89 protein-coding genes, 1 tRNA gene, 3 pseudogenes and 2 riboswitches (1 of these 95 only partly in view) are annotated in these 115,343 nt (G+C 59.4%); of the genes and pseudogenes, 48 read left to right on the top strand and 45 right to left on the bottom strand.

Translation table 11 applies throughout. The features are described from left to right. The 7 genes from lexA to ACMXYH_RS18495 form a co-directional block, all read left to right on the top strand. Nucleotides 1-217, top strand: the 3' portion of a protein-coding gene (gene lexA, locus ACMXYH_RS18525) for a transcriptional repressor LexA (protein WP_415764418.1). The gene continues 401 nt to the left of window position 1, outside the view; only the last 217 of its 618 coding nucleotides appear in the window; its start codon lies beyond the left edge, outside the window; its stop codon occupies nucleotides 215-217. Beyond that, entirely contained in the window at nucleotides 217-834 is a 618-nt protein-coding gene (gene imuA / locus ACMXYH_RS18520; RefSeq protein WP_415764417.1) for a translesion DNA synthesis-associated protein ImuA, read from the top strand. Before lexA ends, imuA begins: the two co-directional genes overlap by 1 nt. A 7-nt stretch (nucleotides 835-841) precedes the next feature. Then, complete coding sequence (locus tag ACMXYH_RS18515) at nucleotides 842-2,257, top strand: Y-family DNA polymerase (protein WP_415764416.1); 1,416 nt, start codon at nucleotides 842-844, stop codon at nucleotides 2,255-2,257. Then, entirely contained in the window at nucleotides 2,233-5,331 is a 3,099-nt protein-coding gene (locus tag ACMXYH_RS18510) for an error-prone DNA polymerase (RefSeq protein ID WP_415764415.1), read from the top strand. The genes ACMXYH_RS18515 and ACMXYH_RS18510 overlap by 25 nt, the downstream gene beginning before the upstream one ends. Before the next feature lie 206 nt (nucleotides 5,332-5,537). Further along, nucleotides 5,538-6,212, top strand: a complete 675-nt coding sequence (locus ACMXYH_RS18505; RefSeq protein ID WP_165353332.1) for a CsgG/HfaB family protein — start codon at nucleotides 5,538-5,540, stop codon at nucleotides 6,210-6,212. Nucleotides 6,213-6,272: 60 nt separating this feature from the next. Then, nucleotides 6,273-6,617: a DUF4810 domain-containing protein gene (locus ACMXYH_RS18500; protein ID WP_371925536.1), complete on the top strand. Its 345-nt coding sequence runs from the start codon at nucleotides 6,273-6,275 to the stop codon at nucleotides 6,615-6,617. Beyond that, nucleotides 6,614-7,273, top strand: coding sequence for a DUF799 domain-containing protein (locus tag ACMXYH_RS18495; protein ID WP_134418154.1), 660 nt, complete (start codon nucleotides 6,614-6,616; stop codon nucleotides 7,271-7,273). Before ACMXYH_RS18500 ends, ACMXYH_RS18495 begins: the two co-directional genes overlap by 4 nt. Nucleotides 7,274-7,410: 137 nt before the next feature. Here the strand turns inward: ACMXYH_RS18495 and ACMXYH_RS18490 are convergent, their stop codons facing one another. The 7 genes from ACMXYH_RS18490 to ACMXYH_RS18460 all read right to left on the bottom strand — a co-directional run bounded on the left by ACMXYH_RS18490 (nucleotide 7,411) and on the right by ACMXYH_RS18460 (nucleotide 14,815). Then, nucleotides 7,411-8,073, bottom strand: coding sequence for a flavin reductase family protein (locus ACMXYH_RS18490; RefSeq protein ID WP_129443589.1), 663 nt, complete (start codon nucleotides 8,071-8,073; stop codon nucleotides 7,411-7,413). A gap of 12 nt (nucleotides 8,074-8,085) precedes the next feature. After that, entirely contained in the window at nucleotides 8,086-9,573 is a 1,488-nt protein-coding gene (locus tag ACMXYH_RS18485) for an amidohydrolase family protein (RefSeq protein WP_415764413.1), read from the bottom strand. Next, a complete protein-coding gene (locus ACMXYH_RS18480) occupies nucleotides 9,570-10,766 on the bottom strand; it encodes an amidohydrolase family protein (RefSeq protein WP_415764412.1) in 1,197 nt (398 codons plus the stop codon). Before ACMXYH_RS18480 ends, ACMXYH_RS18485 begins: the two co-directional genes overlap by 4 nt. Nucleotides 10,767-10,935: 169 nt before the next feature. Continuing rightward, nucleotides 10,936-11,988, bottom strand: a complete 1,053-nt coding sequence (locus tag ACMXYH_RS18475) for an extracellular solute-binding protein (protein WP_415764411.1) — start codon at nucleotides 11,986-11,988, stop codon at nucleotides 10,936-10,938. 37 nt (nucleotides 11,989-12,025) lie between these two features. Beyond that, a complete protein-coding gene (locus ACMXYH_RS18470; protein ID WP_046048507.1) occupies nucleotides 12,026-12,814 on the bottom strand; it encodes an ABC transporter permease in 789 nt (262 codons plus the stop codon). After that, complete coding sequence (locus ACMXYH_RS18465; RefSeq protein ID WP_415764410.1) at nucleotides 12,811-13,728, bottom strand: ABC transporter permease; 918 nt, start codon at nucleotides 13,726-13,728, stop codon at nucleotides 12,811-12,813. Before ACMXYH_RS18465 ends, ACMXYH_RS18470 begins: the two co-directional genes overlap by 4 nt. 1 nt (nucleotide 13,729) lies before the next feature. Further along, the gene (locus ACMXYH_RS18460) at nucleotides 13,730-14,815 is read right to left on the bottom strand and encodes an ABC transporter ATP-binding protein (protein WP_129443600.1); all 1,086 of its coding nucleotides are present in this window, start codon (nucleotides 14,813-14,815) and stop codon (nucleotides 13,730-13,732) included. A gap of 140 nt (nucleotides 14,816-14,955) precedes the next feature. Here ACMXYH_RS18460 and ACMXYH_RS18455 point away from each other — a divergent pair, with 140 nt between their 5' ends. From ACMXYH_RS18455 to uvrA, 3 genes are all read left to right on the top strand, one after another. Then, the gene (locus ACMXYH_RS18455; protein ID WP_134418196.1) at nucleotides 14,956-15,645 is read left to right on the top strand and encodes a GntR family transcriptional regulator; all 690 of its coding nucleotides are present in this window, start codon (nucleotides 14,956-14,958) and stop codon (nucleotides 15,643-15,645) included. Nucleotides 15,646-15,973: 328 nt separating this feature from the next. Next, nucleotides 15,974-18,085: a hybrid sensor histidine kinase/response regulator gene (locus ACMXYH_RS18450; protein ID WP_415764409.1), complete on the top strand. Its 2,112-nt coding sequence runs from the start codon at nucleotides 15,974-15,976 to the stop codon at nucleotides 18,083-18,085. 150 nt (nucleotides 18,086-18,235) lie between these two features. After that, nucleotides 18,236-20,866 (top strand): excinuclease ABC subunit UvrA, encoded by a 2,631-nt coding sequence (gene uvrA, locus ACMXYH_RS18445; protein WP_415764408.1) that lies wholly within the window; start codon nucleotides 18,236-18,238, stop codon nucleotides 20,864-20,866. Nucleotides 20,867-20,947: 81 nt separating this feature from the next. Here the strand turns inward: uvrA and ACMXYH_RS18440 are convergent, their stop codons facing one another. Together ACMXYH_RS18440 and ACMXYH_RS18435 are read right to left on the bottom strand one after the other, a co-directional pair. After that, complete coding sequence (locus ACMXYH_RS18440) at nucleotides 20,948-22,891, bottom strand: response regulator (protein WP_415764407.1); 1,944 nt, start codon at nucleotides 22,889-22,891, stop codon at nucleotides 20,948-20,950. 37 nt (nucleotides 22,892-22,928) lie between these two features. After that, nucleotides 22,929-23,078: pseudogene (locus tag ACMXYH_RS18435) on the bottom strand (ATP-binding protein); the annotation flags it as partial. Nucleotides 23,079-23,239: 161 nt separating this feature from the next. On the opposite strand from ACMXYH_RS18435, the gene ACMXYH_RS18430 reads away from it, so the two are divergent. Further along, a complete protein-coding gene (locus ACMXYH_RS18430) occupies nucleotides 23,240-23,428 on the top strand; it encodes a hypothetical protein (protein ID WP_129443610.1) in 189 nt (62 codons plus the stop codon). 51 nt (nucleotides 23,429-23,479) lie between these two features. On the opposite strand, the gene ACMXYH_RS18425 is transcribed toward ACMXYH_RS18430, so the two are convergent. Continuing rightward, nucleotides 23,480-24,001, bottom strand: coding sequence for a DUF4142 domain-containing protein (locus tag ACMXYH_RS18425; protein WP_415764406.1), 522 nt, complete (start codon nucleotides 23,999-24,001; stop codon nucleotides 23,480-23,482). A gap of 217 nt (nucleotides 24,002-24,218) precedes the next feature. Between ACMXYH_RS18425 and ACMXYH_RS18420 the strand changes: the two genes are divergently transcribed. After that, nucleotides 24,219-24,461 (top strand): hypothetical protein, encoded by a 243-nt coding sequence (locus ACMXYH_RS18420; RefSeq protein WP_348124847.1) that lies wholly within the window; start codon nucleotides 24,219-24,221, stop codon nucleotides 24,459-24,461. A 111-nt stretch (nucleotides 24,462-24,572) separates the two neighbouring features. Beyond that, a complete protein-coding gene (locus tag ACMXYH_RS18415) occupies nucleotides 24,573-24,833 on the top strand; it encodes a hypothetical protein (protein WP_415764405.1) in 261 nt (86 codons plus the stop codon). A 91-nt stretch (nucleotides 24,834-24,924) separates the two neighbouring features. Here the strand turns inward: ACMXYH_RS18415 and ACMXYH_RS18410 are convergent, their stop codons facing one another. The 6 genes from ACMXYH_RS18410 to ACMXYH_RS18385 all read right to left on the bottom strand — a co-directional run bounded on the left by ACMXYH_RS18410 (nucleotide 24,925) and on the right by ACMXYH_RS18385 (nucleotide 31,618). Beyond that, nucleotides 24,925-26,013, bottom strand: coding sequence for an SMP-30/gluconolactonase/LRE family protein (locus tag ACMXYH_RS18410; protein ID WP_415764404.1), 1,089 nt, complete (start codon nucleotides 26,011-26,013; stop codon nucleotides 24,925-24,927). Further along, nucleotides 26,010-27,155 carry an SRPBCC family protein gene (locus tag ACMXYH_RS18405; protein WP_415764403.1) on the bottom strand — a complete coding sequence of 382 codons (1,146 nt, stop codon included), beginning with the start codon at nucleotides 27,153-27,155 and terminating at the stop codon, nucleotides 26,010-26,012. The genes ACMXYH_RS18410 and ACMXYH_RS18405 overlap by 4 nt, the downstream gene beginning before the upstream one ends. Nucleotides 27,156-27,262: 107 nt before the next feature. Then, nucleotides 27,263-28,126, bottom strand: a complete 864-nt coding sequence (locus tag ACMXYH_RS18400) for a LysR family transcriptional regulator (RefSeq protein WP_134418225.1) — start codon at nucleotides 28,124-28,126, stop codon at nucleotides 27,263-27,265. Nucleotides 28,127-28,374: 248 nt separating this feature from the next. Then, nucleotides 28,375-30,222, bottom strand: a complete 1,848-nt coding sequence (locus tag ACMXYH_RS18395) for an amidohydrolase (RefSeq protein WP_415767722.1) — start codon at nucleotides 30,220-30,222, stop codon at nucleotides 28,375-28,377. 306 nt (nucleotides 30,223-30,528) lie between these two features. Continuing rightward, nucleotides 30,529-30,843, bottom strand: a complete 315-nt coding sequence (locus tag ACMXYH_RS18390; protein ID WP_008154977.1) for an SCP2 sterol-binding domain-containing protein — start codon at nucleotides 30,841-30,843, stop codon at nucleotides 30,529-30,531. 64 nt (nucleotides 30,844-30,907) lie between these two features. Continuing rightward, the gene (locus tag ACMXYH_RS18385) at nucleotides 30,908-31,618 is read right to left on the bottom strand and encodes a histidine phosphatase family protein (RefSeq protein WP_150655639.1); all 711 of its coding nucleotides are present in this window, start codon (nucleotides 31,616-31,618) and stop codon (nucleotides 30,908-30,910) included. A 203-nt stretch (nucleotides 31,619-31,821) separates the two neighbouring features. Between ACMXYH_RS18385 and sohB the strand changes: the two genes are divergently transcribed. Further along, nucleotides 31,822-32,844: a protease SohB gene (gene sohB, locus ACMXYH_RS18380; protein WP_129443624.1), complete on the top strand. Its 1,023-nt coding sequence runs from the start codon at nucleotides 31,822-31,824 to the stop codon at nucleotides 32,842-32,844. A gap of 83 nt (nucleotides 32,845-32,927) precedes the next feature. On the opposite strand, the gene ACMXYH_RS18375 is transcribed toward sohB, so the two are convergent. Continuing rightward, nucleotides 32,928-33,422 (bottom strand): DUF934 domain-containing protein, encoded by a 495-nt coding sequence (locus ACMXYH_RS18375; protein ID WP_038982933.1) that lies wholly within the window; start codon nucleotides 33,420-33,422, stop codon nucleotides 32,928-32,930. Continuing rightward, nucleotides 33,406-35,064, bottom strand: a complete 1,659-nt coding sequence (locus ACMXYH_RS18370; RefSeq protein ID WP_347805507.1) for a nitrite/sulfite reductase — start codon at nucleotides 35,062-35,064, stop codon at nucleotides 33,406-33,408. The genes ACMXYH_RS18375 and ACMXYH_RS18370 overlap by 17 nt, the downstream gene beginning before the upstream one ends. Nucleotides 35,065-35,589: 525 nt before the next feature. Between ACMXYH_RS18370 and ACMXYH_RS18365 the strand changes: the two genes are divergently transcribed. Continuing rightward, complete coding sequence (locus ACMXYH_RS18365; RefSeq protein ID WP_129443630.1) at nucleotides 35,590-36,663, top strand: ABC transporter substrate-binding protein; 1,074 nt, start codon at nucleotides 35,590-35,592, stop codon at nucleotides 36,661-36,663. On the opposite strand, the gene ACMXYH_RS18360 is transcribed toward ACMXYH_RS18365, so the two are convergent. Further along, a complete protein-coding gene (locus ACMXYH_RS18360; protein ID WP_129443632.1) occupies nucleotides 36,660-36,878 on the bottom strand; it encodes a DUF2970 domain-containing protein in 219 nt (72 codons plus the stop codon). The two genes, ACMXYH_RS18365 and ACMXYH_RS18360, sit on opposite strands and share 4 nt — an antisense overlap. A gap of 151 nt (nucleotides 36,879-37,029) precedes the next feature. On the opposite strand from ACMXYH_RS18360, the gene ACMXYH_RS18355 reads away from it, so the two are divergent. Then, nucleotides 37,030-42,357, top strand: a complete 5,328-nt coding sequence (locus ACMXYH_RS18355) for a dermonecrotic toxin domain-containing protein (RefSeq protein WP_415764402.1) — start codon at nucleotides 37,030-37,032, stop codon at nucleotides 42,355-42,357. A gap of 8 nt (nucleotides 42,358-42,365) precedes the next feature. Next, nucleotides 42,366-44,108 carry an NEL-type E3 ubiquitin ligase domain-containing protein gene (locus ACMXYH_RS18350; protein ID WP_415764401.1) on the top strand — a complete coding sequence of 581 codons (1,743 nt, stop codon included), beginning with the start codon at nucleotides 42,366-42,368 and terminating at the stop codon, nucleotides 44,106-44,108. A gap of 62 nt (nucleotides 44,109-44,170) precedes the next feature. Here ACMXYH_RS18350 and metH read toward each other — a convergent pair whose 3' ends face one another. After that, nucleotides 44,171-47,881 carry a methionine synthase gene (gene metH, locus ACMXYH_RS18345; RefSeq protein WP_415764400.1) on the bottom strand — a complete coding sequence of 1,237 codons (3,711 nt, stop codon included), beginning with the start codon at nucleotides 47,879-47,881 and terminating at the stop codon, nucleotides 44,171-44,173. A 155-nt stretch (nucleotides 47,882-48,036) separates the two neighbouring features. On the opposite strand from metH, the gene ACMXYH_RS18340 reads away from it, so the two are divergent. The 3 genes from ACMXYH_RS18340 (at nucleotide 48,037) to nfuA (ending at nucleotide 52,195) form a co-directional block, all read left to right on the top strand. Beyond that, entirely contained in the window at nucleotides 48,037-50,331 is a 2,295-nt protein-coding gene (locus ACMXYH_RS18340; RefSeq protein WP_415764399.1) for a fatty acid cis/trans isomerase, read from the top strand. Nucleotides 50,332-50,518: 187 nt separating this feature from the next. Continuing rightward, the gene (locus tag ACMXYH_RS18335) at nucleotides 50,519-51,553 is read left to right on the top strand and encodes an acyltransferase family protein (protein WP_415764398.1); all 1,035 of its coding nucleotides are present in this window, start codon (nucleotides 50,519-50,521) and stop codon (nucleotides 51,551-51,553) included. 57 nt (nucleotides 51,554-51,610) lie between these two features. Continuing rightward, on the top strand, nucleotides 51,611-52,195 hold the full coding sequence (nfuA, locus tag ACMXYH_RS18330; RefSeq protein ID WP_008150988.1) for a Fe-S biogenesis protein NfuA: 585 nt from the start codon (nucleotides 51,611-51,613) through the stop codon (nucleotides 52,193-52,195). A gap of 147 nt (nucleotides 52,196-52,342) precedes the next feature. Here the strand turns inward: nfuA and cobM are convergent, their stop codons facing one another. From cobM to ACMXYH_RS18310, 4 genes are all read right to left on the bottom strand, one after another. Continuing rightward, nucleotides 52,343-53,089 (bottom strand): precorrin-4 C(11)-methyltransferase, encoded by a 747-nt coding sequence (cobM, locus tag ACMXYH_RS18325; protein WP_415764397.1) that lies wholly within the window; start codon nucleotides 53,087-53,089, stop codon nucleotides 52,343-52,345. Between the two features lie 83 nt (nucleotides 53,090-53,172). Next, on the bottom strand, nucleotides 53,173-53,586 hold the full coding sequence (locus tag ACMXYH_RS18320; protein ID WP_129443644.1) for a cobalamin biosynthesis protein: 414 nt from the start codon (nucleotides 53,584-53,586) through the stop codon (nucleotides 53,173-53,175). Beyond that, nucleotides 53,583-54,290, bottom strand: a complete 708-nt coding sequence (locus tag ACMXYH_RS18315) for a CbtA family protein (protein ID WP_129443646.1) — start codon at nucleotides 54,288-54,290, stop codon at nucleotides 53,583-53,585. The genes ACMXYH_RS18320 and ACMXYH_RS18315 overlap by 4 nt, the downstream gene beginning before the upstream one ends. 11 nt (nucleotides 54,291-54,301) lie before the next feature. Beyond that, the gene (locus ACMXYH_RS18310) at nucleotides 54,302-54,496 is read right to left on the bottom strand and encodes a CbtB domain-containing protein (RefSeq protein WP_129443648.1); all 195 of its coding nucleotides are present in this window, start codon (nucleotides 54,494-54,496) and stop codon (nucleotides 54,302-54,304) included. Between the two features lie 121 nt (nucleotides 54,497-54,617). Then, nucleotides 54,618-54,846: riboswitch (cobalamin riboswitch) on the bottom strand. A 177-nt stretch (nucleotides 54,847-55,023) separates the two neighbouring features. Then, nucleotides 55,024-55,238: riboswitch (cobalamin riboswitch) on the top strand. 101 nt (nucleotides 55,239-55,339) lie between these two features. Here ACMXYH_RS18310 and cobW point away from each other — a divergent pair. The 5 genes from cobW (at nucleotide 55,340) to ACMXYH_RS18285 (ending at nucleotide 63,836) form a co-directional block, all read left to right on the top strand. Further along, nucleotides 55,340-56,413, top strand: a complete 1,074-nt coding sequence (gene cobW, locus ACMXYH_RS18305) for a cobalamin biosynthesis protein CobW (RefSeq protein ID WP_415764396.1) — start codon at nucleotides 55,340-55,342, stop codon at nucleotides 56,411-56,413. Between the two features lie 3 nt (nucleotides 56,414-56,416). After that, entirely contained in the window at nucleotides 56,417-60,283 is a 3,867-nt protein-coding gene (gene cobN, locus ACMXYH_RS18300) for a cobaltochelatase subunit CobN (protein ID WP_415764395.1), read from the top strand. A 148-nt stretch (nucleotides 60,284-60,431) separates the two neighbouring features. Further along, nucleotides 60,432-61,430 (top strand): ATP-binding protein, encoded by a 999-nt coding sequence (locus ACMXYH_RS18295; protein ID WP_415764394.1) that lies wholly within the window; start codon nucleotides 60,432-60,434, stop codon nucleotides 61,428-61,430. Nucleotides 61,431-61,549: 119 nt separating this feature from the next. Further along, nucleotides 61,550-62,089 (top strand): vWA domain-containing protein, encoded by a 540-nt coding sequence (locus ACMXYH_RS18290; RefSeq protein WP_178082673.1) that lies wholly within the window; start codon nucleotides 61,550-61,552, stop codon nucleotides 62,087-62,089. 100 nt (nucleotides 62,090-62,189) lie between these two features. Next, nucleotides 62,190-63,836 (top strand): phospholipase D-like domain-containing protein, encoded by a 1,647-nt coding sequence (locus ACMXYH_RS18285; RefSeq protein WP_415764393.1) that lies wholly within the window; start codon nucleotides 62,190-62,192, stop codon nucleotides 63,834-63,836. 152 nt (nucleotides 63,837-63,988) lie between these two features. Here the strand turns inward: ACMXYH_RS18285 and ACMXYH_RS18280 are convergent, their stop codons facing one another. Continuing rightward, nucleotides 63,989-65,263: an NADH:flavin oxidoreductase/NADH oxidase family protein gene (locus ACMXYH_RS18280; RefSeq protein WP_415764391.1), complete on the bottom strand. Its 1,275-nt coding sequence runs from the start codon at nucleotides 65,261-65,263 to the stop codon at nucleotides 63,989-63,991. Between ACMXYH_RS18280 and ACMXYH_RS18275 the strand changes: the two genes are divergently transcribed. Further along, nucleotides 65,150-65,554: a MerR family transcriptional regulator gene (locus tag ACMXYH_RS18275; protein WP_415764390.1), complete on the top strand. Its 405-nt coding sequence runs from the start codon at nucleotides 65,150-65,152 to the stop codon at nucleotides 65,552-65,554. The genes ACMXYH_RS18280 and ACMXYH_RS18275 overlap by 114 nt on opposite strands. Here ACMXYH_RS18275 and ACMXYH_RS18270 read toward each other — a convergent pair. After that, nucleotides 65,544-67,106 (bottom strand): MFS transporter, encoded by a 1,563-nt coding sequence (locus ACMXYH_RS18270; protein WP_415764389.1) that lies wholly within the window; start codon nucleotides 67,104-67,106, stop codon nucleotides 65,544-65,546. The genes ACMXYH_RS18275 and ACMXYH_RS18270 overlap by 11 nt on opposite strands. Nucleotides 67,107-67,209: 103 nt before the next feature. Here ACMXYH_RS18270 and ACMXYH_RS18265 point away from each other — a divergent pair, with 103 nt between their 5' ends. Next, nucleotides 67,210-68,079: a LysR family transcriptional regulator gene (locus tag ACMXYH_RS18265; RefSeq protein WP_415764387.1), complete on the top strand. Its 870-nt coding sequence runs from the start codon at nucleotides 67,210-67,212 to the stop codon at nucleotides 68,077-68,079. 148 nt (nucleotides 68,080-68,227) lie between these two features. On the opposite strand, the gene ACMXYH_RS18260 is transcribed toward ACMXYH_RS18265, so the two are convergent. Both ACMXYH_RS18260 and ACMXYH_RS18255 read right to left on the bottom strand, forming a co-directional pair. Next, the gene (locus tag ACMXYH_RS18260) at nucleotides 68,228-68,659 is read right to left on the bottom strand and encodes a thioredoxin family protein (protein WP_415764386.1); all 432 of its coding nucleotides are present in this window, start codon (nucleotides 68,657-68,659) and stop codon (nucleotides 68,228-68,230) included. An 84-nt stretch (nucleotides 68,660-68,743) separates the two neighbouring features. Beyond that, a complete protein-coding gene (locus ACMXYH_RS18255) occupies nucleotides 68,744-69,157 on the bottom strand; it encodes a hypothetical protein (RefSeq protein ID WP_134418349.1) in 414 nt (137 codons plus the stop codon). 448 nt (nucleotides 69,158-69,605) lie between these two features. On the opposite strand from ACMXYH_RS18255, the gene ACMXYH_RS18250 reads away from it, so the two are divergent. The 8 genes from ACMXYH_RS18250 to ACMXYH_RS18215 all read left to right on the top strand — a co-directional run bounded on the left by ACMXYH_RS18250 (nucleotide 69,606) and on the right by ACMXYH_RS18215 (nucleotide 76,311). Continuing rightward, nucleotides 69,606-70,454 carry a transporter substrate-binding domain-containing protein gene (locus tag ACMXYH_RS18250; RefSeq protein ID WP_415764385.1) on the top strand — a complete coding sequence of 283 codons (849 nt, stop codon included), beginning with the start codon at nucleotides 69,606-69,608 and terminating at the stop codon, nucleotides 70,452-70,454. 52 nt (nucleotides 70,455-70,506) lie between these two features. Then, nucleotides 70,507-71,169, top strand: a complete 663-nt coding sequence (locus ACMXYH_RS18245; protein WP_008015908.1) for an amino acid ABC transporter permease — start codon at nucleotides 70,507-70,509, stop codon at nucleotides 71,167-71,169. Between the two features lie 8 nt (nucleotides 71,170-71,177). Continuing rightward, nucleotides 71,178-71,840: an amino acid ABC transporter permease gene (locus tag ACMXYH_RS18240; protein ID WP_134418363.1), complete on the top strand. Its 663-nt coding sequence runs from the start codon at nucleotides 71,178-71,180 to the stop codon at nucleotides 71,838-71,840. Then, a complete protein-coding gene (locus ACMXYH_RS18235) occupies nucleotides 71,837-72,643 on the top strand; it encodes an amino acid ABC transporter ATP-binding protein (protein WP_129443676.1) in 807 nt (268 codons plus the stop codon). The genes ACMXYH_RS18240 and ACMXYH_RS18235 overlap by 4 nt, the downstream gene beginning before the upstream one ends. Nucleotides 72,644-72,673: 30 nt before the next feature. Then, nucleotides 72,674-73,063 (top strand): RidA family protein, encoded by a 390-nt coding sequence (locus ACMXYH_RS18230; RefSeq protein WP_007898265.1) that lies wholly within the window; start codon nucleotides 72,674-72,676, stop codon nucleotides 73,061-73,063. A gap of 150 nt (nucleotides 73,064-73,213) precedes the next feature. Beyond that, nucleotides 73,214-73,978: an IclR family transcriptional regulator gene (locus ACMXYH_RS18225; RefSeq protein WP_134418376.1), complete on the top strand. Its 765-nt coding sequence runs from the start codon at nucleotides 73,214-73,216 to the stop codon at nucleotides 73,976-73,978. Between the two features lie 39 nt (nucleotides 73,979-74,017). Further along, a complete protein-coding gene (locus ACMXYH_RS18220; RefSeq protein WP_415764384.1) occupies nucleotides 74,018-75,235 on the top strand; it encodes an amino acid deaminase in 1,218 nt (405 codons plus the stop codon). A gap of 140 nt (nucleotides 75,236-75,375) precedes the next feature. Next, nucleotides 75,376-76,311, top strand: a complete 936-nt coding sequence (locus tag ACMXYH_RS18215; protein WP_415764383.1) for a sugar kinase — start codon at nucleotides 75,376-75,378, stop codon at nucleotides 76,309-76,311. 127 nt (nucleotides 76,312-76,438) lie between these two features. Here the strand turns inward: ACMXYH_RS18215 and ACMXYH_RS18210 are convergent, their stop codons facing one another. Continuing rightward, nucleotides 76,439-76,714, bottom strand: a complete 276-nt coding sequence (locus ACMXYH_RS18210) for a peptidylprolyl isomerase (RefSeq protein ID WP_007898282.1) — start codon at nucleotides 76,712-76,714, stop codon at nucleotides 76,439-76,441. Nucleotides 76,715-76,779: 65 nt separating this feature from the next. After that, on the bottom strand, nucleotides 76,780-79,317 hold the full coding sequence (locus tag ACMXYH_RS18205; protein WP_415764382.1) for a PAS domain-containing hybrid sensor histidine kinase/response regulator: 2,538 nt from the start codon (nucleotides 79,315-79,317) through the stop codon (nucleotides 76,780-76,782). 120 nt (nucleotides 79,318-79,437) lie between these two features. Here ACMXYH_RS18205 and ACMXYH_RS18200 point away from each other — a divergent pair, with 120 nt between their 5' ends. Continuing rightward, a complete protein-coding gene (locus tag ACMXYH_RS18200) occupies nucleotides 79,438-80,547 on the top strand; it encodes a PilT/PilU family type 4a pilus ATPase (protein WP_415764381.1) in 1,110 nt (369 codons plus the stop codon). Between the two features lie 291 nt (nucleotides 80,548-80,838). Continuing rightward, complete coding sequence (locus ACMXYH_RS18195; RefSeq protein ID WP_415764380.1) at nucleotides 80,839-84,693, top strand: hypothetical protein; 3,855 nt, start codon at nucleotides 80,839-80,841, stop codon at nucleotides 84,691-84,693. Nucleotides 84,694-84,712: 19 nt separating this feature from the next. On the opposite strand, the gene ACMXYH_RS18190 is transcribed toward ACMXYH_RS18195, so the two are convergent. The 4 genes from ACMXYH_RS18190 to ACMXYH_RS18175 form a co-directional block, all read right to left on the bottom strand. Further along, on the bottom strand, nucleotides 84,713-86,668 hold the full coding sequence (locus ACMXYH_RS18190; RefSeq protein ID WP_415764379.1) for an acetoacetate--CoA ligase: 1,956 nt from the start codon (nucleotides 86,666-86,668) through the stop codon (nucleotides 84,713-84,715). A 148-nt stretch (nucleotides 86,669-86,816) separates the two neighbouring features. Continuing rightward, nucleotides 86,817-87,590, bottom strand: coding sequence for a 3-hydroxybutyrate dehydrogenase (gene hbdH, locus ACMXYH_RS18185; protein WP_129443696.1), 774 nt, complete (start codon nucleotides 87,588-87,590; stop codon nucleotides 86,817-86,819). A 7-nt stretch (nucleotides 87,591-87,597) separates the two neighbouring features. After that, on the bottom strand, nucleotides 87,598-88,989 hold the full coding sequence (locus ACMXYH_RS18180; protein WP_415764378.1) for a GntP family permease: 1,392 nt from the start codon (nucleotides 88,987-88,989) through the stop codon (nucleotides 87,598-87,600). 301 nt (nucleotides 88,990-89,290) lie between these two features. Further along, nucleotides 89,291-90,706, bottom strand: a complete 1,416-nt coding sequence (locus ACMXYH_RS18175) for a sigma-54 interaction domain-containing protein (RefSeq protein ID WP_415764377.1) — start codon at nucleotides 90,704-90,706, stop codon at nucleotides 89,291-89,293. Between the two features lie 273 nt (nucleotides 90,707-90,979). Here ACMXYH_RS18175 and ACMXYH_RS18170 point away from each other — a divergent pair, with 273 nt between their 5' ends. From ACMXYH_RS18170 to ACMXYH_RS18155, 4 genes are all read left to right on the top strand, one after another. Further along, complete coding sequence (locus tag ACMXYH_RS18170) at nucleotides 90,980-94,966, top strand: hypothetical protein (RefSeq protein WP_415764375.1); 3,987 nt, start codon at nucleotides 90,980-90,982, stop codon at nucleotides 94,964-94,966. A gap of 76 nt (nucleotides 94,967-95,042) precedes the next feature. After that, the gene (locus tag ACMXYH_RS18165; RefSeq protein ID WP_415764374.1) at nucleotides 95,043-95,981 is read left to right on the top strand and encodes a hypothetical protein; all 939 of its coding nucleotides are present in this window, start codon (nucleotides 95,043-95,045) and stop codon (nucleotides 95,979-95,981) included. 33 nt (nucleotides 95,982-96,014) lie between these two features. After that, entirely contained in the window at nucleotides 96,015-97,295 is a 1,281-nt protein-coding gene (locus tag ACMXYH_RS18160; RefSeq protein ID WP_415764372.1) for a hypothetical protein, read from the top strand. Nucleotides 97,296-97,435: 140 nt separating this feature from the next. After that, nucleotides 97,436-98,677, top strand: coding sequence for a hypothetical protein (locus tag ACMXYH_RS18155; RefSeq protein WP_415764371.1), 1,242 nt, complete (start codon nucleotides 97,436-97,438; stop codon nucleotides 98,675-98,677). Nucleotides 98,678-98,679: 2 nt separating this feature from the next. On the opposite strand, the gene ACMXYH_RS18150 is transcribed toward ACMXYH_RS18155, so the two are convergent. From ACMXYH_RS18150 to ACMXYH_RS18115, 8 genes are all read right to left on the bottom strand, one after another. Then, nucleotides 98,680-100,254 carry an ABC transporter ATP-binding protein gene (locus tag ACMXYH_RS18150; RefSeq protein ID WP_415764370.1) on the bottom strand — a complete coding sequence of 525 codons (1,575 nt, stop codon included), beginning with the start codon at nucleotides 100,252-100,254 and terminating at the stop codon, nucleotides 98,680-98,682. 14 nt (nucleotides 100,255-100,268) lie between these two features. After that, nucleotides 100,269-101,291, bottom strand: coding sequence for an ABC transporter permease (locus ACMXYH_RS18145; RefSeq protein ID WP_046048461.1), 1,023 nt, complete (start codon nucleotides 101,289-101,291; stop codon nucleotides 100,269-100,271). Continuing rightward, nucleotides 101,291-102,352, bottom strand: a complete 1,062-nt coding sequence (locus ACMXYH_RS18140) for a microcin C ABC transporter permease YejB (RefSeq protein ID WP_123368175.1) — start codon at nucleotides 102,350-102,352, stop codon at nucleotides 101,291-101,293. The genes ACMXYH_RS18145 and ACMXYH_RS18140 overlap by 1 nt, the downstream gene beginning before the upstream one ends. After that, nucleotides 102,352-104,220, bottom strand: a complete 1,869-nt coding sequence (locus ACMXYH_RS18135) for an extracellular solute-binding protein (RefSeq protein ID WP_415764369.1) — start codon at nucleotides 104,218-104,220, stop codon at nucleotides 102,352-102,354. Before ACMXYH_RS18135 ends, ACMXYH_RS18140 begins: the two co-directional genes overlap by 1 nt. A gap of 135 nt (nucleotides 104,221-104,355) precedes the next feature. Beyond that, nucleotides 104,356-104,637: a peptidylprolyl isomerase gene (locus ACMXYH_RS18130; RefSeq protein ID WP_129443708.1), complete on the bottom strand. Its 282-nt coding sequence runs from the start codon at nucleotides 104,635-104,637 to the stop codon at nucleotides 104,356-104,358. 106 nt (nucleotides 104,638-104,743) lie between these two features. After that, nucleotides 104,744-105,625 carry a lipase family alpha/beta hydrolase gene (locus tag ACMXYH_RS18125; RefSeq protein ID WP_129443710.1) on the bottom strand — a complete coding sequence of 294 codons (882 nt, stop codon included), beginning with the start codon at nucleotides 105,623-105,625 and terminating at the stop codon, nucleotides 104,744-104,746. A 288-nt stretch (nucleotides 105,626-105,913) separates the two neighbouring features. Further along, nucleotides 105,914-107,002 carry a 3-deoxy-7-phosphoheptulonate synthase gene (locus tag ACMXYH_RS18120; RefSeq protein WP_129443712.1) on the bottom strand — a complete coding sequence of 363 codons (1,089 nt, stop codon included), beginning with the start codon at nucleotides 107,000-107,002 and terminating at the stop codon, nucleotides 105,914-105,916. A gap of 336 nt (nucleotides 107,003-107,338) precedes the next feature. Beyond that, nucleotides 107,339-107,467 carry a hypothetical protein gene (locus ACMXYH_RS18115; RefSeq protein WP_256661486.1) on the bottom strand — a complete coding sequence of 43 codons (129 nt, stop codon included), beginning with the start codon at nucleotides 107,465-107,467 and terminating at the stop codon, nucleotides 107,339-107,341. Between the two features lie 160 nt (nucleotides 107,468-107,627). Between ACMXYH_RS18115 and ACMXYH_RS18110 the strand changes: the two genes are divergently transcribed. The 7 genes and pseudogenes from ACMXYH_RS18110 to ACMXYH_RS18080 all read left to right on the top strand — a co-directional run. Continuing rightward, entirely contained in the window at nucleotides 107,628-108,386 is a 759-nt protein-coding gene (locus ACMXYH_RS18110) for a carbon-nitrogen hydrolase family protein (RefSeq protein WP_415764368.1), read from the top strand. After that, a pseudogene (locus ACMXYH_RS18105) lies at nucleotides 108,386-108,814 on the top strand (GNAT family N-acetyltransferase); the annotation flags it as partial. The gene ACMXYH_RS18110 and the pseudogene ACMXYH_RS18105, both read left to right, overlap by 1 nt. 141 nt (nucleotides 108,815-108,955) lie before the next feature. Continuing rightward, on the top strand, nucleotides 108,956-109,597 hold the full coding sequence (gacA, locus tag ACMXYH_RS18100; RefSeq protein ID WP_008015884.1) for a response regulator transcription factor GacA: 642 nt from the start codon (nucleotides 108,956-108,958) through the stop codon (nucleotides 109,595-109,597). 2 nt (nucleotides 109,598-109,599) lie between these two features. Next, the gene (uvrC, locus tag ACMXYH_RS18095) at nucleotides 109,600-111,423 is read left to right on the top strand and encodes an excinuclease ABC subunit UvrC (protein WP_129443717.1); all 1,824 of its coding nucleotides are present in this window, start codon (nucleotides 109,600-109,602) and stop codon (nucleotides 111,421-111,423) included. Nucleotides 111,424-111,456: 33 nt separating this feature from the next. Beyond that, entirely contained in the window at nucleotides 111,457-112,017 is a 561-nt protein-coding gene (gene pgsA, locus ACMXYH_RS18090) for a CDP-diacylglycerol--glycerol-3-phosphate 3-phosphatidyltransferase (RefSeq protein ID WP_008150904.1), read from the top strand. 62 nt (nucleotides 112,018-112,079) lie between these two features. Then, nucleotides 112,080-112,155 (top strand) — tRNA-Gly (locus ACMXYH_RS18085). A gap of 223 nt (nucleotides 112,156-112,378) precedes the next feature. Further along, a pseudogene (locus ACMXYH_RS18080) lies at nucleotides 112,379-112,888 on the top strand (tyrosine-type recombinase/integrase); the annotation flags it as partial. A 114-nt stretch (nucleotides 112,889-113,002) separates the two neighbouring features. Here the strand turns inward: ACMXYH_RS18080 and ACMXYH_RS18075 are convergent. From ACMXYH_RS18075 to ACMXYH_RS18065, 3 genes are all read right to left on the bottom strand, one after another. Beyond that, nucleotides 113,003-113,359 carry a type II toxin-antitoxin system RelE/ParE family toxin gene (locus tag ACMXYH_RS18075; RefSeq protein ID WP_415764367.1) on the bottom strand — a complete coding sequence of 119 codons (357 nt, stop codon included), beginning with the start codon at nucleotides 113,357-113,359 and terminating at the stop codon, nucleotides 113,003-113,005. Nucleotides 113,360-113,361: 2 nt separating this feature from the next. Next, complete coding sequence (locus ACMXYH_RS18070) at nucleotides 113,362-113,652, bottom strand: type II toxin-antitoxin system ParD family antitoxin (protein WP_415764366.1); 291 nt, start codon at nucleotides 113,650-113,652, stop codon at nucleotides 113,362-113,364. A gap of 287 nt (nucleotides 113,653-113,939) precedes the next feature. Beyond that, nucleotides 113,940-115,109: an IS4 family transposase gene (locus ACMXYH_RS18065; RefSeq protein WP_415764365.1), complete on the bottom strand. Its 1,170-nt coding sequence runs from the start codon at nucleotides 115,107-115,109 to the stop codon at nucleotides 113,940-113,942. Nucleotides 115,110-115,343 lie beyond the last annotated feature (234 nt).

Below are 115,343 nucleotides of genomic sequence, written 5' to 3'. Positions count from 1 at the left end.
CGGCGATCTGGTGGGCGTGCACCGCAATCCCGAGGCGGTCAACGGCCAGATCGTCGTCGCACGGCTCGACGGCGAAGTCACCATCAAACGTTTCGAACGGGTCGGCGAGGTTGTCCGATTGCTGCCACGCAATCCGGCCTACAAGCCGATCATCGTCGACGCCAATCAGGACCTAGCCATCGAAGGGGTGTTCTGCGGTCTGGTGAGGCAAGGGTGATGGGCGCCGTCGTTGCGCTGGATACGCTGTTCAATGGCGGCCAGGTCTGGAAGGGCCGGCCTGCGCCACCGGCCGTCAGCCCGCAACCCACCGGGCATGCTGCGCTGGATGCGGCGTTGCCTACGGGCGGTTGGCCGGAAGCGGCGCTGACCGAAATCCTTTTGGCCGGGCAGGGTGTTGGCGAGTTGCAACTAGTGTGGCCAGCGCTGGCGCGGTTGTCCGCCGCGGGCGAGCGCATCGTGCTGGTGGCGCCGCCTTACGTGCCCTATCCCCAGGCCTGGCAAAGCGCCGGGGTCGATCTGCGTCAGTTGTCGATCATCCAGGCCAGCGAGCGCGATGCCTTGTGGGCAGCGGAACAATGCCTGCGTTCGGGCAGTTGCGGCGCCGTGCTGTGCTGGCCGCACAAGGCCGATGACCGGGCGCTGCGGCGCTTGCAGGTGGCGGCGGAAACCGGCTCGACCCTGGCGTTTGCCTACCGCTCGATCAATGAGGCAGTCAACCCTTCGCCAGCGGCGCTGCGCATCGCCATCGATGCCAGGCCTGCGCAATTGCGCGTACTCAAGTGCCGGGGCGGGTTGGCGCGTTCGGCGCCGATTGCCTTCCCCGTGGGGCATTGAGGTTGCCATGCGCTGGGTGTGTATTCTCTTTCCGCAATTGGCGCTGGACGCGGTACTGCGTCAGCGCGCAGATCCCGATGAGCCGCTGGCGCTGCTGACCGGCCCGGCCCAGCGTCGGGTGTTGCAAGCGGTCAACGCTTCGGCCCGGGTGCTGGGCTTGCGTCCGGGCCAGTCGATGACCGCCGCCCAGGCCTTGAGCAAAGGGTTTGTCACGGCTGAATACGACGCTGCCGAGATCGAGCACTGGCAGCAGTTTCTGGCTGCCTGGGCTTATCGATTCAGTTCACAAGTCAGCGTGCATTACCCGCGTGCGGTGGTGTTTGAAATCGAGTCCAGCCTGGGATTGTTCGGCGCCTGGCCGCAATTCGAGGCGAGGTTGCGGACCGAACTCGGCGAGCTGGGGTTTCGCCATCGGATTGTTGCCGCGCCCAACCCGGTGGCCGCACGGGTGCTGGCCAACGCGTATGACGGTCTGGTGGTGTCCGACGATCAAGCCTTGCAACATCATCTAGGGCAGTTGCCCATCGACCGGATCGGGCTGGAAACCAGCGTTGCCACCGCGTTGTCGCGCATGGGGCTGCGCACCTTGAGTCAGGTTCAGGCGTTGCCTCGCCATAGCCTGGCCCGGCGTTTCGAGGCCCAGGTGCTCAAGCATCTGGACGCCTTGCTCGGGTTACGGCGGCTGGCGCTGGCGTTCTACCTGCCGGCGGACCGGTTCGATGTGCGCATCGAGCTCAACTTCGATGTGCAGTCCCATCAGGCGCTGCTGTTTCCGTTACGCCGATTGACCGGTGACCTGTCGGCATTTCTTTGCGGTCGGGACAGCGGCGTGCAGCGTTTTGACCTGCATTTGGAGCACGCCGGGTTGCCGGACACCGTCATCAAGGTCGGCCTGCTCAGCGCCGAACGTGATCCGGCGATGCTCTTTGAACTGGCCCGGGGCCGGTTGGAGCACGTCCAGGTCGAGGCCCCGGTGCGCGGTTTTCGCCTGCGCGCCGAAGACTTGCCGGCCTTCGTTCCCCAGTATCAGGAGCTGTTCGACGACCGCCCGCAACAATCCTTGCCGTGGGAGCAACTGCGCGAACGCTTGCGCGCGCGGTTGGGAGATGACGCGGTGCAGGGTTTGCGGTTCCAGGCCGATCACCGGCCGGAATGCGCGTGGCAGGCCAGTGTCGACAGTCAGCGCTGTGCAGGGCTGCCTGCCGTACAACGTCCGGGTTGGCTGCTGACTGAACCGCTGGCGGTGCACGAAGGTTCGACGCGCATCCTGATGGGGCCGGAACGCATCGAGTCCGGTTGGTGGGACGGCGCCGATGTGCGCCGCGATTACTTCCTGATCGAAACCCGTTCCGGCCAGCAGGGCTGGGCCTATCGTGCGGTCGGTGAGGACGGTCCGTTGTGGCTGCAAGGCTGGTTCGCATGAGCATCGACTATGCCGAGCTGCACTGCCTGTCGAACTTCAGTTTTCAACGCGGTGCTTCCAGTGCCCTCGAACTCTTTCAGCGGGCGAAAAAGCAGGGCTATCAGGCCCTGGCGATCACCGATGAATGCACCCTGGCCGGTATCGTCCGCGCCTGGCAAGCGGCCAAATCCGTGGAGCTGCCGCTGATTATCGGCAGTGAAGTGCGCATCGAGAACGGTCCGAAACTGGTGTTGCTGGTGGAAAGTATCGAGGGTTACCAGACACTGTGCCGACTGATTACCCGAGCGCGGCGCCGCACGCAGAAAGGCCAGTATCAAGTGCTGCGGGAGGACTTCAGCGAACCCTTGCCGGGGCTGTTGGCGTTGTGGGTGCCGGACGCGGTCGATGACTTCGAACAGGGCCACTGGCTGAAACAGACCTTCGTCGATTGCCTGTGGCTGGCCGTCCAACTGCATCGCGGCCAGGACGATACCCGACGGCTGGCTGCGCTGCTGACCCTGGCGGGCGAACTGCGGATTCCGGCAGTGGCCAGCGGCGATGTGCACATGCACGCTCGCGGGCGGCGCGCCTTGCAGGACACCATGACCGCGATCCGTCATCACGTTTCGGTGGCGGAGGCCGGGTTGCGCCTTCATCCCAATGGCGAGCGGCATGTGCGCAGTCTCGATGCTCTGCAATCGATCTACCCGCAAACACTGCTCGACGAAACGCTGAACATCGCCCGCCGCTGCACTTTCGATCTCGGGCAGTTGCGTTATCAATATCCCCGGGAGTTGGTGCCAGAAGGCCAGACAGCTACATCCTGGCTGCGGCATCTGACCGAAGAGGGCATCGCGTGGCGCTGGCCAACAGGCCCGCAGGCCCAGGTGCTGACGCAGATCGACAAGGAACTGGAGCTGATCGCCGAGCTGGGCTACGAAAGCTATTTCCTGACGGTTCACGACATTGTGCGATTCGCCCGTGAGCAAAAAATCCTGTGTCAGGGCCGTGGTTCGGCGGCCAACTCGGCGGTGTGCTTTGCCTTGGGCATCACGGAAATCGATCCGGATCGCACCACGCTGTTGTTCGAGCGCTTTCTCTCCAAGGAACGCAACGAACCGCCGGACATCGACGTCGATTTCGAGCATGAGCGTCGCGAAGAAGTCTTGCAGTACGTGTTCCAGCGTTATGGCCGGACCCGCGCGGCGCTCACAGCGGTGGTCAGCACGTATCACGCGGCCGGCGCGGTGCGTGATGTGGCCAAGGCCTTGGGTTTGCCGCCGGATCAAATCAACGCCCTGGCCGATTGCTGTGGCCACTGGAGTGATGAAACACCGCCCGTGGAACGCCTGCTTGAAGGCGGGTTCGATCCCGAGAGCCCGGTGCTGCACCGGGTGCTGAGCCTGACGGGGCAACTGATCGGGTTCCCCCGACACCTGTCCCAGCACCCCGGCGGTTTCGTGATTTCCGAGCAGCCTCTGGACAGCCTGGTCCCGGTGGAAAACGCCGCCATGGCCGAGCGCACCATCATCCAGTGGGACAAGGACGACCTCGATGCCGTCGGGCTGCTCAAGGTGGATATCCTGGCGTTGGGCATGCTCAGTGCGATCCGCCGCTGTTTCGATCTGTTGCGCCGTCATCGCCATCGGGACCTGAGCCTGGCGACGATCCCGTCCGAAGACTCGCAAACCTACGACATGATCGGCCGTGCCGACACCATTGGCGTGTTTCAGATCGAGTCCCGGGCGCAGATGTCGATGCTGCCGAGGCTCAAACCCCGGACCTTCTACGATCTGGTGATTGAAGTGGCGATTGTCCGTCCGGGGCCGATCCAGGGTGGCATGGTGCATCCGTACCTGCGCCGCCGAAACAAGGAAGAACCCGAGGTCTATCCGTCCCCGGCGCTGGAAACCGTGCTCAAGCGCACCCTGGGCGTGCCGCTGTTTCAGGAACAGGTGATGCAGATTGCAATCGTCGCCGCCGACTACAGCCCCGGCGAGGCCGATCAGTTGCGCCGCTCCATGGCCGCCTGGAAACGCCACGGCGGGCTGGAGCCGCACAAGGATCGCCTGGCCGCCGGGATGAAGAAAAACGGCTACACGGCCGAGTTTGCCGCGCAGATTTTCGAGCAGATCAAAGGCTTCGGCAGTTATGGTTTTCCCGAGTCCCACGCCGCCAGTTTCGCCTTGCTGACCTACGCCAGTTGCTGGTTGAAATGCCACGAGCCGGCGGCCTTCGCCTGTGCGCTGATCAACAGCTGGCCCATGGGTTTCTATAGCCCGGACCAGATTCTGCAGGACGCGCGCCGGCATCATTTGCAAATTCGCCCGGCGGACGTGCGCGCCAGTGACTGGGATTGCAGCCTGGAACCGATCACCGGTGCCCAGCCGGCGATCCGCATGGGGTTGCGGATGATCAAAGGCTTTCGCGAGGACGATGCCCGGCGCATCGAATCCGCGCGGTCGAAGGGGGCGTTTATCGACATTGCCGACCTCGGCGAGCGGGCGCGACTCGATGCCCGCGCCCAGGAGCAACTGGCCGATGCCGGTGCGCTACGTGGACTGGCGGGTGACCGTCATCGGGCGCGCTGGGAAGTGGCAGGAGTGCAGAAACAGCTCGGCTTGTTTGCCGGTCTGCCGAGTCAGGATGAGGGCGCGGTGTCATTGCCCAAACCCACCGTTGGCGAGGACCTGCTAGCCGATTACAACAGTGTCGGCACCACCCTCGGTCCGCATCCGCTGGCGTTGTTGCGAGGTGAATTGAAGGCCCGGCGCTGCCGCAGTTCGAAGGAGCTGCTGGAGGTCGAGCATGGACGACCGGTCAGCGTCGCCGGGCTGGTGACCGGACGACAGCGCCCGGGCACCGCCAGTGGCGTGACCTTTGTCACCCTTGAAGATGAGTTCGGCAACGTCAATGTCATCGTCTGGCGCGACCTGGCCGACCGGCAGCGCCAGGTATTGGTCGGCTCGCAATTGCTCAAGGTCGACGGGCGCTGGGAAAAGGAAGGCGAGGTGCGGCATTTGATTGCCGGACGGTTGAGCGATTTGAGCCCATTGCTCGACGGCATCAGCGTGCGCAGCCGGGATTTCCGTTGACCTCGACCTGATCGTTCCCACGCGTTGATGCCCGAATAATTTAATACTGTCTTCGATGGTGGCACTTTGGCATAATGCCGGCCGCCGACGTCCCGCACGTCGATTGTCGATTTGATGCCCCCTCGCTTTTTTGCCGCTGCAACCCGCAGTGGCAAGCTATTGCCGTGCCGGGATAAACCGTTTTTCAAAAGGAATGCACAGTGAGAATGATCTCTCGGATGTTGGTATCGGCGGCAGCGGTTGCCGTTTTGGGCGCGATGGCCGGGTGTGCGACTGAAAGCTCGCGCGCCTTGCCGGTAGAAAAGGTCGAAAGCGCCAGCCTCGCTTATGCGGGCGTTCGCGTACCCATGGCGGTCGGCAAGTTCGACAACCGTTCGAGCTACATGCGCGGGATCTTTTCCGACGGTGTAGATCGCCTTGGCGGTCAGGCCAAGACCATCCTGATCACTCACTTGCAGCAAACCAACCGCTTCAGCGTGCTGGATCGCGACAACATGGGCGAGATCCAGCAGGAGGCCGCGATCAAGGGCCAGTCCCAGCGCCTCAAGGGGGCCGACTTTGTGGTCACTGGTGATGTCACCGAATTCGGCCGCAAAGAGACTGGCGATCACCAGTTGTTCGGCATTCTCGGTCGCGCCAAGACCCAGGTGGCCTACGCCAAGGTCAATTTGAACATCGTCAACATCAGCACCTCGGAAGTCGTTTATTCGACTCAGGGCGCGGGCGAATACGCCTTGTCCAACCGTGAAGTCATCGGCTTTGGCGGCACCGCTGCCTACGATTCGACCCTCAACGGCAAAGTGCTCGACCTGGCCATGCGCGAGGCGATCAATCGTCTGGTGGACGGCATGAATGCCGGTGCATGGAAACCGGGCAACTGATCAAGGTCGAAGACAAGGAGCGGTACAAGCATGTTCAAGATTTATGCGAAATGGGCGCTGATGGCGTCGACCGTGCTGGTCAGTGGCCTGTTGGCCGGCTGCAACAGCGGCCCGAAAACCCTTTACCAGTGGGAAAGCTACCAGCCGGAAGTCTACGAGTACTTCAAGGGTGAAGAGCCCAAGGAAGCTCAGGCCGAAGCCCTGGAGCGCGACCTGCAGAAAATCAGGTCCACCGGCAAGACGCCGCCGCCTGGCTACCACGCTCATTTGGGGTTGTTGTACCTGAGCATGGGCAAGGACGATCAGATGGTGCAGCAATTCAGAACCGAGAAGACGTTGTTCCCCGAGTCGACGCCGTACATGGACTTTCTGCTTAAAAACGCCAAGACCGGAGACACCCAATGATCGCGCGCTCATTGAAACTGATGGCCGGGCTACTGGCTCTGGCGGTACTCGGCGGTTGCGTCAGTCCCAAGACCGTGGACTATTCGGCATACAAGCAAAGTCGTCCGAAAACCATTCTGGTGCTGCCGCCGCTGAACAACTCGCCGGACGTCAAGGCGTCCTACAGCCTGTTGTCGCAGGTCACGTACCCATTGGCTGAAGCCGGTTACTACGTGCTGCCGATCGCCCTGGTCGATGAGACGTTCCGCCAGAATGGCTTGACCACACCGGCGGATATCCATCAGGCACCGGCCAACAAACTGCAAGAAATCTTCGGTGCCGATGCTGCGCTGTACATCACTGTGACGGACTATGGCACTCGCTACATGATCATCAACAGCGAAACCGTGGTTACGGCCAGCGCGAAACTGGTGGACCTCAAGAGCGGCACCACCCTGTGGACCGGCTCGGCTCGGGCTTCGAGCGAAGAGGGTGGCAATAACGGTGGCGGTGGTTTGATTGGCATGCTGATTACGGCTGCGGTCAAGCAAGTGATCAACAGTTCAACCGATGCCGGTCACCCGATTGCCGGTGTGACCAGCGCTCGGCTGCTGTCGGCAGGACAACCGGCGGGGTTGCTGTACGGACCGCGTTCGCCGAAATACGGCACTGACTGATGTCCGCAATCCCGTAGGAGCTGTCGAGTGAAACGAGGCTGCGATCTTTTGATCTTGTTTTTTAAAAGCAAAGTCAAAAGATCGCAGCCTCGTTTCACTCGACAGCTCCTGCAGGGTTTGGGTACGTGGGCAGAGTTCTATTTGGCTTCTGGCCAAAACCGCTCCCCACCCCCCGGCGCCTCCGTCCAGGCCTGCAACGACCGTGTCGGCAAATCGAAATAATCGCGCGTACGCGCATACCCATGCCCACCCATCCGGCCAATCGCATCCAGCCCCAACTGATCGATATACAAGGTTTTCGGGTCGATCAATTCATCCCGCACATGGGCCATCAGCACTTCGCCAAAGATGATCTCCCGTGACTGCCCGATGGACAGCGCCATCATCCTTCGGCACTCCAACGCGACCGGAGCTTCGCCAATCCGTGGGCATTTGACCGTGGTCCCGGGAATGGCAGTAAGGCCCGCAGCAGTCAGTTCGTCGAAACCGGGCGCGAACGGCACGGCGCAGACGTTCATGGCTTCCACCAGGGCATCGCTGACGATGTTCACGGTGAATTCCTGATTGAGCTGGATATTGCGCGTGGTGTCCTTGGGGCTTTGATCGCCGTAGTTTTCCACGCCCAAGGCGAGGATCGGCGGGTCGGCCGAGAGGGCGTTGAAGAAGCTGAAGGGCGCCGCGTTGATCCGACCTTCGCCGTCGATGGTGGTGACCAGGGCAATCGGCCGTGGCACCACGCTACCGATCAAAATCTTGTATTTGTCTCGCGGGCTCAATTGGCTGAAGTCGAAGCTTTGCATGGGCAGAATTCTCTAAAGAAGGGGATCAATCGCGCTCAGCGGCGCGCGTGCGCTGTAGTCGTCAGCGAACGGGATGGACGGTTTGAACAGGTCTTTCCAGTCCGGTTGGCCAAAGGTCCGGTCGCTGTGGCTGCGCATCAGTTTTTCGAATTGTTGTTGGGCCTGGCGTTGCAGGGCGGGGTAGTCGACGCCTTGAACCTGACCGTCCTGCATCACGCAGCGGCCGTCGATGTAGCTGGCGATGCAGTCGTCACCACGCCCGGCCAATACCAGGTTTTTCAGTGGGTCGAACAGCGGCCCCAAATGCAGGCCGCGAAGGCTGAACACCGTGATGTCGGCCTTGGCGCCCGGCGCCAAACGACCCAGATCATCGCGACCCAGGGCCTTGGCGCCGCCGAGGGTGGCGGCGTTGTACAAATCCAGGGTGCTGGTGAGCAAGTTCCCGCCCTCCATCAATCGCGCGATGTTGAGACCCTGGCGCATGTTTTCCAGCAAATCCGCCGGCCAGGTGTCGGTGCCCAAGGCGAAGTTGACGCCCTTGGCCCGATAGCGACCGAAAGAGTTCAGTGCCTCACCATCACGGGCAAACACCACCGGGCAATGCACCAGACTCGCGCCGCCATCCACCACGCGTTGCAGATCGTCATCGCCTGAGGTGTAGATGCCGTGTGGCAGCAGACTGCGCGGGGTCAGCAGGTCCAGTTGCTGCAACCAGCCCAGCGGCGAAGTACCGCGCAGTTGCTCGACCATCGCCACCTCACCGAGCCCCTGGCAACAATGCAAACGCATCGGCGCGTTCAGTTCCCGGCTGAGCGCGGCGGTGCGTTGCAGCAGGGCTGGGGTGCAGGTCTGGATGCGGTCCGGTAGCAGCGCACCGCGTATTAAACCCTCGTGCGCACCGTCGAAATCATGGAAAAACCGCACAGCCGCATCGAGCCCGGCCATGCCCCGCGCTTCATCCCAGTGATGCCCGAGGGTTCCATCGGCGCGCCAGTAACTCATGCCGCTCATGTAGCAGGGGCCAAGGTAAGTCCGCAGCCCCAGCTCGGCAGCCACACCGGCCACCGCAGAAAACTCGTCGTAAGTCTCGGCCCACTCGCGGTAATACATCGAGGTGATCGGCATGGCGGTGGTGATGCCGTTGCGGATCAACTGAGTGAAGGCGTAGCGGTATTTGAAGACTTCTTCATCCGGGTTGTAACTTTCCCGCGGACCGCTCGCCAGATAGTCCTCGGACCACATCCGGCCCATGTCGAGTTCATCGCCGTTGTCCAGCGTCAGCACCGTCGAATCAAGATCCCCGAGCGCATCCAGATCGATGAAGCCCGGACCGATCAACGCGTTGCCGTAATCGACCCACTGATCCACCGGCCCCGGATAATCGCGCCCGACAAACACGATGCGCGAACCTTCGAACACCACTTCGCCGTCGCGCCACAGCACATGCTGGGTGCCGTCGAACCCGACCACGCAACTGGCTTTCAATCCAATCCTTTTCACAAGCGACTTTCCAGCAGTCGGCCACCGGAGGCGATCAACTCACCACAGCGATAAACCTGCCGCACCGGTCGCGACACCACCGCCTCACCCAGCGTCTGCACCGGCATCAGCAGAAAGTCCGCTGGCGCACCGATCTGCACTCCATAACCTTCACAGCCCAACGCCCGAGCACCATTCACCGTCGCTGCTTCGAACACCGCCGCCAGTTCATCGTCCTTGTTCAAGTCGAAACGAAAGGCCATCAACATCGCCCGTTCCAGCATGTCGCCGTTGCCCATGGGCGACCAGGCATCGCGAATGCCGTCCGAACCCAGGCACACGTTCACCCCGGTCTCACGAAGGGCGAGGAACGGTGGCACCGCGCAATCGGCCGGTGCCGAACTCATCAGGGAAATGCCCAAGGCCGCCAAACGCTCGGCCAGCGGTTTGACCTGACTCCACGGCAACATCCCAAGGCAGTAGGCGTGGCTGATCATCACCCGACCCTGACGCCCGAAGCGTTCGGTGTAGTCGGCGATCAGTGCGATCTGCCACAGGCCCAGTTCGCCCTTGTCGTGCAGGTGAATGTCGACGCCACGCTTGAATTCACTGGCCAGCTTAAACACGAAGTCGAGCTGTGCGATCGGGTCGTTGTCGATGCCGCACGGGTCGAGGCCGCCGACGTTTTCCACGCCCAGGGCCATGGCTTCGCGCATCAGTTCGGCGGTGCCGGGGCGGCTGATCAGGCCGGTTTGCGGGAACACCACCAGTTGCAGGTCGATCAGGTCGCGGTAGCCTTCGCGCAGTTGCTGCATGGCCTCGACATGGCGCAGGCCGAATTCCGGGTCGATGTCGACGTGACAACGCATCGTCAGCGAGCCACGGGCGATGCAGTTTTCCAGCAGGGCGCCAGCGCGTTGAGCGATGGGCGCGTTGACTTCACGCAGCACGCGGCGCTCGTTGGCGATGTAGTCCTTGAGCGTCGGGCCGGCGCTGTTCGCACGCCAGGGTTGGCCCCAGAGGGTTTTGTCGAGGTGGACGTGGCTTTCAACCAGGGCAGGGGTGAGGAGCTGGTTTTGGCCGTCGATGTCGGTGGTGGTGAGGGCAGTGGTCGATGCCGGGCGGCGTTGCTTGAACAGGCCGTTTTCGATCAGCAGGTCTTCGGCGGTGGAGCCGTAGGGGCGCACGTTGCGTAGCCAGCGGGGTTGAGTCATTGCATACCTCTTTTTCAGAATTTAGAGCATCGGTGCCTGTGCTGGCCTCATCGCGAGCAAGCTCGCTCCCACAGTGGTTTTGTGTTGAACATGGAATGTGTGAACAACCCAATACCCTGTGGGAGCGAGCTTGCTCGCGATGGCCGCGACTCGGTTTAAAGCCAGCCAATCAACCCTTGAGCTTCGACCAGATCCGGTCCTGCAGCTCGCGCGCCTTGTTGCTGCACTCTTTTTCCGGGCGCAGGCGCGAGGCGAACTCATCGGGCATGTTGATCGCGTCCATCACCCGCCATTTGGCATCGATCAGCTTGTCGCTCTGGATACCGTTGTCGTAGGCGATGGCGTTGGACACGGCGGCGGCGTTTTCCGGTTTCATCATCCAGTCGATAAAGATCTTCGCGTTGCCGGGGTGCGGGGCGCTTTTCGGTACGGCGAAGTTGTCCTGGAACATCGCCAGGCCTTCGCGCGGGTACACGTACTTGATGGTGCTTTTTTGCAACGTGGCCCGGGCGGTGGAACCGTTCCAGTTCTGCATCATGATCACTTCACCGGAGGCCATGCGGTCGACGGTGTTGTCCGAGCTGTACATCTTCAAGTGCGGTTTCTGTTTTTGCAGCAGCTCCAGAATGCGCTTGGCGTCCTGCGGGTTTTCGCTGCATTCGTCGACGTTCAGGTAATGGCTGGCGGCGTTGATCACACTGCTGGAGGTGTCGAGGGCGGCGAGTTGGCCTTCCAGTTCCTTGCGCGGTTCGAAGAACTCTTTCCACGAATCGTCCAGCTTGCCGCCGGGCACCCGTGCGCTGTCATAGGAAAACCCGGTGGTGCCCCACAGGTACGGGGCGGAGAACTTGCGACCGGGGTCGAAACTCGGATCACGGAACGCCGGTTTGACGTACTGGAAGTTGGGCAGGGTCGACGCGTCGATTTGCAGTAGCAGGTTCTGGTTGATCAACGTGCGCATGATCGACTGCGATGGCACGATCACGTCGTACGCCGCGCCGCCGGCCTGCAACTTGGCCAGCAGGGTTTCGTTGCTGTCGTAGCCGTCCATGGTGACCTTGATCCCGGTCTCCTTTTCGAACTTGGCCAGCAGTTCCACCGGGTAATAGTCGGTCCAGTTGTAGAAGAACAATTCCTTAGGTTCGGCGGCCTGGGCGCTGAACGCCGTGAAGCAACTCAGGGCCAGACCGGCGACAGCGAAACGCATGCTTTTGATGTTCATAGATGTACGCTCCAGAAGTACCACGAAGGACAAAGGCTCATTGGTTTTTGCCGCGCTGTCCCAGCCAGAAGGCCAGTACCACCAGCACGATGGAAATCACCAGCATCAGGGTCGAAATCGCGTTGATCTCCGGTGTTACCCCGGACTTGATCGCCGAGAAGATGTACACCGGCAACGTCGTCGAACCGGGTCCGGCAACGAAGAAGGTCATGATGAAATCGTCGAGGCTGACCACGAACGCCAGCACCGAACCGGACAACACTGCCGGCCACAGCAGCGGCAGCGTCACTCGACGAAATACTTGCCACGGGTTGGCGTACAAATCGTTCGCCGCCTCCAGCAAGCTCTTGTCGAGGTCATTGAGCCGTGCACGGATCGGCAGGTAGGCGAAAGGAATGCAGAAGCCGATGTGCGCAACAATCACCGTCAGCAAACCGAGCTTGATCCCCAGCGCCATGAACAGCAGCAGAGTGGCCACGGCGGTGACAATCTCCGGCAGGATCAGCGGCAGGTTGATCCCGCCCTCGACCATCTTCTGTCCATAGAACGGCCGGTACGTCGCCAGCGCTGCGAGCAACGCAATGGCCGTGGCGCAGACTGTGGCGATGCCGGCGACGATGATCGAGTTCAGCGCCGCCGTCTGAATCGACGGGTTGGCCAGAATCCGCCCGTACCAGGCGAACGAGAACTCGGTCCACACCGTCGCCGAACGGTTGGCGTTGAAGCTGTAGGCGATCAGCACGAATATCGGCACGTACAGATAGGCCAGGATCAACAGGCTGACTTCGCGGGTCAGGGGCAGTTTTTTCAGGTGCAGGGCGATCATGCGGTGGCTCCCCGACGCAGAGTTTTAGCGGTGCTGCGGCTATAGAGGGCGTAACCCACCAGCGAAAGAAGCAGAATCCCCAGCAACAGGAACGACAGCGAACTGCCCAGCGGCCAGTTACGCGCGGTGCCGAACTGTTGCTGGATCAGGTTGCCGATCATCAGCGTCTTGCCGCCGCCGAGAATCGCCGGGGTGATGAAGGCACCGAGGCTCGGCACAAACACCAGCAGCGCGCCGGCAATCACGCCGGGCATCGACAGCGGCAGGATGATCCGCCGCAACGCGTGCCAACGATTGGCACCGAGGTCGTAAGCCGCTTCCACCAGACGCCAGTCGAGTTTTTCCAGGGTCGAGTAGATCGGCAAAATCATGAACGGCAGGAAGCTGTAGACCAGCCCGACGCTGACCGCGAAGTCGTTGTAGAGCAGGGTGATGCCGCCCGCCTGCGGGAACAGCGCATTAATGCTTTGGGCGACCCAGCCGTGTTCGCGCAGGATGATCAGCCAGGCGTAGTTGCGGATCAGCAGGTTGGTCCAGAACGGAATGGTGATCAGCAACACCATGAGGTTGCGCCGACGCGGTGTCAGGCTCGACATCCACAGCGCCACCGGGTAGCCGAACAGGAAACACAGCAACGTGGTGCCACCGGCCTGGAACACCGAGCGCAACAGCGCCTGGGCATAGACCCAGTTCAGTTCCAGTTCACCGTCGAAACCTTCCTGGAAAAACAGCTGCACGTAGCTTTGCAATTGCCAGTTGGCCTGCCAGTCGACGCCGCCATACACATTGCGCGGCAACAGGCTGATGTAGCCCATGATGCCGAGCGGAATGGCGATCAGCGCCAGCAAAGTCAGAACCACCGGGCTGAGCAACAGCGCACGGTTGAGGGCGGGAGAAGTGCTGCTGACGCTCATCTCAGGCCTCCATCAACAGGCAGGCGTGGGGCGGCAGGTTGACCGCGATGCGATCGCCGACCACCCGGCCGCGGTTCAGGCCTTCGTTGTTCTCGCGTAGCATGACCTTGATGTCGTTGTTCAACCGGCACTGGTAAAGGGTCGCGGTGCCGACATACAACACCGCTTCAATCACGCCGCGCAGGTGATGCGGTTGCGCCGGGTCGACCAATTGCGAACGTTCCGGACGGAACGCCAGTTGCACGCTGGCGCCGTCGAAGCCTTGAGCCGGGCAAGGGATTTCCACTGGCATGCCGCTCGGCACGAACAGTTTTTCGTTCTGCTGGCCGCGCTTGAGGTGACCGGGGAGGAAGTTAATGTCGCCGATAAACTGAGCAACGAAGCGATGCTGCGGCCGTTCGTAGATATCGTTCGGTGTGCCGATTTGCAGGATCTTGCCGGCGGACATCACGGCGATGCGGTCGGACAGCGTCAGCGCTTCTTCCTGATCGTGGGTGACGAAAATGAAGGTGATCCCGGCTTCCTTCTGTACGCGCTTGAGTTCGACCTGCATTTCCTTGCGCAGCTTCAAGTCCAGCGCCGACAACGGTTCGTCGAGCAACAGCACTTTGGGTTTCGGCGCCAGGGCCCGGGCCAGGGCTACGCGCTGCTGCTGGCCGCCGGACAGCTCGGCCGGTTTGCGCTGGGCCAGGTGTTGCATTTGCACCAGCGCGAGCATCTCATCGACCCGTTGCGGGATGAGCTTGCGATCAAGACCCTGCATCTCGAGGCCGAAGGCGATATTCTGCGCGACGCTCATGTGCGGAAACAGCGCGTAGCTCTGGAAGACGGTGTTGACCCGGCGCTTGAACGGTGGCAAATCATTGACCGGTTCGCCTGCCAGACGAATCTCGCCTTCGCTGACCTGTTCGAAGCCGGCGATGGTCCGCAACAAAGTGGTCTTGCCGCAGCCGGAAGGGCCGAGCAGGGTGAAGAATTCATTGTCGGCAATGTCGACTGAAACGTTGTCGAGGGCTGGAGCCAGCCCCGGATCGTCGGAATACCGCTTGGAGACGTTACGCACTTCAATCGCTGTTGGATGACCCATGTTGGTGCATTCCTCTAATTATTGTATGCAATATTTGGATGCAATCTAGAAATAACCGGATTAATCTGCTCGTGCAACCCCCTTTTTCAAAGGCTGCTCATCGCCTGGGGCCGGTTGTTTAGCGCTAAAGGAGTGTTCAGATGACCGAGAAAAAACTCGAGACCACGGTCGACCGCGTCTACCAAGGGGTTTACGAGGCGATCAGCAAACGTTCATTGCGTCCCGGGATGAAGCTCGGCGAAGCCTCATTGGCCGAACTTTTTAATGTCAGCCGAACGTCGGTTCGTGCCGCGCTCAAACAGTTGGAGGCCGATGGCCTGGTCACCACCGAGCCCAACAAAGGAGCGTCGGTGTCGTTGCCCAGTGATGAGGAGATCCGCTTGCTGTTTGAAACGAGGCGCCTGATCGAGATCGGCATCGTCACTGAGCTCTGTCGTCGTCGTGATACTGCCGTGACCCAGGACCTGCGTGATCACCTGTTACTGGAGGATGAAGCGCACCGCAGCGGCGATCATGAACGGTTGATTCATCTGCTTGGAGAGTTCCACATCAAGCTCGCGCAAAGCCTGAACAACCCGGTGTTGCTGGACTGGTTCCGCAAGCTGATTTCCCGCGCCTCGCTGTACGCCGCTGCGCTGGATGACGACAGTCATGAAGCCTGCCGCGATGATGAACACCTGCGGTTGATCGAGTTCATCGAAGCCGGTAATCAGAGCGCTGCGATCGAACTGACCTGCATGCATTTGAATGGCATCGAGAAGGCCATTCTCGACGTCGCCGCCACGTTGAAAACCGGCTACCACCCACTCAAGCACCTGATCGAGGTTTAGTCGCGAGATCCGTAGCAGCTGCCGAGCTGCGCGAGGCTGCGTTCGGCTGCGAAGCAGTCGTGAAATCAAACACCTCGGTGTGTCAGGACAAACTCGCATGCAGGGTTTACGACTGCTTCGCAGCCGAACGCAGCCTCGCAGGCTCGGCAGCTGCTACAAGGTTCGTCCGCAGGGCAAACTCCCTCGCCACAAAAGCCTGGATGAGGTGAATCAGCTAACCTCTATGAAACCATTGGCGACGGCGGTGCTCGAAACAAACGGGCACGCACCGTCCTCATGCCGTTGCGATCCCTTAAGCCAGTCATCTACAGGGATACAGAGTCAGTCGATGCAGTTTCTAGACGATAGCCATGGGTGTGCAGGCTGGAACGGTGAAATGGCTGGGCGCATCCGCGCGTTCGACTGGAGCCTGACTGAGCTTGGGGACATGGACACCTGGCCCGCAAGCCTGTGCAGCGCGGTGCAGTTGATGCTCGCGTCGCCACTGCCGATGGTGATGCTATGGGGCCGGCAGGGTTACATGATCTATAACGACGCGTACTCGACGTTCGCCGGTGGCCGCCATCCTTACCTGTTGGGTTCCCCGGTGGAACTGGGTTGGCCGGAAGTCGCCGACTTCAATCGGCATGTGGTCGATACCTGCCTGGCCGGCGGCACCTTGTCCTATCGCAACAAAGTCCTGGAGTTGCTGCGCGACGGGGTTCCCGAAGACGTCTGGCTGGACCTCTATTACAGCCCGGTCGCTGATGACGACGGGAAACCGGCCGGGGTCATGGCGATAGTGGTCGAGACCACCGAGCATGTGATTTCCGAACGCCGTCGTCAGGCCGCCGAGGACGCCTATCACGCCGACAACGAACGGGTGCGCCTGGCGCTCAATGCCGGGGCTTTGCTCGGCTCATTCGTCTGGGACATCAAGGGCAATGCGCTCTCCGGTGACGAGCGTTTCGCCCGCACCTTTTCGTACCCGCCGGAGCAGAACCTGGCCGACCTGCCAACGGACATCGCCGAAGCACGGATCCATCCCGATGACCGCAGCTGGGTGCAGGAGCAGATCAACCAATCAGTGGAAACCGGCGAACCCTTTAACGCCGAGTATCGGGTCCTGCGCCCGGATGGCAGTTATCTGTGGGTGCAGGCGAGTGGTGGCTGCGAGTTCAATCAGCAGGGCGAACCGTTCCGTTTTCCCGGGGTGTTGATCGACATCCACGAACGCAAGACCGCCGAAGAATCCCTGCTCAAGTTCACCCGCAATCTGGAGCAACGCGTTGCCGACGAAGTCGAGGCGCGGTTGGCCGCTGAAGAACAATTGCGTCAATCGCAGAAACTCGAAGCCATTGGTGGCCTCACCGGCGGCGTGGCCCATGACTTCAACAACTTGTTGCAGGTGATCGCCGGCAACCTGCACTTGCTGGCGCGGCATGAGCCGGACAATGCCAACGTGCAGCGCCGCGTCAGTGCGTCGATTGCCGCGGTCGAGCGCGGCGCCAAACTGTCTTCGCAATTGCTCGCGTTCGCCCGTCGTCAGCCCTTGTCGCCAGCGGTCTGCGACCTGCGGCAGGTCTTCGATGGACTCGGGGAATTGTTGCAGCGGGCGCTGGGGGAAACCATTCAGATCAACTTCACCGCTGCGGAAGCTCTTTGGCACATCTACGTTGACCACAATCAACTGGAAAACGCCATCCTCAATCTGGCGATCAATGCCCGGGACGCCATGAACGGCGAGGGGACCATTGACCTGAGCGCCGAGAACATCGCCCTTGACAGCAAGTTTTGTGCAGGCAAGGGCATCGTCGCCGGCGACTATGTCTGCGTAGCGGTGGCTGACAGGGGTATCGGCATGTCGCCGCAGGTGCTCGCGCAGGCTTTCGAACCGTTTTTTACCACCAAGGCCGATGGCCAGGGCACGGGTCTGGGCCTGAGCATGGTGTTCGGTTTCGTCAAGCAAAGTGGTGGGCATATCGAGATTTCCAGCGTGGTCGGGCAGGGCACTCGAGTGCAGCTGTATTTCCCTCGCAGCCTGCGCCCGATGCTCAACGAAACGACACGTCATGACCCGCAACAGCGAGGCGGACACGAAACCATTCTGGTGGTCGAGGACAACGAGGCGGTGCGCAGCGCAGCGGTGGAGTTACTGCGTGAAGAGGGTTATCAAGTGCTGACGGCGGCCAACGGCGACGCCGCGATGCAGATGTTGCTGGATGGCGCCGTGGTCGACCTGATTTTCACCGACGTGGTCATGCCCGGCCTGATCAAAAGCTCGGACCTGGCCGCCTGGGCCAAGGTGCAGACGCCGCCGGTGGCCGTGCTGTTCACCTCGGGCCACACCCGTGACATTATTTCGCGCAATCACCAACTCAGCCCCGACACTTACTTGCTGAGCAAACCTTATGGTCCCGAGGCGCTGACCCAAATGGTCCGCACCGTGCTAAACGGCTGAGAACAGCCCCCTGTAGGAGCTGCCGCAGGCTGCGATCTTTTGATCTTATGGCGGTCTTGACATTGCCAGGATCAAGATCAAAAGATCGCAGCCTGCGGCAGCTCCTACATTTGTATCGCGTTCATCCACATCATTCCTTTAAGGCCGCTCATGACATCCAAGCGCACTACCAATCCTCCCTCAGGCATGGTCAGGGTGCGTGGCGCCCGGGAACACAATCTCAAAAACGTCGATGTCGACATCCCCCGGGATGCCCTGGTGGTGTTCACTGGCGTGTCCGGTTCGGGGAAATCGTCGCTGGCGTTCTCGACTCTCTACGCCGAAGCGCAACGCCGCTATTTCGAATCCGTGGCGCCTTATGCGCGGCGTCTGATCGATCAGGTCGGGGTGCCGGACGTCGATTCCATCGAAGGCTTGCCGCCCGCGGTGGCGCTCCAGCAACAACGGGGTACGCCGAGCACGCGCTCTTCGGTGGGCAGCGTGACGACGTTGTCGAGCCTGATCCGCATGCTGTACTCCCGGGCCGGCAGTTATCCGCCGGGGCAACCGATGCTCTATGCGGAAGATTTTTCGCCCAACACGCCCCAGGGCGCGTGCGCCGAATGTCATGGGCTGGGGCGGGTGTATGAAGTCACCGAAGCCCTGATGGTCCCGGACCCGAGCCTGACCATTCGCCAGCGCGCGGTCGCCTCCTGGCCCACCGCCTGGCAGGGACAAAACCTGCGCGACATCCTGGTGACCTTGGGTTACGACGTCGATAAACCCTGGCGCGATCTGCCGAAAAAACTGCGCGACTGGATTCTCTTCACCGAAGAAACACCCACGGTGCCGGTGTATGCCGGGCTCACTCCCGAAGAAACCAAAATTGCGCTCAAACGCAACATGGAACCGAGTTACCAGGGCACGTTCACCGGCGCCCGGCGCTACATCCTGCACACCTTCAGCCATTCCCAAAGCGCGCTGATGAAGAAGCGCGTCTCGCAATTCATGCTCGGCAGCCCGTGCCCGTTGTGCGATGGCAAACGGCTCAAGCGCGAGGCGTTGTCGGTGACCTTTGCCGGTTACGACATCGGCGAACTGTCGCAGATGCCGTTGCTGCAAGTGGCCGAAGTCTTGAAACCAGTGGCCGCTCACAGCTACCTCGAACAGACCGAGGCGGCGGGTGAGGTATTGACGCACGACCAGACCCGCGTGGCCCGCGAGCAACGAGTGGCCCACGGCGCCAGTGGTCACGCCAACGCGCCGGATGTACGCCACACACCGAACCTGTCAGTGGAGAAACGCCTGGCCGCGCAGCGGATCGCTCAGGACTTGCTGGAACGGGTCAGCACATTGACCGATCTGGGGCTCGGTTACCTGGCGCTGGAACGCAGCACGCCGACGCTGTCGTCCGGTGAGTTGCAGCGTCTGCGTCTGGCGACACAATTGGGTTCGCAGCTGTTCGGCGTGATCTACGTGCTGGATGAACCGTCGGCCGGTCTGCACCCTGCGGATGGCGAAGCATTGTTCGAAGCGCTGCAACGCCTGAAGGCTGCCGGCAACACCTTGTTCGTGGTCGAGCATGACCTGGAAACCATGCGTCGCGCCGACTGGTTGATCGACGTGGGCCCGGCGGCCGGCGAGCATGGCGGGCAAGTCCTGTACAGCGGACCGCCGCCAGGGTTGGCGCAGGTGACGAACTCGCAGACGCGCGCTTATCTGTTCGCCGAGCAGGTCACTCAGCCCCAAGCCAGCCGCAAGGCGAACGATTGGCTACGGCTGGAAGGCATCACTCGCAATAACCTGAACAACCTCAGCGTCGAGTTTCCGCTGGGCTGTTTTACCGCGGTGACGGGCGTCTCCGGTTCCGGTAAATCGAGTCTGGTCAGTCAGGCGCTGCTGGAGCTGGTGGGCGCACATCTCGGGCGCGCGGCAAGTGACAGCGAACCCGAAGCGTTGAGCCTTGAGGACGACGCACCGCAAGTCAGCGGCGGTCAGGTCTCGGCGGGACTGGAATCGATCAAGCGCCTGGTGCAAGTCGACCAGAAACCCATCGGCCGCACACCGCGCTCGAACCTGGCGACCTACACCGGGCTGTTCGACAACGTACGCAAACTGTACGCAGCCATACCGGAGGCGCAGGCCGAGGGTTACGACGCGGGTCAGTTTTCCTTCAACGTTGCCAAGGGCCGTTGCCCGACGTGCGAAGGTGAAGGCTTCGTCAGCGTCGAATTGCTGTTCATGCCCAGCGTCTATGCACCGTGCTCGACCTGTCACGGCGCGCGTTACAACCCCGAGACGCTGGCAATCATCTGGCAAGGGTTGAACATCGCCCAGGTGTTGCAGTTGACGGTGGACGAAGCGGTCACGGTGTTTACCGAGCAACCGGGTATTCGTCGTTCTCTGGAGGTGCTGCGCGATATCGGCCTGGGTTACCTGCGCCTCGGCCAGCCGGCGACCGAGCTGTCGGGCGGTGAAGCCCAGCGGATCAAACTGGCCACCGAGCTGCAACGCAACCAGCGCGGGGCCACGCTGTATGTGCTCGACGAGCCCACCACCGGTTTGCACCCAAGGGATGTAGATCGCTTGCTCGAACAGTTGAATACGCTAGTGACGGCGGGGCATACGGTGATCGTCGTCGAACATGAAATGCGCGTGGTGGCGCAGAGTGACTGGGTGATCGACATCGGCCCGGGGGCGGGGGATCAGGGCGGGAAGATAGTCGTCAGTGGCACGCCACAGAAAGTCGCCAACAGCAAAAAGAGCCGGACCGCACCGTTTTTGGCCAGAACCCTAGGGTAAATCAAAAGATCGCAGCCTTCGGCAGCTCCAGGTGTACGCCGATACTTTGTAGGAGCTGCCGCAGGCTGCGATCTTTTGATCTTAAACGCTGTCGAGCGTGCGCCGCACCTTGTTCAGCAGTTCATTGATCTGGAACGGCTTGATCAGCATCTCCATGCCATCGCCGAGGAACACCTGACGGTTGATTGCGGTTTCGGCGTAACCGGTCATGAACAGGATCGGCAGTTTTTCGCGCCAGCCCCGTGCCACATCGGCCAGCTCGCGGCCGCTCATGCGCGGTAGTCCGACGTCCGTCAGCAGCAGGTCGATAGACTCATCGTTTTGCAGGCGATCGAGGGCACCTTCGATGTCGCCCACCTGCGTGCAACGGTAACCGGCATCCACCAACACTTCGGCCACAAACATGCGCACCGACGGCGTGTCCTCGACGATCAATACATGTTCGCCGGCACCCTGAAGATCGACGGTGGCTGACTCGGCTTCGCAGGCGGTGGGGTCAGAGCTGGCCGGCAGCATGATGGTGACTTCGGTGCCGCGCTGGGCGACGCTGCGGATGTGTGCATCGCCACCCGATTGCCGGGCGAAACCGTAGAGGGTCGACAACCCCAGCCCCGTGCCCTGGCCCAGAGACTTGGTGGTGAAAAACGGGTCGAACACCTTGTCGATCACGCTGTGTTCGATACCGGTGCCGTCATCGCGCACAGACAACGCGACATACGCACCATCGGCCAGATTGGGATCGCCATGGGAATAGGCGGCATAGGTGCTGACCCAAATGTTGCCGCCTTGGGGCAAGGCATCGCGAGCGTTGATCACCAGATTGAGCATCGCGCTTTCAAGCTGAATGGGGTCGACCAGGGCGATGGCGGCTTTAGAGGTCAATTCGAGTTTCAAGGTAATGCGCTCGCCGATGGTGCGCACCAGCAATTCTTCAAGGGAACGCACGTGCTCGTTGATGTCCACGGGCCGGGTATCGAGTGGCTGTTGGCGCGCGAAGGCAAGCAGGCGATGGGTCAGGGACGCGGCACTCATGGCCGAGTTCAAGGCGGCTTCGGCGTAAAACTGAACCTTGTCGGTGCGTGAGGCGGCGATACGTTTCTGAATCAATTCCAGGCTGGTGATGATGCCGGTCAGCAAGTTATTGAAGTCGTGGGCGATGCCCCCGGTCAGCTTGCCCAGTGCATCCATTTTCTGCACTTGCAGCAGCTGAGCTTCGGTTCGCGCTCGCTCGGCGACTTCTTTGGCCAACTGGGTGGTGGCGTCGTCAAGCCGGGCCAGGTGCGAGCGTTCGCGGTGCCGGTGTTCAGTGACATCCTCGACAAACACCAGGCTCAGTTCCGGTGTGCGGTACGGCGAAATCTGCCACTCGGTTTCGCGAGCCTCGCCGTGGACCCGCATGCTCAGCGTGCCTTTCCAACGTTCGCCATAGGCCAGACGCAGACGCAGTTCCTCGATGACGACGTCCTGATCCTCGGCAAAGCACTCGCGCAGGGTGTCCGGGTTGAGGTTGTCCTGAATCAGCTGCGCGAAGGCATGGTTGCATTCATGCACCTTCAACTCGGCATCCAGCACCGCGATGGGCGCCGAGACATTGACAAAGATTTCCCGAAACCGCGCCTCGCTTTCGCGCAGGGCATTTTCGGTTTCACGCACCCGCAGCAAGGTGCGCAAGGTCGCGAGCAGCACATCCGGGTCCGCCGGGTGGATCAGGTAGGCATCGGCACCCGCGTCCAGGCCAGTAATGATGTCGCCGGTCTGGATCGAGGCTGCCGAGACGTGAATCACCGGGAGCAGGGCCGTGGCGGGTTCGGCGCGCAGTTTGCGCACGATGTCGAAGCCGCTCATGTCCGGCAGATTGACGTCGAGGATCAGCGCGTCGATCGCCACGCTGTCGATCAGCTCCAGGCCCTCGGTGCCGGTGCCGGCTTCGAGCACTTCATAGCCGTGACGCTCCAGGCGACGGCGCAGGGCGTCCCGCGTGGCGATGTTGTCGTCGACGATCAGCAAACGGATGTCACGCTTCATCGACGGGCTCCATGGCGATAGCCAGCGGGGTTCAGCTTTGCAGGTTCCAACGGGGCTGGAGGCCGTCGCTGTACATGATCAATAAGTGTCCGTTCACTTGAGCATAGTCAAAGGATTGCGCCTTTCGATATTGGCCGCCGCCGATGCCGGGGTGGGAGGCCAGGCCGCGGGATTTGTCGGGCGTAATAGGCAGGCCCCGGCGCACATGGACTCCAGTAGGAGCTGCCGAAGGCTGCGATCTTTTGATTTTGATTCGGCCTTGCGATGGAACCCTGTCCCCCGGGCGGCTTCGAATCTTCAAGGCCCGACTGTTTCAGCCGCGCACATGCAGTGATGAACGAGGTACTTATGCAAGATGACAGTGATCTTGAGGAAGAGGCGAAAACCGCCGAACCGGAAAGCGCAGACAAAGCGGTCGACCAGAAGCAACTCCACACCGATAACGACAATGAGTTCAGCCCGGGTTTCAAGCCGAATCCCGACCGGCCCAAACCCGGGGATGACACCGATGCTGACATCGACACCGATGGCGGCTAGGCAGGCATTGAAAACGGCCGCATCAAACGGTGCGGCCTTTTTGTGGGAGGGTTATTTGTCCGGATGAGCAGCCTGGAGTTTTTTCGCCATATCCAGATGCTTCTCCAGCGCCGGCAGCATTTTTTGCGCGAAACCTTTCAGGTCCGTGGCGCCTTTGGTTTTGTCGTCTGTCACCGTATTGGCTTCTTTCTTGAATAGCTCGACGGTGTCTTCGTGAGCCTTCACCTGATTGTTGGCGTACGCCGTATCGAAAGATTCATCACGCATGTCGAGGATTTTCTCTTTCGCCTGCTTGACCAGCGTGGTGTTGTCCGGCACCTCGATGTCATTTTTTTTCGCCAGCGCCGCCAGTTCATCGTTGGCCTTGGAATGGTCGGTGATCATCATGTTGGCGAATTTCTTGATGTCCGCCGATGAACTTTTTTCCAGGGCCAATCGGCTCGTTTCGACTTCCGCGATATTGCTCGCGGCCGCGCCGTCGACGAAGTCATTGGAAGTGGCAGCGAAAGCCGTGCCCATGCTGGTACTCAAGGCAATGGCAAACGTGAGGTGGCGCAGGGTAAATCCGTCCATTGGTTATTCTCCACACAGGTTTTCATGGGCGATCGAGTGATCGTTAATCTGTGGAGGCTGACGAGTGGGCAAAGGTTTTATTGCGTTTGCGGCAGGGCGACGAACGGGCACCGCTGGTCTGATAGGCGGTCGACAGAACCCGCTAACCAAGGCCATTCTGATAGTTGGTGAACGCCATTGATCGCGTTTGCCTCCGATCAACAAACGGAGGTGTTCCATGCCGGTGCCACACGACCTTTATCAGGATCTCAAACTTTCAAAGGAAGATATCCAGCAAAAACGCACCAAGGATCCGTTACTGGATTCATTGATCAACAAGTATTCACAGGCGGACGCCGAGGTCGTAAAGGCTGAAACCGCCCAATCGGATGCGCCCAGCGATGACGCACTGAAGAAACTCAAGGAGAAGCGCGTGCAGGTTAAGCAAAAGATCGTTGATCGGCTCCAGACGCCGTCCTGACGCGCCCTTTCTGGTCACCGACGATCGGTGACCAGAAAAAGTGGAACGGCGATAAATACCGGCACCTCGAATGTTCAGGGTCCGAATTTACGGCTCCATGCGAGGTGCCACATGACCGAACCACTCATCCCCGGTAAAGAAAAGTTCCCCAGCGAAGAGCAGGGTGGCTACGATCCCATCCCGACACATCCCGAGCCTTTGAGTCCGGGACGCACCACCGTCAATCCCGAAGACGAGCCGGGCATCGACGAACTGCCCGACAGTGAAGGCGCGCGCCCGCTGGACGAGGATGAAACCACCGCCATGGACCCGGAAAGGGTGCTTGAGGAAACGGATAATGCGGTGCGCGATGGTGAGGTGGATCCCCGCTAAACCAAGATCAAAAGATCGCAGCCTTCGGCAGCTCCTACATTGATTCCGCGTACACCTGTAGGAGCTGCCGCAGGCTGCGATCTTTTGATTTTTACTGCAGCGCAGTACTCAACGGCATTCGCGCCATGTTTTTCGCCTTCAACGACCCGAAATACAACCAATCCCCATACTCGCGAACGGTCGTGATCGGCGAGTAGTTGTCGCGGCTACCGTCCTGCAAGTTGGCGATCACTTTACCGTCCAGATCCAGGCCCAGCGCGAAGGCGCGTTTCTCCACCGGTTTAGGCAGGACAGTCATGGCCCGCACGATCATCTTGCGCACGAAGGGATGCGGCGCGGTGGCATCGAGTAGTGCGTTGCGCGGTGCATAAAGCGCCACCCAGAAACGGTCGCGACCATTGAACGCGAGGTTGTCCGGGAACCCTGGCAGGTTGTCGATGAATAGATCACGGGTGCCGGCTTTCGGCCCGCTCAACCAGTAACGACTGATGCGATAGGCGCCCGTTTCGTTGACCAACACAAAGGCATCGTCCGGTCCCAGCGTCACGCCGTTGGCGAATTCCAGCTTATCCAACAGGACCGCGGTCTTGCCGGTCTGGAAGTCATAACGCAGCAAGCGGCCATCGCCGCCGTGCTCGATGATCGCTTCGCCGTCACTGCCGTAGCCAAAGCGACTGGAGGCATCACTGAAATAGGCGTAGTGCCCGGATTTGTCGATCGCCACGTCGTCGGTGAAACCGAAGGGCACGCCGTTGGCCGCCGTGGTCAATGGAATCAATCGGCCCTGGGCATCCAGTGACAGCAAGCCCTTGACCCCGTCGGCAATCACCAGCAGACCGTTGGGATGACGGGCCAGGCCCAAGGGTCTGCCGCCTGTATCGGCCAGAACCTTGGTGACCTTGCCGTCGAGGCTGGTACGGATCAATCGGCCGTCATTCAAACCCGTGATGAGGACGTCTCCCTCCAGCAGCAACGCTTCCGGTCCATCGATATCAGCGGCGCCGACGCGCTCCACACCTTTGAGGCGCTGATTGTCGGCGTAGATGCCGCTGGTGAGGGAGGGCACCGGTGGCGGTGTCCAGGCCACCGGTTGAACCTTGGTCGGCATCAGCAGCAGAAAGGCGCCGATGGCGACGATCACCAGCAACAGCACATGGCGAAACTTGACGGTTCGACTCACGCGATGACTCCTGCCGGGGCCAACTGTTTTTGCGCCATCTCGCGCAATGCCAACATCGAAGCTGCCGACTCACGATCGATGCGGCGCTTGAGCAGCAGTCGATTGGCAATGCGCATCGCCAGGCCGCTGAACTGGTACTCCAGAGTGCGCACAAAGCGTGTGCCGTGGCTCAGGGCCTCACACTCGTAAGTCACTACTAAAGACAACCCGTGATCGTCATGGGCCCAGGCACTCCAGCGACGTCCAGGCAGGTATTCTTTAACCTCCCAGTGCAAGTGTCCCTCACGCCCCCCCGCCTTGATGTCTTCCTCGAACCGCCCCCCGGCATGCAGCGGACCGCCCTGGCCATCGACCTTGAGGGACGACGGATGCCACTCCGGCCAACGGGTCACGGTGCTGGCGTAGGCGAGCACGTCAATCGGGTCTCCAGCAATATCGATCTGATGCTGCATGCGGGTCATGGTCTTTCTCGTCGGGTGCAGGTCCGTCGGCTCCGGTTCCCAATAGAGGGTGCCGAACAAGTAGTCCATCAGCGGAAAAACAATATTGAAATTGCGTTCCTGCATCAGCTCACGACGGTGATGCAGTTCATGCAGGCGGCGCATCTGGCGGATCCACGGCAAGCGTGTGAAGGGGTTCTCCGGTGGCAGGTGCTCGCAGGCATGGAACACTTCATAGGTCAGGTAACCAAGGACCAGACAGCCGCCGAACAACCCGGCGACGTTGGCATCGAACTGCTCAAGCAGCCACCAGACGGGCAGGGTGATGACGACCGTGTGCAGCACGATCAGCCAGGCTGGAAACAGAATCACCCGCCAGTCCCGGGCACTGTCGTAGGTCATGTGGGCAGGGGCGAAAAAGCTGTGATGGTCGCCGGCATGGCGTGCGTAGAACATTCGCGCGAAGTTTTTTTTATGATGCCCCAAGTGCCGATGGACCATGTACACGCCGAAGTTGAAGAACAACAACGTCAACGGCATCGCCAGCCATTCCAGTGGCTGAACCTGGTGCACGGTGCTCCAGAATCCGCCGATGGCCAGCAACCCGAACAGCAGCACAAAAGCGCCGTGCAGCCATGGGTTGTAGAGCGGATGAATAGCAGCGCGGTAGCGGGCGCGGAATGCTTCGGTGGTCTGCCTCACTGCAATCACCTGTAGTTATTGTTATCTCCAGCAGATTAGACGATCCCGGCGTTTCAGGCGGGCCGAACCGTGAGGTCACAAATGCCATGGGCCGGTGCAAACCGGATTCAGGTCAGCGGGTTCCAGCGTTGCGACCAGTCATCGTCGGAGTTGATCACTTCGCGTAGCAGGTCGAAGGCTTGTTGCAGGGTCGCCGAGTCGCGGTCGCGGGAGTAAACCAGATAAGTCGGGTAGCTGAATTCCGGGGCTTTGGGCACTTGCTCCAGCACACCGCTTTGCAGATAACTCTGGACCACCCGGGTGCGGAAGTAGCCGCTGCCTCCGTTTTCCAGAATGTACTGCAAACCCAGTGGGCCGAGGTTGAAGCTCAGCGCGGCTTTGGCTTTTTCGGGCAGGGCCGCATCGTGTTGACGGCGGAAGTCCGGGCCCCAGTCGATGTACACGTAGGGATCGGGTCTTGCGGCTAGACGGATGAGGACCAGTTTTTCTTCCAGCACCTGTTCGACTTGCAGGCGTGGCCAATACTCGGGCTGGTAAACCAGCGCCGCATCCAGAACCCCCAGTTCCAGTTGGCGCAGCAGGTTTTCACCGTCACGAATTTCCATGCGCAGGGCGTGGCTGGGGATCTTCTCGCGCAGCGCGCCGGCCCAGCTGAGCATCAGCGGGTTGCACAGACTGACTTCGCCACCGATGTGCAACACGTCGCGGTAACCCTCGGGCAACGGCAAGTCCCGTCGCGCCGCTTCCCAGGTTTCGACCAGTTGATTGGCGTAGACCACGAAGGCTTCACCGTTAGGTGTCAGGCGCGCACCGGCGCGGTTGCGCACGAACAACGTACTGCCTAGCTGGCTTTCGAGTTTCTGTACGCGCGCAGTGATCGCGGTCTGGGTGACGTGGAGTTTTTCGGCGGCTGCGGCAAGGCTGCCGTGGCGGACGATTTCCAGAAAGGTGCGGGCGAGATCGATGTCCATGGGGCGGCCGGTGCGGGAAGTGCAGGCATTGTAAACGGATACCGCCGGATCAGTTCATGTACCAGCTGGCGAAGCCTGCGTTCGGCTGCGTAGCAGCCGTAAAGTCGGCACATGCGGTGTGTCAGGAAGACCGTGCAGCAGGATTCACGACTGCTGCGTCCGAACGCGGCACGAGCCGAACGCAGCCTTCGGCAGCTGCTACCCGGATCGAGGAGCTGCCGCAGGCTGCGGTCTTTTAGCGGCTCATTTCAAAACGCAAAACACGAACAACCAAAGGCCCCCCAGAAACCGGCGAAATCACTGACAGGTGCCGAGGACAGCCGCGCCCGTTCATGGCGATGGGCATGCACCGCGCAAGCCCCGACACATTGATGAACCTGCGCGGTCAGCGGCGCCAGGGGTTTCCAATGACCCGGTACTTTGGCGACTGGCGACCATTCAGGCACCACGGGGACTGGAGGCGGCCCGAGTTTTTCAAACTCGACGCTGCCGTGGACGATCTTGCCGTCGACGATGGTCAGTACCGATTCGATCCATTTGACCGCTTCATCCTCGATGTGGAAGTAGTCCGCCGACAGCGCAATCAGGTCCGCCAGTTGCCCGACCTTGATCTGGCCTTTTTTGCCTTGCTCGGAGGAAAACCAGGCGCTGCCGTGGGTGAAGAGTTCCAGCGCGGTATCGCGGCTCAAACCTTGCGGGTACAGCGCCAGACCACCGACGGTACGGCCGCTGATCAGCCAGTACAGCGAAGTCCAGGGGTTGTAGCTGGAGACGCGCGTGGCATCGGTGCCAGCGCCGACTGGAATGCCTTCGGCCAGCATACGAGCGATGGGCGGCGTGGCTTCGGCAGCCTTGGCGCCGTAACGGTCGACGAAGTATTCGCCCTGGAATGCCATGCGGTCCTGGATCGCGATGCCGCCACCCAAGGCTTTGACCCGTTCGATGTTCTGCGGGGTGATGGTTTCGGCGTGGTCGAAAAACCACGGCAAACCGTCGAACGGAATGTCGCGATTGACCTTCTCGAATACGTCGAGCATGCGGCTGATGGATTCGTTGTACGTGGCGTGCAATCGGAACGGCCAGCGCTGCTCAACCAGATGGCGGACCACCGGTTCCAGTTCCTGCTCCATGGTTTGCGGCAGGTCGGGGCGGGGCTCGAGGAAGTCTTCGAAGTCGGCCGCCGAGAACACCAGCATTTCCCCGGCACCGTTGTGCCGTAGAAAATCGTCGCCCTGACCGTAGTGGGAGGTGCTGGTCCAGTTTTTGAAGTCGGTCAGTTCTTCCTTGGGTTTTTGCGTGAACAGGTTGTAGGCAATGCGCACCGTGAGCTGTTGGTCCTTGGCCAATTGCTGGATGACTTGATAGTCGTCTGGATAATTTTGATAACCGCCGCCGGCGTCGATGGCGCTGGTGACACCCAGGCGATTGAGTTCGCGCATGAATTGGCGGGTGGAGTTGACCTGGTATTCCAGCGGCAGTTTCGGTCCCTTGGCCAGGGTTGAGTAGAGAATCATCGCGTTGGGGCGGGCGATCAGCATGCCCGTCGGGTCGCCATTGGCATCGCGCTGGATTTCGCCACCCGGCGGGTTCGGTGTGTCACGCGTATAACCGACCACTTTCAATGCCGCGCGGTTGAGCAGGGCACGGTCATAGAGGTGCAGGACGAACACCGGGGTATCCGGCGCGGCCTTGTTCAGTTCATCAATCGTCGGCAGGCGTTTTTCGGCGAACTGGAATTCGTTCCAGCCACCGACCACTCGCACCCATTGCGGCGTGGGTGTGCGGTCTGCCTGATCCTTGAGCATGCGTAGCGCGTCGACCAGTGAAGGGACGCCTTCCCAGCGCAGTTCGAGGTTGTAGTTGAGGCCACCACGGATCAGGTGCAGGTGCGAGTCGTTGAGACCGGGAATCACCGTGCGACCGTGCAGGTCGATAATTTGGCTGCCGGGACCTTGCAGGGCCATGGCCTGGGCATCGCTGCCGACCACCACAAAGCGTCCGTCCTTGATCGCGACGGCGCTGGCCTGAGGTTTTTTGCGATCGACGGTGTGCAGGCGTCCGTTGTACAAGATGAGGTCGGCGGGGGTGTCGGGCATGGTTTTACTCCCTGCGATTAGCGGGCTGATCCAGGCACCGACGGCGCCTGCCGAAAGGCCTTGCAGTACACGTCGGCGGTTAAATCCGTCGTGGTCGTCAGGTGGGCTCATGGGCAGTGCTCCGCGCAAAGTATCTTCATAAAAAAGCGAGGGCAAACAGCCGATGTCTGACGCATGCGGCCAGAAGGAATATAGACGGCAAATCCACAGGTAGCCGTTTTCCAATGGCGAAAAACGACGAATCCCGCCACGAGGGCGGGATTCGTTTGCAGCCAGGCGTGCCCCCGAAGGTCGGGAGCGGCGCGCTTAGGCCGGGAACAGCTCGGACAGTTTCATGGCCAGCATCATGTCGCCTTCGGCGCGCAGTTTGCCGCCCATGAAGGCTTGCATGCCGTCAGTTTCGCCGCTGACGATGCCTTCCAGGGTTTCGCCGTCCATGACCAGAGTCACCTGGGCGTCCGGGTTTTCGCCTTCCTGGAGCTCGCAGGTGCTGTCCTTGACGATCAGCGAGAAGTTCTTGGTGTCGTCGATGCGGAAACCGAATACCAGGTCCAGACCGGCAGCAGCGGCTGGGTTGAACTTGGCTTTCATTGCTTGTACGGCATCAGCTACGGAGGTCATGGTTCGATCCTTTCTTGGGTAATTAGAGCTGGGTGAATACAGCCAGGGTCACAATAGTCCGGACTCAGCGAAACGTGATGAGTTCCGGGGTCTTCAACAGTTGCAGGTGCGCATGACTGTTGAAAGAAGACAGAGCCACCTCGCGACCGCGAAACTTCAGCAGGTTGAGCGAGGTGTTGACGATTTGCCAGTTCAGTTCAAACGCCTGCCTGGCAGGCATTTGCGTAATGAGGTGGAGCAGGGCCGTGATAGTGCCGCCGGAGGTGAACACGGCGATTTTCTGGGTGTTGTCGGCGCTTTCGAGGATTCGCTGCAGACCGGCCTGCACCCGTTCGACAAACCCCAGCCAGCTTTCCAGGCCCGGTGTGTCATAGGTGCCGGCGAGCCAGCGTTCGATAATCAGGGCGAAGATGCGCTGGAACTCGCCGCGATTTTGCGCGGCATTGCGCAGGATGTGCAGCGCTTCGGGTTCGTCCGGTAACATGGCCGGCAGCAGCGCGCGGATCACCGCGTCGGCGTCGAACTCATTGAAAGCGGAATCGATTTCCAGGACGGGAACCGGCAAGCCTGCCGCAGCGAACTGTTCCAGTGCGCTGTTGGCCGTGTGCTGCTGGCGGCGCAGATCGCCCGAGAGGCAGCGATCGAAGCTGATGCCCAGCTCGGCGAGGTGCTGGCCGAGGACTTCTGCCTGGCGAATACCGGTCGGCGACAGGACGTCATAGTCGTCTGCACCAAAGGAGGCCTGGCCATGTCGAATCAAATAGATACTGCCCACGTCCGCGTCATCCCGGTACGTTGAAGGTTCGGCGAGGTTATGAGGATGAGGGTGAGCTGTCAATGAAAAAACATACGCTTGTTTGAAATGCCCGTTACAGGGCTGTTGCCAGAGGTTTCACGGCTGGTCGCCGGGGCGGCGCATGGGTATGCTGGAGGTATCCCGCGCGCATTTTTGCAGCGCATCGTATTAAAGGAGTCCCTGTGGAGTTTTTTGCGGAGTACGCAGTTTTTCTGGCTAAGACCGTGACACTGGTGATCGCCATTCTGGTGGTCCTGGCCAGTTTCGCGGCGTTGCGCAGCAAAGGTCGACGCAAGTCGGTCGGCCAGTTGCAAGTCAGCAAACTCAATGATTTCTACAAAGGGCTGCGCGAACGCCTGGAGCAAACTTTGCTCGACAAGGACCAGCTCAAGGCCTTGCGCAAGGTCGAAGCTAAAACCGAGAAAAAGCAAAAGAAGAAAACCGAGGCCAAGCCACGGGTGTTCGTGCTGGATTTCGACGGCGACATCAAGGCCTCGGCCACTGAAAGCCTGCGCCATGAAATCACCGCGCTGCTGACCCTCGCCACGCCCAAGGATGAAGTGGTGCTGCGTCTGGAAAGCGGCGGTGGCATGGTTCACAGCTACGGCCTGGCGTCCTCGCAACTGGCGCGTATCCGTGATGCCGGTGTGCCGTTGACCGTGTGCATCGACAAGGTCGCGGCCAGCGGCGGCTACATGATGGCGTGCATCGGCGAGAAGATCATCAGCGCGCCGTTCGCGATCCTCGGCTCGATCGGTGTCGTGGCGCAGCTGCCTAACGTCAACCGCCTGCTGAAAAAACACGACATCGACTTCGAAGTGCTGACCGCGGGCGAGTACAAGCGCACCCTGACGGTGTTTGGCGAAAACACCGAGAAGGGCCGTGAGAAGTTCCAGGAAGACCTGGACATCACTCACCAGTTGTTCAAGAACTTCGTTTCCCGCTATCGCCCACAATTGGCCATCGACGAAGTGGCCACCGGTGAAATCTGGCTCGGCATCGCGGCGCTGGATAAACAACTGGTGGACGAGCTGAAAACCAGCGATGAATACCTCGCCGAACGTGCCAAGAAGTCCGAGCTGTACCACTTGCACTACGCCGAACGTAAAAGCCTGCAGGAACGCATCGGCATGGCGGCCAGCGGCTCGGTCGATCGTGTGCTGCTGAGCTGGTGGAGCCGGTTGACCCAGCAACGCTTCTGGTAAGCACCGTCGTGTAATCGTTTACGCCGGACACAAAAAAGCCCTGAACCGGATTTCCGATTCAGGGCTTTTTGTTTTACGCGTACTTAGCGGCGACGGAACAGCGGCAGCGGTTCGTCGGTAGCAGCTTGATAGGTCACCGAGAAGTCCTTGAGACCTTCCAGGGCTTCATAGGGGTCTTTATCGGCGCGAATCGCAAAGGCGTCGAAACCGCAGCGGTGCAGGTAGAACAGCTGGTCGCGCAGCACATCGCCGATTGCCCGCAGTTCACCTTTGAACCCGTAACGGTCACGCAGCAGGCGGGCGTTGGAGTAGTTGCGGCCATCAGTGAAGGCTGGGAAATTCAGGGCGATCACCTGGAAATTTTCCACGTCGTCACCGATTTCTTCCGCTTCTTCATCGGCATCCAGCCATACGCCCAGGCCGCCATCGCGGGCCTTGAGCATGCGGCTGTGTTCGCGCCACAGTTGCAACGGGACGATCAGGTCGTCGCAGTTGCTGATCTCGTCGATGTTGAAGTCCTTGGGCAGCAAGTGCCAGGTTTCGTCGACGACTTCGTTGTTCTTAATTATTCGCTGCATAGACGCGCTCCTTGAAGAGGTCGATGCCAATACGCTGATAGGTGTCGATGAAACGCTCGTCTTCGGTACGTTGTTCGATGTACACGTCGATCAGCTTTTCAATCACATCAGGCATGGCTTCCTGGGCGAAGGATGGGCCGAGGATCTTGCCCAGGCTCGCATCGCGACTGGCGCTGCCACCGAGGGACACCTGATAGAACTCTTCGCCTTTCTTGTCCACCCCGAGGATGCCGATGTGGCCGACGTGGTGGTGACCACAGGCGTTCATGCAGCCGGAGATGTTCAGGTCCAGTTCGCCGATATCGAACAGGTAATCCAGGTCTTCGAAGCGACGCTGGATCGACTCGGCGATCGGGATCGACTTGGCGTTGGCCAGGGAGCAGAAGTCGCCGCCCGGGCAGCAGATGATGTCGGTCAGCAAGCCGATGTTCGGCGTGGCGAAACCCTGTTCGCGCAACTCGCCCCACATCGCGAACAGTTGAGTCTGCTCAACGTCGGCCAGAATGATGTTCTGCTCGTGGGAGGTGCGCAACTGACCGAAGCTGTAACGGTCGGCGAGGTCGGCAACGGCGTCGAGCTGCTTGTCGGTGATGTCGCCCGGTGCAACGCCGGTCGGCTTCAGGGACAGGGTCACGGCTACATAACCGGGCTTCTTGTGAGCCAGGGTATTGCGGGTGCGCCAGCGCGCGAAGCCCGGGTGTTCTTTATCGAGTTCGGCCAACGCCAGGGTCTGGTTGTCCAGAGCCTTGTACTCGGGGTCGACGAAGTGTTTGGCCACACGATGCACTTCGGCTTCGGTCAGCGTGGTCTGGCCACCGCGAAGGTGTTCCATTTCCGCATCGACTTTTTGCGCGAAGACTTCAGGGGTCAAAGCCTTGACCAGAATCTTGATCCGCGCCTTGTACTTGTTGTCACGACGGCCGTAGCGGTTGTAGACCCGCAGGATGGCGTCGAGGTAGCTCAACAGGTCTTGCCACGGCAGGAATTCATTGATGAACGCGCCCACCACCGGGGTACGGCCGAGACCACCACCCACCAGCACACGGAAGCCCAGCTCGCCAGCAGCGTTGTGCACCGGCTCAAGGCCGATGTCATGGACTTCGATGGCCGCACGGTCGGAAGTCGAACCGTTGATGGCGATCTTGAACTTGCGCGGCAAGTAAGCGAATTCAGGGTGGAACGTGGTCCATTGGCGGACGATCTCGCACCACGGGCGCGGATCGATCAGCTCGTCGGCAGCGACACCGGCGAACTGGTCAGTGGTGACGTTGCGCAAGCAGTTGCCGCTGGTCTGGATAGCGTGCATTTGCACGGTCGCCAGCTCTGCAAGGATGTCCGGGATGTCTTCCAGCGCCGGCCAGTTGAACTGTACGTTCTGCCGGGTGCTGATGTGGGCATAGCCCTTGTCGAAGTCACGGGCAATCCTGGCCATCATTCGCGTCTGGCGCGAAGTCAGTTGGCCGTAAGGCACCGCCACCCGCAACATCGGCGCGAAGCGCTGGATATAAAGGCCATTTTGCAGGCGCAGAGGGCGGAATTCTTCTTCGCTCAGCTCGCCTGCCAGATAGCGTCGGGTCTGATCACGGAACTGCTTGACGCGGTCCTCGATGATCCGCTGATCGTACTCGTCGTATACGTACATATAAGTCCTGTTCTCAGGCTTGGGCCGGTCGGATCCAGTTGCGTTTTTCGCTAGCTGAAGTCTCCGATACTGCCTCGGCAATTCTGCGCGCACGGCCGCGCACTCCCAACGGAGCCGGGGCAAGATACCAGTTTGCAGTTATGCGCAAAAGTGATGTTTGAGTATATGTAAAGAACCAAAACGACTAATGAAGGCCAATGAGGTAAAACCCACATTTGTGGTGCGGGCAATCATCGTCTTAACTGTGCTCGAGTCTTTATGCAATCACCGATAAAACCGACAAGAGGCGATGCAATGAGCAACCCTACCAAAACGTCAAAACCCGATAGCACGGTCGATGCTTGGGCCATTCTGTTCCTGATCATCCTGGTCGTGAGCACAGCGGTATTTTGGGTCAGCCATCAATAACCGACCCCGTCCGGGCCCCATTCCGACGATTGTCGGACAATAACCCGAATAAACGCCGTTTTCCGGGACTTCGCTGGCTATAATGCGCGGCGAATTGCCGGGGGGCTCGGACGATCAATGTTGAAGTTTTTCTACTCATTCCTGCTGATGTGCGGCGCGGTTTATGGACCCGGTGTGCGCGCGGAATCGGTGTTGTTCCTGAATCCCGGAGCCACTCAGGAAGCCTTCTGGGTCAGTTACTCGCAATTCATGCAGGCGGCAGCCACGGATCTGGGCATTGATCTGCGAATTCTCTATTCCCGGCGCATGCCGGAGCTCACGCTGGCGCAAGCCCGTCAGGCGCTGCAAGGCCCCGAGCGTCCGGACTATCTGGTTTTCGTCAACGAACAGTACGTCGCCCCACAGATCATTCGCCTGGCCCAGGGCAGCGGGGTGAAGCTGTTTATGGTCAACGCGTCCCTGACGGCCAATCAAATGAGCCTGCTGGGTGAGCGCCCTGAGCGCTTGGGCAGCCTGGTGCCCAACGACGAGGAGGGTGGCTACCTGATGCTCAAGGAACTGATTCGCCAGCATCCGCCCGCGGCGCCCGGTCAGGTCATCGAGTTGCTGGCGTTTTCCGGCCTGAAGATCACCCCTTCGGCGCAACTGCGCGAGCAAGGCATGATGCGGGCCTTGGCCGAACACCCGGAAGTGCACTTGCGCCAACTGGTTTACAGTGGCTGGACCCGGGAACGGGCGTATGAACAGGCCAAACTGCTGTTCAAGCGTTACCCGAAGGTCTCGCTGGTGTGGTCAGCCAATGACGAAATGGCGTTTGGCGCCATGCAGGCGTACTCGGAGGCGGGTGGGCTACCCGGCAAGGATGCGTTGTTCAGTGCGGTCAACACCTCGCCGGCGGCGTTGCAGGCGACGGTCGACGGACGCATCAGCGTGCTGTTGGGCGGGCACTTCACATTGGGCGGCTGGGCGCTGGTGGAGTTACATGATCTTGAGCAGGGCGTGGATCTCACCCATTACGGCGGCCGAGACCGGCGAATCCCGTTGTTGCAACTGATCGACAAGGCCCAGGCCAAGCGATTGCTGGCCATGGGAGAATCACCGGATTACGGCGTGAACTTCCGCCGTCTTTCAGCCAAGGGCCGGCCGACGTCGTATCGCTATCCGTTCAACCTGCAAACCTTGATGCGCTAAACCCCGGCCAGGTGCACCACCAGTTGCACGATGCCATACAGCGTCAATGCGAACACCGCGGTGAACAAAATCCCCAGAATCACGAAATGACTGGGCTTGCCGTGAGTGAAGTCCCGCGCCCGGTTCTTCCCGCTCTGCACCCCGAACGCTGCCGCTATGACGCTGTGCAGCATCTGCCAGAAAGTGGGCGGCTTGTTGTCGCCTGGATCGTCCATAAACCCCTAGTCTCCCGTTTGAGTAAGACAAGCATAGACAACCCACGGAAAGAAGATCGGCGCTGGCGCTACCCGGTATAAATATGTACCGCCCTGTACGGCAAACCTGCTGATTGACTGGTGCTTCATTTACAGCATCAGGTATTGCCACATGAGTGGAATCCCATCGGCCCAGGAAAAGGGCCTTCACAACCATTTCATCAAAAAAAAGCTGCACCATCGGATACGCCACCTGACCCCGGCAAACATCCGGGCCCTGGATCGGGCGAGAACACCAGGAGGCCTGGCCGAAAATGCCATGCCGGACTGGTTTCAGAAGGCCCCCAGCGACCAACGGCAAACTGTACGGGACGACCAGAAGCGCAGTCGAACCTCCAACGAAACCCTGGCCAAAACACTCGCCGGGCTCAAAGGGGTCACCGAATTCGCGCAACCGTTGCTCGAAGCGGCGTTGCAAAAAAAGTTCGGGTTGAAAGTTGATGTTGCGCAGACCTGGCTCTACGAGCCCTTTGCAGGCTCGCTGATCACTCGCCAGACCCTGCTGCAATTGGCACTGCGCAATTTTGAAGAAGACCAGGCGTTTGATGAAGGTGACGTCATTGCTGAACGAGGTATACGGGCTGCCTATCTGGAAACTCAAGGAGGACCTTACGGTTGGGACTATCCGGAAAAGGGCCCTTCAACGCGCTACAGGATCAAGAAGCTACCGATAAAACCCGCCGATTTCGCCTCGCTATGCCGTGAACTGGATATCGGCAAGCAGTATCAGGAACACCTGACGGCGATGTTTGACGCCGCGGACAGGGCGGCCACCGTGCGTACCCAAACGGTCGACGCGTGGAAGGACAGTCTGCGGGTGCATGCCCATATCGCCCGCCTCAAATCGCTGATCACGCCATCGGCCTACAGCACATTGCTGGCCGTGCTCAACGGCGACCAATCGGCAGCACTGGACGGTGAGCGCGTCACTTTCAGTCAGTTACATGTGCTGGGGTCGCCTGTCAGTGAGCTGTTTGTCATTGGCGCAAGCCGGCGCAAAGGTAAAAAGGTCAACTTCAGCTGGACCAATCTCGGTGTAAACCTGTTTGACGTACTGGGTTACCAGGACTCGCGGATCATCGTCTGTATTCCGGGTGATCCGGTGGCGCCGGTCATGGAATATGCCTCGCTCAAGGCCTTTGAAAATGACCTGAGCTACAGGCTGCGCGATGTGAATTACCAGCGCTCTTTCCTCAGGCTCATCCCCCACGGTGATGCGGGCAAGTTCCTCGGCAAGATCAAGACGGCTCTGCAAACGCTCAAATGGAACCCGGATTTCCCTTACCGTAAACAGACCCTCTTGGGGCACATGGACGGAATCTACGAAAATGTTTACCGGGACGAGCCGGCTCTTGATATCAGTGAAGAATTTTTTGACACGCAGCTGTTCGGCGAGCTGTACACGCGGCACCAGACGCGCCTCAAGGAGACTGCCGAGCAACTGGCGGTGCCGACGGCCAAGGTCGATCATGACGCCTGGTATGAACGACTCGCCCGCTATGCCGAGTGGGGACTGAACATACTCAACGTGGCCGCATTTTTTGTGCCCGGCCTGGGCGAGGTAATGATGGCCGTGATGGCTGTGCAACTGACCACAGACATTTATCACGGGGTTGAAGCCTGGAGCATCGGGGACACGGATCAGGCCTGGAGCTATTTGAAGTCAGTGGCCGTGAACATCGCATTCATGGCGGCTGTCGGCGCGGTTGCCAGTAAAGCGCCGAAAGTGCTGTCCACACCCATCGTCGATGGCCTGGTCAAGGTCAAATTGCCGTTTGGCAGCGAACAGTTGTGGCGGCCTGGCTTGACGCCTTACCTGAGCGACAGGGTCTTGCCGGCGGGGCTCAAGCCCGACACGCTTGGGCAGTATGAAGTGGGCGGCAAGACCTATATCAGGCTCGAAGGGAACGTCTACGAAAAAACCTTCGACCCCACGCTGAACAAATGGCGTCTCAAACACCCGACGGCCCCGGACGCTTACTCCCCCGTTCTTGAACACAATGGTGAGGGCGCGTGGCGTCATCGTTTCGAGCGCCCGCTGGAGTGGGATCGTGCCACCTTGTTACGACGTCTTGGGCCGGTCACCGACGGTATTGACGCGGCGACGCTGGAGACAATCGCCGATATCAGCGGCGTTAACGATGGCGTGCTGCGCAAGATCCATACGGATAACCTGCGCTTGCCATCAGCGTTATCCGACACGTTGCGGCAGTTTCAGATCGAACGTCAGCTCAATGACATGATTGAACGGATTCGTCTCGATCAGCCGGTGCCGGACAGCCGCTACAACGCGGTCTTGCCGCAAGTGATCAATATGCCGCGTTGGCCGCAGGGGCGGGTGATCGACGTGTTCGACAATGCAAGCCTGAGCGGTGCTTCGTCCCGCTACGGTGAGGCGTCGACACCCGTGAAACCGAACATCAGGATTTCCCGTGAGGATGTGTCTGCCGGGAAATTGCCCGAACGAGTACTTGCGGCACTGGATGAGGAAGAAATCGTTCGCTTGCTGGGGGGTGAAGGTGCGCGGGTCGAGGCAGAGCGTGAAGCGGTTTTCCGACAACAGCTTGGTGCCCGGCTTTCGGGCAACAAAACCTCATTGTTCGACAAACTCAGCCAGGACTCCAAGGCAACATCGCGTGAAATTCAGGCGCTGCAACGTACTTTCCCCAGTCTATCGACGGACGCGGCGCAAGAAGTCCTGGCCAATGCCACAGCCAAGGAGCGGCTGCACATCAAACAAACCGGCCGACTCCCGAGCAGTCTGTTGCTCAAGGGGCGTGTGCGCGCCCGGGTTACTCGGCTGAACAAGGCCCTGGCCGGATTGCAGCTGGAGAGCATGGCGTCATCCGACAGCCGGCGCCTGGCGCTGCACAGCCTGGAAAAACTCCCCGGCTGGCCGAAAAACCTGCGCCTGGAAGTTCGTCAGGGCGATTGCGGGGGAAAACTGCTCGACAGCATCGGTAGCGAGACGGCCGAGCAAGTCAAATACCTGGTCAAGGACGGCTATCAACCTCATCAAGCCAACCAGTTCCAGGCCTTCGACCAGCAAAAAAACTCGTTGAACAGCGTGCCGAAAGAAGGCGACAACTTTTTCTCTTCGGTCATGCATGCGTTGCCGGACGACGTCCGCACTCAGTTGGGCATGCCCAATGTGGCGCAGGATACCAAGTTACAAAAGACATTGACCACTTATGCCATGGGCCACCGTGACCAGATGATGGAAACCCTCGTGCCCAACGCCGCCACGCCACGATTCCGTCCGCCGGTGCGACTGGCCGACGGCAGGGTCGGCTACCCATTGAGCGGGCGAGGTGCCGGAGCAATGGTGAATCCCTCGTTGGTCTCCAGGTTGCGGGATGTCTATCCGAACTTCTCCGATAAGTTGGCGGAATCAATGGTCATCCAGCTTGCGCTGGATGGCATGACCGAAACGCAGATCGTCAATCTCCTGAACATGCGGGCCCGGGAATACGAGGCACTGACGGCGCAGCTCGAACAATGGGTACGCAGCGGCGGCGCGAATACGGTCCGCCATCAAGTCGCACAAAACATTAAAGACGTCTGGCAGCAGAGGGGTATTTACGATGGCAATGCCAGTGTTTATCTGGATGTGGGCGCTGCAGACAGCTTGCCGGAACTGGCCGGCAACTTTCCTCATGTAAGTCGTCTGAATATGAGCGTTGGTGGAGTATTGAGTCAGACACCGCAAGCCTTTGTGCGCCAGTTCCCCAACGCCCGGTCGCTAACGTTGGGGATCCCGGATGGCGTCGATAGGTTTCAACTGACCGAGAGGCTAAAGGCACTGCCGAGTATTCGTGAACTGCGGATGACAGGGCCGCTTGGTCCGCAATTCACCGAAACTGCCCAATCGTTGATAGACGCCATGCCACAACTGCAACGACTGGATGTGATCGGCATGGCGGACGAGCTGGATGTCAGTCGCCTGACTCAACTGCATTCGTTGAGTGTGTACGGGACGACAGAGGTCTGGCCGAAGGGCGCTCTGCAATTGCCGCAGCTCCGGTCGCTGGATCTCACCCACTCAAACGTCAAGACACTTCCCCCTGAATGGCTATCCGGTCATGAATCACTGTGGCCTGGCATGAAACTCAACTGGGCCAGGCTGAGCACTGAGGACTTCGTGAAGGCATACGAGTATGTGCACGACAATCCTGCGCATTTGCAGGATGCCGGGCAAATGCTGGATCGTTATTGCCAAGGCACGCTACACAGCGCCCTGGAGACAAGCGACGAGCTTTCGAAGATTGCCCTTGGGCGAATGAAGGCTGAGGGGTTTGCAGGGCGGGCGTTGCTGGCACGGATCAATGCACTGCGCCAGGATGGACAGGCATTGCGACAGCAACTGGAGGCGTGGCAACAGCGAACACCAAGAGCCAATGGCCGGCAAGTCAACATTCGGGAACGAGAATTCATTGCCCGGCGAATCCGTGAGTGTTGGCGTGATGGTCTGCGTAAACGCTATGGCGGTACGGAGGAGGCACAATCTTCGCAACCTCAGGCCGGACCTTCAACGGTGCGGCCATGGCCTGTCATGCCGCGACAAATCATTTCATCGAATCTTGATTTGTCCGGCTGGGCGCTGGGCGATCTGCCTGAACTGCCAGCGCTGTCAGCAACGAATTTTGCCCATGTGCAAACCCTGCAAATGTCGGGTGTGGTGGCCTCATCCGAGGATTTCAGTCGTTTTTTGAGTGGCTTCACCGACATTCGCGGGTTGGATCTGAGTGGCAATCAACTGCAGGATCTTCCGTCGGCATTGGGCAACCTCGGAAAACTCAGTGATCTGCAGCTGAGCCGAAATCACCTGACAATTACCCCGAGTATGCAGCAACGCTTGAACCGGTTGTCTGCCCTTGAAAGCCTGGACTTGCGCTATAACCGGCTCGATTCGCTGGATGTCAGCGCCATGACCCGCTTGAAGACCCTGCGTGTGGGGCATACCGCCATTAAAGACTGGCCAAAAGGTGCGTTGGACTTGTCCGGCCTCGGCAGGCTCGAGTTGAACAACAGCGCGATCACGACGATTCCTGAGGCTGCCCTGACCGGCCATGACGCTCTAAGGATCGATATGATTGGCTGTCGGTTGACGGCCAAGGCCCGCACCGATTTGCTGGCGAGTACTTCTTCCGAAAATCCCATGGGTATCTCCAGAGCCAGCTTGCAGGCGGGCATTACCATGGGTGAACCAGAGTATTTTCCGGTTCTGGTCGCGCAAAATCCGGACTTGTTACTGCCGCTGCCCGTTGTACCTGGCAATGACCTGACACGCTTGACCCCGCAAGCCCGCTTGCAAAGGCTTGACCCGGATCTGCCAGGCGCCGAGGCGATACAGATGATTGATGAACTGACGTTACGCCATGGCGGCGCTGGCCCCTGTATGAGCAATTGGCCAAATGGGACAGACAACATCAGGCATTGACGAAGACCTTGAACACATGGATCGAAACCCAACCACAACAGATGGGTGAATCCTCTCCTCCTGTGTGGATTGCAGCCACCGGGCGTCGTCAGGCGGCTGACCGGATAATGGCGTGCTGGAGGCAGAACCTCCGCGGGGCGCAGGCCGTGGAGAGCGCATCGGGAGGTTATATCCTTGATCTGTCCGATAACCCCTTGGGCAATCTCCCGGCTCTACCCGCCGACTTCGCTCATGTCGGTGCGTTGAACCTGAACGACGTGTATCTGAGAGAAGAGGGACTAAGCGATTTCCTCGGCGCGTTTACTCATGTTCATACCCTGGCGCTGAATGCCAACGCAATGTATGCCTTGCCAGAGTCAGTGACCTCATTGAACAGCCTCAAGCGACTTTCGGCAGTCAATAACCGTTTGTCCAATGCGCCTCAGCTCCAGCGTCAGCTTGCAGGATTGAGCAACCTGGAGTCATTGAACCTGGCGGAAAACTGGCTTGAGTCGCTGGATGTCAGCCCTCTTACCCGTTTGCAGGCCCTCGATCTGAGTGGCAATCGCCTGGTCATGTGGCCGCAGGGAGCGCTTCAGCTCCCCTCGCTCAGCGCACTGGATTTGCGCGACAACATGATCGAGTCCATTCCGCCGCTCCTGATGGCCGACGAGCGCAGGGTATTGCGTGCGGGCACGAATCTGGCGAGCAACGAAACTCTGGATGCCGCGAGCCTGCTAATGCTGCGTAATCAGGTGCAGGCGGGCGAGCAGATAGTGGGATGGACGCCTGAAGAGATTGACGAGGCGTTGGAGCCGTTTAACCGCAGTAGCGACAGCGGCGGCTTTACCGACAGCGATAGTGATGACTCGATCGCAAGTGACGTAGAGGTGGATATGGATGAGGTGACAGGTACAGGCGCCCGTGAGCGATGGATCGCTCCATCAGCAGCCGACTCAGAGGAATTGGTACGGATATGGAATGACTTCGAGCAAGCGCAAAACAATCGGTTCTTCTTCAATCTGCTGACCAAAATGGAAGGTACGACAGACTTCCTGACGGGACGTTCAGATCTTGTGCGGCGGGTCCATACCGTACTGAGGGTGGCCGATAGCGACGCAGGTCTGAGGGATACGATATTCGAAATGGCAAGGTCTGGCGCAACTTGCGTTGATGGTCAAATCCTGTTGTTCAGCGATATAGAAGTTAAGGCTTTCGAATTTGAGACGTCTAAGTCAATTTCCCCGGGCCAACAAGGCAACGTCTTGTTCAGACTTGGCAGGAACCTGTTTCGCCTGGGGAAAGTCGAGGAAATCGCTAACCGTGACATTGTCCAGCGACAGGCACAGCGCCGTTCAACTGATCCGGCGGAAGTGCGGTTAGCCTATCGTATCGGCCTTGCCGAGCGACTTGAGTTGCCGGGGCAACCAAGAGGCATGCGCTACAGCGGCAACGTTACGCCTGCCATGCTCGATGCGGCCCATGCTGAAGTGATCGCGGCAGAACAATCATCGGCATTTCTTGATGATTTGGTCGGCCGCAAGTACTGGAGCGACTATTTGAAGGACAAATACCCTGAACGGTTCGCCCAGGTGCGAGAGGGTTTCGCAGGCAGAGAGCATGATGTAGACGAGGCGTATCCAAATTACGGCGAAGGCGCGCAGGAGCAGTACAAAACCGCCATGCAGGCGATAGAGGCAGACCTTCTCTTCGAGCAAGGGAAGTTGGTGCGCGAATTGTCTGAAAAAGAACGGACGCTGGTGGGGTTGTAGCGTTTACCTGCAGCTTTCATAAGAACCCCGGGAGTCGCACCAGTCGACTCCCGGGACCACGATCAGTTGTCGTAACCCAGGTTCGGCGCCAACCACCGCTCGGTCACACTCAACTCCTGACCCTTGCGCGAGGTGTAGCTCTGCACCTGATCCTTGTCGATCTTGCCCACGGCAAAATACTGCGCCTGCGGGTGAGCAAAGTACCAACCGCTGACCGCTGCTGCCGGGAACATGGCGTAGTGCTCGGTGAGGAACACGCCGCTGCGGCCGGCTTTCATTTCCGAGGCCTCAGGGTCCAGCAACTTGAACAGCGTGGATTTCTCGGTGTGATCCGGGCAGGCCGGGTAGCCCGGGGCAGGGCGGATACCGGTGTATAGCTCTTTGATCAGCGCCTCGTTGTCGAGCGTCTCGTCCTTGGCGTAACCCCAGTAGTCTTTACGGACCTGTTGGTGCAGCCACTCGGCGCACGCCTCGGCCAAACGGTCGGCCAGTGCCTTGACCATGATCGAGTTGTAATCGTCGCCGGCGTCCTGATAGGCCTTGGCCACTTCTTCGGCACCGATCCCGGCGGTGGTGATGAAACCACCCACGTAGTCGGTCACTTCGCTGTCCTTCGGTGCAACGAAGTCAGCCAGGGAGAAGTTCGGTTTGCCGTCGGTCTTGATGATCTGCTGACGCAGGTGATGCAGCTTGGCAATCGGCTTGCCGTCATCGCCGTAGACTTCAATGTCATCCTCACGCACCTGATTGGCCGGCCAGAAGCCGAACACCGCACGGGCGCTGATGAGTTTCTCGTCGATCAGCTTGGCGAGCATTTCCCGGGCATCGGCGTACAGCGAGGTGGCGGCTTCACCGACCACTTCATCCGTGAGGATGCGCGGGAATTTGCCGGCCAGGTCCCAGGAGATGAAGAACGGCGTCCAGTCGATGTATTCGGCCAGGACTTTCAGGTCGATGTTGTCCAGCACCTTGGCACCGGTGAACGTCGGTTTGACCGGCTCGTAAGTGCTCCAGTCGAACTGTGGCTTCTTGGCAATGGCCGCCGGATAGCTCAGGCGTTCGGTACGGGCGCTGCGGTTGGCGGTGCGCTCGCGGACTTCGATGTATTCCAGGCGAGTCTTCTCGATGAACGCGGGCTTCAATTCCTTGGACAACAACTGCGTCGCCACGCCCACGGCGCGGGAAGCGTCGGTGACGTAGATCACTGCGTCGTTGCTGTATTTCGGCTCGATCTTCACCGCCGTGTGGGCCTTGGAGGTGGTCGCGCCACCGATCATCAGCGGCAGATGGAAGTCCTGACGCTGCATCTCGCGGGCGACGTGGACCATTTCATCCAGCGAAGGTGTGATCAGGCCGGACAGGCCGATGATGTCGCACTTCTGCTCCTTGGCCACCTGCAGGATTTTCTCCGCCGGCACCATCACGCCGAGGTCGACGATGTCGTAGCCGTTACAGCCCAGCACCACGCCAACGATGTTCTTGCCGATGTCGTGCACGTCGCCTTTTACCGTGGCCATGAGGATCTTGCCCTTGGCTTCCGGCTTGTCGCCTTTTTCCAGTTCGATGAACGGGATCAAGTGGGCCACGGCCTGCTTCATCACGCGGGCGGATTTCACCACCTGCGGCAGGAACATTTTGCCGGCGCCGAACAGGTCGCCAACGATGTTCATGCCGGACATCAGCGGGCCTTCGATCACTTCAATCGGGCGGGCGAACGACTGACGGGATTCTTCGGTGTCTTCAACGATATGCGTGGTTATGCCTTTGACCAGCGCATGCTCCAGACGCTTGTTGACGTCCCAGCCGCGCCATTCTTCGGTCTCGGCTTCCTTGACGCTGCCGTCACCCTTGTACTTGTCGGCAATGGCGAGGAGGGCGTCAGTGCCTTCCGGGGTGCGGTTGAGCACTACGTCTTCAACGGCGTCACGCAGTTCGGTCGGGATCTGGTCGTAGATCTCCAGCTGGCCGGCGTTGACGATACCCATGGTCAGGCCGTTGCGGATCGCATACAGCAGGAACACCGAGTGGATCGCCTCGCGCACCGGGTTGTTGCCGCGGAACGAGAACGACACGTTGGACACGCCACCGGAGGTCAGCGCATACGGCAGTTCGTCACGGATGTAGGCACAGGCGTTGATGAAGTCCACAGCGTAGTTGTTGTGTTCTTCGATGCCGGTGGCGATGGCGAAGATGTTCGGGTCGAAGATGATGTCTTCCGGCGGGAAGCCGACTTCGTTGACCAGAATGTCGTAGGAGCGTTTGCAGATTTCTTTCTTGCGCGCTTCGGTGTCGGCCTGGCCGGCTTCGTCGAAGGCCATCACGACGACTGCGGCGCCGTAGCGTTTGCACAGTTTGGCGTGATGAATGAACTGCTCGACGCCTTCTTTCATGCTGATCGAGTTGACGATGCCCTTGCCCTGGATGCACTTGAGGCCGGCTTCGATCACTTCCCATTTTGAAGAGTCGATCATGATCGGTACGCGGGAGATGTCCGGCTCACCGGCAATCAGGTTGAGGAAGGTCACCATGGCCTTCTTCGAATCGAGCATCCCTTCGTCCATGTTGATGTCGATCACCTGGGCGCCGGCTTCGACCTGTTGCAGGGCGACTTCCAGGGCTTCGGTGTAGTTGTCTTCACGGATCAGGCGGGCGAACTTGGCTGAACCGGTGATGTTGGTCCGTTCGCCGACGTTGATGAACAACGAGTTGCGATCGATGGTGAACGGTTCCAGGCCCGACAGGCGGCAGGCCTTTGGAATGTCCGGGATTTCACGCGGCGCATAACCTGCCACCGCTTTGGCGATGGCTTCGATGTGGCCCGGTGTGGTGCCGCAGCAACCGCCGACGATGTTCAGGAAGCCGCTTTGGGCGAATTCTTCGATGACTTTTGCGGTTTCCGACGGCAGTTCGTCGTACTCGCCGAATTCGTTCGGCAGGCCGGCGTTCGGGTGCGCGGAAACGTGGGTGCTGGCCTTGTTCGACAACTCTTCCAGGTACGGGCGCAATTCGCTGGCGCCGAGGGCGCAGTTCAGACCGACCGAAATCGGCTTGGCGTGGGCCACGGAGTTCCAGAAGGCTTCGGTGGTCTGGCCGGAGAGGGTACGGCCGGAGGCATCGGTGATGGTGCCGGAGATCATGATCGGCAACTCGACGCCGAGTTCTTCGTAAACCCCTTGCACCGCGAAGATCGCCGCTTTGGCGTTCAGGGTGTCGAAAATGGTTTCGATCAGGATCAGGTCGGCGCCGCCTTCGATCAGGCCTTTGGTGGCCTCGGTGTAGTTTTCCACCAGTTCATCGAAGGTCACGTTGCGGTAGCCGGGGTTGTTCACGTCAGGCGACAGCGAGCAGGTGCGACTTGTAGGACCGAGCACGCCAGCGACGAAGCGCGGCTTGTCCGGGGTTTCCAGGGTCTTGGCGTCTGCAACCTTGCGCGCCAGACGTGCGCCTTCTACGTTTAGCTCGTACGCCAGGCCCTGCATGCCGTAGTCGGCCTGGGATACCTGAGTGGCATTGAAGGTGTTGGTTTCCAGAATGTCGGCGCCGGCATCCAGGTAGGCTTTCTCGATGGCGCCAATCACGTCCGGGCGCGTCAGGATCAACAGGTCGTTGTTACCCTTGACGTCACTTGGCCAGTCGGCGAAGCGTTTGCCGCGGTAATCCTGCTCTTCGAGCTTGTAGCTCTGGATCATCGTGCCCATGCCGCCATCGAGAATCAGGATGCGCTCTTTGAGGGCGTGCTTGAGAGCTTGAAGGCGAACACTGCGATCGGACATTTGGACTACTCGGAAAGACCATGACGAAGGGGCGGGATAATAGCAAACCTGTGCGGTTTTAGAGCATGTCCCGGTTTTGCATGAATATCGCTCATGTTGGAGTGGGGTGCAGACCGGTAGAATCGCGGCGTTTTTTCAAGATCGGGACCAGGGATATGTCTTATCGCGTCATCAGCATGGTTTTGCTGTTTTTAAGCTGGGGCGCCGCCGCGCAGGATCCGGCCATTTCCTCTGCCATTTCCTACAGCCGCGACATACAACCGATCTTCACCGAAAAGTGTGTGGCCTGCCATGCTTGCTACGACGCCGCCTGTCAGCTCAACCTGGGCAGTGGCGAAGGGGCTGCCCGTGGCGCAACCAAGATCCCGGTCTACGACGGCGAACGCCGCCAGGCTGCCGCGCCGACCCGGCTGTTTTATGACGCCTTCGGCAAACGCGCCTGGCAGCAAAAGGACTTCTATTCGGTACTCGACGCTCAGGGCAGTCAGGCCGCGTTGATGGCGCGAATGCTTGAGCAGGGCCACAAAACCCCCTTGCAACCCAACGCCAAATTGCCGGAGGACATCGTCCTTGGTCTGAACCGGGAAAACATGTGCGCCATGCCGGCCGAGTTCGACGGCTACGCCCGTTCACATCCCAAAGAAGGCATGCCGCTGGCGGTCACCGGCTTGACCGACCAGCAATACCAGACGCTGCAACGCTGGCTGGCGTCCGGCGCGCCGATTGACGAGCAAGGTCTTGTGCCGAGCGCCAAAGAAGCGTTGCAGGTGGTGCAGTGGGAAAACCTGCTCAACGCACCGGGCGCACGGCAAAGCCTGGTGGGGCGCTGGTTGTTCGAGCATTGGTTTCTCGCTCATCTCTATTTCAAGGACGGCGAGCCGGGGCATTTCTTTCAGTGGGTGCGTTCGCGCACGCCGACCGGCCAGCCGATCGATCTGATCAACACACGTCGACCGAATGACGATCCGGGCACTCAGGTGTATTACCGCTTGTGGCCGGTGCAAGGCGTGATTGTGCAGAAGACCCACATCACCTACCCGTTGAGCGCGGCGAAGATGGCTCGGATCAAAAGCCTCTTCTATAACGGCAACTGGCAGGTCGACGCCTTGCCGGGCTACGGGCCGGAGCGTCGGGCCAATCCGTTCACCACGTTTGAGGCGATCCCGGCCCAGGCGCGTTATCAATTCATGCTCGATAACGCCGAATACTTCGTCTGTACGTTTATTCGCGGCCCGGTGTGCCGCGGCCAGATCGCCACCGACGTGATCCGCGATAACTTCTGGGCAATGTTCCAGGCGCCTGAGCACGACCTCTACATCATCGATCCGAAGTATCGCGGCCAGGCCACGCCATTGCTGGCGATGCCGGGGCAGAACGACGATGTCGGCAGTGTCCTGAGCCTGTGGCATGACTACCGCAACAAGCGTAACCAGTACGAAGCGCTGCGCCGTGACAGTTACGCCGATGCGCCAGCCCCGAGCTGGTCGACCTTATGGGCCGGCAACGATAACGCTTTGCTGACCATTTTCCGGCATTTTGACAGTGCCTCGGTGAACAAGGGCCTGATCGGTGACGTGCCGCAAACGATGTGGCTGTTCGACTTCCCGCTGCTGGAACGCACGTATTACCAGTTGGCGGTCAACTTCGACGTGTTCGGCAATGTCTCCCATCAGGCGCAAACCCGGTTGTACTTCGACCTGATCCGCAACGGTGCCGAGCAGAACTTCCTGCGCCTGATGCCGGCCGATTCGCGGGACGATTACCTCGACGATTGGTACCAGAGCAGCGGCAAATTCAAGATGTGGCTGGACTACGAGTCCATCGATAACGACAAAGAGACGGCGCTGGTACTGGACGAAAAGGACCCGAAACGCGATTTCGCCATGCAGTTGCTCACCCGTTACGGCGACCTCAACGCCAAGCCTGATCCGATCAACCGTTGTGACGGCGCTTATTGCTCGCGGCCGAACATCGACCCGGCCTTGCAGAGCGCCGAGCAGGCGTTGAGTCGCCTGACTTCGCGTCCGGCAGCCGGGCTGAAGGTTATCGATCAGTTGCCGGAAGCGACCCTGCTGCGCATCGAAACCGCGAGCGGCAAGCGCGAGGTTTACAGCCTGCTGCGCAACCGCGCGCACAGTAACGTCGCGTTCCTGCTCGGCGAATCCCTGCGGTATCAGCCTGGGCTCGACACCGTGACTATTTATCCGGGCGTGCTCAGCAGCTATCCGAACTTCATGTTCAACATCCCGGCCGAGCAAGTGCCTGAGTTCGTGGACGAGATGGAATACGCCAAGGACGCCAATCGCTTCGAAAAAATCGTCGAGCGCTGGGGGATTCGTCGCAGCCATCCGCAGTTCTGGTTCTACTTCCATGACCTGAGTCGGTACGTCCATGAGACCGAACCGGTGGAAGAGGGCGTGCTGGACATGAACCGGTACGAGAATCTTTGATCGACCTTTGACTGTTGGCCGGTGTCGGATCTTTAGGGCACCGCCAATCCAATGTGGGAGCGGGCTTGCTCGCGAAGGCGGTATATCAGTCAATATTGATGTCGACTGACACACCGCCTTCGCGAGCAAGCCCGCTCCCACAGGGGATCTGTGGTGATTTGGGGGAATGCGATCGGGAGGGCCGTCGATGTTGATTTCAATACAGGCACTGCGCGCGCTCGCGGCCTGGACGGTGGTCTGCCACCATTTCATGCAGATATTCTTCGACTTCCAGGCCCGTGGGCCGGTGGGGCAGATGTTCATCGACAAGGGCGCGGTGGGTGTCGACATCTTCTTCGTCATCAGTGGGCTGGTGATTTTCCTGTCCACCGAGGGCAAATCACTGCCGCCGGGGCGCTTTCTGCTGTATCGGCTGTTCCGCATCGTTCCGGCGTACTGGCTGTATACGGTGCTGATGGCGCTGCTGGTGGTGTTCGCTCAGCCGGTTCTGCCGGATCAGACAGTCGACTGGTCGCATTTCCTGTTGTCGCTGTTGTTCATTCCTACTGAAAACCCCGGCGGCTACGGGATTTATCCGACGCTCAACGTCGGCTGGACCCTAAACTACGAAATGCTCTTCTACGTGCTGTTTGCCTGGGCGCTGCTGTTCCGCTTGCAGGTTCGGCTGCTGATCGTCGCGGCGCTGCTGTTTGCGGTGTGTCAGGCCTGGACCGGCTACGGCTGGATCAGCGAGTTCTACCGCTCGGACATTGTTTATGAATTCTTGCTGGGGATCGCCATTGGCATGATCTACCGTCGCGGCTGGATCAGGCCCGGGTTCTGGCTACCGTTGTTGGGCATTGGCGGCGCGTTGCTGGCGATTTATCACCTGGCGCCGCAGCCACGGTTGCTGGCCTGGGGGCTGCCGAGCGCGGTGCTGGTGATGGCGTGCATGGCGTTGGAGCGCTTTGTCGAGAACAGCCGGGTGCTCAAACTGCTGGGCGATTGCTCCTACTCGGTGTACCTGATGCATGTGTTGGTACTGTCTGCGGGTGGTTTTGTCGCACAGCGTTATGGCATCAATCCCTACGTGATGTTCGCCGTTTGCGCCGCGACAATCGGTCTGGGCTCGTGGGCAAGTTACGAATGGGTGGAAAAATGCAGCTATCGGTGGCTTAAAGGCCGAATTGACGGCGAATTGGCTATCGAGGCAGTCCCAGCTCTTTCCCGACAAAAATACTAGGACTTTGTACGGCGCGATGATTGGCGTAAACTGCGCCCAAGCCTGCGAGGAGTTTCCATGACCGCTATTACCATTACCGACGCCGCCCACGATTATCTGGCTGATCTGCTCTCCAAGCAGAACACCCCAGGCATCGGCATCCGCGTCTTTATCACCCAGCCTGGCACCCAGTACGCCGAAACCTGCATTGCCTACTGCAAGCCGGGCGAAGAAAAACCTGAAGACACGGCGCTGGGGCTCAAAAGCTTCACCGCTTACATCGACTCGTTCAGCGAAGCTTTCCTGGACGATGCGGTAGTCGACTACGCCACCGACCGTATGGGCGGCCAGCTCACCATCAAGGCGCCAAACGCCAAAGTACCGATGGTCAGCGCCGACAGTCCGGTCAATGAGCGTATCAACTATTACCTGCAAACCGAGATCAACCCGGGGCTGGCCAGCCACGGCGGTCAGGTCAGCCTGATCGATGTGGTCGAAGATGGCATCGCCGTGCTGAAGTTCGGCGGCGGTTGCCAGGGCTGCGGCCAGGCAGACGTCACCTTGCGCGAAGGCATCGAGCGCACCTTGCTCGAGCGCATTCCCGAGCTCAAGGGTGTTCGTGACGTCACCGACCACACGCAGAAAGAAAACGCCTACTACTAAGTAAGGTGTTCGCTGCAGACATAAAAAAACGGCACCCGTGAGTGCCGTTTTTTTATGGGTGAAGTCTTTAAAGATCGCAGCCTTCGGCAGCTCCTACAGGTGTACGCATCCCATGTAGGAGCTGCCGAAGGCTGCGATCTTTTGATCTTATGGGCGATACAGATGTGCATGTCCGGCACGATACAGCGATGACTCACTGAAGTGATCACTGCCCAAAACCCGGCCCACCAAAATCAACGCCGTGCGCCGAAATCCCTTGGCCTCAACCTTCTCGGCAATATCCGCCAACGTCCCCACCACCCAATCCTGATCCGGCCAGGTCGCCCGGTGAATCACCGCGATCGGGCAGTCCGCGCCGTAATGCGGCAGCAACTCGTCCAGGATCTTCTTCAGATGATTGACCCCCAGATGGATCGCCATAGTCGCCCCGTGCTGCGCCAGGCTGCCGAGCCCTTCGCCGGCGGGCATCGCGGTCTTGTCTGCGTAGCGGGTCAGGATCACGCTTTGCGACACGTCCGGTAACGTCAGTTCCGCGCCCAACAGTGCCGCGCAGGCCGCCGTGGCCGTGACGCCGGGAATGATTTCAAACGGGATGTCGAGTTCGCGCAGGTAGCGGATCTGCTCGCCAATAGCACCGTAAAGACTCGGGTCGCCGGAGTGCACCCGGGCCACGTCCTGGCCCTTGGCGTGGGCAGATTTGATCAGTTCGATGATCTGTTCCAGGTGCAGTTCGGCGCTGTTGACCACCTGTTCGGCGCGATGGCCTTCCAGCACGGCGGCGGGCACCAGGGAGCCGGCATAGATGATCACCGGGCAGCTGCGAATCAGCCGTTGGCCTTTGACTGTGATCAGTTCCGGGTCGCCGGGACCTGCGCCAATGAAGTAGACGGTCATCGTCGGTTCCTGTGAGAAAAAGGGGCTGGGCAAGGCTTCAGATGAAGATTGCTCATGATCAAAGACGGGGATTATCGGGGATTTTAGGCGGCGCCGGCCAATGCCAAGGTGGCCTGGGCGTATTTTTGTCGAGAAATCAGCAATTTTGCCGGTGCCTGGGCCAACTGTTCGGCCATGGCCAGGGCGGCACTTTCCGCGACGCCGTAGCAGCCAGTGCGTTCGAACGCGATGTCTGAACGATGGCTAAGTTGCGTTTGATAGACGGCCAATTGTTCGCAGCTGAAGTACTGCAATGGTAACGCAAGCTGTTCGGCCAATTCGATCAGGCCAGGTTCTTCGCGCTTCAGGTCGATGCTGGCCAGGGCCTTGATCTGGTGAAGTGCGATTTTATGAGCCTGTAACGCCTGATCGAGCAGCGCCCGCAGTGTGCTGGCAGGGCAGCCGCGCTGGCAGCCCAGGCCGACCACTAAAGTCGGCGCTGTGCTGATCTCAGTCATGCGTGGTATTGACCATCGCTTTTGCGGCGGAACAACCAGGCACTGATCAGGCCCAGGGCCAGCCAGAATCCCATGTTGGTCAGCTGCGAAGCGATTTTGAACTGGGCTTCCAGAGCTTCTGGAGCGAGCATCGAATGCACCTCCGGTTGCGGCGCGCCGATTACGTGAGGCACGGCCAGAATGGCCACGCCGAGCACTTTCATCAGCCAGTGACGGCTGAACACGATCAATGCGATGCCGACCGCGGTGGAGGCCGCCGTGCCGATCCACCAGATCTGCCGTTGCGCCAAATCAGCTGCGGCAGTGCCCGGCAGCTCAGGCGGCAGACCGAGGGTCGGTGCCAGCACGAACGTGGCGTAACCGGCCAGGCCCCAAAGCAGGCCTTGGGAGGTTTTGGTCGGAGCGCGCAAGGTATAGAGGCCAGCGAGCATCAAGGCGAAACCGACCGCTACCACCAGGTTGCCGCCCGTGGTGGACAGTACGCGCTGCCAGCCGTCTTCCGGTTCCCAGGCTTCGGCATCGTGGGTGTGAGCGGCGACAGCACCCGCAGCGTGTTCGTGAACCTCAACAGCCGCCGGCTCGGATTTTTCGTAGGTCTCGGCCTGCAAAATCAGCGGAGCCACCCAGAAGCTTTGCAGCAGGGTCAGCAGCAGGGCGGCCAGCAGCCCGGTGAACCCTGCGGTTTGCGCAATACGCTTGATCATGTCGGCAGGTCTCAATGGCACGGGAATGCAGAGCTGTGGCGGGTATCGTGCGCGGCGTTGTGCACCGCTTCGATGTGCGAGAAACCGGCGAAATACACAAGGCACGCGCCAAGGATCGACGCACACACGGCGGCGGTCAGGCGTTGAGTCAGGGTATTGGTGGTGCTGGCTGTCGTGTGGCCGGTGCTGCTGATGATGATCGACATGGCGCTTCCCTCTGGTCTGTCAGCGGGTGATATAGAGCGCATGGAAGACCCCTGCGAGTCGGGCACGCAGAGGTTCAAACAGCGCCCGCCCACCGCGGGTTTGTTATTCAGTGATCGTAATGGTCACTTTGTGTTGCGGGCCGGTCTCCGGGCTCACGAGGGGCGCTGGCTTTCGCCTTGACCTGCAAGCATCACCTTCCCATGCCGAACTGCTGGCACAGTGGATCTGACGCTTCGCTCGCTTACCGTTGCGGGGGCAGCACCGGACTGACATGACTTTAGAGTAAAGCACATGATTCACCGGTTTCCCGTTTCACCCTGTGAAGGGCACCCGTAACAAGGCGTGTAGGAGAGCATGGGCGGGGGTTGGGCGTCAATTGGCAAGGGTTCTCACTTGGATATCGAGTCGCTCCCTTCGCGAGCAAGCCCGCTCCCACATTTGAAATGCATTCCCCTGTGGGAGCGAGCTTGCTCGCGATAGGGCCGGTGCGGACACCACAAGACATTGACCCGCCCCAAGACGATGCGTAGCCTTGCGCTTTCGAGGTTCTTCGGCGTCTGTCGAAGCTAAGAAGGGAACGCGGTCGATGCCGCGGCTGCCCCCGCAACTGTGAACGGTGATGTTCGCTGCCACGCCACTGCAAACCCTGTGCAACGGGTTCGCGGGAAGGCGCAGCGAATGCCAGGCCCACAAGCCCGGCAAACCGTCAGCCAGGAGACCTGCCTCGACACAGATTCTCACTACAACCGGGCGGGGTGATCCGGTGGCGGAACTCTTGCGCGCACGCATCCGTCGCAGCGATTGTCGTCCCGTATGCCCGCCACCTTGCCAAAGGGCATCCGATGAAAACACTGGCCAAACTCCCCGTCACCATCGTTACCGGCTTCCTCGGCTCGGGCAAAACCACCTTGCTGCGGCACATGCTCGACAACGCTCAGGGTCGTCGCATTGCGGTGATCGTTAACGAGTTCGGCGAACTGGGCATCGACGGTGAAATCCTCAAGCAGTGCTCCATCGGCTGCACTGAAGAGGAAGCCAACGGCCGCGTCTACGAACTGGCCAACGGCTGCCTGTGCTGCACCGTTCAGGAAGAGTTCTTCCCGGTGATGCGCGAACTCGTCGCCCGTCGCGGCGACCTTGACCACATCCTCATCGAAACCTCGGGCCTGGCCCTGCCAAAACCGCTGGTACAAGCCTTCCAATGGCCGGAAATCCGCAGCGCCTGCACCGTTGACGCGGTGATCACCGTGGTCGACAGCCCAGCGGTCGCCGCCGGTACCTTCGCGGCTTTCCCGGACCAGGTTGATGCCCAGCGTAAACTCGACCCGAACCTGGACCACGAATCGCCGCTGCACGAGCTGTTCGCCGACCAACTGGCCAGCGCCGACCTGGTGATCCTCAACAAGGCCGACCTGATCAGCCCTGAAGACCTGGCCCGTGTACGCTTGGAAGTCGCTGAAGAACTGCCGCCAGCGGTGAAAGTCATCGAAGCCAGCAGCGGTCGCGTGCCACTGGATGTGCTGATCGGCCTCGGCGCCGGTTCTGAAGAACACATCGACAGCCGTCACAGCCATCACGATCACCACCATGAAGGTGAAGACGGCCATCACGATGAGCATGACCACGATGCCTTCGACTCCATCTCCATCGAACTGCCGCAAGCCGACGAAAGCCTGCTGCTGGACGCGCTGACCCAACTGGTGGTCCAGCACGGCATTCTGCGCGTCAAGGGTTTCGCGGCGATCCCGAACAAGCCGATGCGCCTGCTGATCCAGGGCGTGGGCACTCGTTTTGACAAGCACTTCGACCGTCAGTGGGGCGCCGACGAAGCGCGCACCACGCGTCTGGTATTGATCGGTCAGGAGCTGGACGCCACTCTGCTTGAAGCGCAATTGCGCGCTGCGCTCAGCGTTTAAGCCATGCACCTGCTCAGGACCCAGCCCGGCGGTTTCGTGTCGGATGACAACATTGCCGACCTTGGACAAACCCCCGCCGAGTTGGTGATCCTGTGCAGCGGCGACTCAAGCCTCGCGCTGCTCGCCGAAGCGGCGCAGCAGTTGCCTGACGATTACCCCAGCGTGCGTCTGGCCAATCCGATGCAGGTGCAGAACCACGCGTCGGTCGACCTGTATGTCGACGAAGTGCTGCGCCATGCCAAGGTGATTCTGATTTCGCTCCACGGTGGCATCGCCTATTGGCGCTATGGCGTCGAGCAACTGGTGCAACTGTCGGAGCGTGGCGTGCAGCTGATTCTGGTGCCAGGCGATGACCGCCCGGACCCGGAACTCAGCGAGCTAAGCACGGTGGCTGCCTGCGACCGCGACCGCCTCTGGCAGTTTTTGCGTCAGGGCGGCATGAGCAATGCCCTGGATTTTTTCTGCTGCCTCGCCAATCGTTGGCTGGATCGCGACTACGCTTGGGCCGAGCCGCAAACCCTGCCACGCACAGCGATCTACCACCCGCACAAAAGCCCCGCTGAACTGAAGGATTGGCAAGCCGATTGGCAGGCCGATCAACCGGTCGCGGCGGTGCTGTTCTACCGCTCGCATTTGCAGGCGGCGAACACTGGATTCATCGATGTTTTCTGTCAGCGTTTGCAGGCGGCAGGGTTGAACCCGTTGCCGATTGCCCTGGCCAGTCTGAAAGAGCCCGGCTGCCTGACCGTGGTCGAGGACCTGTTGGACGAAGTCGAAGCCGGCGTGATTCTCAACACTACCGGTTTCGCACAATCCAGCCCCGAAGCGCCGCATTTGCGACCGTTTCGCCGCAACATTCCAGTGATCCAGGCGATCTGCGCCCAGGACAACGAACCCGGTTGGCGCGCCAGCGAACAAGGCCTTGGTCCGCGTGATCTGGCGATGCATATCGCATTGCCGGAACTGGACGGGCGGATCATCAGCCGACCGATCAGCTTCAAGGACCTGGCCTGGCGCAGCGAGCGCAGTCAATCCGATGTGGTCTGCTATCGGCCACAACCGGAGCGCATGGATTTTGTCGCCGAACTGGCGCGGCGCTGGATTGATCTGGCGCGAGTGCCCAACGCTGAAAAACGCATCGCCCTGATCCTCGCCAACTACCCGACGCGCGATGGTCGCATCGGTAATGGCGTGGGTCTCGACACCCCGGCGGCGGCGCTGAACATCTTGCGTGCGCTTCATAAAGAAGGTTATCCGCTACCCGCCGAACTGCCCGACACTGGCACCGCGTTGATCCAGCAGTTGCTCGGTGGTGTCAGCAACGACCTCGACACCCTCGACCAGCGTCCGTGTCAGCAAAGTCTGTCGATGGACGACTACCTGCTGATGTTCAACGCCTTGCCCGAGTCCAATCGCCAAGCCGTGCTGGAACGTTGGGGCTCGCCGCAAAGCGATCCGATGTGCCGTGGCGGGCGAATGATGATTGCCGGGCTGCGCTTCGGCCTGACCTTCGTCGGCATTCAACCGGCGCGCGGTTATCAGGTCGATCCGAGCGCGGTGTATCACGATCCGGACCTGGTGCCGCCTCACGGTTACTTGGCGTTCTATTTCTGGTTGCGCAACACCTACGGTGCCCACGGCGTGATCCACGTCGGCAAGCACGGCAACCTCGAGTGGTTGCCGGGCAAAGGCGTCGGGCTTTCTGAGAATTGCTGGCCGGATGCGCTGCTCGGGCCGCTGCCGAACATCTATCCGTTTATCGTCAACGATCCGGGCGAGGGCGCACAGGCCAAACGCCGTACGCAGGCGGTGATAATCGATCACTTGATGCCGCCGTTGACCCGCGCCGAAACTTACGGCCCGTTGCGCAACCTCGAATTACTCGCCGACGAGTATTACGAAGCGCAATTGCTCGATCCGCGCCGTGCCCGGGAATTGCAGCGCGACATCCTGCAACTGGTGCGTGACACGCACATCGACCGCGAACTGCAACTCGACGAAAAACTCGACAGTGATGCCGATGCGGCGATCTGGTTGCCGCGTCTGGACACCTATTTGTGCGACTTGAAAGAGTCGCAGATCCGCGACGGTCTGCATGTGTTTGGCGAGTCGCCGACCGGGCGCTTGCGCATCGACACCTTGCTGGCGTTGTTGCGCATTCCGCGTGGCGATGGGCGTGGTGCGCAATCGAGTCTGCTGCGGGCCTTGGCCAAGGCGTTTATGTTGGGCTTCGATCCGCTGGATTGTGCGCTTGCCGAACCTTGGATCGGGCCACGTCCGATTGAACTGCAAACCCTCACCGATGAAGTCTGGCGCACCGCCGGGGATACCCGTGAACGTCTGGAACTGTTCGCCACGCAACTGATCTCGCAAACTCTAAACCAACCTCAAGCCAACCCCGGTCCCTGTGGGAGCGAGCTTGCTCGCGAAGCGGTTGAGCATCCAACATTGATGTCGATTGACCCACCGCTATCGCGAGCAAGCTCGCTCCCACAGGAGGCCACTTGGTCCGACGTCAGCGCGATCATCGACAGCCTGCGCGAAGTCGTCGCGCCAAGGCTGGACGCCTGCGGTCCGGCGGAAATGCGCGGTCTGCTCGACGCCCTAAGCGGCCGCTTCGTGCCGGCCGGCCCCAGCGGTGCGCCGAGTCGCGGTCGGCTCGACGTGCTGCCGACCGGGCGCAACTTCTACTCGGTGGACGTGCGTAACCTGCCGACCACCACCGCGTGGCGTATCGGTTTCCAGTCGGCCAACCTGATTCTTGAACGGCACCTGCAAGACCACGGCGATCATCTGCGTCAGCTCGGCCTGTCGGTGTGGGGCACCGCGACCATGCGTACCGGCGGCGACGACATCGCCCAGGCCATGGCGCTGATGGGCGTGCGTCCGGTCTGGGCGACGGGCAGTCAGCGGGTCGACGACTTCGAAATTCTGCCGCTGAGTCTGCTGGACCGTCCGCGCGTGGACGTGACCTTGCGCGTCTCCGGATTCTTCCGTGATGCCTTTGCCAATCTGATCCGCTTGTTCGACGCCGCCGTGCAAGCGGTCGCCGCCCTCGACGAGCCGGACGACCTCAACCCCTTGGCCGCCAAGGTGCGTGCCGAGCGCGAAGCATTGATGCAATCGGGGCTGGATGAAGACGCAGCCAGGCGTCAGGCCGGTTGGCGCATCTTTGGCGCCAAACCCGGTGCTTACGGCGCGGGCGTGCAGGGCGCCATCGACGGTCGTCTGTGGCAAAGCCGCGACGACCTGGCCGAGGTTTATCTGAACTGGGGTGGCTACGCTTACGGTGGTTCTGACGAAGGCACCGAGGCGCGAGAGCGGTTCGCTCAGCGCCTGAGCCAGGTGCAAGCCGTGCTGCAAAACCAGGACAATCGCGAGCACGACTTGCTCGACTCCAACGACTATTACCAGTTCCAGGGCGGCATGCTCGCGGCCGTGGAAAGCCTCAGTGGTGAAGCAGCGGCCAGTTACCATGGCGATCACAGTCAGCCGGACTTGCCGAAGATCCGCACGTTGAAGGAAGAGCTGAACCGGGTGATTCGCTCCCGGGCAGCCAATCCGAAGTGGATCGACGGGGTCAAGCGCCACGGCTATAAAGGCGCGTTTGAACTGGCGGCGACGGTTGATAACCTGTTTGCGTTCGATGCTACAACGCAGCTGATCGACGATCACCAGTATGCATTGCTGGCGGATGCGTATTTGCTGGATCCGGCGACCCGGGATTTTGTTCGCGAGCATAATCCGCATGCGTTGCGCGACATGACTGAGCGGATGCTTGAGGCGCAGCAGCGGGGGATGTGGAAGGAGCCGGGCGAGTATCGCGAGGCGCTGGAGAATTTGTTGCTGGATATAGAAGAAGATAGTTAATGCGCCGCAAACCTGTGGGAGCGTGGCTTGCCCGCGAAGAGGCCCTAACATCCAACATTGATATTGACCGACCGGACGCCTTCGCGGGCAAGCCACGCTCCCACAGGTACAAGGTGTGCCTGCTACCGACCATGACCGAGTATTGAAAATGACCGACACCCCCCATTTCCCCCTCTCCGCCGTGGTCGGCGCCGACGATCTCAAACTCGCCCTCTACCTGACCGCCATCGACCCGAAAATCGGCGGCGTTCTCATCGAAGGCCCTCGCGGCATGGCCAAGTCGACCCTGGCCCGAGGCCTGGCCGACTTGCTCGCCAGCGGCCAATTCGTCACCTTGCCGTTGGGTGCCACCGAAGAACGACTGGTGGGCACGCTCGACCTGGATGCCGCCCTGAGCGAGGGGCGCGCACAGTTTTCCCCCGGAGTACTGGCCAAGGCCGACGGCGGCGTGCTCTACGTCGATGAAGTCAACCTGCTGCCTGATCACCTGGTGGACCTGCTGCTGGATGTGGCCGCCAGCGGCACCAACCTGATCGAACGCGACGGTATTTCCCATCGGCATTCGGCGAAGTTCGTGCTGATCGGCACGATGAACCCGGAAGAGGGTGAGCTGCGTCCGCAACTGCTCGACCGATTTGGCCTGAACGTCGCCCTCAGTGGCCACACAGCACCGACCGAGCGCGGGCAGATCATCCGCCGACGGCTGGATTTCGACAGCGATCCCCACAACTTCTGCGCCGAATGGGAAAGCCAGCAGCAGTCTCTGCGCGAACGTTGCCAGAAGGCGCGCAACGCGCTGGCAAGCATCCCGCTCGACGATCATGCGCTGGCGCAGATTACCGAGCGCTGCTTTGCCGCCGGTGTCGATGGCTTGCGGGCCGACCTGGTCTGGTTGCGCGCGGCGCGTGCCCACGCGGCGTGGCGTGGCGCGAGCGCCATCGCCGAGGAAGACATCGACGCCGTCGCCGAATTTGCCCTGCGCCATCGCCGCCGCGAGCCATCGCCACCGGCACCGCAACAAAGCCAGCCGCCTTCTACCCAGCATTCCAACCCGAGCGAAGGCCAGGGCCAATGGGGTGAAATGCCCGCCCAAGCGTTACCGGTCGGCGCACGACGTGAAGTGCCGAGCTGGCCAAAAAAGCCCTAGGCATTCGCCCTCGATCTGATGCGGGGGCGAATGCCAGACCCCGCGCCGGACGACTGGACAATGGCAAGCAGGGTAAACGTCACGCGGCGCGCAGCGGCTCGATCAATTGGCCCGGCACATTGTTGAACGGCCGCCCGCGTCAACGCGACGATGTCTTGTTTCACCTGCGCACCCGTTCTCCTCACGAACTGTGGTTGGTGATCGTCGACGCCTCGGCCTCGACTCGTCGCCATCAGGCGTTGAGCGATGCCAAGGGCTTGCTGGCGCAACTGTTCGACGATGCCTATCGCCAACGCGCGCGCCTAGCGTTGCTCACCGCCAGTGGTCATGTGCCGAAGTGGCAGGTACAAGGGTTGAAAGCCTCCGCGGGTTTGCGCAACTGGCTTGATGGGCTGGGAGCGGGCGGTGGTACGCCGTTGCTGGCGGCGCTGGGTGAGGCGGGGCGCTGGCTGGCGGTCAGGCAGAAGCGTTTTCCGGCGGAACAGCAGCGCTTGTTGCTGGTGACCGATGGCCGATTGAAGGACTGGTCGACGTTGCCGGCGCTTGATTGTCCGGGGCTGCTGATCGACATCGAACGAGGGCCGATTCGTCTTGGACGGGCTAAGGTGATGGCTACCGAGTTGCAGGCTGAGTATCTGCATATCGATGATATGGAGTGAGCCGAAAAGATCGCAGCCTGCGGCAGCTCCTACAATGAACGGCGTACACCTGTAGGAGCTGCCGCAGGCTGCGATCTTTTGATCTTCACAGGAGTGAGTCATGCGCGTTCTAGCCGTCAATAATCAGGACGATTTCCGCGTCAAAGCCTACGCCGGCACCAATGGTGTGCTATTGGCCATGGACCTGGCCGAACCCCGCCGCAAAGGCCTCTTGGGTTTCGCCATCGAAAAACAGCAAGGCCCCAAGCCCTGGCTGTTCCTGTTCAATAGCCTGACCTTCCCCGGCAAGGTGCATACGTTTCCCCAGTTTCACGCGACCCCCAGCGATATCGCACCGTTGCAGAAATTTCGCTGGGCCGATTACGCGGTCAATCCGGGGATGACGATCCATTACCGAATCCACCTGGCCTACGGCAGCGTTGATGCGCCGCAATTAGGCGAATACCTGGAGGTGACGGTCACCTCCGACAATGGTCAGCCGAATAACCAAAGTGTGAGCTTCAATCGCGCAGTGGCTGCCAGCCAGGCGTTCCAGCGCAAGTTTCCCGAACTCGACGCGCTGATCAGCGCCAACAAGAACCTGCCCATCGAAGCCTGGCCGGATGTCCCGCGGCAATGGCTGGAAAACGGTTTGCTCGGACGTTTGCTGGGGTTTATCGAGCGTGCGGTGGATGGCCAGTGGGCGCTGGACATTGCCATCTACGAGTATGAACTGCAGGCCATTGTCGATGCGGTCAATGCCGCGTTCGAGCGTGGGGTAAACATTCGCGTGCTGTATCACGCCCAACCGGGCGATGAAGACACCGCCATGAACGAGGCCAGCCTGGAAAAAATCCCGGCAGAGAACAAGCGCGGGCGGGTCACCCACAATATCTTCCACAACAAATTCATGGTGCTGAGCCGGCTCGACGCCGCGGGGCAGCGTCATCCGGAATCGGTGCTGTGCGGCAGCACCAATTTCACGCCCAACGGCGTTTACCGCCAGGCCAACGTGGTGCATGTGCTGGACGACACACGCGTCAGCGCCAGCTATCTGCACACCTTCGAGCAGGTCTGGGCAAAACCGGCGGATGTCGGTGCCACCCGAAACTGGCTCACGCACAACAACCCGATGGATCCGCTGCAGCCGATGTTCGCCGGGTTCTCACCGCGCTCGGGCAAAGGGGATCTGGATGAGTTTGTCGAGATCATCAACGCCGCGAAAAAAGACGTGCTGTTCGTCACCGCGTTCGCCTTGCCCGACGACATCCTGAACGCCTTGCTCGGCCTGCCCCACGACGACATTTTGCGTTACGGCCTGCAAAACACCACCAGCCGCATCACCGGTTTCCACGCCGACCGCACCGCCGAATTCGCCGCCACCGCACTACTCAACACCGGGTTGGAAGGCTGGCTCAGAGAAAACATGAAAGGCCAGAAGGGCAACCTGCTGGTGCACACCAAAGCCGTGGTGACGGACTTCACCAGCGATGCTCCGACGATCATCAGCGGCAGCCATAACCTCAGTGCCGCGGCCAGCAATGGCAATGACGAGAACTACCTGATCATTCGCGGTGATACCGATCTGGCAGACCGTTATGGTCTGGAACTGCTGCGGTTCTACGAGCATTACCGCTTTCGCTACTTCGCCAGGAAACTCGCGCTCAAGCAGGTCCAGCCGTTGGCGGCGGATGACAGCTGGACCGATGACTATTACCTCGACGGGGATTTGCGTCAGCTATCCAGATTGCATTTTTCCGGACGGTAAACACGCTCGCGGGGCAAACGCACTCCTTGTGGGAGCGGGCTTGCTCGCGAAGGCAGAGTGTCAGACAACATCATTGTTGACTGGAAGGCCGCTTTCGCGAGCAAGTCGGATCGCCGCACCGCCGCTCCCACATTGGATTTTCGACAACTTAATCACTTCATTCCCATCGCCTGCCGGTACTGGCGAGTCCGCCGGGCGATGTACACGCGGTCAAGAATCAACGCCCATAGCGCCGAAACGTCGGGACGGGTCTTGCGCCCACGGCTCAGGCGATTGAGCTGGAATTTCACGACGGCCATGCTCGCCAGTGCCGCCAGGGGTTTGCGCTTCCAGCGAATCGGCGGCAGTTGCGGGTGACTGTTCTGACCTTCGCGCCAGCGTTTGACCAGTTGAGGTTCGAGCGCCAGCGCTGTGCCGATCCCGGCCATGGCGATGCCGCTGTCGAGTACCTGTTCGACGATCGCCAGACGTCGAATCCCGCCTGTGACCATCACCGGCATGTTCGCCACGCTGGCCAGCTCACCGGCCATTTCCAGAAAGTACGCTTCACGCGCCAAGGTCCGACCATCCCGGGCCTCGCCTTGTATGGCCGGGGCTTCGTAGCTGCCGCCGGAGAGTTCCAGCAGATCGATCGGTTGATCGTTGAGCCACTGGATGACGTGCCGGGCATCGTCTGCGTCGAAACCGCCGCGCTGGAAGTCCGCCGAGTTGAGCTTCACCGCCACGCAAAATGTCGGCGACACAGACTTGCGCACGGCGCTGACCACGTTGATCAGCAGGCGCGCACGATTCTCCAGGGAACCACCCCAGCGGTCGGTTCGGCGATTGGTCAACGGCGAGAGGAACTGGCTGATCAGATAACCGTGTGCGGCATGAATCTGCACCCCGGTGAAGCCGGCCTTTTCCGCCAGGGCGGCGCTGGTGGCGAAGCGTTGAATGACCTCTTCGATGTCGCCCTCGCTCATGGGTTTGGGCTCGGCAAACATCTTCGAGAACCCACCCAGGTCCAGCGCCACCGCCGAAGGCGCCAACGCTTGCTGGCCGAGATTGGCCATGGTTTGACGGCCAGGATGATTGAGCTGCATCCAGAACTGCGCGCCACCGGCCCGGCCGATGCTTGCCCATTGGCGAAAGCGTTCAAGGTGCCGCTCATCTTCCAGCACCACGCCACCGGGGCCAGTCATGGCGCGGCGGTCGATCATCACGTTGCCGGTCAGCAACAGTCCGGTTTCGCCTTCGGCCCACGCCTGATACAGCCGGAACAAGGCATCCGCGGGTGCCTGCTCGATGTCAAGCAGGCAAACGAGGCTGAGATGAAGATTGGTGAATTGGCGCAATTGAGCGGGTTGAACGCGTCGCGCATTCGGTATTACGAGGCTCAGGGTTTGATTCGTCAGGTGGAACGCCGGGCCAACGGTTACCGGCATTACCCCGACCAAACGTTGCAAACCCTGAAGATCATCCTGTGCGCCCAACAGGCTGGTTTCAGTCTGGAAGAGTTGAAGCAGCTATTGCCGGACAGCGCGACCGGTCAGTTCAAGCACGAAGAACTGGTGGCCGGCCTTGGGCGCAAAGTCGAACAGATCGAAGAGATGCAGTTGCACCTGGCGCAGAGCAAGGCGCGCTTGTTGGAGGTGATCGACACCATTCAGGTACGACCCGAGGGCATGGGTTGCGATGCTAATGCCCAGCGGGTATTGGCGACATTCAAGCGTTAGTCATGTCGGTCGCTTTCACCGAAGGGCTTGTCGCGGTGGGGATCGGACTACGCATCAACGTGCCCACCACCAGCGCCCCCAACAAGGCCAGCAAACCCGCCACCCAAAGCAGCAGGCTGAAACCACCGACGAAGGCTTGCCGGGCCAACGGCTCGACCATCGGGCGAGCGGCTTCTGGCAGCAGGCTCATCGCCGCCGTCATGTCGCCAGCCACCACCCGCGAGGCGATACCCTGGGTTTGGCCGAGCCATTGCGCGCCATGGTCCGACAGACTGGTGCGCAACAACAGCTCGGTATGACTGGACAACAACGCCCCGAACACGCCGATGGCCAGCACGATGGCGCTGAAACGCATGGTGGTGCTCATGCCTGAGGCCATGCCGGTGCGCTCCCGTGGCACGCAGGCCATGATGTTTTTTTGCGTATCGCCGTTGAGCAGCCCGGCACCGGCACCCGTTACGGCAATCGCCAGGGCGAAGGGCAGGTAACCGCCGCTGCTGACCGCCCAGGCACTGAGCAGATTGCCGCTGCCGACCAGGGTCAAACCGGCGGCCATCAATGGGGCGGGGGCAAATCGACTCGCCAGACGTACGCCGATACGCGGGCAAATCAGCATGGTCAGGGCAAACGGCAACATCCCCAGACCTGAATCGATGGCCGAGAAACCCAGGCCGTTTTGCAGGTAAAACGGCAGCAGGGTCATCATCACCTGGGCGCAACCGGCGTAGGCAAACATGCCTAACAGCGCACCGATGAAACGCGGATGCTTGAACAGTTGCAGGTCAACCATCGGCCGCCGCTGCATCCGTTCAATCACCACAAACAGTCCTAGCAACAGAGCGCCGCTGATGAGCCGAGCGTAGGTCAGCGGGTTACTCCAGCCGATTCGGTTCGCCTCGATCAGGCCCCAGATCAGGCACAGCAAACTCGCACTGAACGCCAGGCTGCCCCACGGGTCGAGGCGTGCGGACTGAGTGTCGCGGGACTCCGGCACGGCGCGCCAGACCATCACCATCAGGAACAATCCGACGGGCAGGTTAAGGTAGAAAATCCAGCGCCAGCCCATGTATTCGGTGATCAGCCCGCCGACCGTCGGCGCGGCGGTCATCGCCACCCCCATGCACGCGCCCCAGAACGCCCAGGCCTTGGCCCGTTCCACTTCATCGTGAAAGGTGTGGCCGATGGAGGCGAGGGCCGAGGTCAACAGCAAGGCCGCGCCGACACCCTTGATCGCCCGGGCGATGTCGAGGAACAGCGCGTTGGGCGCGGCACCGCAACCGATGGACGCGAGGATGAAAATGCCCAGCCCGCAGAGCAGGGTTTTCTGCCGGCCGAAGCGGTCGGCGATGCTGCCAGCCGGTAACAAAAGAGCGGCGAAGGCCAGCATGTAAGCGCTGACTACCCATTCGATGTCGGCAAAGTTAGCGCCAAGGTCGCGGGCGATCGTGGGCAGCGTCACGGCAACGATGTTGGTGTCGAGGACGATCAGCGAGCAAACGCCTGAGGCTGTGAGTAATGTCAGGCGCGGGCTCACCTTGGGTTTGACGGGCATGGCAGCGTTTCTCTACTGTGGACGTCAGTGCAGCATATCGCCGGTCGCTACTTTCCTTGTTAGGTACGCCTTGTCACTTCATTACCTTTGAGCTAACGCACCGATGGATATTCGCCATTTTCGCTATTTCCTCGCCGTTGCCCGGCAAGGCAACTTTACCCGCGCCGCCGAACAACTCGGTATCGCACCGCCGACCTTGACTCGACAGATCCAGGACATGGAGAACGAACTCGGCACGCGATTGTTCGTGCGCCAGACACGTGAAGTCAGCCTGACCGAGGCCGGCGCCGCGCTGGTGATCGAGGCCGAGGCGACGGTGCGACAATTCGAATACGCTCAGTACAACGCCCAGCGTGCCGGGCGCGGGGATATTGGCCATATCGAACTGGGTTACGTGGCTTCGGCGGTGTATTCGGGCTTGCTGCAGAAACAGGTGCAAGCCTTCGGCCGCGAGTGTCCTGACGTCAGCCTGAACGTACGGGAAAGTCCCATGGCGTCATTGCCGGTGATGGTGGTCGAGGGGCGTTTCGATATTGGCTATGTCCGCTCACCCATGACCTTGCCTGAAGGCCTGGAAGCCATTCGCCTGGATGCAGAAGGCTTTGTGCTGGCGGTGTCGGCCGAGTCCTGGTTATGCCGTCTGCCAGAGATTGCCCCGGAAAACTTGCAGAACGAGACGTTCATCCTGCCGGAGCAAATCAGCGGCACCTTGCAAGTCGCCGCCGAGGGTGGGTTTGCGCCAAAACTGGGTGCGCAACCGGGTGGGTTGGTGGCGGTCATTGCGTTGGTGTCGTTGGGGCAGGGCGTTGCCGTCGTGCCCGAATCAGTGGTCGGTCATGTGGGGTTGCCCGGCGTGTTGTACCGGGCAATCAAAGGGTGCGAGGCGAGTTCGTGGTTGTCGTTGATTTATCGTCGGTTCGAGAAGTCCGCGGCGGTAACCCGGTATATCGAACAGGTCAAAAATCGTGAGTGAATGGAAAATAGATCTTCTGGTTTTCGCTGACCTTAAGAGCCCATCGCGAACAAGCTCGCTCCCACATTAGATCGTGTCTGTCCGGCCAACTCGGTCAATTGTGGGAGCGAGCTTGCTCGCGATAGCTGTCTGTCAAACGGCAGACTTCTCAAACCCTGATCAACGTGCGTGCCCGAGGCACAGTGCACAGGTTCCGTAGCGTTCGACGCAACCACGCCAGGTCATGGCCTGGTTTCCGTGCTGCGTATAGGGGTTTCACCTTGCCGATGTACCTGGCGAAGTCTTCCTGCAGGGTTTGCTCAGTGCCAATTCCCTTGAGTTTCTTCAGCAGCTTCCCATCCTTGTAAAACAGCACGGTCGGAGTGCCGGTGACGTGCGGGTGGCGGGGGGATTCGGAGGTGTTCAACACATAGATGTTCGCGTGATGACGGTATCGCTCGGCAACCTGGCGAAAGACCGGTTCCGCCCAATCGCAGGCCGGGCAGTGTTCATTGCCGAAATACAGAATCACCGGGCGCCAGGTTCTCAGGGCCTTTCGGTAGACCGGGGCCAGTGCTGTATGAGTGCTTATCGAGCTCATTGAAATCTCCGTCTTCAATATGGGCACGTGTTGTAGCGGTAAAGGGACTGGTAGCCAGATGACTGGCTACCAGTTGGTCAAATTTCAACGCCGTTCGAGAACTACGTTGTCGACATACACCCCGAAATCCTCAAATGAGCCATCGGCCGCTTCGAGCTTGATTTTCAAACTGGTAGCGTCATCCCCCACGAAGAAATCTTTGTAGTCGACAGTCCAGTCCTCGCCGTTTCCCAAATCGAGATCAATGATTGACCATGAAGGTTCAATCATCAGTCGTACTCTGCCGTAAGCATCCTGGTGAGTACGCATTTTTGCGGAAAATCGGAACGCCCCACCTTTGTCGAGTTTTACCTCTTGAGTGATCGAACCTGGAGTCTGAAGGGCGCAATAACCATCTGCGTACCGAACTTTGTCCACATTGGTCGGGCTCCAATGTTCGCCTCCATTTGAGAAATCACCATTGAGCAGCAAATTGGCGGTTGAGGATGGTTGAGACATGTGAAAACTCCTGTAAGTGGTTTGTCAAAAAACCGCAAGCCCAGCCAATCGTGTGTGAGGGAAGGTTTGAGCGGTTGCACGGATTGAGCGCTCATAACCTGCGGTCCACAACTGTCAGATCTGACAGATCAACCCTGAAAACCGATGAACGGTCATAAACTGATAGCCTGGCGCATTAGTGCGAACGGACAGGCATGCGCCGTGTTTTTATGGTGCGCCACGCACCTTTTGTGGCCTTGCTACTCATGGGTGTAGCCCGCGGTAGCAGCCTCGCCGCGGTAGATAGTGCGCAGTATTCACGTCAGATTTTTCTATCCCCTTGAATTAATAGCCTTTTCGGATCCACGAAGATTTTCCGTCAATCCTGTGGCACACTTTCTGCTGTCTATTCCGTTGTTACACACCAACGTCCGGTATAACGGAATAACATCACCCTGGAGTGCTTGCCATGCATCGCCGACCTTCCTTGTTTAAAGCGTGTGTTTTTGTTCTCGCGGCTTCGGCTGCTGTCATGGGTGTGGCCCAGGCGGCGGACAGCAAGCTCGATAGCGTGCTGGCCCGCGGGAAACTGATTGTGGGCACGGGCAGTACCAATGCGCCGTGGCACTTCCAGGGAGCGGACGGCAAGTTGCAGGGTTTTGATATCGATATTGCGCGGATGGTGGCCAAAGGGTTGTTCAACGACCCGAGCAAGGTCGAGTTCGTGGTGCAGTCGTCCGATGCGCGGATTCCTAACCTGCTGACCGACAAGGTCGACATGAGCTGTCAGTTCATTACCGTCACCGCCAGTCGTGCGCAGCAGGTGGCATTCACGCTGCCGTACTACCGCGAAGGTGTTGGCCTGCTGCTGCCGGCCAACAGCAAGTACAAGGAAATCGAAGACCTCAAAGCCGCCAACGACAGCGTCACCGTGGCGGTGTTGCAGAACGTGTACGCCGAAGAGCTGGTGCATCAGGCGTTGCCCAAGGCCAAGGTCGATCAGTACGACAGCGTGGACCTGATGTATCAGGCAGTGAACTCTGGCCGTGCCGACGCCGCGGCCACCGATCAGTCGTCGGTGAAATACCTGATGGTGCAGAACCAGGGGCGCTATCGCAGCCCGGCCTACGCCTGGAGTCCGCAAACCTACGCCTGCGCCGTCAAACGTGGCGATCAGGATTGGTTGAACTTCGTCAACACCACATTGCATGAAGCCATGACCGGCGTTGAATTCCCGACATACGCAGCCTCCTTCAAGCAGTGGTTCGGTGTCGATCTGCCGTCGCCCGCCATCGGTTTCCCCGTCGAATTCAAATGATCCCGTGAGAGCGGGGCGGTCATAAATCGCCCCGTTCAAGGTACTGCTGACCATGAACTATCAGTTGAACTTTGCCGCCGTGTGGCGCGATTTCGACACCTTGCTGGCGGGGCTCGGTCTGGGCCTCGAACTGGCGCTGGTGTCGATCGCCATCGGTTGCGTGATCGGCCTGATGATGGCGTTTGCTTTGTTGTCGAAGCACCGCGCGTTACGGGTGCTGGCGTCGGTGTATGTGACGGTGATCCGTAACACGCCGATTCTGGTGTTGATTCTGTTGATCTACTTCGCCTTGCCGAGCCTGGGGATCCGTCTGGACAAGATCCCGTCGTTCATCATCACCTTGTCGCTGTATGCAGGGGCGTATCTGACCGAAGTGTTCCGCGGCGGGCTGTTGAGCATTCCCAAGGGCCAGCGGGAAGCCGGGTTGGCAATCGGTCTGGGCGAGTGGCAGGTCAAGGCGTACGTCACCGTGCCGGTGATGCTGCGCAATGTGCTGCCGGCCCTGTCGAACAATTTCATCTCGCTGTTCAAGGACACCTCGCTGGCCGCGGCGATTGCCGTGCCGGAGCTGACCTATTACGCGCGCAAGATCAATGTCGAGAGCTACCGGGTGATTGAAACCTGGCTGGTGACCACAGCGCTCTATGTGGCGGCCTGTTACCTCATTGCCATGATGCTGCGTTACCTCGAGCAGCGTCTGGCGATTCGCCGATAGGAGGCCACATGTACGAATCCCCCAGTTGGTTGCATGAGTTATGGGTGGCACGGGAAGTCCTGTGGCAAGGCTTTTTGACCAGTGTGCAGGTCTCGGCCCTGGCGATTCTGCTGGGCACGATGGTCGGCATCGTCGCCGGTCTGGTGCTGACGTACGGCAAGTTCTGGATGCGCGCGCCGTTTCGGTTTTATGTCGACCTGATTCGCGGCACGCCGGTGTTTGTGCTGGTGCTGGCCTGCTTCTACATGGCGCCCGCACTAGGTTGGCAGATCAGTGCCTTTCAGGCCGGTGCGTTGGGGCTGACGCTGTTTTGCGGCTCTCACGTCGCCGAGATTGTTCGCGGCGCGTTGCAAGCGTTGCCCAGTGGTCAGATGGAAGCGAGCAAGGCCATCGGCCTGACGTTTTATCAAGCGCTCGGTTACGTGTTGTTGCCTCAGGCGTTACGGCAAATCTTGCCGACCTGGGTCAACTCGTCCACCGAGATCGTCAAGGCCTCCACGCTGCTGTCGGTGATCGGTGTGGCTGAGTTGTTACTCAGCACCCAGCAGATCATCGCCCGGACCTTCATGACCCTCGAGTTTTACCTGTTCGCCGGATTTCTGTTTTTCGTCATCAACTACGCCATCGAATTACTCGGCCGGCACATTGAAAAGCGGGTGGCCTTGCCATGACTCAATCTTCGCTCTCTAACGTAAAAGATGCTCAAAACGGTCAGCCCCTGCTGGACATTCGCGGGTTGCACAAAAAGTACGGCCAGCTCGAAGTGCTCAAGGGCGTCGACCTGACCATGCAGCGCGGCAACGTCGTGACGCTGATCGGTTCCAGCGGTTCGGGCAAGACCACGTTGCTGCGCTGCGTGAACATGCTCGAAGAGTTTCAGGGCGGGCAGATCATGCTCGATGGCGAGTCCATCGGTTATGACGAGGTCAACGGCAAGCGCGTGCGGCACCCGGAAAAAGTCATCGCCCGGCATCGGGCCATGACTGGCATGGCGTTCCAGCAGTTCAACCTGTTTCCGCACCTCACGGCGTTGCAGAACGTCACCCTCGGTTTGCTCAAGGTCAAAAAGCTGCACAAGGATGAAGCGGTGGCCCTGGCGGAAAAATGGCTGGAGCGGGTCGGCTTGCTGGAACGCCGCGATCACTTCCCCGGTCAGTTGTCCGGTGGTCAGCAGCAGCGCGTGGCGATTGCCCGGGCAATTGCGATGAACCCGAGCCTGATGCTGTTCGACGAAGTCACTTCGGCCCTCGATCCGGAACTGGTCGGCGAAGTGCTGAGCGTGATCAAAGGCCTGGCCGAGGACGGCATGACCATGTTGTTGGTGACCCACGAAATGCGTTTTGCGTTTGAAGTCTCGGACAAAATCGTTTTCATGAATCAGGGGCGGATCGAAGAGCAGGGGCCACCCAAGGAACTGTTCGAACGCCCGCAATCACCGCGACTGGCGGAGTTTCTCAAGAACACGCGTTTTTAAATATCCACTTTTCAATCAGGAGAATTATTCATGAGCATTACTCGTTACGGCACCGGCAGCACCGCCGGTGGCGGCCAGCCCCGTCCTTTCGCCCGCGCCGTTGAGGCCGATGGCTGGCTGCACGTGTCCGGGCAAGTACCGGCGCTGGATGGCGAAATCATTGTGGGTGGCATCGTCGAACAGACTCATCAGACCATGAAAAACCTGATCGCGATTCTCGAAGAGGCCGGTTATGGCCTGGAAGATGTGGTGCGCACCGGTGTGTGGCTGGAAGACCCGCGGGATTTCTGGAGTTTCAACAAGGTGTTTTCCGAATACTTCAAAAGCGAACACGCACCGGCCCGGGCCTGTGTGCAGGCGAACATGATGGTCGATTGCAAGGTTGAGATCGACTGCATCGCATACAAGAAAAAGGCCTGAACCGAGAGCGCGGCTGATTGGCCCTTGTAGGAGCTGCCGAAGGCTGCGATCTTTTGGCGTTTTTGGATGAGCCGCAAGAGCAGGATCAAGATCAAAAGATCGCAGCCTGCGGCAGCTCCTACGGGGGCGACTTTGAATGGGAACACAGACATGACCGAAGACACCATCAAGCGCCGGGCTCGCGGTCTGGACCGGGCGTTCGATATCCTCGATTTCCTCAAGGAAGTCGGCAAGCCCCTGCGCCCGAACGAAATCGCCAGCGGCATCGGCAGCCCGAAATCCACGGTCTACGAATTGGTTGCCTCCCTGCTGGAGCGACGGATTCTGGAGGCCGTGGGCAAGGACGGTCACGTCTACCTCGGCCGTCAGCTGTACTTCCTCGGGCAAGCGCATTTACGCCATTTCGACCTGACCCGTGAGGCCGATCATGCCTTGCAGGAGATCGTCAGCCAGACCCGCGAAACCGCGCAGATGTGCCTGCTCAACGGACGAAAATACACCGTGGCCTTGATGAAAGAGGGCGAGCGGCATTTTCGCATTTCCTCGGATATCGGCGAGAACGCGCCGATTCCCTGGACCGCTTCCGGACGTCTACTGCTGGCGCATTTGAGCGACCAGGAAATCGTCGACCTGATTGACCACGACGATTTCATCCTGCCCAACGGTGAATGCCTGCCGCTTGAACAGTTTCTCGGTGAAATCCGTCAGGCCGCTATCGATGGCTTCTTCTCTTTCGATAGCGTCGCGGACACCTTTACCCACTGCTTTGCCGCCCCGGTCAAAGACCCCAACGGCGTGGCCATCGCGACCCTGTGTATCGTCGCCCCACGGGCCGATGCCAAGAACAATTACAACGACTACCGCCGGGTGCTGATCGACAGCGCCAACAGCCTGGCCCGTCGCATCAACGAATAACAGCGGCTGCCTGCGGCCGCGAATGTGAGGAGTTCGACCATGTTTTCTGCCAAAAATACTGCCACTGTGGAAAAGGGCTTTGCCCATACAGGCGCCAATCTTGTGCGCGACGTCAGCCTGCCGGCGCTGGTGCTGCACCGCGAAGCGCTGGAACACAACATTCGCTGGATGCAGACCTTTGTCAGCAACAGCGGTGCCGAACTCGCCCCCCACGGCAAAACCAGCATGACCCCGGCGCTGTTTCGCCGCCAACTGGACGCCGGTGCCTGGGGCATCACCCTGGCCAGCGCCACGCAAACCCGCGCGGCTTACGCCCATGGCGTGCATCGGGTGCTGATGGCCAACCAATTGGTCGGTACGCCGAACATGGCGTTGATCGCCGATCTGCTGACGGACCCTGCTTTCGACTTCCATTGCATGGTCGATCACCCGGACAACGTCGCTGACCTCGGCGCGTATTTCGCCTCCCGCGGTGTGCGCTTGAACGTGATGATCGAGTACGGCGTGGTCGGCGGTCGTTGCGGTTGCCGCACGGAAAACGAAGTGGTCGCGCTGGCCAAAGCCATTGCTGCACAACCGGCCCTGGCGCTGACCGGGATCGAAGGTTACGAAGGGGTGATTCACGGCGATCATGCGGTGAGCGGCATTCGTGCGTTCGCTGATTCTTTGGTGCGCCTGGCCGTACAGTTGCAGGACAGCGGCGCGTTCGCCATTCCCAAGCCGATCATCACTGCGTCGGGTTCGGCCTGGTATGACCTGATCGCTGAGTCTTTCGAAGCGCAGAACGCCGGGGGGCGTTTCCTCAGCGTGCTGCGTCCTGGCAGCTACGTAGCTCACGACCATGGCATCTATAAAGAAGCGCAATGCTGCGTGCTCGACCGCCGCAGTGATTTGCACGAAGGCTTGCGACCGGCGCTTGAAGTCTGGGCTCATGTGCAATCGTTGCCGGAACCGGGCTTTGCGGTGATCGCCCTGGGTAAACGCGACGTGGCCTACGACGCCGGGTTGCCGGTGCCGCTGTTGCGTTACAAGGCGGGCGTGGTGCCGGCGACGGGCGATGATGTCAGCGCCTGCAAGGTGACGGCAGTGATGGACCAGCATGCGTTCATGACCGTGGCGCCGGGTGTTGAGTTGCGGGTGGGGGACATTATTTCCTTTGGTACTTCGCACCCGTGCCTGACGTTCGACAAGTGGCGTATCGGGTGTCTGGTGGATGAGCAGCTGAATGTCATCGAAACCATGGAGACCTGTTTCTAAGGCTCCAGACCGAGGCGCGGCCATCGCGAGCAAGCTCGCTCCCACATGGGATCTTCAGTGTTCACACAATCCCTGTGGGAGCGAGCTTGCTCGCGATGGCGGCCGACCAGACAACACAGAAACACCAGAGACCCCACAACATGAACACCATCAGCACCCTCGGCCCCAACACCCCGCGCATCGCCCTGATCGGCGAATGCATGATCGAGTTGCAGCAACGCGCCGACGGCAGCCTGCAACAGAGTTTCGGTGGCGATACCTTGAACACGGCGGTCTACCTGTCCCGAGAGTTGGGCGAGGGCGGCACGGTGGATTACGTCACTGCCCTGGGCGACGACAGTTTCAGCGATGCCATGTGCCAGAGCTGGGCCGACGAAAACATCGGGCTCGGCATGGTCCAGCGCTTGCCCGGCCGATTGCCCGGCTTGTATTGCATCCAGACTGACGCCGCCGGCGAGCGGCGTTTTCTCTACTGGCGCAATGAAGCGGCAGTCCGCGATTGTTTCACCACCCCGGCCGCCGCGCCGATCCTGGCGGCACTGCCGGATTACGATGTGCTGTATTTCAGCGGGATCACCCTGGCGGTGCTCGGCGTGCAAGGTCGGGAGAAGTTGCTGGAAACCCTGATCGAAGCCCGGAAGCGGGATGCGCGGATCGTGTTCGACAACAACTACCGGCCACGTTTGTGGGCGTCGATCGAGGACGCACGGGCGGCTTATCGCAGCGTTCTGCCCTATGTCGACCTGGCGTTGCTGACCGTTGATGACGAGCAGGCGCTTTTTCATTTTTCCGATTGCGAGGCGGTGTTTGCGGCTTACGAGCAGATTGGCACGCCCGAGGTGGTACTCAAGCGTGGCGCCGAGGCGTGTCTGATTCGGTGTGATGGAGAGTCGTTTGAAGTGCCGGCGCGGGTGGTCGAGCGGGTGGTGGACACCACGGCAGCGGGGGATTCGTTCAGTGCGGCGTATTTGGCCAGTCGCCTGAAAGGAGGCAGCCCGGTTGAGGCTGCTGAAGCGGGCCATCGCTTGGCGAGTCGGGTGATTCAGGTGCCCGGTGCGCTGATCCCCAAAGATTGAAACGCAATCCCCTGTAGGAGCTGTCGAAGGCTGCGATCTTTTGATCTTGCTCCTTTCGGGACCGCTGAAAATCAAGATCAAAAGATCGCAGCCTTCGGCAGCTCCTACATAGGGCCTTTAAAGCCCCTCAATCCCGGTAAAAGACCTGCACCAGGTGATAACCAAACTTGCTCTTGATCGGACCATGCACAACCCGCAACGGTTTTTTGAAAATCACGGCATCGATAACTCCAACCATCTGCCCGGGCCGCACTTCACCCAGGTCGCCGCCGCGCTTGCCGGACGGGCAGGTGGAATACTTCTTGGCCAGCACATCGAAGGCTTCGCCCTTGGCGATGCGTTGTTTGAGCTGTTCGGCTTCTTCCGAGGTTTTCACCAGAATATGGCGGGCTTGAGCTTTCATGGGCAGTACCTTGCAACGGTGGTGGCTATGTTGGTGCCAGCGGGGGGGCGCGATTATGCCTTAACTCAGTCCGGTTGGCCGATCATCTCGCGAATCTTGTTGGCCAACAGGTCAATGGAAAAGGGCTTGGCCACCATGTCCATGCCTTCCTCCAGGAAGCCCTGGCGCTCGGCGGCTTTTTCCGCGTAACCGGTCATGAACAGCACTTTGAGTTCGGGGCGGTGCTGGCGGGCAATCTCCGCCAGTTGCCGACCGTTCATCCCAGGCAGGCCGACATCGGTGACCAGCAAATCGATCCGCAGGTCGGATTCCAGCAGGGGCAGGGCGGTCTTCGCGTCTTCGGCTTCATGGGCGTGATAACCCAGTTCGTTGAGCAAGTCGAGCACCAGCATGCGCACCGCCGGATCGTCCTCCACCAACACCACGGTTTCACCGGCAATCGCGGCTGGCGCCTCGCTGGTGACCGGCATCAGGATGTTTTCGGGCTCTGCGGCGTGCAGTCGCGGCAGGTACAGACGAACGCTGGTGCCCTGGCCGGGCAAGCTGAACAGGCTGACATGCCCGCCCGACTGCTGGGCAAAACCGTAGATCATCGACAGCCCAAGACCGGTGCCCTGGCCGATGGGTTTGGTGGTGAAGAACGGGTCGAAGGCCTTGGCCAGCACCGACGGTGTCATACCGGAACCATTGTCGCTGACGGCAATCATCAGGTAATCCCCGGCCTTGACCGGTTCCAGGGTGTTGATGTCACTGCTGTCGAGGTAAACGTTGGCGGTTTCAATGCGCAACTCGCCGCCATCGGGCATGGCGTCCCGGGCGTTGATCACCAGATTGAGCAGGGCGTTTTCCAGCTGGCTGACGTCGGTGCTGACCGGCCAGACGTCATCGGCCAGTTGCAGTTTGAGCTCGATGTGGTCGCCCTTGGTCCGACTGAGCAGGTCTTCCAGAGAATGGATCAGATCATTGGCGTTCAGCGGCTTGCGGTCCAGTGACTGACGCCGGGAAAACGCCAGCAGGCGATGGGTCAGGGCGGCGGCGCGGTTGGCCGAGGACACTGCCGCTTCGGTGAAACGGCCCACCTCGGCGGCGCGCCCGTCGGCGATGTAGCGCTGCATCAAGTCGAGGCTGCCGATGATCCCGGTGAGCATATTGTTGAAGTCATGGGCGATGCCGCCGGTGAGCTGGCCGAGCGCTTCCATCTTCTGCGCATGCCGCAACGCCTCTTCGGCACGCTCGCGTTCGAACATCTCGTTCTGCAGGCGCTGGTTGGCTTCAGCCAATTGTTGGGTGCGGGCGACAACTCGTTCCTCGAGCGTTTCGTTGAGGTTGCGCAGGGCTTCTTCGGTCTGTTTGCGCTCGGTTTCGTCAATCACAAAGATGTAGAAACCATTGACCGCGCCATCCGCACCGTGGCGCGGCAAGTAGTTCATCAGGGCATGGCGGATGCTGCCATCACGGTGGGGGGTGCGGATGCTGAAACAACAAGGCTTGCCGGACAGTGCCTGGGCGATGTATTCCGCGCGTAAGGCATAGGCTTCTTCACCCAGAACTTCACGGATGGTTTTGCCAAAGAGCTCCTGAGGCGTCAGCCCGTACCAGTCCAGGTAAGCCGCATTGTTCAGGCGAAAGCGTTCCTCGCGGTCCACGTAGCTGATCAGGATCGGCATGGCGTTGATGATCAGTTGCAGCTCGGTCTGACTTTGCCGCAAGGCTTGTTCTGTGTGTTTACGTTCGGTCAGGTCCAGGGCGGCGCCGAGGAAGCGAATCGGCCGGCCATGGTGGTCCTTGTAGCAACGACCCCGGGCAAACACCCAGCGCAACTGACCGTCGGCCTGCAGCAGGCGATATTCCTCGGCGTACTCGGTGCCGTGGGTGATGGAGTGCTTGATGCTGCGGGCGACCATGGCGCGGTCTTCCGGGTGCACCCCCTGAAGGTAGGCGCTGATGGGCAACTGATTGGCGAGCAGCGGGTCGATGCCGTGTAATTGGGCGAAGTGGGTGTCGGCAATGAAGCGGTCTTCGTTTATGTCCCAGTCCCAGGTGCCGACGGCGTCGGTGGCCGCGAGGGCCAGTTGCAGACGCTCCTCGGTTTCGTGCTGGGCCTTGAGGCTGGCGGCCGAACGCTGCTCGAGTTCGAGGGCGATGCGTCGGCGTTCGTTGGTTTCGATGGCCGTGACCAGAATCCCGGCGACCTGGGCGCTTTCATCGCGGATGGGGCTGTAGGTCAGGTCCAGCCAGAAGTCGGAATCATGGCCATTACGCTGCAAGGTGAAGCGCTGTTCGCTGTAGGTCCGCACCTGCCCTTGTAGGACGGCGCTGTAAATGGGGTCGGTAAAGTCTTTTAACTCAGGCCAGATCAGGTGTGTCGGCTGTCCGAATGCGTGTGGATGCTTGCTGCCGGCCAGCAGGGCGAAGCCGTCGTTGTAGATCTGCGTGAGCTGGGGGCCCCACAGCAACAGCATGGGCATCGGCGAATGAATCACGATATCCACGGCGGTTCGCAGGCTTTGCGGCCAGGTACTGGCAGCGCCCAGCGGGCTGCGTCTCCAGTCCAGTCGGGCAATCAAGGCCTGGGCATCGCTGCCGGTCGGTGATGCGTTCATCAAGATGTCCTGCACTTAAGTCGGTGTAGCGGTGTCAACTATCCTTGTACCGCAGTAGACGCTGGATGATCCAATTTGGGTCATTTTTATTCACTGAATGCTTCGCGGGTGCTTTTTGCCATGGAAATCGATGCACTGTTAAGGCTACTGGCCAGCCAGAATGGCTCCGATCTTTATCTGTCTACCGGGGCGCCACCTAGCGCACGGTTCGAGGGTGTGCTCAAGCCCTTGGCCGATCAGCCGTTCAAGCCGGGAGAAGTCGGGGCCATTGCCGCGTCCATCATGGACGCCGAACAGCGTCTGGAGTTCGACCGGGAACTGGAGATGAACCTGGCGATCTCTTTGACCGGTGTCGGGCGCTTTCGAGTGAATATCTTCAAACAACGCAACGATGTGTCGATCGTGGCGCGCAATATCAAACTCGACATTCCGCGTTTCGAAGACCTCAAACTGCCGCCGGTGCTGCTCGAAACGGTGATGCTCAAACAAGGACTGATGCTGTTCGTCGGCGCCACCGACTCGGGCAAGTCAACCTCGCTGGCGGCATTGATCGACTACCGCAATCGCCACAGCAGCGGCCATATCATCACGATCGAAGACCCGGTCGAGTACATCCATCGGCACAAGAAGTCGATCATCAACCAGCGTGAGGTCGGCGTCGATACCCGCAGTTTTCACGCCGCATTGAAAAATACCCTGCGCCAGGCACCGGACGTCGTGCTGATCGGCGAAATTCGTGACCGCGAGACGATGGAGCATGCGCTGGCATTTGCCGATACCGGTCATCTGGTCATTTCCACCCTGCATGCCCACAACGCCCATCAGGCGCTGGACCGCATCATCAATTTCTTTCCCGAAGAACGCCGGCCGCAACTCCTGCATGACCTGGGCAATAACCTGAAAGCGTTCGTGTCCCAGCGCCTGGTGCGTACCCGTGACGGTCAACGACGGGCGGCGGTGGAAGTGATGATTGGCACGCCAACCGTCGGCGACCTGATTCGGCGCAATGAGTTTTCAGAACTGAAGGGGATCATGGAGAAGTCTTCAGAGGCGGGGATGCAGACCTTCGATGGGGCGCTGTTCGAGCTGTTTGTCGAGGGTACGATCGATGAGGCAGAAGCGTTGAAACATGCGGATTCATTGAACAACCTGCGCCTGCGGCTGAAAATGCACGCCGAGGCCACGCCCGGCCCCCATACACCACCGGGTGAATGGGGGCTGATGGACTGACCCCACAGGAGTTGGTTGTCGCAGGTGTTGTCGGTGAGAAGAATTAAAGCATGCTGATTGTTGACTAATAGCCTGAAGTTGTATCTGAAACTTCAGGGAGGTGCCACTTCTGTAAGTTACTTGATTTTCGGAGCGCGGGACTTGATGGACTGATTATTGGCTGGCTAGTTGTACTATGGTTGGTCTGTCGGAAATGTTACTTAATAGATTGGCGGTGGATTGCTCGGCCTGAGCAAGTAAGATCTGCCTGGACTGAATAAGTCATTCAGTTAATTTATTAAGGGTTGGGCTATGCATTTTGAATTAAAGGATAAGTTCTATAAGCCTCTGGGTGATTTCGGCAGAGAGGAGCAGTTGCGTCAAGACGCGGATGCAGCTGAGCGGAAATTGATTTTGGTCAGTCTGAAAGCTTGTCTGGCAGATTACAGTGACGACGAAACAATAGACTGGTTTAACTACGAGATGGAGTTGCAGAAGGGCTCCTCTTTGTATGAGGTCTATGTGCCGGGAAGCGTTCTGATGAACGAATTGCTCAGTACGGTTGCAATAAGAAGCGCACTAACCCAGGAAAATATGAGTGACGCCGAACTTATTCGTGTTACCCATTCTGGCAAGCTGGAAGTGTTTGATGGTCATGATTGGAGAGATTTCGTCGCGCTGGGATATGTTGCCCACTCTAAGGCTACCCGAGATTCAATGGGGATCTTGGCGGACATTGCCAAAGAGGCCGGAGGTTGCCTGTGGGCGGACAACATTGTGAATATCGATCAGTGGCTTGAATTCTATGGATTCGATGTGCCAAAGACCGTTGCGCAGGTCAGAAACCTGATCGGCTACTTCGAGTTTGACTGTCCTGAAATCGATCATTTTGGCAATTATTGGGGGCAGATCATCACCGATGATCAATCGTTGATCGTATTGTCCGCCGAGCAACTTAGGGATATTCGTCAGACCACTGAAAAACTTATAGCTCCGGACAAAAAGCTGCTGGACAAACTGTACCGCGAAACGGGTGGCACTATTGCAACGCACGATAACGCCGCCGAACGTATCGTTCAGTTGGTCAAGCATCCGGCGGCCCAAGCCTGCGCCACGAAACTCCTGAAGGAACTGAACTGGTTCGGTGAAACATCCGGGCAAGACGTCTCTGCACAGGATCTTGGGCAACTGTTGATAACGGTTATTTTGCTGGAACTGGATCCGCACATTGGTAACGCTCAAGCCAGAAAGAGTATCGGCGCGTTCGATTTGTATGCACCGACCAATGTCGAACGATCTTCGTCGGTCGTGCGCAAGGAGCTGGAAACCTTTCTACACACCAAAGGCTGGGTGAATCCTGTCGTGGCGCCATTGGCATCGCACCTGCTGCTGGCGGAAATCGCGCCAGAATTTCTGGTCAAGGGTGTCCCGTCGTCGCTGATGATGGGGTCGGTTGGCTGGGTGTCCTTCTGCGTTGGAGTTGCCCTGGTGGAAGCGGTCACCAAGGGAGCTTCGCGGGTTTTGACGTATACGCAGATTATGGCGTATGCCGAACTGGAGCCAGTCAGTGATCCGCTGGCACGTTTGCGGGATTTGGCAATGCTCGATCCAATCGTTGACTGGGCCCTGATTAATGACGTGGTGACGACAACGGAACTTAAGCAAGCGGAAAAGGAAACGACTGAGCGGGCAATGACAGTGTTCGAGGAGTACGTGGACGGCACGCACCTTGCCCGCGCCTATACCAGCTCCATTCCAAGCAGAAAAGACATCGCACGGGCAGCTGTGACGAAAGCCGCGCCAACTTGTGATTTCCTGGAAGATAAAATTATCTATCAGCAACCCGGCCTATATGCCTCACCTACCGCCATGTCCATGGTCGACCTGCATATGTCCGGTGACCTGGTGGGTGGCCTCTGGGATCTGCGTGCGGTTTTCCCCAACCCCTACTCTAACGCACCCAATTTGCATGGAAATATTACCAATCATAAAAATAAAAGTTTCTATGATCCATCCGTACTCAGCATTCACGATCGTTATCCGAGGCTGCGGCGGCTGGCGCCCAATAATGATGAGTATCACCGCCAACTGCGGGGTTACCTCGGCAATTTGAATAATGCTGTGATCAGAAATGTGAAGATGGCCCTTTCACACATGCCTCCCTTCGATCTGGAAACCTTTCTGAAAGGCAAGATCACCTTCTTTACCCTTCGCAGCCCGGCGATAGAGACATCCTCCAACCGTTTTGGGGGCCCGTTGATACTTGAAACAGACTATGAAACCCAACAAGGCAAAGATGCTGTCACGGGGCGTTTTGGTATTGTCATGTGCGCTTCTCATGGAAACACTGTTACGTGCTATGAACTGTTTACCTTGCGTGGTGAACTACGTAGAAACAACACGCTTGGTGCGCTGATCGCCAACACGGGAAAATTGCAGGGCGCCGCCAGAGTGGATTTTAAGGGTGGTCTGAAAGCGCAACAGGTACCGACGGATCCAGAACGATTACCGATTATCCTTAGTGAATACACTCATGGTCTTCTAGAGGCCAGTTCGGCCAGCAGTAGCGTGGCGATAATTGACAAGTTGGGTGAACTTGCCGCGCCTGCTACGCCGTCGGAGCGGAAGCAGAGTGTTTATCTAAATTTTGATAATTCGCAGCTTGTTCGAATTGCCAGGTTCATCGTCAACAATCGTCCGATGATGACGTTTGACGAGCTTGAAGCAGCCGCCACTGTGCCAACAGTGCTTGAAAGCCAGCGCAAAAAAGGCGAAGAAACTGCGACGTATATTGTCGATCTGGTAGTTCCCTTTAAAAAGTGCATCGAGGATCTATCTTCCGGGGAGCACAATAAGATGGTCGATGGGATGTATGGCTGCGTTATGGATGTCATCGCAGTGGGTGGGGCGTTTGTGGGGGCTGGCGCCAAAGCACTGAGCATCTCGGCGAAGGCTATCTCCACGGCTTCCAAAGCCGTCCGCCTGACCAAGCTCGCTTTCGTCACATCTGTTTCCCTCTTCAACCCCGTGGATGGCGTGCCTACGGCATTTTTCGGAGCCGGGAAACTCGTCCATAAGGGGGCGCTACGCTTTAACAGGCAGGCTCAAGAGATGCTCGGACTGGCGCAATCCCAGTTGCGCAAACTCAATGGCCGTCATAAAACCTACGACCTGGCTCGCGCAGCCAATAGCGCCGATACCACCGGACAGGGTACCTGGCGACCCCGTGGTGCAACCGGTGACGCGCTAACGGTGGTGGCCCGGCGTAACGGCCACCAATGGTATGCCCTTGATCGACTGGGCAAACCCTGGGGACCAAAACTGAACAACTTCACCTTTCAGGCACCTATCCAGTTGCCGCGATTCAGTAAGACATTGCCCGTCAGCTATACCCGACGGTTCATTGAGCAAAGCTTGCCGCTGGCGCGTACAAAAATCGAAAACGCGATCAACGTCTTGACCAGTCTTGACTTAACGAAGGAACGTAACGCAATCATCAAGGTATTGCTGGGAAGCAACTCGAGCGATGCATTCGAACGGTTGGTGAACTATCTGAGATTGGTCAGGGCAGACTTTGCAGGTCTTTCCCTCAGTAATATTTTTCTCGATCCGCTCAAGAACACTAACAATATTGCTGCTTTCAACATGGACGCTTACAAGCAATGGAAAGATGCAAAAGACCCATCCGACACGAAATTCATCGAAATCTATACGCCCAATATCAACAAGCACTTCATCGGTCTGGGCTTCAACCATGACGTCGTGGCAGACGACTTGATTCATGAGGTGTTCCACGGTGCTGCACAGACTGATGATGTCAGCTATGCCCGCGATGCGGGACGCAACGGCGAAAGAGGGCAATTGCTGGATGTGGCTCCACTGCTGAACTTGGCGTCGGGACGTTTGCCGGTTACGGATGAGGGCCGTGCCTGTCACGCCAGTTCCAAAGCCTTTGAAAATGCTGACTCACTGGCTGTGACCACCTCGCTGCTGAGCCAGCTGTATACGGACAAGGGTAGTTACGAACTCAATATGTCCACCCTGCGCGGCGCGCTTGAAGCAAACACCGGTAGCGCAATTGACGAGCCGGTTCTGATCACTCTGAACAACTCTATTGCGCCGAATCCTGCCAGTGGAAGGCGCCCACCTGGTTCGCATATGGATTAACGCACACCCGCATGATCGTTTAAGTTCCGAGTTCCGGCCGATCCCGAAACTGCTCAAGCGCTTCGGGATTGGCCAAGGCATCGGTGTTTTTTACCTTCTCACCATGCACCACGTTGCGCACCGCCAGTTCCACGATTTTGCCGCTGAGAGTCCGCGGTATATCGGTCACCGCGACAATCTTCGCCGGCACATGCCGCGGTGTGGTGTTGGCGCGGATGACCTGGCGGATCTGCTGCTGCAGTGCTTCGTCCAGATCGACGTCCTCGCGCAATCGCACGAACAGCACCACCCGCACGTCATCCTGCCATTGCTGACCAATGGCCACGCTGTCCAGCACTTGCGGGACTTTCTCAACCTGACGGTAGATTTCCGCAGTACCGATGCGCACGCCGCCGGGGTTGAGCACGGCGTCGGAGCGTCCGTGGATCATCATCCCGCCGTCGCGCAATTGTTCCGCGTAATCGCCTTGGGCCCAGACGCCGGGGAACTGACTGAAATACGAGGCGCGAAGCTTTTCCTGTTGAGGGTCGTTCCAGAACCCGATGGGGATTGCCGGAAAGTGCCGGGTGCACACCAGCTCACCTTTTTCGCCGATCACCGGCTGGCCGTCGTCGTTCCAGACTTCCACCGCCATGCCCAGGCTTTTGCCTTGTATCTCGCCACGGCGTACCGGTTGCAGCGGATTGCTGTTCACAAAGCACGAAACGATGTCGGTGCCGCCGGACATCGAGGCCAGGCACAGGTCAGGCTTGAGATCGCGGTAGACGTAGTCGTAACTCTGCGGCGACAACGCGGAACCGGTGCAAAGCAGGGTTTTGAGGGTGCTCAGGTCATGGCTTTCGCGAGGTTTGATGCCGTTGCTTTCCAGGGTTGCGAGGTACTTGGGGCTGGTGCCGAAGACACTGATGCGTTCGTCGTCGATCAGGTCGATCAGACGCTCGGGGGCGGGATGAAACGGCGAGCCGTCGTACAGCACCACCGCGCTGTCCACGGCCAGCGCCGAAACCAGCCAGTTCCACATCATCCAGCCGCAGGTGGTGTAGTAGAACAACCGGTCGCCGGGGCCGAGATCGCAATGCAGGCCATGTTCCTTGACGTGTTGCAACAACACGCCGCCAGTGCTGTGAATGATGCATTTCGGCACGCCCGTGGTGCCGCTGGAATAGAGGATGTACAGCGGATGAGCGAAGGGCACGGCAACGAAATCCGGCTCGCCGCCAGCGTCGTAGAAATCATCCCAGAGCGTCACGTTGGCCCGGGTGTGGAAGTGTTCGATGTGCGCTTGCGGTCGGGCGTAAGGCACAACAATCAACTGCTGCAAGGACGGCAAGCGTTCGAGGATTTCATTGACCTTGGCGATCTGGTCGATGTCCTTGCCGGCATAGCGGTAACCGGCGCAGGTGATCAGCACTTTCGGTTCGATCTGGCCGAAGCGATCGATTACGCCCTGGGTGCCGAAGTCCGGTGAGGAGCAGGACCAGATCGCTCCCAAACTGGTGGTGCCGAGCATCGCCACGAGGGTTTGCCAGGTATTGGGCATGCACGCTGCGACGCGGTCACCGAGGCCGACACCGGCGGCTTTCAAGCTGTTCTGAAACCCGGCGACATGCTCGGCCAGTTCTGCCCAGGTCAAGTGTTCACGCTGGCCGTTTTCGCCGATGGCAATGACCGCCACGGCATCGTCGCGACGGCGCAGCAGGTGCTCGGCAAAGTTCAGGGTGGCGCCGGGAAACCATTGGGCGCTGGGCATTTGCGCGCCCTCAACCAGTACAGTGTCCGGTTGATCATGGAAACGGATGTCGAAGAAATCGACGATGGCCTGCCAGAACGCTTCACGCTGATCGATGGACCATTGATGCAGGGCAGGGTAGTCGTCGACGTGGAGGTTGTGTCGCTGATTGATGAAGCGCCGAAAGGCCTCCATGCGGGTCTTGCCGATGCGCTTGGCGCTGGGTTGCCAGAGGATGTCGGACATGGCTTGCCTCTTCTTCTATCTTCAGATCCATTCGCGGGCAAGCCACGCTCCCACAGGGTTTATGTCGAACCCTAATCCAGCGCCAACCACAAAAACCCGTGGGAACGTGGCTTGCCCGCGATGAACGATAACGCGGTCTAACGTCAGATCACTGCGCCAACCACCCACCATCAATATTCCACGCCGCGCCACGCACCTGGCTACCGGCCTCACTGCACAAAAACAGCACCAGTTCGCCCAATTGTGGCGGCGTCACAAACTCCAGAGAAGGCTGTTTCTCGGCCAGCAAGTCATGTTGCGCCTGTTGCGGGTCGATCCCTTTGGCGATGCGGTCATCAATCTGCTTTTGCACCAACGGCGTCAACACCCAACCCGGGCAGATGGCGTTGCAGGTGACGTTGGTAGTGGCGGTTTCCAGCCCGACCACCTTGGTCAAACCGATGACGCCATGCTTGGCCGCCACGTAAGCCGCCTTGCCCACCGAGCCGACCTGACCGTGCACCGAGGCGATGTTGATGATCCGGCCCCAGCCCTTGTCGCGCATGCCGGGCAGGCTTAGGCGAGTGCTGTGAAACACCGACGACAGGTTGATCGCAATGATCGAATCCCAACGTTCCACCGGGAACTCTTCCACGGGCGCCACATGCTGAATACCGGCGTTGTTGACCAGGATGTCCACGCCACCGAACTCACGCTCGGCGTAGGCGATCATGTCGGCGATCTGCTCAGGGTTGCTCACGTCAGCCGGGTGATGGCCGACCTTGCCGCCGAATTGCTCGACCTCGGCAATCACTTTGGACGCATCACCGAAACCGTTGAGGATCAGGTTGGCGCCAGCCTTGGCCAGGCTGAGGGCGATGCCCAGGCCGATACCGCTGGTGGAACCGGTGACCAGTGCAGTCTTGCCCGAAAGAGTCGTCATGAATACCTCACACAATGCCAGTGGCGTAGAAAGTACCGATCACCACAAAAACCGCCAGGGTCTTGATCAGCGTAATACAGAAAATGTCTTTGTAGGCTTCGCGGTGGGTCAGGCCGGTGACCGCCAGCAAGGTAATCACCGCGCCGTTGTGCGGCAGGGTGTCCATGCCGCCACTGGCCATCGCGGCCACCCGGTGCAGCACTTCCAGCGGGATGTTGGCGGCGTGGGCCGCTGCGATGAAGTCATTGGCCATGGCCGCCAGCGCAATGCTCATACCGCCCGACGCCGAACCGGTAATGCCGGCCAGCAGGGTCACTGTGATCGCTTCGTTGACCAGCGGATTGGGAATGCTCTTGAGCCAGTCGGCCAATACCAGGAAGCCCGGCAAGGAGGCGATCACCGCACCAAAGCCGTACTCCGATGCGGTGTTCATCGCCGCCAGCAACGAACCGCTGACCGCGCTTCGACTGCCTTCAGCCAACTTGCCGCGAATCGCCTGGAAGGCGAACACCAACACCATGATGATGCCGACCAGCAGGGCGGCCTGCACCGCCCAGATCGCGGTGAGCTTGGCGATGTCGGTGGTCACCGGCGCGGCCATGCCCGGCAGGGCGAGGCTGTGGGTCTTGCCATACCACTGCGGAATCCACTGGGTGAACAGCAGGTTCATGATGCCGACGGCCAGCAGCGGCGACACGGCGATCCACGGGTTGGGCAGTTTGATGTCGGCAGCGGTTTCCGGCTCGTTGCGCAGTTCGGTGCCATAACCCTCACCGGCGCGCTGAGCCTTGTTGCGCTGGCGCTGCAGAAACAGCATGCCGGCGCAGACCACGAAGATCGCGCCGATCAGGCCCAGCCAGGGCGCGGCCCAGGCGGTGGTGTTGAAGAAGGTGCTGGGGATGATGTTCTGGATCTGCGGGGTGCCGGGCAGGGCGTCCATGGTGAACGAGAAGGCACCGAGGGCGATGGTCGCCGGGATGAGTCGCTTGGGAATATTGCTCTGGCGGAACATTTCAGCGGCAAACGGGTAGACGGCGAACACCACCACGAACAGCGACACGCCGCCGTAAGTCAGCAGGGCGCAGACCAGTACGATCACTAGCATCGCCTGACTCGTGCCGAGCAGGCGAATCGCCGCTGCGACAATGGAGCGCGAAAAGCCCGACAGCTCGATCAGCTTGCCGAACACTGCACCGAGCAGGAATACCGGGAAATACAGTTTGATGAAGCCGACCATTTTCTCCATGAACACCCCGGTGAAGGCGGGGGCGACGGCGGAAGGGTCGGTGAGCAGCACGGCGCCGAGGGCGGCAATCGGGGCAAAGAGGATAACGCTGTAGCCACGGTAAGCCGCGAGCATTAGCAGCGTGAGGGCTGCCAAGGCAATGATCACACTCATGGTGTGTCTCCTGGATTGTTATTTTTGTAGGGTGGAACTGTTGTGGGAGAGGGCTATAGCGAGTTTCGTGCCATACACGCAAGCTATTGAAATATAAGGATATATGTAGATTGTTTGAGTTGGGTTTTAGTTGGGTATCTCTAGTTTGAGACTTTTATCGGTATTGCCGGCCTCATCGCGAGCAAGCTCGCTCCCACAGGTTGACCGAGTTGCGCGCAAGAATGCGGTCAAATGTGGCAGCGAGCTTGCTCCGGGCGGCGTTCCGACGATGCTCTGTCTACAAGTGGAGATGTATGTCTCTTTATGGAGACTCCGCAATCCCCAACGCCACCATTTTCTTGTACAGCGTCGACCGCCCAAGCCCCAACCGCGCCGCCGCTTCAACAACCTTCCCGCCGCATTGCGCGAGGGTGCTTTCAATCAACTGCCGATCAAACCGCTCCCGAGCCTCACTGAAAGTCTCATGCGCAACCGGCTCAATCGTTACAGGCGCCACGCGCTCTACCGGAGTGAACGTCCCAATCGCCGCGCGGATATCCGCGGCATTCAGCATCAAGTCATCACTGAGCAGTGCGGCGCGTTCGAGTACGTTGCGCAGTTCACGAATGTTCCCTGGCCAGGCATGTTGACCCAGCAGGTCCAAGGCTTCGCGGTTCAATTCGTGCTGACTGCGCAGCTCCTCCAGAATCGCTTCACTGAGGGCTGGCAGGTCATCAAGTCGATCACGCAGCGGCGGGACCTGGATCGGCAGTACGTTGAGGCGGTAATACAGGTCGGCGCGAAATTCGCCGCGTTTGATCGCGGCTTCCAGATCCGTGGAGGTCGCGGCAATCACCCGCACATCGCTCTGGATCACTTCGTTGGAGCCCACCGGCTCAAATTCTTTTTCCTGCAGTACCCGCAGCAATTTGCTTTGCAGTGGCAACGGCATGTCGCCGATTTCATCGAGAAACAGGGTGCCGCCCTGAGCAATTTGCAACTTGCCAGCGCGGCCTTTGCGATCAGCACCGGTAAACGCGCCGGGCGCGGTGCCGAAGAATTCCGCTTCCAGCAACGATTCGGGAATCGCCGCGCTGTTGATACTGACAAAGGCTTTGTGCGCGCGCGGCGAAGCGCCGTGGATTGCCTGAGCCAGCAGCTCTTTGCCGGTGCCGGTTTCACCGAGCAGCAACACCGGAGACTCGGCGCTCGCGCTGCGCCGGGCGCGGCGTTTGACTTCGAGGCTGGCGGCGCTGGTGCCTATGAAGTGCGCGAAGTTGTACTTGGTTTGCCGCGCTCGCAGCAGCGAGCGGGTGGAGGCCAATTCTTCCTGCATGCTCATGTAGCGCTTGAGCATCGGCGAGAGGCTGCGCAATTCGTCGAACAGCGCAAACCCGATGGCGCCGATCACCACGCCGGCGTCGTCATGAATCGGCAGGCGCATCACCACCAGTGGTTCTTTGGGGGTGTCCTGCATATCGAGCAGGATCGGCCGACCGGTGCGCACCACCTCGCGCAACAGACTACCGGGGATCACACTTTCGCAGGCCTTGCCGATCGCCACTTCCGCCGACTCCAGGCCGAAGCGTCGGGCATAGCGCTCGTTCATCCAGACGATGTTCGCATCGCGGTCGACAATCACCGTGCCTTCACTGGATTGCTCGATGATCTCGAACAACGAACGGATCGCCAGCAAACGAACGCGCTGATAGTCCTTGAGGTTTTCGGTGGTGTTCATGGCGCATTTCCAGAATGAGTGGGCTCGTAGGCATGCGCGCAATGAGCCTGTTGGCGTGGGCGGCATTATGCCGGGGAGGGCTCCCTGGATACCATTTCAGTGTTTTTTTTATTCCACACATGGAAGCAGGAGGGAGATTCCGTTCGTCGGAAACACCCGTTGACCTGTTATTTATGACAGTTGCGCCTACGTTGCGACAGGCCCTCAATGCACTCATCCGGCGCTTATGGTTGTTGCTCAAGTGAGCGCCTTACTTGAGACGGGAGACTGCAAATGACCACGGAAGAGTTGTTGCCGGAATCGCTTTCAGAACAAAGCGAGGGAGTTCTGGCGCTGGCGCCGATTTACATTCCGGGTCAGATTCCGGAAATCCACGATGCCGACGGTGCACCCAATCCAAACCGGTTTGGCGTCAACCGCAGCATGATCACCTCCAATGCCAAAGGCTTGTTGGTGAACGTGGACCCCTACGCCGATTCCCAACCGGGTGACAACATCCAGATATTCTCCAGCCTCGATCCGACGCCCTTGCTGTCGTTCAACCTGGTGGCCGGTCAGGAAAATGAAATCTCCCACGTGTTCTTGCCGGGGCATTTGCTCGTAGCGGGTTTTCAGACCTTCTGGTACGTCATTACTCGCAATAGCCAAAACGTCGGAACATCTCCACCGCTGGAGGTATTCATCAGAACGCTGCTACCCGGCGGTGCGGATCCCCAGCCGGATCGCCCCGGGCATTACCGGCTTCTGGCGCCTGTTTTGCTCAATGTTCCGGCCGGCGGGGTGACCAAGGAACTGGCGGAGTCCGCAGAAGGGGTGAGATTCGCTATCCGGCCTTACCCGAACATGCGGCAATTCGACGTTATTACCTGCAGTTGGGGGGGGTACGAGTTTTACATCACTGTGGGACTTGATCAGGTCGGTCAGGAAATCCAGGAAAAGGTACCGTTTGACATCATTCAGAAGGCCGGCAACGGAGATCAGATTTTTATCTGGCGTCCACTGGATGAAGTGCATAACCGTGCCAGTGACTGGTCGTTGCGCACCACCGTGTATGTCGAGGTGATTGGTGATCTATTGCGTCCGGTCATCCTGGAAGCGGTGCAGGTCGACCCGGACACCGGTGAGTTGTTTTATGACCTTGCAGCGTTGGGTATCAAGGACATCCAGGTCGATGTCGTCACGCGGTCACCGACCTTCGAACTGCAGGACACCGTCAAGCTGTCGGTCTCGCAGATCAAGGACGGCGCTGAGTCTGTGGTGTTCACCGAGACCAAACCCGTTACGCAAATTAACAGTACCGTGCGGTTTTTTCTGCCTAACGCCACGGTTCAGCAACTGGCCAGGGAACACATCTACTTTCGCTATGAACTGAACAAGAACAGCAGCGGCGAAATCCGACGTTCCAGTCGCACCACTGTGTGGCTCAAAGGGACAGCGGTGAACTTGCCTGCACCGAAGATCCTGCCGATCGATGGGGTAGTGGTGAGCCCCGCCAAAGCGGCCACTGGAATTGTCTCGCCTCATGCAGCGATTACACCTCAGGTCTGGTTGCACTTCCACGGCATCGGTACGGCGCCCGGAGGTGTGGTGCACCTGTTTGACAACGGGCGGCGCATCAGCAGTTCCCAGGCAGCGCGGGACATGACATTTCCGCTTTCAGTGGCGTTTCTCTCGAAGGTCGATGGGGGGGCGCTTGAGGCGTATTACACGGTCGGATCCAGCCAGGGAGATCCACTCGCCGCCCAGTCATTGCGCCACAGTGTGAGGGTCGGTGAGCCTCAGCCTGACTTGCAGGCACCGATTGTGGTGGATGCACAGGACGGCGTGGTGGATCCGGATCTGCTACCGCCGTTTGCCGACGCAGAAGTTCAGGTGCTTGCTTTCAGCGAGATGAAGGGGCAAACAGTTTACCTGTGGTATCGCTCCGACAATCCCGCGGACTCGCAACTCTACGAAGACTCGGTGGATATCGATAATCGTGACGTGGACATCCCCGTGTCATTTTTCATTCCGCGGGATTATCTCGATTTGCAAATTGGGTACTCGTTGACCATCGGTTATTCAGTACAGGCCACCGATGGCTCGGGTGCGGAGCGTATTGGTGCTACGACCAGTGTGAGTGTTGGTGCAAGCGCAAAACAACCGTTGCCCGTGCCCAAAGTGACTGAGGCCAGTGAGGACGGTGTCTTGAATCCCGGTGACACTGTCAGCAAGGGCGCCTCGGTGGTCATCGAAGGTGCCGACCTGAAAAGTGGCGACTACCTGATTCTAAAATGGGATGGCGACGCGGCGGACGGCGACTATTCCTACGAGCGGCCCATTTCGTTCAATGATGAAAATAAACCCTTCACTCACCAGGTTCCTTACGCGTATGTGCGTGCCAATTCGAACCTGGGTGTGCGGGTGTCGTACTCCGTCGAGCGGGCGGTGGGCGGAGAGCAACTGTCCGACGTGCTGATATTGAGCGTGCAGGTTGCGGCGTTGCCATTGCCTGCGATCAGCGAGGCTCAGGGCCCGAACCGCGATCAGATCAACCCTGATGATGTGCCTGCCGATGGCGCGAATGCCCGGATTGGAACAACCGCGCAACTCAAAGACGGGGACGTCGTCACGCTGATGCTGAGTGGAGCCAACCCCATCGTCCGCCCGGTATACAAGAGCGACGAAGACCGGGAGCTGATTGTCAAAATTCCACGCAGTGAAATCGAGCGGTTCAATGGCGGCAGCTTCACGCTGGGGTACACCATCCAGCGCAAAGTCGGCGGCCCCGTTGGACAATCGGATTTCAAGAATTTCGATGTGCGTCGAGTGATTGGCTCGGGCAAATTGAAAGTCATGGGCGCACGCCACAACTCCAATACGTATCGCTCCTCAAGTGCACCCTGCCTGATGTGGGCGTTGAACGCGCAGACGCTCCAGCCAATGTTGTCAGAGTGGCGCCATGTAGGCGACACCACGTGGATAGCGGGCACTCAATTCATCGATACGGACTCCGCACGAGCGTTGCAAGTGCGCTCTTCGACTGACCAAGTGACGCTCAATCCCGTGAATGTCTGTGGCAATGGTGTGGACGCCAACGTGAGCGGTGCGGCAGCGGTCGCCGTACTGCGCGATGCCCGGGTCTCGGGTGGCGGGGCGATTGGCGGTCGTGATCTTGTCGGGTTCGGCAACGCTTCATATGGCGGCAATATTCCACCGGTGTATTTGATCCACGAGAATCTGCGGCAAGTATTTTGTTCCGGTGGCGCTTTCGTGGCATTGACCAAGGATGGCTTCGCGTTGCCATGGGGGGACGCCGGCAGTGGCGGCAACATGGGGGCTATCAACCCTGACGGGTTCAAAACGATCGCCAGCAACAGTTACGCCTTTGCCGGGCTGACCACTACCGGGGATGTCCGATGCTGGGGGAATGCCTCATACGGTGGGACGCTGCCTGCCGGGGGGCTGAGCAATATCAAGCGTATTTTCAATGGTGGCCTGGCGTTCGTGGCAGAACGAATGGACGGCAGTCTCACAGGCTGGGGTTCAGCGGGCGGCGGCGGCGTGGCTAATCCCGTCCCTGGCATCAATAACGTGGACAAGATTATCTGTTCCTACAATGCGTTTGCCGGCATTACCCAGACCAAGCGTCTGTTTGCGTTTGGTGATGCAGCTTACGGTGGCAATATTCCGCAGGACCTCGCCAACCGGACGGACATCCAGCGGCTGTGCTGTGCTAATGCGCGTGCCTTTGTAGCGCTGACCAGTGGGAAGAATGTCGTCGCCTGGGGGGATAACGCTTATGGCGGCAACCTCAACAGCTATCCGGGTATTGCAGCGTTGCGATTCGTGGATGTCGCGTCCACCTGGCACGCGTTTGCCGGTGTTACGGAAAACAATCGCGTCGCCGCGTGGGGCGCGGCGCCAGCAGGGGTTGTACCCGCGCAAATCGCCAGCCTGACCAATGCCATTCAGATTGTGGGTAGCGCGCATGCATTCGCGGTGCTGTGTGCCGATGGCCGGGTCTTTGCGTGGGGTAACGCAACACTGGGTGGTGATACCACACCGGTGGCTGCGCAACTGGTCAACGTCGTGGCCATCTACACCAGCTCCCACGGATTCATTGCGCTCACCACCGATAAGCGTGTGGTCACCTGGGGACATGCAACGGCCATGGCGGGAGCCGCTGGTCTCAATGGATTCGTCTCCTACGTCGACAGCACGGCTACCGGCATGGAAATGGCCAGTGCCCAGGCCGATGGGCTCACCGAGACCCTGTAACAACCCAATCATCCCCTATGTCACTCGTCGCCTCGTGAGGGCGCTGAGTGCCTGACTGACTTTGAGGTGACCGAAAATGCTCGAAGAAATCAATGGTGTCATGGCAACCCTCGCTGCCCCGACTGTCGACGGTGCCGTCGACGGAACGCTGGATCCGCAGGCGCTGCCAGAAAGAACGGCTGTACGCCTGGCCGCTTACACCGGGATGAAATTCAATGATGAGGTGCATCTGTACTTCACCCCGGAAGGCGCAGCAAGAGTGTTGATCGACAAGATCAAAATCAGGGCGAACCAGGGTGAAACACCGCCCTGGTTCAGTGTCCCCGCTGAACAATTCACCCAGCACTTGGGCCGCGTGATTCGGGTGAGCTACGAAGTATGGTTCGGTAATCAGCGCCTGCATGACTCGCGGGAGTTGCGCCTTGAAATCAAGGCCGGTTTCGAAGGTGATTACACGCTGGATCTGAGTACTCGGAACTATGTGGTGGTCACCGGTAAACCGCCGCTCAACTCGCCTTCGTTCAGCCGTTTTACTCGCGAGGCCACATGGGGTGTCGCACCCTATGACTACACCAGCAGCGATACCGCGGTCGCCAGCGCGGGACGACAAGGGGAGGTGACCGCCACTGGCAATGGCCTCTGCACGATCCGTGCGACCGATAGCCTTGGCCAGGCCAAGAGCTACCAACTGAGCGTTACAGGAATAGGCCAGCTGCACTTTCTGACGGCCACCGCCCATTGGTCTGGGATGCGCGAAGCCTGTGCTGCAGCCGGGCTGGATACGGCGACGCGGGCTCAACTGCGACAGTTGATGAGTATTTACAGCGAAAGTGCAGGGTCACTGACCGATTACTTCGGGCGGCTGCCTTATCCATTTTGGACCGGTGAACTCAACGGCGCCAACACCGCCTGGATCGTCGATCTGGATAAACCGGAGAACGACCCACTGGACCCCAACCCTTCCTCGGTCGACCTGAATGAGTCACATCAGGTTGTGGGCATTTCCATGCGCTGAGAAAGCTCATGGCGTAGCACCAGGAGAAATTCCATGAATGTCCATCGTTTGCTGGTTCACAGCACGCTCTTGCTTTGCCTGCTGTTTGGCGGATTCGCACGGGCCGTCACAGGCCCGGAAGTCGCGCAAGTACTCAACAGTCGCTATGTCATCGACACTTCCGCATGCGTTGGCAATACGGCGCCTTACCATTGCAGTGGGGTGATGGTGCGTGGCTCGCAGGCCAGTCAGGGTCGACCTTTCTGGATGCTCAGCCCGGAGGCGATCGGCGCCGGTTTCGAGCGATTCGCTTATCTGCGCAAAGATATCGCGAGAGATCCGTCCGTGTTGCAGAACGGGTATGTGTTCACGGACAAATTCACCGCCATTGGGCAGGGCAAGCCGCTGGAGGTGTCGCAGCCGAGCGTGAGCAGTGAAGTGCAGGTCAGAAACTGGAACGAGCAGGCGCCGCAATCGTTACCGGTAGAGGGAGTGTTTTACGACCGTGGCTGGCCCGCGAGCTTGTTCGCCGCGCAGCGTGATCAGCGCGATTACTTCCAGGCGACGGGCGCTTGGCTGCCCATTCTGCGTCTTGATCTGAATGACGCAGGGCAACAGGTATTTGGTTTCAATCAGCAGGATCAGTTGTATTTCGGGTATCAGGTAGCGTCCCGGCTCAATGCACGATTTCGCGATACCGCCATCGCCTGTCGCGATGGCCGTGCGGCTTTCTATTGCAACGGTGTGCTGATCCGCGGCACTGCCGCTTCAACCCAGTTTCATGCATGGAACCCTAGTCCCAACTCCGTGGGGCGCAATGGCGTTTCGTTCTCCTGGGCCAGGGTCGATGTGGGGATGGTGCAGATTGCCGGTAACCAGGGGCTGATTTTCAAGGAGTCGGCTGCACCGACACCCTATAACGCCACGCTCCGTTGCATTTATCCAACGAACGCCGGCACCAGCAGTATTCCCAATAGTTGCCGCACGTACTGTGACGCACTGGGCGTTACCACGGTCGCCGCCTACCGGGCACAGGGCGGTACCTGTGCCTTCAATGTAACGCCCGCACAGGTACAGCTGAGTATCGACGTGCGGAACCGCAATCCAGCGTGGAACGAAATCATCATCGCCTCATGGGCGCAAAACATTCCCCAGCAACTACCGCTTGAGGCGATTTTTGTGGTCGCCGGTACGGCGGGACTAAAAGACGCCCAGTTCATTCAGCGCGATTTCTATCAGCAAGCCGGCCGAGCGGTGCCAATCATTCGAGTAGCGCTCAACGCACCCGACGCGAACGCATTTGTCTACGAACCGTTCGATCAGAGCACGCCGTAAGCAGCCGTCACAGTCGGCAAGGTACTTTCACTAGGAGCGTATTCGCCATGGAATCAGGTAAGCGGAGTGTCAGGTGGTTCGTCGGTTTTTTTCTGATTCTGGTCACCACCCACAGTGCTTGTGCGGTCACAGGACCGGAAGTGGCGCAGTTGCTCAATGCCCGTTATCGGCTGACCCCAAGCGCCTGCGTCGGTGCCACGGCGGTGCACTTTTGTAGTGGCGTGTTGGTGCGTCGCTCGCAGAACGCGCCGACAGTCGGCTTCTGGAAACTCAGTGCGGAGGCGGTTGCCTCGGGCGTCGAACGCTTTGACTATTGGCGGCTTGATCGTGCCCCGGTCATTGTGGATCGGCCCAACGGTTTCGTGTTCACCGATGTGTTCACGGCGATCGGCCTGGGCAAGCAACTTGACGTCCTGCCGGCAGCGTCGGACTCCGAGGCTTCGGTCAAGAATTGGGACGATGCGGCACCGACCCGAATACCGTTGCAGGCGCTGTTTTATGACTTGGGTGCAGCAGGTGCTTTGCGTGGAGCGCAACGAGATCAACTGGCGTACTTCCAAACGACCGGCGAGTGGCTGCCGGTCCTGCGGTTGCAGCGCGATGAGGCACAACAGAGCCTGTTTGGGTTCAATCAGGCGGATCAACTGTACGTCGGGTATCAGGTGGCAGCCCGATTGAATGCACGGTATGCCGATACGTCACCGACCTGCCGGGATGGTCGGGCAGCGTTTTATTGCAATGGGGTACTGATTCGGACGACGGATCAGTCGACGGCGTTTCATTCGTGGAATCCGAGTCCGGGATCGGTGCGCGGCAACGGTGCTTCTTTCAGTTATCTGCGTGCCGATGCGCGGGTGGTCAGGCTTTACAAGGCGCAGGGATTCGTTATTCGTGAGCAGTCGGCTCCAGTGGGTAACCCGATGAGCTTACGGTGTGCATTTCCCTTTGATGCAGGTACCGGTGGTTCGGCTGATGTTTGCAGAGTTAGCACTGGACTGTGCAGTGAGGTGGGAGTCACCAGCGTAGGGATCTGGAGCTCGCGTTATTCGGCAGCACCGTATCGGAGTTGTGCGTTCGATGTTGATCCGCAGCAGTTCCAGCTCAGTATCGCGGTACGACCGAGTGCGAATGACTCGGTATATGGATGGAATGAACTGATGATCGCAGCTTGGGCTCAGGATAACCCCAAACAACTACCCATCGAGGCGTTCATTTACACCACTCAGGCTCTTGTCGGTGGAAATGGATTGGCGGGCGCCAAGTACGACCAAAAAGACTATTTCCAGGTGACCGGACGATACATCCCGATCATGCGGGTGACACTCAACGCAACCCCGGGACAAGTGTTCGTCTTCAATCCGCAAGAGCAGGGCGTGCAATAGATTTACCCAGGATGCGCCGCCGCCAACAGCTCCTTGGTATACGGATGCTGTGGCGAATCGAACACGTCGTGGCTGGCACCGCTTTCCACCACTTTGCCGTCTTTGATCACGATCATGTCGTGAGCCAGTGCGCGCACCACTGCAAGGTCGTGGCTGATGAACAGGTAGGTCAGGCCATGTTTTTCCTGAAGTTGGCGGAGCAGGGCGACCACTTGTTTTTGCACCGTGCGATCCAGCGCCGAGGTCGGTTCGTCCAGCAGGATCAGCGCCGGTTTCAGTACCAGCGCCCGGGCGATGGCGATGCGTTGGCGTTGGCCGCCGGAAAACTCATGCGGGTAGCGATGACGACTTTGCGGGTCGAGGCCGACTTCCTCCAGCGCCCTAATTACCTCGGCTTTACATTCGTCAGCCGTCAACTGGCTATGCACCTCAAGGCCTTCGCTGATGATCTGCGCCACGGACATTCGCGGGCTGAGGCTGCCGAACGGGTCCTGGAATACCACCTGCATTTTCTTGCGCCACGGCCGCAGCTGTTTTTGCGTCAGACCGTCCAGCGCTTCACCTTGAAAGCGAATGCTGCCTTCGGAATCGAGCAAGCGAAGGATCGCCTGACCCAACGTCGACTTGCCGGAACCGGATTCGCCCACAATGCCCAGCGTCTTGCCGCGTTGAATGTTCAGGCTGATGCCGTCCACGGCATTCAGGTAGGTCTTGCGCTGAAACAGCCCGCCACCGAGAGCAAACTGAACGCGCAGATTGTCCACTTCCAGCACGTTCTCGCGCTCGTCCCGGGGCAGTGCTTCACCTTCGGGTTCGGCGTTGAGCAGCACGCAGCTGTAAGGATGTTTCGGTTCGGTAAACAGCGTCTCGCAAGGTGCCTGCTCAACGATCTCGCCGGCCTTCATCACGCAAACTCGTTGGGCAATGCTGCGCACCAGATTGAGGTCGTGGCTGATCAGCAGCAGCGACATGCCGAGACGCTGTTGCAGGGATTTGAGCAGCAGCAGGATCTTGCGCTGCACTGTCACGTCCAGCGCTGTGGTCGGCTCGTCGGCGATCAGCAGCTCCGGTTCGCAGGCCAGGGCCATGGCGATCATCACCCGTTGCCGCTGGCCACCGGACAATTGATGGGGGTAGGCCTTGAGCCGCTCTTTGGGTTTCTGAATGCCGACCAAATGCAGTAACTCGAGAATCCGCGCTTGCGCCGCTTTACCGGCCAGCCCCTTGTGTAGCAGCAGGGTTTCGCCGATCTGCTTTTCGATGCTGTGCAATGGGTTGAGCGAGGTCATGGGCTCCTGGAAGATCATCGCGATGCGGTTACCCCGCAGTTCTCGCAACACCTTGGCCGGAGCGCCGACCAGTTCGCGGCCTCGATAGCGAATACTGCCCGTGGTTTCGGTGCCGGTCTCGGGCAGCAGTTGCAGGATCGAGTGAGCGGTCACCGACTTGCCGCAGCCCGACTCGCCCACCAGCGCCAGGCATTCGCCGGGGCGGATGTCCAGGCACAGATTGCGCACCACGGCCTGGCCACTGAAGGCGACGCGGAGGTCACGGATTTCGATCAGGTTGTTACTCATATCAACAGTCCGCGTCATGATCTCGGATCGAAAGCGTCACGTAACGCCTCCCCGATAAACACCAGTAAAGAAAGAATCAGCGCCAGGGTAAAAAATGCCGTTAATCCCAGCCACGGCGCTTGCAGGTTCTGCTTGCCTTGACCGATCAACTCGCCCAGCGATGCACTGCCGGCAGGCATGCCGAAGCCGAGGAAGTCCAGCGCTGTGAGGGTGGAGATCGCTCCGGTCAGAATGAACGGCAGATAACTCAGCGTCGCGTTCATTGCGTTGGGCAGGATGTGCCGGACGATAACCTTGCGGTCGGTCAGGCCCAGCGCCCGGGCGGCTTTGACGTATTCCAGGTTGCGTCCGCGCAGGAACTCGGCGCGAACCACGTCCACCAGGGCCAGCCAGGAAAACAGCGCCATGATCCCCAGCAGCCACCAGAAATTCGGCTCGACGAAACCCGACAGGATGATCAGCAGGTACAGCACCGGCAGCCCCGACCAAACCTCCAGCAACCGTTGACCGATCAAGTCGACCCAGCCGCCGTAATAGCCTTGCAGTGCGCCGGCAGCGATGCCGATCAGTGCACTGACAAAAGTCAGCATCAAGGCAAACAGGATCGACACCCGCGCACCGAAAATCACTCGGGCCAACACGTCTCGCGCCTGGTCGTCGGTGCCCAGCCAATTGACCTTCGTCGGCGGGCTAGGCGCTGGTTGATTGAGGTCATAGTTCGGTGTGTCGTCGCTGAAGGGGATTGGCGGGAACAGCATCCAGCCACCGTCCTGGTGAATCAGTTTCTGCACATAGTCGCTGCGGTAGTCCGCCTGGAACGGCAGCTGCCCACCAAACTCCTGCTCGGTATGACGCTTCAGGGCCGGGAAGTAGAGGGATCCCTGGTAGCTGACGATCAGCGGTTTGTCGTTGGCGATCAGCTCGCCACCGAGAGTCAAGAGGAACAGGCCGACAAACAACCACAGCGACCACCAGCCACGACGGTTTTTCTTGAAACGCTCAAAACGACGACGACCTAACGGCGAGAGCTTGAACATCAGGCGTTCCTCGCGGCGAAGTCGATACGCGGGTCGACGAGGGTGTAGCAGAGGTCGCCGACCAGTTTTATCAAGAGACCGAACAGCGTGAAGATGAACAGCGAACCGAATACCACCGGATAGTCCCGGGAAACCGCGGCTTCGTAGCTCATGCGACCCAGGCCGTCGAGGGAGAAGATCACTTCGATCAGCAGGGAGCCGGCGAAAAATACGCTGATGAACGCCTGGGGAATCCCCGAGACCACCAGCAACATTGCATTGCGAAACACGTGACCGTAAAGCACTCGGCGTTCGCTCAGGCCCTTGGCGCGGGCGGTGACCACGTACTGGCGCGTGATTTCATTGAGGAAGGAGTTCTTGGTCAGAATGGTCAGCGTGGCGAACCCGCCGATCACCAGCGCCGTCACCGGCAATACCAGGTGCCAGAAGTAGTCGGCGATTTTGCCCACGGTCGACAGCGATTCGAAGTTGTCCGAGACCAGCCCGCGCACCGGGAACCAGTTCAGCGAGGTGCCACCGGCGAAGACCACGATCAGGAACATCGCGAACAGGAACGCCGGCATGGCGTAGCCGATGACGATCGCGGTGCTGCTCCAGATATCGAAGTGGCTGCCGTGGTGCACGGCCTTGCGGATGCCCAAGGGAATCGACACCAGGTAGGTGATCAGCGTCGCCCAGAGCCCAAGGGAAATGGTCACCGGCATTTTTTCCAGGATCAGGTCGGTGACGGTCGCACCACGGAAAAAGCTCTTGCCGAAGTCCAGGCGCGCGTAACTGGTGAGCATCAGCCACAGGCGTTCGTGCGCCGGCTTATCGAAGCCGTATTGCTTTTCGATGTCCTTGATCAGTTGCGGGTCGAGGCCGCGACTGGATCGGGAGGTGCCGGACATGCGTTCACCGGAACCGCCACCGACACTCGCGCCACCGATGCCTTGCAAGTGCGCGATGGCCTGTTCCACCGGGCCGCCCGGCGCGGCCTGGACGATGATGAAGTTGACCAGAAGAATGATCACCAGCGTCGGAATGATCAGCAGCAGACGCCGCAGTATGTAAGCCCACATCAGTGCGGCCCTCCGGGTTTGCCACGGCTGATTTGCTCAGCGGTCATCTGTTGGTTGGTCAGCGGTGTGGTGCTGATTTCCCACCAGCTCTCGATGGCTTCGTCATTGCTCGCTTGCTCGTTGGGCCTGCCGAAACGGTTCCACCACACGGTGGAGCTGCCCGGCGGGTAATAGTTTGGAATCCAGTAGTAGTTCCATTGCAGCACCCGGTCCAGCGCGTGGGCGTAGTGCAGCATTTCGGGTTGGGTGGTGGCGCGAACCAGCCCGGCGATCAGTGTGTCGACCGCCGGATTTTTCAACACCATGTAGTTATTGGCGCCAGGGTCGTTGGCCGAGACCGAGCCGAAGTAATTGAGCAGTTCGCCCCCGGGCGACGTCGTGACCGGGTAGCCGGTGACGATCATGTCGTAGTCGCGGCTCATCAGGCGATTCACGTATTGGGACGAGTCGATGCGGCGGATGTTCATGTCGATGCCGATCTGTTTCAGGGTGCGCTTATAAGGCAGCAGCAACCGGTCCATGCCGTTCTGGCTGACCAGGAAAGTGAAACTCAGCGGCGTGCCTTCGGCGTTGACCAGTTGATCGCCATCGGGTTTCCAGCCGGCCTGTTCGAGCAAGTCGAGTGCCTGCAACTGTTTGTCGCGTATCACGCCACTGCCGTCGGTTTTCGGTGCCTGGAAAACCTGAGTGAAAACCTCGTCGGGGATCTGCCCGCGCAGCGGTTCGAGAATCGCCAGTTCGCCGGCGTCCGGCAGTTGTCGGGCGGCGAGGTCGGTGTTGGAAAAATAACTCTGCTGGCGGATGTACATGTCGCGCATCATCTGCCGGTTGCTCCACTCGAAATCCCAGAGCATGACCAGCGCCTGACGCACTCGACGGTCCTGGAACAGCGGGTTTTGCAGGTTGAACACAAAGCCCTGAGCCGGTTGGGGGGCTTGGGTTGCCAGATGCGCCTTTTGCAGGCGCCCGTCGCTCAGGGCCGGGCTGTCGTAGCCAATGGAGAAACCGGTGGCGGAGAATTCGCGGTTGTAGTCGTAAGCACCGCCGCGCAGGACTTGGCGGGCGACGTCGGTATCGCCGAAGTACTCGATGCTGAAAAGATCGAAGTTGTAGAGGCCGCGGCTGACCGGTAAATCCTTGCCCCACCAATCGGCATTGCGCGTGAAGGTGATGCTGCGACCGGAGTCGACTTTGCTCACCCTGTAGGGGCCACTGCCCAAAGGTGGCTCATAACCGCCACCATTGGCGAAGTCGCGAGTCTTCCACCAATGCTCGGGAAACACCGGCAAGGTCGCGATATCAAGGGGCAGGGTACGGTTTTCATTACTTTTAAAGTCGAACCGAACCGTCAGAGGTGATTCCACTTCGACGCCTTTGACATCGGCAAATTGAGTGCGATAACGCAGGCTGCCCTGGGTCATCAACAGGTCGAAGGTGTAACGAACGTCTTCGGCCGTGATCGGTTTGCCGTCTGCAAAACGGGCCTTGGGGTTCAGGTAGAAGCGCAGGAACAAACCGTCGTCCGAGCGCTCCATCTTCTGTGCCACCAGACCGTACACGGTGTATGGCTCGTCCAGCGAACGCTGGGCGAGAGGCGAGTAAAGCAGGCCGTCGATCTGTGTGACGCCAATGCCTTTGTCGATGTAAGGCAACATATGATCGAAATGACCGATTTCGACGGCCGAGCGGCGCATCGTGCCACCCTTGGGGGCTTGCGGGTTTGTGTAGGCAAAATGACTAAAGCCGGCAGGATACTTCGCCGGTTCACCGTACACGGTCAACGCATGTTGCGGTGCTGCATTCACACCGGCGGCGCCCAACAACAGGGCCACGGCCGTGAACAATAAAGTAGGGAAAGCCAGTCGCATTGTCAGCCTTAGAGCCGGGTGGTCAATAACCGCAATTTGTACGCTAGCGGCGCGTCCCTTGCCACCCGTATCACGTATCCGAAACACAACGGCCCACCAAAAGGCGGGCCGCTGTGCAGAAAACTTAAAGGTTGATCAGTCCTGACGGCTGGTCACTTCCAGCAGGTGGTAACCGAACTGGGTCTTGACCGGGCCTTGCACCACGTTGATCGGTGCGCTGAAGACCACGGCGTCGAATTCCTTGACCATCTGGCCTGGACCGAACGAACCCAGATCACCGCCCTGGCGGCTGGAAGGGCAAGTGGAGTTGGTTTTGGCGACTTCGGCGAAATCAGCGCCGCCTTCGATTTGGGCTTTCAATTCGTTGCACTTGGCTTCGCTGGCAACGAGGATGTGACGGGCAGTGGCTTTGGCCATGGAAAAATACTCCTTTCAATGTTCAGTAAAGTGCGGAGCCTACCGGATTCAGTGGTCTATTTCTCCTCAAAGTTCCCTCCAGTTCGCACAGATCGCTGGCATTCCTTTATAGACCGGCATTTCTCAGACGCTCCGCATGCTGCACATACAGGGCAATCGGGTCGATGCCCTTGCGCAACGGACCGGCGGCCTGGCTGAGGCTGTCCAGATGATCCAACGGATAGTCGGACCGGATGACTTTGCCCAAATGGGAGCTGTAGCGGCCAACCAGGCCGTCGTTCTGCTCGGGTTCGGTGGTGAAGTATCGGGAAAAGGCGCGGAGGAACCCGTGCAGCGGACTCAGTGCATCAAGCCCTTTGTCGAGAATGTCGCCCTGCAGGGTGCCGCTCCAGGAGTAATAACGTACGCCGCCGACCAGTTCGCGACCCTTGCCGCCCCAGGTTTTCGGCAATCCCTGGGGGTACTTGTCGTTGAACGCGCCTACGCCTTCGGTGGTCAGGGCATTCAGAGCGGCGATGGCGTTCTGCGGCAGGTGACGGTGGCCGCTGAGCAACGATAGAAAGTCTGCAAACAACGTTGCAACTGTCGAGGCGACGTGTTCCGGCAGGCGCCCGGGCGTCAGCGCCTTGCGCAAGAAGTCGGCCAGTTCCGAGCCGTGATTCGGTCCGCTGACGGAGGTCACCGAAGCGATTGCCTCCGGCGCTGTCGCCGCCGCATACCGTGCAGCGAGTGCGCCTTGGCTGTGGCCGATCAGGTTGACTTTGTTTGCACCGGTTCCTTCCAGTACCCGCTCGATCTGCGCCAGAAGTTGGTCGCCGCGGACTTCATTGCTATGGGTAGCCGACAAGTGCGGGATAAACACTCTTGCGCCTGCACTCCTGAGGGCCTGCTTGACGTCATGGAAGAGTTCGACCTTGCCGATGCGATCGAAGCCGAAGAGCCCGTGGACCAACAGGATCGGATACTGAGTAGTTGCATTCCGTAGCATGTTCTTTCCTTTTTCGCAGTCGTTCAGAGGTGTGTTGATGGGCTCACTCTAAAGCACACCCGCTGTTCGGCGTTGTATGAAAAAGCCGCTGTAACCTGATGAAAACGGAATAGAAAATGTACGAAAGTTCGAAAGTACATGAGGTCTTGGTCGGAATATTTGGACATCTTTTTATCTGTAACAGAGCGTTTTACTGCGATGGCCTACTCCGCGAACACCCTTTGCCTGTTAATCGTGTCTCGATTCCGACGTCCAGTCCTCGATGGGAGGACTGGAAGAGGGTATGGCTCACGCCGATTGTTGATCGCTGCTCTGCGCTCTGAGCCGGTCGGCTGCCTGGCGCAACAATGATTCCGTCCCGCTCCAGCCAAGGCAGCCGTCCGTGACTGACACGCCGTAACGCATGGACGGGCTCAGCGGTTGGCAGCCTTCGAACAGATGACTCTCGATCATCATGCCGATCAGTGATCGATCACCTTGCAGGCGCTGTTCAAGCACATCGTTAAACACCGCTGGCTGACGCAACGGGTCTTTGCCGCTGTTGGCATGGCTGCAGTCGACCATGATCCGGGCCGGGATCTTCAGTTTGGTCAAATCACTGTTCACCCGGGCGACGCTGTCGCGGTCGTAGTTCGGCCCGCGGTGTCCGCCACGCAGCACCAGGTGGGTGTCGGGATTGCCCGGTGTTTGAATGATTGCCGGATGCCCCTGGCTGTCGACACCGAAATGGCGATGCGGATGGGCGGCGGAGCGCATGGCATCGCTGGCCACACCGACACCACCATCGGTGCCGTTCTTGAAGCCGACCGGCATGCTCAGGCCGCTGGCCATTTCCCGGTGGATCTGCGATTCGGTGGTGCGAGCGCCAATAGCGACCCAGCTCAGCAGGTCGTCGAAGTAGCCGGCAGCCATCGGTTGCAGCAGTTCGGTTGCAATCGGCAGTCCAAGGCGGAGCATTTCGCGCATCAACTCGCGGGACAGCGTCAAGCCGCCGGCCATGTCATCGCTGCCATCCAGATGGGGATCGTAGGCCAGGCCTTTCCAGCCGATGGTGGTGCGGGGTTTTTCGACGTAGGCGCGCATCACCAGCAGCATTTCATCACTGACCTCGGCGGCGAGGCGGGCGAGGTTGCCGGCGTATTCGAGGGCGGACTGAGGATCGTGAATCGAGCAGGGGCCGACGATGACCAGCAGACGGGAGTCTTCACCGTTGAGGATCGCGCGAACCGCTTGGCGGTGGGCGGCGACTTGCTGGCTCAGGACGTTGCTGAGTGGCAGTTGCTGTTTGAGTTGCAATGAGCTGGGCAGACGCTGGGTCAGCGCTTCATTGGCAGGGCTCAAGGTGGACAGCGGCAGTGCAGAGACGGACGAGTTCATATTCGGGCTTCCTGGGCTGGCGGCGGGTTCGTTCCCGCGCACTCGGCCCTACTGGGGTGTTCGACAATTGGCCGGATTGGCTGCGTGTGTGTGCTTGCCACCTGTGGGTGACCGATCGGAGGCGGCAGGCTGTCCCGAGCGGAGGCTGCTAAATCGCCAGGCGGTAAAACTGTCGTAACGGTAATAAGTGGCGTAGTTCATTTTTGAATCCTCTGGTTGTCTGGTGTGTCGCTAAAAATGTGCGGGGCTGAAAAAACAAAACCCCCGGTCGGGAAGCCGACCGGGGGTTGAGAATTCTCTGGTGGCGACCCGTTTAAAGTGGGCGCCGTGTGGGTATCAGGCGCGCCAGTGGCTAAACCAATACCCAAAATAAAAGCTGACCGGAGCACAAACGTCATTCACCCGGGCAGCCGACACCGAGCGCAGGGCGCTGACGGTACGAAGCTGTGAGAGGGCGTTGAACATGGTTTATCTCCGATGAGTGCGCCGAGCTTACTCGAGGCCGGTACGTGGATTCAATCAGAAAATGCTATCGATCACCGACGGCATTTTCTATCGCTTGAGTGCGTCACCGGTTGTGACACACTTTGTGTTCCGCTTACGTACAACGTCACAAGGACGAACCATGACGCCCCTGATCATCGCCGCTGCTCAATCGATCTCCATCGCCGGTGACCTTGCCGCAAACATTGTGTGGCATCAGCGCTTCATGCAACTTGCCGCGGAGCACGGGGTGCAATTGCTGGTGTTTCCGGAGTTATCGCTGACCGGGTACGAGCGTGGACTTGCGGCTGAGCTGGCCATTGCGCCTCACGCCGAGGTTCTGCAACCGCTACGGGATTTCGCGCGGGAAGTCGGTGTGACGACTGTCGTCGGGATGCCGATTCGCCTGTCGGAAGATTCGCCGGTATTGATTGGGGCGCTGGTGTTGGGTGTTGATGGTTCGCTAGGGATCTATAGCAAGCTGCATCTGCATCCAGGCGAGGAAGTGGCATTTGCACCGGGAACCGGCGGTTCGACCCTGACCATAGGTGCCGATACGGTCGCGTTGGCGGTGTGTGCGGATTTCTCTCACGCCAGTCATGCCGCCGCGGCGGCCCAGCAGGGCGCGGATCTCTATGCGGCGGGCGTGCTGATCACGGAAAACGGCTACGCACCGGATACCGCGTTGTTGCAAGGCTACGCCAGCGCTCATTCGATGGCGGTGCTGATGGCCAACCATGGCGGTGCAACGGGTGGCTGGGAATCGGCGGGACGCAGCGCAATCTGGGCGTCGGACGGTTCGCTGATTGCGGCCGCACCCGGAACCGGTAACCTGATGGTCGTTGCTCGACGCAACGCTGACGGCTGGAAAGGGCAATTAGTGGAGGTTGCATTGGGGTGATGGTATTTGAATTACGTCCGGCGACATCCCGGGACCTCGACTTCGCTCGTGAACTGACCCGCAACAACATGCTCCGCTATTACATTCAGCACGATCTGCTGTGGCAGGACGAAGGGTTCGATGTTGGCTGGGCAGGGCGCGAGAACTGGTTGATTGTAAGTGGCAGTACCGTGTTGGGCTTTTTCAGTCTGAGTCGTGACGCCAAAGCCCTGTACATCCGCGAACTGCACGTCCTCGAAGCGTTTCGAGGGCAGGGCGCCGGTTCCTGGGCGATTGATCAGGTATTCGCCATGGCGTGCAAGGAAAGGCGTCCGGCATTGCGTTTGACGGTTTTTGAAAACAATCCCGCGCAAGCGTTGTATGCGAGAAAGGGCCTGAAGGTGGTCGGCACGGACGAGTGTTTCCTGAGAATGCAGCGTGATATCGATGCCTCGTCCGGCAGAAACACGCTTACGACAAGCCTTTCAAGATGTATTGAAACTTTTTATATGACGCTTGCCGCTAGGTCTGCCAGTTGCTTTTTGCTAAGGTGTCGGCAACCCAATAAGACCATTTCGCGAGGTGTCTGCTTGATTAGGGTGCTAGTAGTCGATGATCATGATCTCGTTCGTACAGGCATTACACGAATGCTGGCTGACATCGATGGCCTGCAAGTAGTCGGCCAGGCTGAGTCAGGCGAAGAATCCCTGCTCAAGGCGCGTGAGTTGAAACCCGATGTGGTACTGATGGACGTCAAGATGCCCGGCATCGGCGGTCTTGAAGCCACACGCAAATTATTGCGCAGTCATCCGGATATCAAAGTCGTCGCGGTCACCGTGTGCGAAGAAGATCCGTTTCCGACTCGGTTGTTGCAGGCAGGGGCCGCAGGCTACCTGACCAAGGGTGCCGGATTGCCGGAAATGGTCCAGGCCATCCGCCTGGTGTTTGCCGGGCAGCGTTACATCAGCCCGCAAATTGCACAGCAACTGGCGATCAAATCCTTCCAGCCGACCAATGATTCGCCTTTCGATGCCTTGTCGGAGCGGGAAATCCAGATCGCGCTGATGATTGTCGGCTGTCAGAAGGTCCAGATCATTTCCGACAAACTGTGTCTGTCGCCAAAAACCGTGAACACTTACCGTTACCGCATTTTCGAAAAGCTTTCGATCAGCAGCGATGTCGAGTTGACGCTGTTGGCGGTTCGTCACGGCATGGTCGATGCCAGCCTCTGAAAATGACTGAAGTCTTCGATCCAAGCGCCTTTCTGTCGACGGTCAGTGGGCGTCCCGGTGTGTATCGCATGTTCGACAGCGAGGCACGCCTGCTCTATGTCGGCAAGGCCAAGAACCTCAAGAATCGTCTGTCGAGTTACTTCCGCAAATCCGGTCTTGCGCCCAAGACCGCGGCGTTGGTCGCGCGTATCGCTCAGGTCGAAACGACGATTACGGCCAATGAAACCGAAGCCTTGTTGCTTGAACAGACGCTGATCAAGGAGTGGCGTCCGCCCTACAACATTCTGCTGCGCGACGATAAATCCTACCCCTACGTCTTTCTCTCGGATGGCCAGTTTCCACGCTTGAGCATCCATCGCGGTGCAAAAAAGGCCAAGGGCAAATACTTCGGCCCTTATCCCAGCGCCGGTGCGATTCGCGAAAGCCTGAGCTTGTTGCAGAAGACGTTTTTCGTTCGTCAGTGCGAAGACAGCTATTACAAAAACCGCACCCGTCCTTGCCTGCAATACCAGATCAAACGCTGCAAGGCGCCCTGTGTCGGGCTGGTGGAGCCTGAGGTATACGCTGAAGACGTACGGCACTCGGTGATGTTCCTTGAGGGGCGCAGCAATGCGCTGACGGATGAGTTGTCCGCAGGAATGGAAGAGGCGGCGATCAACCTCGAGTTCGAACGTGCGGCCGAGTTGCGGGATCAGATTTCATTGCTGCGCCGGGTCCAGGACCAGCAAAGCATGGAGGGCGGGACGGGCGATGTCGACGTGATCGCGGCGTTTGTCAATCCGGGTGGTGCCTGCGTTCATTTGATCAGTGTGCGTGGCGGGCGGGTGCTGGGGAGCAAGAACTTCTTTCCGCAGGTGGGTATTGAAGAGGACGTTTCCGAAGTCATGGCGGCGTTTCTCGGCCAGTACTTCATCAGCAGTCCTGAGCGCGACTTGCCGAGCGAACTGATCGTCAACGTGGTTCACGAAGACTTCCCGACCCTGATCTCGGCCATCGATGAGCTGCGCGGTCGTGAATTGACCATTAGTCATCGGGTTCGTGGTACGCGAGCACGCTGGCAACAGTTGGCGGTCACCAATGCCGAGCAGGCACTGGGAGCGCGACTGGCCAATCGTCAACACGTTGCTGCACGCTTCGATGCGCTGGCAGAAGTGCTGAACCTGGACGAACCGCCACAGCGCCTGGAGTGTTACGACATCAGTCACTCCAGCGGCGAAGCAACCGTGGCATCCTGCGTGGTGTTCGGCCCCGAAGGTCCGATCAAGTCCGACTATCGTCGCTACAACATTGAAGGCGTCACTCCGGGTGATGACTACGCCGCGATGCACCAGGCCCTGACCCGACGCTTCAGCAAGCTGAAGGACGGGGAGGGCAAGCTACCGGACATTTTGCTGGTGGACGGTGGCAAGGGGCAGCTGTCCATGGCCCGCGACGTGCTCAATGAACTGGCCGTGCCTGATCTGATTCTGCTGGGCGTAGCCAAGGGCGCCACACGCAAGGCCGGTTTCGAAACCCTGTACCTGAACGATGCTGCCCACGAATTCACCTTGCGCGGCGATTCCCCCGCGCTGCATTTGATCCAGCAGATACGCGACGAAGCTCACCGTTTCGCGATTACCGGGCACCGCGCTCGTCGTGGGAAAACTCGCCGCACGTCTACCCTGGAGGGCGTTGCCGGTGTCGGACCGACCCGTCGCCGCGATTTGTTGAAACATTTTGGTGGATTGCAGGAGCTGTCTCGTGCCAGCATCGAAGAGATCGCCAAAGCACCCGGCATCAGTAAAAAGCTCGCAGAGTTGATTTATGCCAATCTGCACAGCGAGTAGAATGCCCCCCTCACCTCGTAGCCAGTTGTGCCGATGAATATCCCTAATCTGATTACCGTACTACGCGTCCTGCTCATTCCGATCTTCATTTTACTGTTCTACCTGCCGTATCAATGGAGCTACCTGGCGTCCGCCTCGGTCTTCGCATTTGCCGCCGCCACAGACTGGCTGGATGGGTATCTGGCTCGCCGACTGGAACAAAGCACACCGTTCGGGGCTTTCCTCGATCCCGTGGCTGACAAGCTGATGGTCGCTGTTGCGCTGGTATTGCTGGTGCAAGAACATGGCAACCTGTGGCTCACACTGCCGGCCGCCGTGATCATCGGTCGCGAGATTGTCGTCTCGGCACTTCGCGAATGGATGGCCGAACTCGGCGCCCGCGCTCACGTCGCGGTGTCGAACCTGGGTAAATGGAAGACCGCCGCGCAAATGCTGGCGCTAGTGATCCTGCTGGCCAATCCGTCGGATTTCACGTTCTGGGTGCTGCTGGGTTACGCCTTGCTGCTGATATCCGCGGGCCTGACGTTGTGGTCCATGGTCCAATATTTGCGGGCTGCCTGGCCGCATCTGAAGACCGACGTGGAAAAGAAATAAACTTTTTTGAATCAAGGGGTTGACGGGGCATCTGGATTCTATAGAATGCGCCTCACCAAGACGCGGGAATAGCTCAGTTGGTAGAGCACGACCTTGCCAAGGTCGGGGTCGCGAGTTCGAGTCTCGTTTCCCGCTCCAAGCATTAAAAATGGATCTCTGAAAAGAGGTCCATTTTTTTTCGTCCAAAGAAAAGTCTTTCTTTGGCTTTTGCCGCGCCCCCCTGAAAACACTCGGATCCAGCCCCAATGGGCGCATTTTCCAGTACATCAATCCGGTGCTCGGCAGATCGGTTTTTTCGTGGTGCCAGTCTCACCGCAAACCGTACAAATCTCCTCCATTCATACGAAACGGAGATTGTGCGATGGCTCTCACCAAGACCGCGGTCCGACACGCCAAACCCAGTGCCAAGGACTACACTCTCCCTGACTACGACGGTCTCGCCCTTTTCGTGAATACGAAAGGCACCAAGTGCTGGCACTTCCGCTTTTCCTGGGCGGATAAGCAACCCCGTATTTCTCTCGGGACCTACCCTGAAATTAGTCTACGAGAGGCTCGCGCTCTGCGTGATGTTGCCAGGGTTCTGATCGCCAGGGGTATCGATCCGCGGGCCCATCGACGACAGGAGCGCAATGCCTTACGCCTGGCAACGGAAAACACCTTCGAAGCGGTCTTTCAGCGTTGACGTGATTCAAGGCGTTGAGTCTGAGGATGCGCTGGAGGTGGTGTGCAAGATTGAACGTCGTGGTGCACTGACGGCGGCGGAGAAGTGTCGAACCTGGTTAAATCAACTTTCCGATACGCGATAGTTGAGGCGGGGCTCGAGACCAATCGGGCCGCCGGCCTCGATAGTGCGGCCGTGCCACAGCCTCCCGCTTCAATTTGCTGCCGAAGCGGCTGACAGCGCTGGCCGCTCAGGTTGAGATAAGGGGGATGTGCCTCACATTCGCTCTTCATGGCCTGTGAACCCTTTGGGCCAGGTCTGTGATTAGTCGTTGGGCAGGTGCAGCTGCACCTCCATGGCGTCATGAAGGAGTCTGATGATCTCGATCACTTCGTCGTTTGCCACACGATAGAACACGATATGGCGCGGACTTTTGACCGTTCCATGGGGTTGTTTTGCCTGCTGGCGTGAGTGGATGAGGTGATGGCTGCGAAGGCCCGGTGCAAGCTCATCACGGTCGTGGCTGCCAATGCGATAGGGCATGCCGGCGATATCTTGCAGCGCGGCGAGGATCAGCGCCTGGTAGCGCTGGCGTGCTCGATCGCCGAACTGAGTCTGAGAGAGTCTGAGGATGTCGACAATATCGGCGCGCGCCGCGTTGGAAATCCGATACTGCGGCATGCTCAGTGTTTCTCCCTCGCGGGGATGGTTGCCTCCAGGCTCAACCCCTCGAGGCAGTGCTCCAGGTCCACTTCGTTCAACTGAATGAAGCGCCCGTGCTCAAGATCCATGATACCGATCGATGTTGCCTGACGCAGTGCCTCAATTTTGGCCGCCTCTTCGGCGACGCGCTGCTCCAATAGACGCAAGCCTTCTCGCATCACTTCGCTGGCATTCTGATAACGACCGGACTGAACCAGATCATGGATAACCTGTTCCTGGTGAGGGGTAAGAACAACGTTTCGAGTCGCCATGGGTGGGCTCCAGCTCAGCGCAATCAGGTTTCGATCGTTGGCATATTATGCCATGTTGCCCGCGAACATATAGATTTGGGTTTGTTTCTGACGAACTGGATCGTACGGGTTCATCCGCCGCGCCGAACAGCGCGTGCTGGCTCCGGAGTGTATTTGCAAATGCTCAAAAGGGTGTTGCAGGCGGGACGTCGGCGCCGTCTTGATCAGAGTGGGCCTTGGGCCCTCAGCTTGGCCAGGCCCTGTTTGATGAATCCGGCGTTCTCACACTAGTGTCCGGTAAACATGTTTCATAGTTGAAGGCTGCCTTGGGAAGCCTTCAACTTTTCTCGCTCCTGCCTTCGTCGCTCCCTCAATACTGGGGTTTCGGGCCGTTCAAACAGGACATGAACTATGCGAACCGTCAGCTCGAACAACGAGCCGGTAAATCCTGAGCGACGATGGAATATTTGCAGTAACAGATAGCTGATCAAGGCACTGTAAATCTGCAAACGCACCGCATTTTCGGAGTAGGCATAAAAGCGCTTGAGCTTCAGATGTTGTTTGATCCACTTGAAAAATAGCTCGATCTGCCAACGATCTTTGTACAAAGAGGCGATTTCTTCAGCTGTCCTCGTGAAGTCGTTGGTCACCAGAACTAACGGCGTCGCATGCCCCTCGCGCTCAACCACGACGCGTCTTACCGACTTTTCCCGGTAGTCGTTCAGGCGTTTGCCGGTCAAATGCTTTTTACCAAACTGGACGACTTCATCGGTCATGACCGAGCTTTGCTCAGTCACGGTCGAGTGCTCATGCAGCACTTTAATATTGGCGTTTTTCTTCAGGCGGGTGACGAAAAAAGCACCTTTGGTCTGCAACTCGTGCCACCAGTTGTAATCGCAGTAGCCCTTGTCGAAAACATACGTCATGCCGGCCTGGATCGGCATTTCCAGTGCATCGCTCAGGACGTTGACGTTGGCAGGCGTAATGTTCACGTACACCGGGGCCAGTTGCGCCAGATCCAGCCCGACATGCACTTTGAGGCCTTGGGTGATGCGGGTTTTCGTCGCGGCTGTCCAGCCATCGAAGTGAGGTCCGCGCAAGGTGATCGACGTGGAGTCAATCAGGCTAACCATGGCCCCGATCTCCTTGCGCTGCTGGCGGCTGACGGCGCTCATCAGGTACCCGCAAAGGTCCTGTAATGGCCGGTAGTCACGTTTGTTCAAGGCATCGGACATTGTCGAGCGGGCAATAGGGTCGGCTTTAAGATGGTAGCTATGCGGGCCGAAATTTTCGGAGATGGTCGCCAAGGACCGCAGGCTTGAGGCTTGGGTCAAATGGCCGCGGATCAGTGTCATCAGCAATTGCCAGGTCGTGCAGCGTTTGACGTAGCGATCAGCTTGGTGTGTTTCGATGGATTGCTGGAAAAACTGGCGCGGGATCGCACTGAGTAGTTGGGTTAAACGGGTGCTGGAAAACATAAGTCAAAATCGAGTCTGAAAAGTCCGATTATGCCTCACAGCCGCCAACAGCAAGGGGGAGCAAGCTCCCCCCTCGTTTTTTACCGGACACTAGTGGGCGTTCTCACGGATCGTGTGAAGCGCGCCGCGGACATTGTCGCCAGTATCCGTCGCACCTTGGCTCTCAACCCTCAACGTCAACTCCATCAGGGCCGCCTCTAAGCAAGCTGGTTTTGGTATAGACGTTCGAGAACA

This window comes from Pseudomonas frigoris (genome assembly GCF_047758635.1).
GTDB classification, from domain to species: Bacteria; Pseudomonadota; Gammaproteobacteria; order Pseudomonadales; family Pseudomonadaceae; genus Aquipseudomonas; species Aquipseudomonas frigoris.
The sequence above is the reverse complement of the archived record's forward strand: the minus strand, read 5'-3'. Positions and strand labels throughout refer to the sequence as shown.

Excerpts from the sequence above, each read along its gene's own strand:
- imuA (WP_415764417.1), top strand. The coding sequence starts at position 217 with ATGGGCGCCGTCGTTGCGCTGGATACGCTGTTCAATGGCGGCCAGGTC.
- ACMXYH_RS18515 (WP_415764416.1), top strand. The coding sequence starts at position 842 with ATGCGCTGGGTGTGTATTCTCTTTCCGCAATTGGCGCTGGACGCGGTA.
- ACMXYH_RS18505 (WP_165353332.1), top strand. The coding sequence starts at position 5,538 with ATGATCTCTCGGATGTTGGTATCGGCGGCAGCGGTTGCCGTTTTGGGC.
- ACMXYH_RS18500 (WP_371925536.1), top strand. The coding sequence starts at position 6,273 with ATGGCGTCGACCGTGCTGGTCAGTGGCCTGTTGGCCGGCTGCAACAGC.
- ACMXYH_RS18495 (WP_134418154.1), top strand. The coding sequence starts at position 6,614 with ATGATCGCGCGCTCATTGAAACTGATGGCCGGGCTACTGGCTCTGGCG.
- ACMXYH_RS18490 (WP_129443589.1), bottom strand. The coding sequence starts at position 8,073 with ATGCAAAGCTTCGACTTCAGCCAATTGAGCCCGCGAGACAAATACAAG.
- ACMXYH_RS18480 (WP_415764412.1), bottom strand. The coding sequence starts at position 10,766 with ATGACTCAACCCCGCTGGCTACGCAACGTGCGCCCCTACGGCTCCACC.
- ACMXYH_RS18475 (WP_415764411.1), bottom strand. The coding sequence starts at position 11,988 with ATGAACATCAAAAGCATGCGTTTCGCTGTCGCCGGTCTGGCCCTGAGT.
- ACMXYH_RS18470 (WP_046048507.1), bottom strand. The coding sequence starts at position 12,814 with ATGATCGCCCTGCACCTGAAAAAACTGCCCCTGACCCGCGAAGTCAGC.
- ACMXYH_RS18465 (WP_415764410.1), bottom strand. The coding sequence starts at position 13,728 with ATGAGCGTCAGCAGCACTTCTCCCGCCCTCAACCGTGCGCTGTTGCTC.
- ACMXYH_RS18460 (WP_129443600.1), bottom strand. The coding sequence starts at position 14,815 with ATGGGTCATCCAACAGCGATTGAAGTGCGTAACGTCTCCAAGCGGTAT.
- ACMXYH_RS18455 (WP_134418196.1), top strand. The coding sequence starts at position 14,956 with ATGACCGAGAAAAAACTCGAGACCACGGTCGACCGCGTCTACCAAGGG.
- ACMXYH_RS18450 (WP_415764409.1), top strand. The coding sequence starts at position 15,974 with ATGCAGTTTCTAGACGATAGCCATGGGTGTGCAGGCTGGAACGGTGAA.
- uvrA (WP_415764408.1), top strand. The coding sequence starts at position 18,236 with ATGACATCCAAGCGCACTACCAATCCTCCCTCAGGCATGGTCAGGGTG.
- ACMXYH_RS18440 (WP_415764407.1), bottom strand. The coding sequence starts at position 22,891 with ATGAAGCGTGACATCCGTTTGCTGATCGTCGACGACAACATCGCCACG.
- ACMXYH_RS18430 (WP_129443610.1), top strand. The coding sequence starts at position 23,240 with ATGCAAGATGACAGTGATCTTGAGGAAGAGGCGAAAACCGCCGAACCG.
- ACMXYH_RS18425 (WP_415764406.1), bottom strand. The coding sequence starts at position 24,001 with ATGGACGGATTTACCCTGCGCCACCTCACGTTTGCCATTGCCTTGAGT.
- ACMXYH_RS18420 (WP_348124847.1), top strand. The coding sequence starts at position 24,219 with ATGCCGGTGCCACACGACCTTTATCAGGATCTCAAACTTTCAAAGGAA.
- ACMXYH_RS18415 (WP_415764405.1), top strand. The coding sequence starts at position 24,573 with ATGACCGAACCACTCATCCCCGGTAAAGAAAAGTTCCCCAGCGAAGAG.
- ACMXYH_RS18400 (WP_134418225.1), bottom strand. The coding sequence starts at position 28,126 with ATGGACATCGATCTCGCCCGCACCTTTCTGGAAATCGTCCGCCACGGC.
- ACMXYH_RS18395 (WP_415767722.1), bottom strand. The coding sequence starts at position 30,222 with ATGCCCGACACCCCCGCCGACCTCATCTTGTACAACGGACGCCTGCAC.
- ACMXYH_RS18390 (WP_008154977.1), bottom strand. The coding sequence starts at position 30,843 with ATGACCTCCGTAGCTGATGCCGTACAAGCAATGAAAGCCAAGTTCAAC.
- ACMXYH_RS18375 (WP_038982933.1), bottom strand. The coding sequence starts at position 33,422 with ATGCAGCGAATAATTAAGAACAACGAAGTCGTCGACGAAACCTGGCAC.
- ACMXYH_RS18370 (WP_347805507.1), bottom strand. The coding sequence starts at position 35,064 with ATGTACGTATACGACGAGTACGATCAGCGGATCATCGAGGACCGCGTC.
- ACMXYH_RS18365 (WP_129443630.1), top strand. The coding sequence starts at position 35,590 with ATGTTGAAGTTTTTCTACTCATTCCTGCTGATGTGCGGCGCGGTTTAT.
- ACMXYH_RS18360 (WP_129443632.1), bottom strand. The coding sequence starts at position 36,878 with ATGGACGATCCAGGCGACAACAAGCCGCCCACTTTCTGGCAGATGCTG.
- ACMXYH_RS18355 (WP_415764402.1), top strand. The coding sequence starts at position 37,030 with ATGAGTGGAATCCCATCGGCCCAGGAAAAGGGCCTTCACAACCATTTC.
- metH (WP_415764400.1), bottom strand. The coding sequence starts at position 47,881 with ATGTCCGATCGCAGTGTTCGCCTTCAAGCTCTCAAGCACGCCCTCAAA.
- ACMXYH_RS18340 (WP_415764399.1), top strand. The coding sequence starts at position 48,037 with ATGTCTTATCGCGTCATCAGCATGGTTTTGCTGTTTTTAAGCTGGGGC.
- ACMXYH_RS18335 (WP_415764398.1), top strand. The coding sequence starts at position 50,519 with ATGTTGATTTCAATACAGGCACTGCGCGCGCTCGCGGCCTGGACGGTG.
- nfuA (WP_008150988.1), top strand. The coding sequence starts at position 51,611 with ATGACCGCTATTACCATTACCGACGCCGCCCACGATTATCTGGCTGAT.
- cobM (WP_415764397.1), bottom strand. The coding sequence starts at position 53,089 with ATGACCGTCTACTTCATTGGCGCAGGTCCCGGCGACCCGGAACTGATC.
- ACMXYH_RS18320 (WP_129443644.1), bottom strand. The coding sequence starts at position 53,586 with ATGACTGAGATCAGCACAGCGCCGACTTTAGTGGTCGGCCTGGGCTGC.
- ACMXYH_RS18315 (WP_129443646.1), bottom strand. The coding sequence starts at position 54,290 with ATGATCAAGCGTATTGCGCAAACCGCAGGGTTCACCGGGCTGCTGGCC.
- ACMXYH_RS18310 (WP_129443648.1), bottom strand. The coding sequence starts at position 54,496 with ATGTCGATCATCATCAGCAGCACCGGCCACACGACAGCCAGCACCACC.
- cobW (WP_415764396.1), top strand. The coding sequence starts at position 55,340 with ATGAAAACACTGGCCAAACTCCCCGTCACCATCGTTACCGGCTTCCTC.
- cobN (WP_415764395.1), top strand. The coding sequence starts at position 56,417 with ATGCACCTGCTCAGGACCCAGCCCGGCGGTTTCGTGTCGGATGACAAC.
- ACMXYH_RS18295 (WP_415764394.1), top strand. The coding sequence starts at position 60,432 with ATGACCGACACCCCCCATTTCCCCCTCTCCGCCGTGGTCGGCGCCGAC.
- ACMXYH_RS18285 (WP_415764393.1), top strand. The coding sequence starts at position 62,190 with ATGCGCGTTCTAGCCGTCAATAATCAGGACGATTTCCGCGTCAAAGCC.
- ACMXYH_RS18275 (WP_415764390.1), top strand. The coding sequence starts at position 65,150 with ATGAAGATTGGTGAATTGGCGCAATTGAGCGGGTTGAACGCGTCGCGC.
- ACMXYH_RS18280 (WP_415764391.1), bottom strand. The coding sequence starts at position 65,263 with ATGCCGGTAACCGTTGGCCCGGCGTTCCACCTGACGAATCAAACCCTG.
- ACMXYH_RS18270 (WP_415764389.1), bottom strand. The coding sequence starts at position 67,106 with ATGCCCGTCAAACCCAAGGTGAGCCCGCGCCTGACATTACTCACAGCC.
- ACMXYH_RS18265 (WP_415764387.1), top strand. The coding sequence starts at position 67,210 with ATGGATATTCGCCATTTTCGCTATTTCCTCGCCGTTGCCCGGCAAGGC.
- ACMXYH_RS18260 (WP_415764386.1), bottom strand. The coding sequence starts at position 68,659 with ATGAGCTCGATAAGCACTCATACAGCACTGGCCCCGGTCTACCGAAAG.
- ACMXYH_RS18255 (WP_134418349.1), bottom strand. The coding sequence starts at position 69,157 with ATGTCTCAACCATCCTCAACCGCCAATTTGCTGCTCAATGGTGATTTC.
- ACMXYH_RS18250 (WP_415764385.1), top strand. The coding sequence starts at position 69,606 with ATGCATCGCCGACCTTCCTTGTTTAAAGCGTGTGTTTTTGTTCTCGCG.
- ACMXYH_RS18245 (WP_008015908.1), top strand. The coding sequence starts at position 70,507 with ATGAACTATCAGTTGAACTTTGCCGCCGTGTGGCGCGATTTCGACACC.
- ACMXYH_RS18240 (WP_134418363.1), top strand. The coding sequence starts at position 71,178 with ATGTACGAATCCCCCAGTTGGTTGCATGAGTTATGGGTGGCACGGGAA.
- ACMXYH_RS18235 (WP_129443676.1), top strand. The coding sequence starts at position 71,837 with ATGACTCAATCTTCGCTCTCTAACGTAAAAGATGCTCAAAACGGTCAG.
- ACMXYH_RS18230 (WP_007898265.1), top strand. The coding sequence starts at position 72,674 with ATGAGCATTACTCGTTACGGCACCGGCAGCACCGCCGGTGGCGGCCAG.
- ACMXYH_RS18225 (WP_134418376.1), top strand. The coding sequence starts at position 73,214 with ATGACCGAAGACACCATCAAGCGCCGGGCTCGCGGTCTGGACCGGGCG.
- ACMXYH_RS18220 (WP_415764384.1), top strand. The coding sequence starts at position 74,018 with ATGTTTTCTGCCAAAAATACTGCCACTGTGGAAAAGGGCTTTGCCCAT.
- ACMXYH_RS18215 (WP_415764383.1), top strand. The coding sequence starts at position 75,376 with ATGAACACCATCAGCACCCTCGGCCCCAACACCCCGCGCATCGCCCTG.
- ACMXYH_RS18210 (WP_007898282.1), bottom strand. The coding sequence starts at position 76,714 with ATGAAAGCTCAAGCCCGCCATATTCTGGTGAAAACCTCGGAAGAAGCC.
- ACMXYH_RS18205 (WP_415764382.1), bottom strand. The coding sequence starts at position 79,317 with ATGAACGCATCACCGACCGGCAGCGATGCCCAGGCCTTGATTGCCCGA.
- ACMXYH_RS18200 (WP_415764381.1), top strand. The coding sequence starts at position 79,438 with ATGGAAATCGATGCACTGTTAAGGCTACTGGCCAGCCAGAATGGCTCC.
- ACMXYH_RS18195 (WP_415764380.1), top strand. The coding sequence starts at position 80,839 with ATGCATTTTGAATTAAAGGATAAGTTCTATAAGCCTCTGGGTGATTTC.
- ACMXYH_RS18190 (WP_415764379.1), bottom strand. The coding sequence starts at position 86,668 with ATGTCCGACATCCTCTGGCAACCCAGCGCCAAGCGCATCGGCAAGACC.
- hbdH (WP_129443696.1), bottom strand. The coding sequence starts at position 87,590 with ATGACGACTCTTTCGGGCAAGACTGCACTGGTCACCGGTTCCACCAGC.
- ACMXYH_RS18180 (WP_415764378.1), bottom strand. The coding sequence starts at position 88,989 with ATGAGTGTGATCATTGCCTTGGCAGCCCTCACGCTGCTAATGCTCGCG.
- ACMXYH_RS18175 (WP_415764377.1), bottom strand. The coding sequence starts at position 90,706 with ATGAACACCACCGAAAACCTCAAGGACTATCAGCGCGTTCGTTTGCTG.
- ACMXYH_RS18170 (WP_415764375.1), top strand. The coding sequence starts at position 90,980 with ATGACCACGGAAGAGTTGTTGCCGGAATCGCTTTCAGAACAAAGCGAG.
- ACMXYH_RS18165 (WP_415764374.1), top strand. The coding sequence starts at position 95,043 with ATGCTCGAAGAAATCAATGGTGTCATGGCAACCCTCGCTGCCCCGACT.
- ACMXYH_RS18160 (WP_415764372.1), top strand. The coding sequence starts at position 96,015 with ATGAATGTCCATCGTTTGCTGGTTCACAGCACGCTCTTGCTTTGCCTG.
- ACMXYH_RS18150 (WP_415764370.1), bottom strand. The coding sequence starts at position 100,254 with ATGAGTAACAACCTGATCGAAATCCGTGACCTCCGCGTCGCCTTCAGT.
- ACMXYH_RS18145 (WP_046048461.1), bottom strand. The coding sequence starts at position 101,291 with ATGTTCAAGCTCTCGCCGTTAGGTCGTCGTCGTTTTGAGCGTTTCAAG.
- ACMXYH_RS18140 (WP_123368175.1), bottom strand. The coding sequence starts at position 102,352 with ATGTGGGCTTACATACTGCGGCGTCTGCTGCTGATCATTCCGACGCTG.
- ACMXYH_RS18135 (WP_415764369.1), bottom strand. The coding sequence starts at position 104,220 with ATGCGACTGGCTTTCCCTACTTTATTGTTCACGGCCGTGGCCCTGTTG.
- ACMXYH_RS18130 (WP_129443708.1), bottom strand. The coding sequence starts at position 104,637 with ATGGCCAAAGCCACTGCCCGTCACATCCTCGTTGCCAGCGAAGCCAAG.
- ACMXYH_RS18125 (WP_129443710.1), bottom strand. The coding sequence starts at position 105,625 with ATGCTACGGAATGCAACTACTCAGTATCCGATCCTGTTGGTCCACGGG.
- ACMXYH_RS18120 (WP_129443712.1), bottom strand. The coding sequence starts at position 107,002 with ATGAACTCGTCCGTCTCTGCACTGCCGCTGTCCACCTTGAGCCCTGCC.
- ACMXYH_RS18115 (WP_256661486.1), bottom strand. The coding sequence starts at position 107,467 with ATGTTCAACGCCCTCTCACAGCTTCGTACCGTCAGCGCCCTGCGCTCG.
- ACMXYH_RS18110 (WP_415764368.1), top strand. The coding sequence starts at position 107,628 with ATGACGCCCCTGATCATCGCCGCTGCTCAATCGATCTCCATCGCCGGT.
- uvrC (WP_129443717.1), top strand. The coding sequence starts at position 109,600 with ATGACTGAAGTCTTCGATCCAAGCGCCTTTCTGTCGACGGTCAGTGGG.
- pgsA (WP_008150904.1), top strand. The coding sequence starts at position 111,457 with ATGAATATCCCTAATCTGATTACCGTACTACGCGTCCTGCTCATTCCG.
- ACMXYH_RS18075 (WP_415764367.1), bottom strand. The coding sequence starts at position 113,359 with ATGCCGCAGTATCGGATTTCCAACGCGGCGCGCGCCGATATTGTCGAC.
- ACMXYH_RS18070 (WP_415764366.1), bottom strand. The coding sequence starts at position 113,652 with ATGGCGACTCGAAACGTTGTTCTTACCCCTCACCAGGAACAGGTTATC.
- ACMXYH_RS18065 (WP_415764365.1), bottom strand. The coding sequence starts at position 115,109 with ATGTTTTCCAGCACCCGTTTAACCCAACTACTCAGTGCGATCCCGCGC.